At 49.0% G+C, this 115,343-nt stretch carries 114 protein-coding genes (1 of these 114 running past the window's edge); 49 read left to right on the forward strand and 65 right to left on the reverse strand.

Going from position 1 to position 115,343, the window contains the following annotated elements:
• Window positions 1–201: hypothetical protein (locus NO559_RS12375; RefSeq protein ID WP_258332164.1), on the forward strand; the 201-nt coding region annotated here is incomplete at its 5' end.
• Window positions 202–440: 239 nt separating this feature from the next.
• Here the strand turns inward: NO559_RS12375 and NO559_RS12380 are convergent.
• The 4 genes from NO559_RS12380 to ilvY all read right to left on the reverse strand — a co-directional run bounded on the left by NO559_RS12380 (window position 441) and on the right by ilvY (window position 3,942).
• Complete coding sequence (locus NO559_RS12380; protein WP_258332329.1) at window positions 441–926, reverse strand: sulfite oxidase heme-binding subunit YedZ; 486 nt, start codon at window positions 924–926, stop codon at window positions 441–443.
• 104 nt (window positions 927–1,030) lie between these two features.
• A complete protein-coding gene (gene msrP / locus NO559_RS12385; RefSeq protein ID WP_258332165.1) occupies window positions 1,031–2,017 on the reverse strand; it encodes a protein-methionine-sulfoxide reductase catalytic subunit MsrP in 987 nt (328 codons plus the stop codon).
• A gap of 92 nt (window positions 2,018–2,109) precedes the next feature.
• Window positions 2,110–2,991, reverse strand: a complete 882-nt coding sequence (gene pssA / locus NO559_RS12390) for a CDP-diacylglycerol--serine O-phosphatidyltransferase (protein ID WP_258332166.1) — start codon at window positions 2,989–2,991, stop codon at window positions 2,110–2,112.
• Between the two features lie 39 nt (window positions 2,992–3,030).
• On the reverse strand, window positions 3,031–3,942 hold the full coding sequence (ilvY, locus tag NO559_RS12395) for an HTH-type transcriptional activator IlvY (RefSeq protein ID WP_258332167.1): 912 nt from the start codon (window positions 3,940–3,942) through the stop codon (window positions 3,031–3,033).
• Window positions 3,943–4,222: 280 nt separating this feature from the next.
• On the opposite strand from ilvY, the gene ilvC reads away from it, so the two are divergent.
• Window positions 4,223–5,698 (forward strand): ketol-acid reductoisomerase, encoded by a 1,476-nt coding sequence (ilvC, locus tag NO559_RS12400; protein WP_258332168.1) that lies wholly within the window; start codon window positions 4,223–4,225, stop codon window positions 5,696–5,698.
• Window positions 5,699–5,812: 114 nt separating this feature from the next.
• Here ilvC and NO559_RS12405 read toward each other — a convergent pair whose 3' ends face one another.
• Window positions 5,813–6,691 carry a LysR family transcriptional regulator gene (locus NO559_RS12405; protein ID WP_258332169.1) on the reverse strand — a complete coding sequence of 293 codons (879 nt, stop codon included), beginning with the start codon at window positions 6,689–6,691 and terminating at the stop codon, window positions 5,813–5,815.
• A 170-nt stretch (window positions 6,692–6,861) separates the two neighbouring features.
• Here NO559_RS12405 and NO559_RS12410 point away from each other — a divergent pair, with 170 nt between their 5' ends.
• From NO559_RS12410 to NO559_RS12430, 5 genes are read left to right on the forward strand one after another with little or no spacing between them, the layout of a single operon-like run.
• Window positions 6,862–7,470, forward strand: coding sequence for a glutathione S-transferase family protein (locus tag NO559_RS12410; protein ID WP_258332170.1), 609 nt, complete (start codon window positions 6,862–6,864; stop codon window positions 7,468–7,470).
• A gap of 25 nt (window positions 7,471–7,495) precedes the next feature.
• A complete protein-coding gene (locus tag NO559_RS12415; RefSeq protein ID WP_258332171.1) occupies window positions 7,496–7,900 on the forward strand; it encodes a nuclear transport factor 2 family protein in 405 nt (134 codons plus the stop codon).
• Window positions 7,900–8,544 carry a DsbA family protein gene (locus NO559_RS12420; RefSeq protein WP_258332172.1) on the forward strand — a complete coding sequence of 215 codons (645 nt, stop codon included), beginning with the start codon at window positions 7,900–7,902 and terminating at the stop codon, window positions 8,542–8,544. The genes NO559_RS12415 and NO559_RS12420 overlap by 1 nt, the downstream gene beginning before the upstream one ends.
• A gap of 20 nt (window positions 8,545–8,564) precedes the next feature.
• The gene (locus NO559_RS12425; RefSeq protein WP_258332173.1) at window positions 8,565–8,765 is read left to right on the forward strand and encodes a 4-oxalocrotonate tautomerase family protein; all 201 of its coding nucleotides are present in this window, start codon (window positions 8,565–8,567) and stop codon (window positions 8,763–8,765) included.
• A 10-nt stretch (window positions 8,766–8,775) separates the two neighbouring features.
• A complete protein-coding gene (locus NO559_RS12430; RefSeq protein WP_258332174.1) occupies window positions 8,776–9,225 on the forward strand; it encodes a DMT family transporter in 450 nt (149 codons plus the stop codon).
• An 86-nt stretch (window positions 9,226–9,311) separates the two neighbouring features.
• Here NO559_RS12430 and NO559_RS12435 read toward each other — a convergent pair whose 3' ends face one another.
• The 4 genes from NO559_RS12435 to NO559_RS12450 all read right to left on the reverse strand — a co-directional run bounded on the left by NO559_RS12435 (window position 9,312) and on the right by NO559_RS12450 (window position 14,855).
• Complete coding sequence (locus NO559_RS12435; RefSeq protein WP_258332175.1) at window positions 9,312–11,270, reverse strand: methyl-accepting chemotaxis protein; 1,959 nt, start codon at window positions 11,268–11,270, stop codon at window positions 9,312–9,314.
• A 152-nt stretch (window positions 11,271–11,422) separates the two neighbouring features.
• Window positions 11,423–12,445, reverse strand: a complete 1,023-nt coding sequence (locus tag NO559_RS12440) for a fatty acid desaturase (RefSeq protein ID WP_258332176.1) — start codon at window positions 12,443–12,445, stop codon at window positions 11,423–11,425.
• Window positions 12,446–12,615: 170 nt separating this feature from the next.
• Window positions 12,616–13,107 carry an acetolactate synthase small subunit gene (gene ilvN, locus NO559_RS12445; protein ID WP_258332177.1) on the reverse strand — a complete coding sequence of 164 codons (492 nt, stop codon included), beginning with the start codon at window positions 13,105–13,107 and terminating at the stop codon, window positions 12,616–12,618.
• Entirely contained in the window at window positions 13,107–14,855 is a 1,749-nt protein-coding gene (locus tag NO559_RS12450; protein ID WP_258332178.1) for an acetolactate synthase 3 large subunit, read from the reverse strand. The genes ilvN and NO559_RS12450 overlap by 1 nt, the downstream gene beginning before the upstream one ends.
• Window positions 14,856–15,355: 500 nt before the next feature.
• On the opposite strand from NO559_RS12450, the gene NO559_RS12455 reads away from it, so the two are divergent.
• Window positions 15,356–15,802 (forward strand): DUF4124 domain-containing protein, encoded by a 447-nt coding sequence (locus NO559_RS12455; protein ID WP_258332179.1) that lies wholly within the window; start codon window positions 15,356–15,358, stop codon window positions 15,800–15,802.
• Between the two features lie 73 nt (window positions 15,803–15,875).
• Here the strand turns inward: NO559_RS12455 and clpB are convergent, their stop codons facing one another.
• The 3 genes from clpB to rluD form a co-directional block, all read right to left on the reverse strand.
• A complete protein-coding gene (gene clpB / locus NO559_RS12460; RefSeq protein WP_258332180.1) occupies window positions 15,876–18,473 on the reverse strand; it encodes an ATP-dependent chaperone ClpB in 2,598 nt (865 codons plus the stop codon).
• A 117-nt stretch (window positions 18,474–18,590) separates the two neighbouring features.
• On the reverse strand, window positions 18,591–19,349 hold the full coding sequence (gene pgeF / locus NO559_RS12465) for a peptidoglycan editing factor PgeF (protein WP_258332181.1): 759 nt from the start codon (window positions 19,347–19,349) through the stop codon (window positions 18,591–18,593).
• Window positions 19,333–20,286: a 23S rRNA pseudouridine(1911/1915/1917) synthase RluD gene (gene rluD, locus NO559_RS12470; RefSeq protein WP_258332182.1), complete on the reverse strand. Its 954-nt coding sequence runs from the start codon at window positions 20,284–20,286 to the stop codon at window positions 19,333–19,335. Before rluD ends, pgeF begins: the two co-directional genes overlap by 17 nt.
• A gap of 132 nt (window positions 20,287–20,418) precedes the next feature.
• On the opposite strand from rluD, the gene NO559_RS12475 reads away from it, so the two are divergent.
• The 5 genes from NO559_RS12475 (at window position 20,419) to NO559_RS12495 (ending at window position 25,831) form a co-directional block, all read left to right on the forward strand.
• The gene (locus NO559_RS12475) at window positions 20,419–21,297 is read left to right on the forward strand and encodes an outer membrane protein assembly factor BamD (protein ID WP_258332183.1); all 879 of its coding nucleotides are present in this window, start codon (window positions 20,419–20,421) and stop codon (window positions 21,295–21,297) included.
• 18 nt (window positions 21,298–21,315) lie between these two features.
• Entirely contained in the window at window positions 21,316–22,164 is an 849-nt protein-coding gene (gene nadE, locus NO559_RS12480) for an ammonia-dependent NAD(+) synthetase (RefSeq protein ID WP_258332184.1), read from the forward strand.
• A gap of 40 nt (window positions 22,165–22,204) precedes the next feature.
• Window positions 22,205–23,812 (forward strand): PAS domain-containing sensor histidine kinase, encoded by a 1,608-nt coding sequence (locus NO559_RS12485; protein ID WP_258332185.1) that lies wholly within the window; start codon window positions 22,205–22,207, stop codon window positions 23,810–23,812.
• A gap of 26 nt (window positions 23,813–23,838) precedes the next feature.
• Complete coding sequence (locus tag NO559_RS12490) at window positions 23,839–25,203, forward strand: sigma-54 dependent transcriptional regulator (protein WP_258332186.1); 1,365 nt, start codon at window positions 23,839–23,841, stop codon at window positions 25,201–25,203.
• Window positions 25,204–25,276: 73 nt separating this feature from the next.
• Window positions 25,277–25,831 carry a GspH/FimT family pseudopilin gene (locus NO559_RS12495; protein WP_258332187.1) on the forward strand — a complete coding sequence of 185 codons (555 nt, stop codon included), beginning with the start codon at window positions 25,277–25,279 and terminating at the stop codon, window positions 25,829–25,831.
• 57 nt (window positions 25,832–25,888) lie between these two features.
• On the opposite strand, the gene NO559_RS12500 is transcribed toward NO559_RS12495, so the two are convergent.
• The 14 genes from NO559_RS12500 to murJ form a co-directional block, all read right to left on the reverse strand.
• Window positions 25,889–26,353 carry a type IV pilin protein gene (locus NO559_RS12500; RefSeq protein ID WP_309149074.1) on the reverse strand — a complete coding sequence of 155 codons (465 nt, stop codon included), beginning with the start codon at window positions 26,351–26,353 and terminating at the stop codon, window positions 25,889–25,891.
• 46 nt (window positions 26,354–26,399) lie between these two features.
• On the reverse strand, window positions 26,400–29,945 hold the full coding sequence (locus NO559_RS12510; RefSeq protein ID WP_258332188.1) for a pilus assembly protein: 3,546 nt from the start codon (window positions 29,943–29,945) through the stop codon (window positions 26,400–26,402).
• A gap of 47 nt (window positions 29,946–29,992) precedes the next feature.
• On the reverse strand, window positions 29,993–30,538 hold the full coding sequence (locus tag NO559_RS12515; RefSeq protein WP_258332189.1) for a PilX N-terminal domain-containing pilus assembly protein: 546 nt from the start codon (window positions 30,536–30,538) through the stop codon (window positions 29,993–29,995).
• Between the two features lie 63 nt (window positions 30,539–30,601).
• Window positions 30,602–31,624, reverse strand: a complete 1,023-nt coding sequence (locus NO559_RS12520; RefSeq protein WP_258332190.1) for a PilW family protein — start codon at window positions 31,622–31,624, stop codon at window positions 30,602–30,604.
• 15 nt (window positions 31,625–31,639) lie between these two features.
• Entirely contained in the window at window positions 31,640–32,110 is a 471-nt protein-coding gene (gene pilV / locus NO559_RS12525) for a type IV pilus modification protein PilV (RefSeq protein ID WP_258332191.1), read from the reverse strand.
• An 18-nt stretch (window positions 32,111–32,128) separates the two neighbouring features.
• Complete coding sequence (locus tag NO559_RS12530) at window positions 32,129–32,659, reverse strand: GspH/FimT family pseudopilin (protein WP_258332192.1); 531 nt, start codon at window positions 32,657–32,659, stop codon at window positions 32,129–32,131.
• Between the two features lie 184 nt (window positions 32,660–32,843).
• The gene (locus NO559_RS12535; RefSeq protein WP_258332193.1) at window positions 32,844–33,674 is read right to left on the reverse strand and encodes a sterol desaturase family protein; all 831 of its coding nucleotides are present in this window, start codon (window positions 33,672–33,674) and stop codon (window positions 32,844–32,846) included.
• Between the two features lie 51 nt (window positions 33,675–33,725).
• Entirely contained in the window at window positions 33,726–33,890 is a 165-nt protein-coding gene (locus NO559_RS12540) for a PEP-CTERM sorting domain-containing protein (protein WP_258332194.1), read from the reverse strand.
• A gap of 135 nt (window positions 33,891–34,025) precedes the next feature.
• Window positions 34,026–34,973, reverse strand: a complete 948-nt coding sequence (gene ispH, locus NO559_RS12545) for a 4-hydroxy-3-methylbut-2-enyl diphosphate reductase (protein ID WP_258332331.1) — start codon at window positions 34,971–34,973, stop codon at window positions 34,026–34,028.
• A gap of 26 nt (window positions 34,974–34,999) precedes the next feature.
• Window positions 35,000–35,437 (reverse strand): FKBP-type peptidyl-prolyl cis-trans isomerase, encoded by a 438-nt coding sequence (fkpB, locus tag NO559_RS12550; protein WP_258332195.1) that lies wholly within the window; start codon window positions 35,435–35,437, stop codon window positions 35,000–35,002.
• Window positions 35,438–35,734: 297 nt separating this feature from the next.
• Window positions 35,735–36,232 (reverse strand): signal peptidase II, encoded by a 498-nt coding sequence (lspA, locus tag NO559_RS12555; RefSeq protein WP_258332333.1) that lies wholly within the window; start codon window positions 36,230–36,232, stop codon window positions 35,735–35,737.
• A gap of 7 nt (window positions 36,233–36,239) precedes the next feature.
• Window positions 36,240–39,056 carry an isoleucine--tRNA ligase gene (ileS, locus tag NO559_RS12560; protein WP_258332196.1) on the reverse strand — a complete coding sequence of 939 codons (2,817 nt, stop codon included), beginning with the start codon at window positions 39,054–39,056 and terminating at the stop codon, window positions 36,240–36,242.
• A 52-nt stretch (window positions 39,057–39,108) separates the two neighbouring features.
• The gene (gene ribF / locus NO559_RS12565; RefSeq protein WP_258332197.1) at window positions 39,109–40,041 is read right to left on the reverse strand and encodes a bifunctional riboflavin kinase/FAD synthetase; all 933 of its coding nucleotides are present in this window, start codon (window positions 40,039–40,041) and stop codon (window positions 39,109–39,111) included.
• Between the two features lie 115 nt (window positions 40,042–40,156).
• Window positions 40,157–41,758 (reverse strand): murein biosynthesis integral membrane protein MurJ, encoded by a 1,602-nt coding sequence (gene murJ, locus NO559_RS12570; RefSeq protein ID WP_258332198.1) that lies wholly within the window; start codon window positions 41,756–41,758, stop codon window positions 40,157–40,159.
• Between the two features lie 162 nt (window positions 41,759–41,920).
• Between murJ and NO559_RS12575 the strand changes: the two genes are divergently transcribed.
• Window positions 41,921–43,081: a transglutaminase domain-containing protein gene (locus NO559_RS12575; protein ID WP_258332199.1), complete on the forward strand. Its 1,161-nt coding sequence runs from the start codon at window positions 41,921–41,923 to the stop codon at window positions 43,079–43,081.
• Window positions 43,082–43,099: 18 nt separating this feature from the next.
• Here NO559_RS12575 and NO559_RS12580 read toward each other — a convergent pair whose 3' ends face one another.
• Window positions 43,100–44,689, reverse strand: a complete 1,590-nt coding sequence (locus NO559_RS12580; protein WP_258332200.1) for a tetratricopeptide repeat-containing sulfotransferase family protein — start codon at window positions 44,687–44,689, stop codon at window positions 43,100–43,102.
• 128 nt (window positions 44,690–44,817) lie between these two features.
• Between NO559_RS12580 and NO559_RS12585 the strand changes: the two genes are divergently transcribed.
• Window positions 44,818–46,116, forward strand: coding sequence for an amidohydrolase family protein (locus NO559_RS12585; protein ID WP_258332201.1), 1,299 nt, complete (start codon window positions 44,818–44,820; stop codon window positions 46,114–46,116).
• Between the two features lie 6 nt (window positions 46,117–46,122).
• Here NO559_RS12585 and NO559_RS12590 read toward each other — a convergent pair whose 3' ends face one another.
• The 4 genes from NO559_RS12590 to NO559_RS12605 all read right to left on the reverse strand — a co-directional run bounded on the left by NO559_RS12590 (window position 46,123) and on the right by NO559_RS12605 (window position 48,928).
• Complete coding sequence (locus NO559_RS12590) at window positions 46,123–46,656, reverse strand: cytochrome b (protein ID WP_258332202.1); 534 nt, start codon at window positions 46,654–46,656, stop codon at window positions 46,123–46,125.
• Window positions 46,657–46,728: 72 nt separating this feature from the next.
• Window positions 46,729–47,277, reverse strand: coding sequence for an RNA 2',3'-cyclic phosphodiesterase (thpR, locus tag NO559_RS12595; protein WP_258332203.1), 549 nt, complete (start codon window positions 47,275–47,277; stop codon window positions 46,729–46,731).
• Window positions 47,274–47,912, reverse strand: a complete 639-nt coding sequence (locus tag NO559_RS12600; RefSeq protein WP_258332204.1) for an NUDIX domain-containing protein — start codon at window positions 47,910–47,912, stop codon at window positions 47,274–47,276. The genes thpR and NO559_RS12600 overlap by 4 nt, the downstream gene beginning before the upstream one ends.
• A complete protein-coding gene (locus tag NO559_RS12605; RefSeq protein ID WP_258332205.1) occupies window positions 47,912–48,928 on the reverse strand; it encodes an aspartate carbamoyltransferase in 1,017 nt (338 codons plus the stop codon). Before NO559_RS12605 ends, NO559_RS12600 begins: the two co-directional genes overlap by 1 nt.
• A gap of 184 nt (window positions 48,929–49,112) precedes the next feature.
• On the opposite strand from NO559_RS12605, the gene NO559_RS12610 reads away from it, so the two are divergent.
• The 4 genes from NO559_RS12610 (at window position 49,113) to NO559_RS12625 (ending at window position 51,573) form a co-directional block, all read left to right on the forward strand.
• A complete protein-coding gene (locus NO559_RS12610; RefSeq protein WP_258332206.1) occupies window positions 49,113–50,006 on the forward strand; it encodes a hypothetical protein in 894 nt (297 codons plus the stop codon).
• Window positions 50,007–50,037: 31 nt separating this feature from the next.
• Window positions 50,038–50,316, forward strand: a complete 279-nt coding sequence (locus tag NO559_RS12615; RefSeq protein WP_258332207.1) for a polyhydroxyalkanoic acid system family protein — start codon at window positions 50,038–50,040, stop codon at window positions 50,314–50,316.
• Window positions 50,317–50,417: 101 nt separating this feature from the next.
• Complete coding sequence (locus NO559_RS12620; RefSeq protein WP_258332208.1) at window positions 50,418–50,873, forward strand: DUF4124 domain-containing protein; 456 nt, start codon at window positions 50,418–50,420, stop codon at window positions 50,871–50,873.
• Window positions 50,874–51,051: 178 nt separating this feature from the next.
• Window positions 51,052–51,573 (forward strand): PEP-CTERM sorting domain-containing protein, encoded by a 522-nt coding sequence (locus tag NO559_RS12625; RefSeq protein ID WP_258332209.1) that lies wholly within the window; start codon window positions 51,052–51,054, stop codon window positions 51,571–51,573.
• 107 nt (window positions 51,574–51,680) lie between these two features.
• On the opposite strand, the gene NO559_RS12630 is transcribed toward NO559_RS12625, so the two are convergent.
• Both NO559_RS12630 and sbcB read right to left on the reverse strand, forming a co-directional pair.
• Window positions 51,681–51,962 carry a GIY-YIG nuclease family protein gene (locus tag NO559_RS12630; RefSeq protein ID WP_258332210.1) on the reverse strand — a complete coding sequence of 94 codons (282 nt, stop codon included), beginning with the start codon at window positions 51,960–51,962 and terminating at the stop codon, window positions 51,681–51,683.
• Window positions 51,962–53,401 (reverse strand): exodeoxyribonuclease I, encoded by a 1,440-nt coding sequence (gene sbcB, locus NO559_RS12635; protein ID WP_258332211.1) that lies wholly within the window; start codon window positions 53,399–53,401, stop codon window positions 51,962–51,964. Before sbcB ends, NO559_RS12630 begins: the two co-directional genes overlap by 1 nt.
• 136 nt (window positions 53,402–53,537) lie before the next feature.
• On the opposite strand from sbcB, the gene NO559_RS12640 reads away from it, so the two are divergent.
• Window positions 53,538–55,085 carry an FMN-binding glutamate synthase family protein gene (locus NO559_RS12640; protein WP_258332212.1) on the forward strand — a complete coding sequence of 516 codons (1,548 nt, stop codon included), beginning with the start codon at window positions 53,538–53,540 and terminating at the stop codon, window positions 55,083–55,085.
• Between the two features lie 21 nt (window positions 55,086–55,106).
• Window positions 55,107–56,321 carry a sodium:proton antiporter gene (locus NO559_RS12645; RefSeq protein WP_258332213.1) on the forward strand — a complete coding sequence of 405 codons (1,215 nt, stop codon included), beginning with the start codon at window positions 55,107–55,109 and terminating at the stop codon, window positions 56,319–56,321.
• A gap of 4 nt (window positions 56,322–56,325) precedes the next feature.
• On the opposite strand, the gene NO559_RS12650 is transcribed toward NO559_RS12645, so the two are convergent.
• The 4 genes from NO559_RS12650 to NO559_RS12665 all read right to left on the reverse strand — a co-directional run bounded on the left by NO559_RS12650 (window position 56,326) and on the right by NO559_RS12665 (window position 60,944).
• On the reverse strand, window positions 56,326–56,694 hold the full coding sequence (locus tag NO559_RS12650; protein WP_258332214.1) for a hypothetical protein: 369 nt from the start codon (window positions 56,692–56,694) through the stop codon (window positions 56,326–56,328).
• A 7-nt stretch (window positions 56,695–56,701) separates the two neighbouring features.
• Window positions 56,702–58,651: a M48 family metallopeptidase gene (locus tag NO559_RS12655; RefSeq protein ID WP_258332215.1), complete on the reverse strand. Its 1,950-nt coding sequence runs from the start codon at window positions 58,649–58,651 to the stop codon at window positions 56,702–56,704.
• Between the two features lie 18 nt (window positions 58,652–58,669).
• On the reverse strand, window positions 58,670–59,263 hold the full coding sequence (locus tag NO559_RS12660; protein ID WP_258332216.1) for a LemA family protein: 594 nt from the start codon (window positions 59,261–59,263) through the stop codon (window positions 58,670–58,672).
• A 163-nt stretch (window positions 59,264–59,426) separates the two neighbouring features.
• Window positions 59,427–60,944, reverse strand: a complete 1,518-nt coding sequence (locus NO559_RS12665) for a fumarate hydratase (protein ID WP_258332217.1) — start codon at window positions 60,942–60,944, stop codon at window positions 59,427–59,429.
• A 306-nt stretch (window positions 60,945–61,250) separates the two neighbouring features.
• Between NO559_RS12665 and NO559_RS12670 the strand changes: the two genes are divergently transcribed.
• Window positions 61,251–61,517 (forward strand): hypothetical protein, encoded by a 267-nt coding sequence (locus NO559_RS12670; RefSeq protein ID WP_258332218.1) that lies wholly within the window; start codon window positions 61,251–61,253, stop codon window positions 61,515–61,517.
• Window positions 61,518–61,584: 67 nt separating this feature from the next.
• On the opposite strand, the gene NO559_RS12675 is transcribed toward NO559_RS12670, so the two are convergent.
• Window positions 61,585–62,247, reverse strand: a complete 663-nt coding sequence (locus tag NO559_RS12675) for a urate hydroxylase PuuD (protein WP_258332219.1) — start codon at window positions 62,245–62,247, stop codon at window positions 61,585–61,587.
• A 259-nt stretch (window positions 62,248–62,506) separates the two neighbouring features.
• On the opposite strand from NO559_RS12675, the gene NO559_RS12680 reads away from it, so the two are divergent.
• Together NO559_RS12680 and NO559_RS12685 are read left to right on the forward strand one after the other, a co-directional pair.
• The gene (locus NO559_RS12680; protein ID WP_258332220.1) at window positions 62,507–63,274 is read left to right on the forward strand and encodes a hypothetical protein; all 768 of its coding nucleotides are present in this window, start codon (window positions 62,507–62,509) and stop codon (window positions 63,272–63,274) included.
• A gap of 199 nt (window positions 63,275–63,473) precedes the next feature.
• On the forward strand, window positions 63,474–64,196 hold the full coding sequence (locus tag NO559_RS12685; RefSeq protein WP_258332221.1) for a GNAT family N-acetyltransferase: 723 nt from the start codon (window positions 63,474–63,476) through the stop codon (window positions 64,194–64,196).
• A 73-nt stretch (window positions 64,197–64,269) separates the two neighbouring features.
• Here NO559_RS12685 and alr read toward each other — a convergent pair whose 3' ends face one another.
• The 11 genes from alr to NO559_RS12740 form a co-directional block, all read right to left on the reverse strand.
• Complete coding sequence (gene alr / locus NO559_RS12690) at window positions 64,270–65,382, reverse strand: alanine racemase (protein ID WP_258332222.1); 1,113 nt, start codon at window positions 65,380–65,382, stop codon at window positions 64,270–64,272.
• A 153-nt stretch (window positions 65,383–65,535) separates the two neighbouring features.
• Window positions 65,536–66,393, reverse strand: coding sequence for a D-amino acid aminotransferase (locus NO559_RS12695; protein ID WP_258332223.1), 858 nt, complete (start codon window positions 66,391–66,393; stop codon window positions 65,536–65,538).
• 217 nt (window positions 66,394–66,610) lie between these two features.
• Window positions 66,611–67,498, reverse strand: coding sequence for a DUF4392 domain-containing protein (locus NO559_RS12700; RefSeq protein WP_258332224.1), 888 nt, complete (start codon window positions 67,496–67,498; stop codon window positions 66,611–66,613).
• Window positions 67,499–67,563: 65 nt separating this feature from the next.
• Complete coding sequence (locus NO559_RS12705; RefSeq protein WP_258332225.1) at window positions 67,564–68,508, reverse strand: biotin-dependent carboxyltransferase family protein; 945 nt, start codon at window positions 68,506–68,508, stop codon at window positions 67,564–67,566.
• Window positions 68,505–69,215, reverse strand: coding sequence for a 5-oxoprolinase subunit PxpB (gene pxpB / locus NO559_RS12710; RefSeq protein WP_258332226.1), 711 nt, complete (start codon window positions 69,213–69,215; stop codon window positions 68,505–68,507). The genes NO559_RS12705 and pxpB overlap by 4 nt, the downstream gene beginning before the upstream one ends.
• A gap of 3 nt (window positions 69,216–69,218) precedes the next feature.
• On the reverse strand, window positions 69,219–69,956 hold the full coding sequence (locus tag NO559_RS12715) for a 5-oxoprolinase subunit PxpA (protein ID WP_258332227.1): 738 nt from the start codon (window positions 69,954–69,956) through the stop codon (window positions 69,219–69,221).
• Window positions 69,957–70,018: 62 nt separating this feature from the next.
• The gene (locus NO559_RS12720; RefSeq protein ID WP_258332228.1) at window positions 70,019–70,807 is read right to left on the reverse strand and encodes a putative hydro-lyase; all 789 of its coding nucleotides are present in this window, start codon (window positions 70,805–70,807) and stop codon (window positions 70,019–70,021) included.
• Between the two features lie 362 nt (window positions 70,808–71,169).
• The gene (locus tag NO559_RS12725) at window positions 71,170–72,411 is read right to left on the reverse strand and encodes a LamG-like jellyroll fold domain-containing protein (RefSeq protein ID WP_258332229.1); all 1,242 of its coding nucleotides are present in this window, start codon (window positions 72,409–72,411) and stop codon (window positions 71,170–71,172) included.
• A gap of 358 nt (window positions 72,412–72,769) precedes the next feature.
• Entirely contained in the window at window positions 72,770–74,416 is a 1,647-nt protein-coding gene (groL, locus tag NO559_RS12730) for a chaperonin GroEL (protein ID WP_258332230.1), read from the reverse strand.
• Between the two features lie 83 nt (window positions 74,417–74,499).
• Window positions 74,500–74,790 (reverse strand): co-chaperone GroES, encoded by a 291-nt coding sequence (locus NO559_RS12735; RefSeq protein WP_258332231.1) that lies wholly within the window; start codon window positions 74,788–74,790, stop codon window positions 74,500–74,502.
• A gap of 152 nt (window positions 74,791–74,942) precedes the next feature.
• On the reverse strand, window positions 74,943–75,440 hold the full coding sequence (locus NO559_RS12740) for an FxsA family protein (protein ID WP_258332232.1): 498 nt from the start codon (window positions 75,438–75,440) through the stop codon (window positions 74,943–74,945).
• A 316-nt stretch (window positions 75,441–75,756) separates the two neighbouring features.
• On the opposite strand from NO559_RS12740, the gene NO559_RS12745 reads away from it, so the two are divergent.
• The 6 genes from NO559_RS12745 (at window position 75,757) to NO559_RS12770 (ending at window position 79,827) form a co-directional block, all read left to right on the forward strand.
• The gene (locus NO559_RS12745) at window positions 75,757–76,518 is read left to right on the forward strand and encodes an SDR family oxidoreductase (protein ID WP_258332233.1); all 762 of its coding nucleotides are present in this window, start codon (window positions 75,757–75,759) and stop codon (window positions 76,516–76,518) included.
• Window positions 76,519–76,634: 116 nt separating this feature from the next.
• Window positions 76,635–76,946: an MGMT family protein gene (locus NO559_RS12750; RefSeq protein ID WP_258332234.1), complete on the forward strand. Its 312-nt coding sequence runs from the start codon at window positions 76,635–76,637 to the stop codon at window positions 76,944–76,946.
• A 99-nt stretch (window positions 76,947–77,045) separates the two neighbouring features.
• Complete coding sequence (cmoA, locus tag NO559_RS12755; RefSeq protein ID WP_258332335.1) at window positions 77,046–77,774, forward strand: carboxy-S-adenosyl-L-methionine synthase CmoA; 729 nt, start codon at window positions 77,046–77,048, stop codon at window positions 77,772–77,774.
• The gene (cmoB, locus tag NO559_RS12760; protein ID WP_258332235.1) at window positions 77,774–78,766 is read left to right on the forward strand and encodes a tRNA 5-methoxyuridine(34)/uridine 5-oxyacetic acid(34) synthase CmoB; all 993 of its coding nucleotides are present in this window, start codon (window positions 77,774–77,776) and stop codon (window positions 78,764–78,766) included. The genes cmoA and cmoB overlap by 1 nt, the downstream gene beginning before the upstream one ends.
• Window positions 78,767–78,786: 20 nt before the next feature.
• Complete coding sequence (locus NO559_RS12765) at window positions 78,787–79,242, forward strand: group III truncated hemoglobin (protein ID WP_258332236.1); 456 nt, start codon at window positions 78,787–78,789, stop codon at window positions 79,240–79,242.
• 297 nt (window positions 79,243–79,539) lie between these two features.
• Window positions 79,540–79,827 (forward strand): hypothetical protein, encoded by a 288-nt coding sequence (locus NO559_RS12770; RefSeq protein WP_258332237.1) that lies wholly within the window; start codon window positions 79,540–79,542, stop codon window positions 79,825–79,827.
• A 1-nt stretch (window position 79,828) separates the two neighbouring features.
• Here the strand turns inward: NO559_RS12770 and NO559_RS12775 are convergent, their stop codons facing one another.
• Window positions 79,829–80,470, reverse strand: coding sequence for a DUF3047 domain-containing protein (locus tag NO559_RS12775; RefSeq protein ID WP_258332238.1), 642 nt, complete (start codon window positions 80,468–80,470; stop codon window positions 79,829–79,831).
• 40 nt (window positions 80,471–80,510) lie between these two features.
• Here NO559_RS12775 and NO559_RS12780 point away from each other — a divergent pair, with 40 nt between their 5' ends.
• A complete protein-coding gene (locus tag NO559_RS12780; protein ID WP_258332239.1) occupies window positions 80,511–81,899 on the forward strand; it encodes an MATE family efflux transporter in 1,389 nt (462 codons plus the stop codon).
• Here the strand turns inward: NO559_RS12780 and NO559_RS12785 are convergent.
• Together NO559_RS12785 and NO559_RS12790 are read right to left on the reverse strand one after the other, a co-directional pair.
• On the reverse strand, window positions 81,877–82,200 hold the full coding sequence (locus NO559_RS12785; RefSeq protein ID WP_258332240.1) for a hypothetical protein: 324 nt from the start codon (window positions 82,198–82,200) through the stop codon (window positions 81,877–81,879). The genes NO559_RS12780 and NO559_RS12785 overlap by 23 nt on opposite strands.
• An 85-nt stretch (window positions 82,201–82,285) precedes the next feature.
• Window positions 82,286–82,849, reverse strand: coding sequence for a PEP-CTERM sorting domain-containing protein (locus NO559_RS12790; protein ID WP_258332241.1), 564 nt, complete (start codon window positions 82,847–82,849; stop codon window positions 82,286–82,288).
• A 299-nt stretch (window positions 82,850–83,148) separates the two neighbouring features.
• On the opposite strand from NO559_RS12790, the gene hemN reads away from it, so the two are divergent.
• The 11 genes from hemN (at window position 83,149) to NO559_RS12845 (ending at window position 94,030) form a co-directional block, all read left to right on the forward strand.
• On the forward strand, window positions 83,149–84,558 hold the full coding sequence (gene hemN / locus NO559_RS12795; protein ID WP_258332242.1) for an oxygen-independent coproporphyrinogen III oxidase: 1,410 nt from the start codon (window positions 83,149–83,151) through the stop codon (window positions 84,556–84,558).
• Window positions 84,559–84,589: 31 nt separating this feature from the next.
• Window positions 84,590–85,327, forward strand: a complete 738-nt coding sequence (gene fnr / locus NO559_RS12800) for a fumarate/nitrate reduction transcriptional regulator Fnr (protein WP_258332336.1) — start codon at window positions 84,590–84,592, stop codon at window positions 85,325–85,327.
• A gap of 166 nt (window positions 85,328–85,493) precedes the next feature.
• Window positions 85,494–86,921 carry a cytochrome-c oxidase, cbb3-type subunit I gene (ccoN, locus tag NO559_RS12805; protein ID WP_258332243.1) on the forward strand — a complete coding sequence of 476 codons (1,428 nt, stop codon included), beginning with the start codon at window positions 85,494–85,496 and terminating at the stop codon, window positions 86,919–86,921.
• A gap of 19 nt (window positions 86,922–86,940) precedes the next feature.
• Window positions 86,941–87,549 carry a cytochrome-c oxidase, cbb3-type subunit II gene (gene ccoO / locus NO559_RS12810; RefSeq protein ID WP_258332244.1) on the forward strand — a complete coding sequence of 203 codons (609 nt, stop codon included), beginning with the start codon at window positions 86,941–86,943 and terminating at the stop codon, window positions 87,547–87,549.
• A gap of 14 nt (window positions 87,550–87,563) precedes the next feature.
• Window positions 87,564–87,728, forward strand: coding sequence for a cbb3-type cytochrome c oxidase subunit 3 (locus NO559_RS12815; RefSeq protein WP_258332245.1), 165 nt, complete (start codon window positions 87,564–87,566; stop codon window positions 87,726–87,728).
• Window positions 87,725–88,606, forward strand: a complete 882-nt coding sequence (gene ccoP / locus NO559_RS12820) for a cytochrome-c oxidase, cbb3-type subunit III (protein WP_258332246.1) — start codon at window positions 87,725–87,727, stop codon at window positions 88,604–88,606. The genes NO559_RS12815 and ccoP overlap by 4 nt, the downstream gene beginning before the upstream one ends.
• A 58-nt stretch (window positions 88,607–88,664) precedes the next feature.
• Complete coding sequence (gene ccoG, locus NO559_RS12825; protein WP_258332247.1) at window positions 88,665–90,068, forward strand: cytochrome c oxidase accessory protein CcoG; 1,404 nt, start codon at window positions 88,665–88,667, stop codon at window positions 90,066–90,068.
• Window positions 90,068–90,607: a FixH family protein gene (locus NO559_RS12830; RefSeq protein ID WP_258332248.1), complete on the forward strand. Its 540-nt coding sequence runs from the start codon at window positions 90,068–90,070 to the stop codon at window positions 90,605–90,607. Before ccoG ends, NO559_RS12830 begins: the two co-directional genes overlap by 1 nt.
• Before the next feature lie 16 nt (window positions 90,608–90,623).
• On the forward strand, window positions 90,624–93,083 hold the full coding sequence (locus NO559_RS12835) for a heavy metal translocating P-type ATPase (RefSeq protein WP_258332249.1): 2,460 nt from the start codon (window positions 90,624–90,626) through the stop codon (window positions 93,081–93,083).
• 4 nt (window positions 93,084–93,087) lie between these two features.
• Window positions 93,088–93,273, forward strand: coding sequence for a cbb3-type cytochrome oxidase assembly protein CcoS (gene ccoS / locus NO559_RS12840; RefSeq protein WP_258332250.1), 186 nt, complete (start codon window positions 93,088–93,090; stop codon window positions 93,271–93,273).
• Window positions 93,266–94,030 carry a sulfite exporter TauE/SafE family protein gene (locus tag NO559_RS12845; protein WP_258332251.1) on the forward strand — a complete coding sequence of 255 codons (765 nt, stop codon included), beginning with the start codon at window positions 93,266–93,268 and terminating at the stop codon, window positions 94,028–94,030. The genes ccoS and NO559_RS12845 overlap by 8 nt, the downstream gene beginning before the upstream one ends.
• Before the next feature lie 61 nt (window positions 94,031–94,091).
• Here NO559_RS12845 and NO559_RS12850 read toward each other — a convergent pair whose 3' ends face one another.
• From NO559_RS12850 to NO559_RS12870, 5 genes are all read right to left on the reverse strand, one after another.
• Complete coding sequence (locus tag NO559_RS12850) at window positions 94,092–94,922, reverse strand: YdiY family protein (protein WP_258332252.1); 831 nt, start codon at window positions 94,920–94,922, stop codon at window positions 94,092–94,094.
• Window positions 94,923–95,134: 212 nt separating this feature from the next.
• Complete coding sequence (locus tag NO559_RS12855; protein WP_258332253.1) at window positions 95,135–96,031, reverse strand: ROK family protein; 897 nt, start codon at window positions 96,029–96,031, stop codon at window positions 95,135–95,137.
• A gap of 18 nt (window positions 96,032–96,049) precedes the next feature.
• Window positions 96,050–96,928, reverse strand: a complete 879-nt coding sequence (gene ampE, locus NO559_RS12860; protein ID WP_258332254.1) for a regulatory signaling modulator protein AmpE — start codon at window positions 96,926–96,928, stop codon at window positions 96,050–96,052.
• On the reverse strand, window positions 96,925–97,491 hold the full coding sequence (gene ampD / locus NO559_RS12865) for a 1,6-anhydro-N-acetylmuramyl-L-alanine amidase AmpD (protein ID WP_258332255.1): 567 nt from the start codon (window positions 97,489–97,491) through the stop codon (window positions 96,925–96,927). Before ampD ends, ampE begins: the two co-directional genes overlap by 4 nt.
• A gap of 86 nt (window positions 97,492–97,577) precedes the next feature.
• The gene (locus NO559_RS12870) at window positions 97,578–99,989 is read right to left on the reverse strand and encodes a DUF1631 domain-containing protein (RefSeq protein WP_258332256.1); all 2,412 of its coding nucleotides are present in this window, start codon (window positions 99,987–99,989) and stop codon (window positions 97,578–97,580) included.
• A 312-nt stretch (window positions 99,990–100,301) separates the two neighbouring features.
• Here NO559_RS12870 and NO559_RS12875 point away from each other — a divergent pair, with 312 nt between their 5' ends.
• Together NO559_RS12875 and nadC are read left to right on the forward strand one after the other, a co-directional pair.
• Window positions 100,302–100,814 carry a TIGR02281 family clan AA aspartic protease gene (locus NO559_RS12875; protein WP_258332257.1) on the forward strand — a complete coding sequence of 171 codons (513 nt, stop codon included), beginning with the start codon at window positions 100,302–100,304 and terminating at the stop codon, window positions 100,812–100,814.
• 50 nt (window positions 100,815–100,864) lie between these two features.
• Window positions 100,865–101,704 carry a carboxylating nicotinate-nucleotide diphosphorylase gene (nadC, locus tag NO559_RS12880; protein WP_258332258.1) on the forward strand — a complete coding sequence of 280 codons (840 nt, stop codon included), beginning with the start codon at window positions 100,865–100,867 and terminating at the stop codon, window positions 101,702–101,704.
• Between the two features lie 203 nt (window positions 101,705–101,907).
• On the opposite strand, the gene tfpZ is transcribed toward nadC, so the two are convergent.
• Together tfpZ and NO559_RS12890 are read right to left on the reverse strand one after the other, a co-directional pair.
• On the reverse strand, window positions 101,908–102,684 hold the full coding sequence (gene tfpZ / locus NO559_RS12885) for a TfpX/TfpZ family type IV pilin accessory protein (protein ID WP_258332259.1): 777 nt from the start codon (window positions 102,682–102,684) through the stop codon (window positions 101,908–101,910).
• Window positions 102,685–102,810: 126 nt separating this feature from the next.
• The gene (locus NO559_RS12890; RefSeq protein ID WP_309149075.1) at window positions 102,811–103,398 is read right to left on the reverse strand and encodes a pilin; all 588 of its coding nucleotides are present in this window, start codon (window positions 103,396–103,398) and stop codon (window positions 102,811–102,813) included.
• Between the two features lie 316 nt (window positions 103,399–103,714).
• On the opposite strand from NO559_RS12890, the gene pilB reads away from it, so the two are divergent.
• The 5 genes from pilB to NO559_RS12920 are packed head-to-tail and all read left to right on the forward strand — an operon-like array spanning window position 103,715 to window position 108,389.
• Window positions 103,715–105,436, forward strand: coding sequence for a type IV-A pilus assembly ATPase PilB (pilB, locus tag NO559_RS12900; RefSeq protein WP_258332260.1), 1,722 nt, complete (start codon window positions 103,715–103,717; stop codon window positions 105,434–105,436).
• Between the two features lie 3 nt (window positions 105,437–105,439).
• Window positions 105,440–106,657 (forward strand): type II secretion system F family protein, encoded by a 1,218-nt coding sequence (locus NO559_RS12905; RefSeq protein ID WP_258332261.1) that lies wholly within the window; start codon window positions 105,440–105,442, stop codon window positions 106,655–106,657.
• Window positions 106,658–106,659: 2 nt separating this feature from the next.
• Window positions 106,660–107,544: an A24 family peptidase gene (locus NO559_RS12910; RefSeq protein WP_258332262.1), complete on the forward strand. Its 885-nt coding sequence runs from the start codon at window positions 106,660–106,662 to the stop codon at window positions 107,542–107,544.
• A gap of 4 nt (window positions 107,545–107,548) precedes the next feature.
• Window positions 107,549–108,157, forward strand: coding sequence for a dephospho-CoA kinase (coaE, locus tag NO559_RS12915; RefSeq protein WP_258332263.1), 609 nt, complete (start codon window positions 107,549–107,551; stop codon window positions 108,155–108,157).
• 34 nt (window positions 108,158–108,191) lie between these two features.
• The gene (locus NO559_RS12920) at window positions 108,192–108,389 is read left to right on the forward strand and encodes a DNA gyrase inhibitor YacG (protein ID WP_258332264.1); all 198 of its coding nucleotides are present in this window, start codon (window positions 108,192–108,194) and stop codon (window positions 108,387–108,389) included.
• A 4-nt stretch (window positions 108,390–108,393) separates the two neighbouring features.
• Here NO559_RS12920 and mutT read toward each other — a convergent pair whose 3' ends face one another.
• The 6 genes from mutT to ftsZ form a co-directional block, all read right to left on the reverse strand.
• Window positions 108,394–108,798 (reverse strand): 8-oxo-dGTP diphosphatase MutT, encoded by a 405-nt coding sequence (gene mutT, locus NO559_RS12925; protein WP_258332265.1) that lies wholly within the window; start codon window positions 108,796–108,798, stop codon window positions 108,394–108,396.
• A 9-nt stretch (window positions 108,799–108,807) separates the two neighbouring features.
• Entirely contained in the window at window positions 108,808–110,028 is a 1,221-nt protein-coding gene (gene argJ / locus NO559_RS12930; protein WP_258332266.1) for a bifunctional glutamate N-acetyltransferase/amino-acid acetyltransferase ArgJ, read from the reverse strand.
• A gap of 33 nt (window positions 110,029–110,061) precedes the next feature.
• A complete protein-coding gene (gene secA, locus NO559_RS12935; protein WP_309149076.1) occupies window positions 110,062–112,791 on the reverse strand; it encodes a preprotein translocase subunit SecA in 2,730 nt (909 codons plus the stop codon).
• Between the two features lie 120 nt (window positions 112,792–112,911).
• The gene (locus NO559_RS12940; RefSeq protein WP_258332267.1) at window positions 112,912–113,838 is read right to left on the reverse strand and encodes a M23 family metallopeptidase; all 927 of its coding nucleotides are present in this window, start codon (window positions 113,836–113,838) and stop codon (window positions 112,912–112,914) included.
• 195 nt (window positions 113,839–114,033) lie between these two features.
• Entirely contained in the window at window positions 114,034–114,945 is a 912-nt protein-coding gene (gene lpxC, locus NO559_RS12945) for a UDP-3-O-acyl-N-acetylglucosamine deacetylase (RefSeq protein ID WP_258332268.1), read from the reverse strand.
• Window positions 114,946–115,070: 125 nt separating this feature from the next.
• A protein-coding gene (gene ftsZ, locus NO559_RS12950; RefSeq protein ID WP_258332269.1) for a cell division protein FtsZ crosses the window boundary here: on the reverse strand, window positions 115,071–115,343 show its final stretch. Its footprint extends 888 nt past the window's final position; 273 of the gene's 1,161 nt are visible here — the last part of the coding sequence; its start codon lies beyond the right edge, outside the window — the gene reads right to left on this strand; its stop codon occupies window positions 115,071–115,073.

Below are 115,343 nucleotides of genomic sequence, written 5' to 3' on the forward strand. Positions count from 1 at the left end.
AATTACTTGATCAACTTGTTAAAGAGCTGCCGGAATCGCCAGGATTCTCGACTATCTTGCCGTGCAGCGCTTAGCGCTTGCCTCAACAAGGGATGCGAATTATACACGCCGCATCCGGCTTGGCAAGTCATTTTTGAAAGTATTTTACACCGAAGTGGCAAACCATTTTCAATCCGTCTTACCGGCGGTGAAAAAACCTAGAACTGCGTTTTTCACCCTCTCCCGTCGGCCTCTGCCTTGGAAGAGCGGCGCATTATAGAGATCTCATACGCCTTGGCAAGCGCTTTTTAAAATTAATTTAAAAAGCTGTTTTGCCTGCTGAAAAAAGCAGCAAATCACTAGCTTTCAGCCTCCGATCAAGAACTTGCCTCAATCAGCGAGCGGCGCATTATAGGGGCAAACAATTGGAAAGCAACGAATAGATTTAAAAAAAGAGATCTTTAATTTGCTTGCAGCCGCTTACGCTTAAAAAACAACCACAAGCGCTCGCCTAATAGCACCAGCAACAACAGCGCATATACTAACACTTCGCTATAGTCGGAACGCACCAGCCAGAAAAAATGCAACAGCACACATAAACTAATCACATAAACCAATTGATGCAGGCGCTTCCAGCGTCGCCCTAATTTTTTTATCGCCCAGCGGTTAGAGCTCAAACCCAAAGGCAGCAGCAGCAACCAAGCAATAATACCCACCGCCATATACGGCCGCTCACTAAACTCCTCCGCGAATATGGCCGCATCCCAAGCCAGCAAAAAGTGCGCTACAGCCAATAGGTGCAAGCTGGCATAAAACCAACAATACAAACCCAGCATACGCCTATAGCGCATTAACTCTGTAATACCGGTTAAACGTTTAAGCGGGGATATCGCCAAGGTTAGCCATAAAAATGTAATAGCCCAAAACCCCAATGACAAGATCAGCACTTTTACCGGGTCCGGTCCTAATTGCCCACTGACCAATCTCACCAACAAATACAACAGCGGCACTAGACTAAGTATAAAAACAACAACCTTAGACCAACCCACGCTTAGTAGTACTTTTTCAAATTCATGTTTTTATAGAGGTGCGCCACTTGCTCGCCATAGCCATTAAACATTTCCGTGGGTATACGATTGGGGGCAAAGAAAGAGGAAGGCAAGCGCCGCTCAAATTTTTGACTCCAGCGCGGGTGATCCACCTCGGGGTTCACATTGGCATAAAAGCCGTACTCCTCAGGCGCCAAATCCTGCCAAGTGGTGTAAGGCTGCTTTTCTAGAAAACGAATTTTGACTATGGACTTAATACTTTTAAAGCCGTACTTCCAAGGCAGTACCAAGCGTATAGGTGCGCCATTTTGCTTGGGCAGCTCGCGGCCATATAAGCCCGTGGCCAAAAAGGCCAAGGGGTTCATAGCCTCATCCATACGCAAGCCCTCTCTATAGGGCCAATCAATTATCGAAGTTAACGAGCGCATACCACGCATTTCTGAGCGGCGCGCCAAGGTTTCAAACTGTATATATTTTGCCTTGGCGGTAGGCTGCACTTTTTTGATCAGTTCAGCCAAGGGAAAGCCCACCCAAGGAATCACCATGGACCAGGCCTCTACACAACGCAGCCGGTAAATACGCTCCTCCAGATCCACCCAGCTTAAAATATCTTCTAACTGATAGCTGGCCGGCTTAGCCACCTCGCCCTCTATGGCTATAGACCAGGGGTCAACAGTCATGGCCTCGGCGTACTTGGCGGGGTCAGTTTTATCCATGCCAAATTCATAGAAGTTGTTATAGCGCTTAACATCGTCATAGGGAGTCAGCGCCTCATCGGTATAAAAACCGCTTTGCGCAAGCGCTTTAACTTTTTGATATTGCAACGGTGACAAGGGCTGATTGGCCAGCGCAGGGCTGGTAGCGAGCAGGCTGCCAGCACCCACCCCCAGAGCAGAAAGCCCAAGCAGTGAGCCTTTCATAAAGTCGCGCCGCTTTAGGTAAACGGCTTCAGGGGTGATCTCTGCAGAGGGGATAGTATTCTTAAACAAGGCTGGCACCGCTAGTTTAGGCTAATGAGTTGCACTGAATGTGAAAGCTTAGACTATAGCGCCGCCAAAAATTCCCTTACCCCCTAATTATGCTACGGCGATTTATCGGCACGTATTTTCGCCAACAAGGTAAGCACAGGCCCTGACAAGGCATAAGCCATAAAGCCCAGCAGTAAAATACGTGCAGGATCCAGCATTACCACGCCAAATAATAAAATCACCACGATGATCATCACAAAGGGTACGCGCCCTTTTAAATCAAAACCTTTAAAGCTGTGATAGGGCACGTTTGAAACCATTAAAATGCCCATGGCCGCAGTCATCAAGCCAGCAAACACCGCCAGCTCTGTAGGCAGGTTCGCCCCTACATAGCCCTCTTCAAAACACACCCAAATGATGCCCGCCACCACAGCTGCCGCCGCAGGGCTGGCCAAACCGGTAAAAAAGTTTTTATTGGCAGTATCAATCTGGGTATTGAAGCGCGCCAAGCGCAGCGCGGCACAGGCCACATAAATAAAGGCCATGGCCCAGCCCAGCTTACCCAAATCACTTAACGCCCAGCTAAACATCACCAACGCGGGGGCCACACCAAAGGACACCATATCGGCCAAGCTATCGTATTCGGCACCAAACTTACTTTGAGTATTGGTCATGCGAGCGACTCGGCCATCCAAACCATCTAGCACCATGGAAACAAAGATGGCGATAGCCGCCGCCTCAAAACGACCATTCATACCTGAAACTATGGCGTAAAAGCCTGAGAACAAGGCCGCTGAGGTAAACAGGTTAGGCAATAGGTATATGCCTTTATGACGCTCGGTTTTACCGTTAACCCGCACCTCTTCCTCGTGCTCATCAATCAGATTTAACGGATCGCTAGTGGCACCGGCAGACTCAGCCTGCTCTTCTGCGGAGGGCTTGCCGTTATTGATAACGGCCTTTAGATCTACCGGTTCTTTACTGTTGTCGCTCATAAAATCGTCTTTAACCGTGATGAAAAGGCCCATGATAAATTAAAAATCGATTTGATACGATGCCTTTGCACATTCCCAAAACGCTCGCAGCTGCGGGCTTTCCATGCGTTGGCTAAGCGCACACACCCCCACAGCAAAAGGAGCCAGCGGTGGCTGCACATCTAAAACCTGCACTTTATCGCGCAAGGGGCTGTTAAGCAGCACCAGCTCAGGCACTAAACCCACCCCAAAGCCCAGACTAACCATACTCACTATAGCCTCATTGCCGCTGACTTGGGCGTAGATATTAGGCTTTACCTCCTGCTGACGAAACCATTGATCCAACCTAGACCGAGCCACCCCGTGCTCAGAAAATATAAAGGGCAACGCATGCCAGGGCAGCTTTTGCCCCTGCGCCAAGTGTTCACGTATGCTTTGCTCCAATTGGCAATGCATGGTGGGGTAAATAAAAAGCAGGGGTGAGTGCAGCAGCGTTTGAAACTGCAGCTTAGATGACAACTTATCGGGCCTGGCGGCTATCGCCACATCCTCATGGCCAGCATAAACACGATCTACAGCCTCGGCATGATCGCCGGTATGCAGTTTAATATCGATGGCTGGGTAGCGGTGCCTAAAGGGCTCCAAGATATCGGCCAACACACTATAAACCGCGGTAACCGAGCAAAACACGCTGACCTCACCACTTATATGTTTAGCATCCTGTGCCATCGAGGCATTAAAGCGCTGCCACTGCGACAGGGCCTGCTTGGCATAATCCTGAAATTGCCTACCGGCCGCAGTAAGCCGCACGCTGCGGTTATCACGCTCCAATAGGCGCTGGCCCAACTCCTCCTCCATACGCACGATAGCCCGACTCACCGCCGAAGGGCTCATATGCAAATGATTGGCGGTTTGGGCGAAGTGTAGGGTTTCTGCTAGATGAGCGAAGAGTTGTAGTTGTTTGGTGTCCATAAAAGCTTCTATTTAGAAAGAGGGACAGAGCTAAAGATCTCTGGCTGACTCTCTAGCTACGGAGCATTTAGGGGACAGAGCGCTGCGCGGTCTGTCCCCGCATACTGTATTGCGATTGACGCAATACAGTATGCCAAACATATCATTTTACGCAACATGTGTTTTTCTATATAGTGCCCGGCACTGAATTAAAAGGTGGATAGACATCGTCTATTCGGAACTATGAAAGGGGGGACAGAGCGCTGCGCGGTCTTTCCTCCGACTCTCTGGAGAATTAACCATGGGTCAGAACTACTTTAATACCCTGCCACTACGTGTGCAGCTGGAAGAATTGGCAAAATGCCGCTTTATGGATCAGTCAGAATTTGCTGACGGCTGCGATTACATTAAAGGTAAAAAAATCGTAATCGTGGGCTGTGGTGCTCAAGGCCTAAACCAAGGCTTAAACATGCGTGACAGTGGCTGTGATGTTTCTTACGCCTTGCGCGCTGAAGCGATTGCCGAAAAGCGTCAGTCTTTCAAAAACGCCTCTGAGAACGGCTTTACTGTTGGCACTTATGAAGAGCTAATCCCCACTGCTGACATCGTGATGAACCTGACTCCCGATAAACAGCACACTGCCGTTGTTGAAGCGGTCATGCCTTTAATGAAAGAAGGTGCTTGCTTAGATTACGCTCACGGCTTCAACTTAGTTGAAGAAGGCATGCAAATCCGTAAAGACTTAACCGTAGTAATGTGCTGTCCCAAGTGCCCAGGCACTGAAGTACGTGAAGAGTACAAGCGTGGTTTCGGCGTACCGACACTTATCGCTGTACACCGCGAAAACGACCCTAAAGGTGATGGCCTTGAAATCGCAAAAGCCTTAGCCTCTGCCACTGGCGGCGACCGCGCTGGCGTATTGGAATCTTCTCCTATTGCTGAAGTTAAGTCTGACTTAATGGGCGAGCAAACCATTCTTTGCGGCATGTTACAAACCGGCTCTATCTTGTGCTTCGACAAAATGGTTGAGCAAGGCATAGACGCGGGTTACGCCTCTAAGTTTATCCAGTACGGCTGGGAAGCTATCACCGAAGGCTTAAAGCACGGCGGCATCACCAACATGATGGATCGCTTGAGCAACCCTGCCAAGATCAAGTGCTTTGAAATTGCTGACGAGCTAAAAGACATCATGCGCCCTTTATACGAGAAGCACCAAGACGATATTATGTCTGGCCACTTCTCTAAAACCATGATGGAAGATTGGGCTAACGACGATGCCAACCTATTAGGCTGGCGCGCAGCGACTGCTGAAACCAACTTCGAAAAAGCCACTAACGCCGATGTAGAAATCAGCGAGCAAGAGTTTTACGACAAAGGCATCTTAATGGTAGCTATGGTTAAAGCCGGTGTTGAACTAGCGTTTGAAACCATGGTTGCTGCGGGTATTAAAGAAGAGTCAGCTTACTACGAGTCACTACACGAGACTCCGTTAATTGCTAACACTATCGCTCGTAAGAAGCTTTACGAAATGAACGTGGTTATCTCTGATACCGCTGAGTATGGTTGCTACTTATTCGACCACGCTTGCAAGCCACTATTGGCTGACTTTATGAAGAAAGTTTCTACCGACATTATCGGCAAAGGCTTAGAGCTAGACGACAATGGCGTAGACAATGCTGAGTTAATCGCCATCAACGCTGAGATACGCTACCACCCTGTAGAAATTATCGGTGAAGAGTTGCGTGATTACATGACGGCGATGAAGAAGATCGTTTAATTCGCTGAACGCGAAGTAAACGATCAGCGGCAAGCTACAAGCTTGAAGCAGCAAGAGAAAGGCCGAGTCTCTATGAGATTCGGCCTTTTTTATGGCATATACCACACACTAAATTCAGCGCGCTTGATCAAACCAACGCTCGAGAAATTCAATACACTGCACAATTTTGGCGGGTACAAAATGCCGTGCGGGGTATAAGGCATACAGTGTCAGCCTGGGCTTCTTTGCGTCCGCCAACACCTCTACTAACTCGCCACTGTCTAAGGCGCTGCGGCAGACAAAGTCGGGTAAGAATCCCAAGCCTAAATCAGCTTTTATCGCCTCCATCATGAACAGTACGCTGTTCACCCGCAACGCGCCGTCGATCACCACGCCATCCTCTATGGGCCAAACATTTTTTCCCTTAAAGTAGCTGTATACAAAACAGTTATGCGACTGTAAATCTCGCGGCAGGAAAATCGGTGTATGGGACTGTAGATAACCCGGTGATGCACAAACATGGTAGCTAAACTCGGTTAGGGGTCGCCCTACATAGCTAGAGTCAAAGGGGCGACTGGAGGCCCGAAAACCTAAATCAAAACCCTGCTCAACTAAGTCGACATCTTCATCGCCCAAGTGTATATCCAGCGCTATGTCTGGATAGGCACGCATAAAATCGGCGAACATTTTTGACAGCTCGGTAATACCTAAAGCCATAGGCGCGTTAATTTTGAGTTTGCCACGGGGGTTATGCTGCAGGTCGTTCACAAAGCTGTCGGCATCGTCGATCTTTTCTAGAATCTCCCGTGCCCGCTGCAAATAGCCTTCGCCCACGTGGGTGAGCTGCACGCTGCGGGTGGACCTATGCAATAAGCGAGCGCCTAGATCTTCCTCTAAGCGGCCTATCTCTTTGCTGATCATCGATTTCGAGACATTGATTTGCTCAGCCACCCGGGTAAAGCTCCCCAAGTCAGCCAGCCTAACAAACAGCTGTATAGCTCGTAATTTATCCATCTCTGCTATCCACCCCAGCTATCCTCGCCCCTCACCATTACAATCATATTGTCATCAATATGGAAACATTAGGTTTTGATTGTAACTATATATGACTTTTTCACAAGCCCTTAGACTGCCCTACATCGCATTGAGAGATGAGATGCCTAACAAACTGATTGGAGAACACCATGTACACACTTTATTACCAACCCGGCGCATGTTCTTTGGCAACCCAAGTGGTATTGCACGAACTCAAGCAAGACGTAGCGATCATCGACAAACAACAAGTAGAGAATTTCTCTGCCATCAACCCCATAGGCACGGTGCCCGTATTGGTTGATGGCGACAAAACCTTACGCGAAGGAGCCGCCCTGATGATCTACTTACTCAATAAACATCAGAACAGCATGCTGCCAGCCACTGGCGCGGCGCGCGAACAAGCTATACAAGACCTAATGTTTGCCAACGCCACCATGCACCCCGCCTATGGTCGCTTATTTTTTATCGCCCAGCACATTAGCGATGACAACGCCAAACAATCGGCCTTCGATGCAGCCGCTCTGACGATTAATCAGCTGTGGCAAGTGGTGGAGCAGCAGCTAGCAACACACGCTTTTCTGGGTGGGGACCAGCCTTCGGCCGCAGATATTATGCTCGCAGTGTATTCACGCTGGGGCGCCAGCTTCCCAGTAGCAATACGATTGGGGCATAACAGTCAAAAAATGGTCGCTGCGGTACAAGCCATGCCCAGTTTTCAACGCGCCGTGAATGCTGAACAACAGCAATCAGCCGCTTAGCTCAGTATCCATAGTGGAGATGATTATGAGTAATACCGCATCTAGCATTTCCTGTGACACGGATTTTGGCGCCCATGAGTTTGACTTAGTGATGGACATAATACGGGATTATTTTGATGGCCTGCACTTTGGCGATGTCGCCAAGCTGGAAGCCATCTTCCATCCGGATGCATTTCTAAAAGCCCCTGGCTTACGGTGCAGCCTTAAGCAGTGGCTAGATGCGGTTGCTAACCGGCCGGTACCCGCCCAACAGGGCAAGCCCTATGACTACCAATTATTGGCTATAGAAATCATCAAAGATCAGGCCATGGTGAAACTGCAGTGCCCGTTATTTGATCACGCCTATGTAGACTTTCTGGGCCTGCTAAAAGAAAACGGGCGCTGGCTAATCGTCAATAAAATGTATAGCGATATGCAGGACAGCAATTGATGAGCGCAATAAAGATAGAGGTAATACACGATATTGTTTGCTCTTGGTGCCCCATAGGCTATGCCAACCTGCAGCGGGCGCTACGCAAGCTGGCGATTACGGCCGACATCTATTTTTTGCCCTATGAATTGAATCCCGACATGGGCGCTATGGGCGAGGAGATAGACGCTCACCTAGAGCGGCGCTACCAATGGAATGAGCTGACGCGACAGCGCTATCGCAACCATTTGTTAACGGCGGCTAAACTGGCCGGCGTTTGCATAGATTTTACTAAGCGCAGCCATTACTACAACAGTAACAAGGCGCACTATTTGCTGCACTGGTGTGAAAGCCACAGCAAACAACAAGCCATGAATGAGTTGCTAATTGACGCCTATTTTAAGCACGGCTTGGATATTAGTAACACGCAAGTCTTGTTGGATTTGGCTGAGTCATTGGACTTGGATAGACCACAGGCGGAGCAGGCACTGAGCTCAAATGAAATACAGCAACAACTGCTGATTAAAAAGCAGCGCGTACAGCAATTTGAATTAAGCAGCGTGCCGGCTTTTATTTTTAATGAGCACAGCTTAGTCAGCGGTTCAAATTCGGCGGACTATTTTGAACAAACCATCTTAGACCTAACAACAAACAACACAATCTAAACCCTTAAGCGAGAAAAACGATGCCCTACGTCAATATAAAAATTACCGATGAAAACGTCACCAAAGAACAAAAGCAAGCCCTTATAGCAGGCACTACTCAGTTGTTAGTCGATGTGCTTAATAAGAACCCGGCAACCACCTTTGTGCTTATCGATGAAGTGAACACCGATAACTGGGGCATAGGCTACGACCAAGTTACCGCCTTACGAAAAAACAAATAGGCGTCACACCATGAAAGCTTGGCTATTATTGCCTTGCATGGCGATTTGTGCAGGCGCACTCATCCCCGTGCAAGCTGCCGCAAACGCAAGCCTCAGCAAATCCATAGGTAGCGTTGTGTACTCAGCATTATTGTTGTTTGTAGTTGGCTTGCTGTTTATTAGCAGTTATGTGCTGATTAACCGAGTGCCCATGCCCAGCATCGCGGACTTTGCCAAGGCTCCTGCTTATAGTTATATAGGCGGTTTAATTGTAGCCAGCTACGTACTATCTATTACCTACCTCGCCCCGCGTATGGGCGTAGGTAATGCCATTTGTTTTATTGTCACTGGCCAGATTGTTATCGCGGTACTGATAGATCATTTTGGCGCACTAGGTACGCCAGTCACTGCCATCGATTTTCGCCGCAGCGCAGGGGTGATATTAATGATTACGGGCTTATTTTTAGCCCGTAGCGTCTGAACTATAGGCTGTTAAAATATTTCATTAAACGTATCAACATTAATTATCCTACTCAATCATCACAACCACCTGAGCAATATATTGCCTTAAACTTTATAAGACTGCGTTAATTGCACAAAGGCATTGCTAATACCCAGCAAGTCTTCACTAACATTAAGCGCTTGTTCACTTTTATGGCTGGCTACTTGTGATTTTTCTGCCACCAGCTCTATGCCACGACTCACATCACTAACTGCCTGCGCCTGCTGCTCGGCCTGTACAACTATAGAGGCCATCAGGCCATTAATATCCTCCACCTTAGCCATTAGAGATTGATATGCCTGACCTGCATCCTGAGAAATTTTTGCAGTATCCTCACTACCCGTTAACTGCCGCTGCATCACTTCACTTAAATCAACGGTGGATTGTGACACCTGCGCAATCAATCGCTGGATCTCATGGGTGGCCTCATTGGTTTTACCCGCCAGGTTTCTCACTTCATCGGCGACTACCGAAAAACCCCGGCCCTGTTCACCTGCTCTAGCGGCTTCTATAGCCGCGTTTAAAGCCAATAAATTTGTTTGCTCGGCAATGCTTTGTATCACCTCCACAAAGCCGTTAATGCTCTGGCTGTGAGCCTGCAAAGCCGTTAGCGCTTGATCACTTTGTTTTAACCCTAAGTGCAATGCCTCTATATGTTGTAAAGATAGAGTAATTTTTTGCTGGCCATCCAATACAATGTCACTGGCTTGCTGAGTAACCGCAGAGATGCTGACGGTTTGCTCGGCCACATGCTGCACAGACTTAGCCACCTCACTAACCAGCACCTCGGCCTGCTGGGTTTGCTGACGCTGTTCGGCACTAAACTGACAAATCGCCCCGGCACTGGCAGTCACTTTTTGGCTAGCCTGCTGTATTTCATGACTGCGCTCGCTAATATCGCCCACCAAACTATTTAATGTTTGCTGTAACAACTGATAGGAACGCAATAAACCCGCCAGCTCTTTAATGCGGCTGCTATTAATTTTACGAGGGCGGAAGTCACCCTGCGCCAATGCCGCAATGTCTTTATTAACGGCACTCATCAAACCGGCCAGCCAATGCTGAAAAATAAACACCAGTAAAGCCAGTACTATCATCGCCACGCTCACTAGCAGCATCACTGTGTGCACTTGGCGCTCTATGCTATTGCGCTGAGTCAATACCATAGTCTCTAAAGTAGCGAGCTGCTGTTGTAAGACTGCCAACTGCTGCTTGACACTATCGCGCGCCTGCTGCGCCGCTGTTAACAATTTTTGGCTGCGCTGCAGCTCCTGCGGGTAACGTTTAAGCAAGCTGTGCAGCTCCTGTTTGAGCAGATCACCCTGCTCTTCTGCGGGCTGGGCGTTATCATCATCCCCCCACAGCAGCGCCTCCATCTCATCACTGCTATCTTCTACATATATTGCCAAGCTAGGCAACAAGCTCAGCTGCTGCTGTAAATCTAAGAGCCGCTTTAACTGCGAGCTAATATTGTCAGCTAGGCCTGACTCTAAATTAAATAACTTAACCCGATAATAACTTAAGCCAGCCACATCACGACTCAAACGTCCCAGCAACTCCAAATACTCTGCCCTATCTGTGTCTGCCTGCGCCTGCGCGGCATAATCTGCTAGCGAACTCAGCGTAGCCAGCATACTGGATTCAGCCTGTTCCAAAATCACGGCCTCATTACCCGATAACTTACCTACCGCTCTTAAATCCGTAGACAGCCGCTGCTGTAATTGCCTAGCAATGGGGAGCAGCTCGGCACGCAGATTTTTATTTAGGGCGGGTAAATCATGCTGGATAAGGCTATCAACCAGTGACTCGGCTTGCGACAATTGCAAACTATCACCACTAAGCAAATAGCCTTCTATGGCAGTAAAAATATCCTTATTCACCTTGCTACTAAGCTGGTAATAACGCTCGGTAGCCGTTGCCGTTAGACTCAATTGCTGCAAGCCCCAAACAACGGTAATCGCTAAACTTATGGTTAGCAGTATTAAAGCACCAACCAGTAAAAAATTTATATGACGGATTTTCACTGCACTCAACCTTAACTTCGTAGGAGTATCAGCACAGTAAATTAATACAATTTTATGACAGGGAAGTTACAAGCAAATGTTCAAGCCCAACACCTGGGCACAAAAAAGGCCGCATAAGTTATGCGGCCTTGTTAAACAATTACAGCTGATTGCTAGCTGCTGGGATCGGCGGTATAGCGGTTGGCATTAATAAAAGTTTTTAAATCATTAAAACGCACGCCGTTTTCCTTCATCACCTTATGTGCCACCTTGGCCACCATTTGCCGTATATAAAAAGGCTGCCCCACCACAAAGTGGTGTATGCCATGGGTGCTGCCAAAATTAAAACAAAACAGGTGGAAGGGAAACATAAACCAACCCTTTAGCACCTGGGTTTGTTGCAAGATATTGTCTACTCCACCGTAATAATGCATATGTGAGGTAACAAAATTCAAACAGCCAGAGCGTAAAAAATTAGGCGCGATTAGCACCACCACTAAAAAGTTTAAACCGGCAACTATACTAAGCAACCACTCTGGGTAGGCCAGCTCGGCGCCCCATAAAAAATCTACCCCGTGAAACACTAAAAAAGCATACCAGGCGGTAAAATACAGCACGGCTATGGGAAAGGCAGAGGACAGCATTTTCTCTACATCAAACTCATCCACTTCTTTAGCCAATATTTTGCGGCGCACTAACATACCCAGTAAGCCGTCAAACATCACCAAATAGCGCAGCAGAAAATTACCTATACCGTTGCCTACTAGGCGCTCTTCTAAGTCCTGCTGGGTACCCGAAGTCTTATGATGTAAAAAGTGCAGCTTACGCCTGTACCAAGGGTTGATGGTGTTGGGGCGCATAATCCACACTACCCACATCATCAGGTTATGCATAAAGGCGTTTTTCTTGAAATATTGTCGGTGTATCAGGTCGTGCTCTAACTCATGGGATAGGGAGGCAAAGATCGCCGCCAGCACTATCGCAGCCCAAACAGGTATAGCCTCGTAATAATACAGCGCTGCCGAGCCCAGCATACCCGCCAAGGAGAACAGCATAATGGCTAGGCCTATCAAGTCCTGATACTTTAAAAAGGTATATTTGGCACGCAAACGGGCCTCTTCGGCACGTATGGTCGTGACTATGCGCTGAACACGCTCTTCAACATGCAGCGACTGTAGGGAATCTGACAGCTTCATAAAATAATTATAGCTCTGGTAAAACTAATGGAGGTACGCTAAAGCCCGCCATGGTAGCAAAAAAGCGCTGGGGTTTATATCGCTATCGCCCCCCTCCTAAACAGGCTTATCCTAACACAAAAAAAAGGGGCTGCTCACGCCCCCCCTTTTATGCCCTAAACCTATAGATATTATAACGTTAAGGCCTTATCACCACGGGCTATACCCGAAACACCGCTGCGTACCACTTCTATAATAGTGGCCTCGCCTAGGGCTTCGATAAAGGCATCCAGCTTATCGGCTGTGCCTAGTATCTGTATGGTATACAGGGTAGAGCCCACATCAACAATCTGGCCGCGGAAGATGTCGGTGGTGCGCTTGATTTCAGCACGCTGAGCGCCGGTGGCCTTGACCTTGATTAACATCAGCTCGCGCTCTACATGGGAGCCCTCGCTGAGGTCTACCAGCTTCACCACATCAATTAAGCGGTTTAGATGCTTAATGATTTGCTCGATTTTGCTGTCATCCCCTATGGTGGTAAGGGTTAGACGCGATAACGTGGGATCCTCTGTGGGGGCCACGTTTAGGGTTTCTATGTTATAGGCGCGTTGCGAAAATAGGCCTACAACACGGCTTAGCGCGCCAGGCTCGTTTTCTAACAAAACGGAAATAATATGTCTCATTAACTTCTCTCCCCCTTGCTTAACCACATATCGCGCATAGAGCCATTAGGGGCTATTTGCATGGGGTATACATGCTCGTGGCGGTCTACATAAATATCCATAAATACTAAGCGGTCTTTTAAGCTAAAGGCCTCTTTCATGGCGTCGTCTAGGTCTGATAATTTATCCACCTTCATGCCTACATGGCCGTAGGCTTCAGCCAGCTTGATAAAATCAGGCAGTGAATCTTCGTACACGCTTTGTGAATAGCGGCTGCTGTACTGCATATCCTGCCACTGCTTAACCATGCCTAAATAGCCATTATTAAGGTTGATAATTTTTACCGGCAAGTTGTACTGGGTACAGGTAGACAGCTCTTGTATATTCATCTGTATGCTGCCTTCACCGGTTACACAGGCCACATCGGCCTCTGGGTGAGCTAGCTTCACCCCCATGGCGGCAGGCAGGCCAAAGCCCATAGTGCCCAAGCCACCAGAGTTGATCCAACGGCGCGGCTTGTTAAAACGGTAATACTGAGCGGCAAACATCTGGTGCTGCCCTACATCAGAGGTCACAAACGCCTCGCCATTAGTGGTTTGGTATAGCGATTCAATAACCTGCTGCGGCTTGATTAAGCCCGTAGTGGTGTCGTAGCGAGGTGCCGTCCACAAACCGTGGGCATCACGCCATTCGTTGATTTGTTTCCACCAAGCCTCAATAGCGCCGTGATCCAAGCTCACCTCACCATTGCTGTTGTACTCTTTTACCTGCGCCAACATGTCTTTAAGCACCACATCTACCGGCCCCACTATGGGTATATCCGCCATAATGGTTTTGGAGATAGCCGCCGGATCTATATCTATGTGGATAATCTTGGCGGTAGGGCAGAACTTAGAGATGGTATTAGTTACCCGGTCATCAAAACGGGCACCCGCCGCTAAAATCACATCGCTGTGATGCATGGCCGTGTTGGCCTCATAAGTGCCGTGCATACCCAACATACCCACATACTGTGGGTCGTCAGCAGGAAAGCCGCCCAAGCCCATAAGGGTATTGGTAACCGGCACATTTAAAGCGCGAGCCAAGGCCGTGAGGTAGTCACTGGCATTACCCTGGATTACACCACCACCGGAATAGATAATCGGGCGCTTACCCGACATCAATAACTTCACGGCCTTTTTAATCTGGCCAGAGTGGCCTTTGACCGTAGGGGTGTAAGAGCGCAGCTTAATTTTATCGGGGTAGTGATACTCAAACTTCTCAGCGGGGTTGGTGATGTCTTTAGGGATATCAATAACCACAGGACCGGGCCTACCAGTAGAGGCTAAATAGAACGCCTTTTTAATAGTCTCGGGTATATCACTGGCCTTACGCACCAAAAAGCTGTGTTTAACTATGGGGCGCGACACACCTATCATGTCGGTTTCCTGAAAGGCATCCTCACCAATTTTATCGGAGGGCACCTGACCAGAAATCACCACCATGGGTATAGAATCCATATAAGCAGTGGCTATGCCAGTAATCGCGTTAGTAGCACCGGGGCCAGAGGTCACCAATACCACGCCGGTTTTGCCGGTGGCGCGGGTATAGCCATCGGCCGCATGGGTAGCTGCCTGCTCGTGACGCACTAAGATATGCGGCACTTTTGATGTTTGAAACAGGGCATCATATATATGCAGCACAGAGCCGCCGGGATAGCCGAATATAAACTCAACGCCTTCGTCTTGCAGGGCGCGTGCGACCATTTCGCCGCCTGATAACATCTCCACGGAGTTTTCCTCGTGTAATAATTAAAAAACCATGAGAGTGCACTGCGGCAGATAAGCACGAGGTTTAGCAAAAACCATCAATACTTACAAAGGCTGGCGCAAACTCACAACCAGGGTGTCTCCCTACTGGGAGCACACCGTACAAGGTTTGGCTAGCACTGCTGGCTAACGCAACCCTGCAACACGGCTATGTGCTTGCAGAATTTAGGGAGCGTCCCGCTGTCGAGGCCGGTAAGCAACGACACGACGCAAATACCGCCACCGGTAAGTGAACGATATTAGCTAATTTTCAGCGCTCAATTTTGCAGCATAGCCAGCTAAAGTCAACATACAGCCCTTAAAAAAGCAGTAATCTGCACGTTTTTTATCGTTACACAAAGAAATTTAATCGGAATATGCTCAAACTCTATAAAAAAGGCTATGATTTGTCATAATCAATTAAGCATTATCGCTACGGCTTTAATAGATACACCCCTAAATGGAATGGATAGGCTCTAACAATGAATAACAAAATACTACACCTAATCTCATTACTGGCTATTACGATGAGCTTTAGCGCCACCTTGTGGGCCGAGCCTTCCGGTTATTACCGCTGGAAGGATAGCGAAGGTAACTTAAAGCTTTCTGACCGCCCTCCTGAGGCAGGCATTAAAGCCGAGTTTATAGAAACACCTGGCTCCAAAAAAAGCCGCGGCAGCAACCCACCGGTAGCCAGCAGCGAGCAAGAGGCAGCCGCCACCCAGCCGGAAGAGCCTTTAAAAATGGAAATACTGCCGCCCAAAGATCCCGAACGCTGCAAGCAAGCGCAGGCCAATATGCAAGCCTTTAACAATGCAGCCCGCATACGCATCACCGATCCAGATGGCACCCAACGCCTAATTACCGAAGAAGAAAAACAAGTACAGGTTGAGCGCGCCAAAAAAGCCATACGCGAAAACTGCGAGTAAACTTCGCTAACAATATCTGTAGATAGCAAAACGGCATGCCTAGGCATGCCGTTTTTTTATTACCTCTTTTATTTTACTCTTGCGCCTGCACGGCTCCCTGAGTAAATACCACCTGCTCGCCATCAAGCTCAGCGCTAATACTGGCCCCTGCCACAAACTTACCTTGCAATAAATCCTGCGCTAAAGGGTTTTCTATGTATTGCTGTATAGCCCGCTTTAAAGGTCTGGCGCCATAGACTGGATCAAAGCCTATGCTGGTAATTTTATCCATTACCGCATCACTAAGCTCCAAACCTAAGCCTTTCTCTTTTAAACGCTTGCGCAATATCGCTAATTGTATATCGGCGATGCCGCGAATCTGAGCCTGATCTAAGGGGTGGAACACCACGCTCTCATCGATACGGTTAACAAACTCAGGGCGGAAGTGCTTACCTACCACCGCCATTACCGCAGCCTTCATTTGCGGGTAATCGCCGTGGCTGACTGCCAGTTCCTGAATAACATCAGAACCTAGATTAGAGGTCATCACTATCACAGTATTACGAAAATCTACGGTGCGGCCCTGGCCATCGGTGAGGCGGCCATCGTCTAATACCTGCAATAAAATATTAAAAACATCGGGATGCGCTTTTTCCACCTCGTCGAGCAATAACACTGAATAAGGCCGGCGGCGTACCGCCTCGGTTAAATAACCACCCTCTTCATAACCTACATAACCGGGAGGCGCTCCCACTAAGCGGGCGACGGAATGCTTCTCCATAAACTCCGACATATCAATACGCACCATGGCCTCTTCGGTATCAAACAAGAAGCTAGCCAAGGCTTTGCATAATTCCGTTTTACCCACCCCAGTTGGCCCCAAAAAGAGAAAAGAACCATTGGGACGATTGGGATCAGCCAAACCTGCCCGCGAGCGGCGCACGGCATTGGCAACTGCAGTGACCGCCTCGTGCTGACCCACCACACGCTGATGCAAAAACGACTCCATACGCAGTAATTTTTCACGCTCGCCTTCCAGCATTTTGGATACGGGTATACCGGTCCAGCGCGAAACCACCTCGGCAACTTCTTCGTCGGTGACCTTATTACGCAACAAGGTCATCTCCATCATTTCGGCTTGGCCAGCCATATCCAGTTGCTTTTCTAACTCGGGAATTTTGCCGTATTGCAACTCGGACATACGAGTTAAGTCACTGGCTCTTTGCGCGGCTTCTAACTCTACCCGCGCTTGCTCCAAGGCCTCTTTAATTTTTTGCGAACCGTGCAGGGCCGCTTTTTCGGACTTCCATACCTCTTCCAAATCGGCAAATTTTTTCTCTGCTTTTTCTATATCTTTATTCAAAATATCCAACTGTTTTAAGGCGGCAGTATCGCTGTCTTTTTTTACCGCCTCGCGCTGAATTTTTAATTGAATTAGGCGACGCTCAAGCCTATCCAAATCTTCGGGCTTGGAGTCTATCTCCATACGTATACGGCTACCGGCCTCGTCGATTAAATCGATAGCCTTATCGGGCAACTGCCTATCGGTAATATAACGCTGTGACAACTTAGCGGCGGCAATAATAGCGGAGTCGGTAATATCGACACCGTGGTGCACTTCGTAACGCTCTTTTAAGCCGCGCAAAATTGCGATGGTATCTTCTTCACTAGGTTCATCCACCAGCACTTTTTGAAAGCGGCGCTCTAATGCAGCATCTTTCTCTAGGTATTGCCTGTATTCGTTTAAGGTGGTGGCGCCCACACAGTGCAGTTCACCACGCGCCAAGGCAGGCTTTAACATATTGCCTGCGTCCATAGCGCCTTCGGCTTTACCGGCACCCACCATGGTGTGCAGCTCATCAATAAATAAAATGACCTGACCTTCTTGTTTAGACAATTCGTTTAACAAAGCTTTTAAACGCTCTTCAAACTCGCCGCGAAATTTTGCACCCGCCAATAGCGAACCTAAGTCCAAGGACAACAAGCGTTTGTTTTTTAAACCTTCGGGCACCTCGCCATTAACAATACGTTGCGCCAAGCCCTCAACAATCGCGGTTTTACCTACGCCGGGCTCACCTATTAAAACGGGGTTGTTTTTAGTGCGACGCTGTAACACTTGCACCGTGCGACGAATCTCATCATCGCGACCGATCACTGGGTCTAACTTACCCTGCTCGGCGCGCTCAGTTAAATCTATGGTGTACTTTTCTAAAGCTTGACGTGATTCCTCAGCAGCAGGATCATCAATAGTATCTCCGCCGCGCACTTGCTCTACAGCTTCTTGCAAAGATTTTTTATCTACCCCTACATCTTCCAATAAGGAAGCAATCGTGTTTTTAGTTTCAAACAAAGCCAGTAAAACTGTCTCGCAGGATATATAAGCATCTTTTTTTTGCTGTGATAACTTATCGGCAACATTCATTAAACGCGCCAAATCGTTAGACATTAAAATATCACCGGCACCGCCTTGCACTGTAGGCAAAGCCTCTAAGGCATCGGCAATCACTTCACGCAAACGGCTAATGCTCGCACCCGCCTGAGAAAGCAAAGGGCGTACGGAACCACCACGCTGCTCCAGCATGGCTGATAATAAATGTATGGGCTCTATAAACTGCTGGTCTTTGCCTATCGCCAGGGACTGGGCATCGGACAATGCCGTTTGTAATTGATTGGTTAAACGGTCAACTCGCATGACTCACCTCTATAAAGTGTAATAAGCCCTGTAGGCCATGGCTTATTCATAATAGTTACTAATAAAAAAGAAGTGTGGGCTTAATCTTGAATATCAAGTGTGCAGCTAAAGAAAAGCCTATGCTTTGCGATAAATCAAACTTGCCATACGGCCGGTGACGCCATCGCGCCGGTAGGAGTAAAAACGCCGTTCATCAGCATAGCTGCAATACTGGCCACCGTAGATTGCAGCTACGCCCACCGACTGTAGTTGATTGCGCGCTAATTGGTATAGGTCAGCCATATAATGCTGCGGCCTATGACTGGCAGTAAATGCGTTTTGATTGCGGACTTTAAGCGCCACAAACTGCTGGCGCACCTCAGCGCCCACCTCAAAATATTGAGCGCTAATTGCCGGGCCCAACCAAACCAATAACTGCTGCGGCTGAGCCTGCATCCTAGCCACGGCCCGCTCTAAAATCCCTGCCACCAAGCCTCGCCAACCAGCGTGTATAGCCGCCACCTGAGTACCGGCCTGATCGCATATTAGCACTGGCAAGCAATCCGCAGTTTGCACTACGCAAACACGATTTAAGGCTGAACTAATAGCGCCATCGGCGTCCACATGCTCAGGCGCAGAGGGCGTCAGCTCGATAATGTCAGTACTATGGGTTTGATTAAGCCACACCGGCGCTGAGGGAAGCCGGCATTGCTGGCTAATAATTTGGCGGTTGCGCTGCACATTTGCCGGCTCATCCCCCACATGCGTAGCAGGGTTTAAGCTGGCGTAGGGTGGCGCGCTAACGCCCCCCTGACGACAGCTAACCCAGGCAACAATGTTGCTGGGGGCTGGCCAATCCGGCTGTAAATAATCGCCGGGCTTAGCTGTCGTGCTCATTAAGCACAACTAATAACTGCTGCATATCGGCGGGCAAATCCACTTCCCAGGCGATTTCTTCATCCGTATCGGGGTGGATAAGCTCCAACCGGCGAGCGTGCAGGGCTTGGCGACCAAAGCCACGCAGAGTATCGATTAACTCGTTACTAGCGCCCTTAGGAATACGCGGGCGCCCCGCATACATAGGGTCACCCACCAGCGGGTATTTAATATGTGCCATGTGCACACGGATTTGATGGGTACGACCTGTTTCCAGCATGCAGCGCACATGGGTATGGTGGCCGTAGCGCTGTATTACCCGGTAGTGAGTAATCGCCTCTTTACCACCGATTGCCGATACCGCCATTTTTTTGCGTTGCTTAGGGTGCCTGGCCAAGGGCTCGTCCACAGTGCCGCCGCCGGTCATACGGCCCATGCACACGGCCTCATACTCGCGATGCACGGTGCGATCTTGCAGCTGATTGACCAAATGGTTTTGCGCCGCGAGGGTCTTGGCGACCACCATTAACCCCGAGGTGTCTTTATCCAGCCTGTGGACTATACCCGCCCTAGGCACACTGGCCGAATCGGGGTAGTGATGCAATATGGCATTTAATAAGGTACCGCTGCCATTGCCAGCACCGGGGTGTACCACTAGGCCCGCAGGCTTATTAATCACCAGCAAGGCCTGGTCTTCATAGACTATATCCAACGCGATGGCCTCGGCCTCCCAGCGCTCTTCGTTTTCCACCTCTACCGCTAAAGCCAGCTGCTCGCCGCCTATGAGCTTATCGCGGGGCTTTTTCACCTCGCCATCAACCGTGAGCACGCCCTCTTTAATCCACTGCTGTAAGCGGGCGCGGGAATAATCGGGGAACAACTGCGCTGCCACTTGATCTAAGCGTGCGCCACGCAGGTCATCTGGGACCTGAGCATGCAATTGGATAGTTTCTGCCATTAGGGGCCTTTATTTATAAGCAGCGCACTTTATGCGAAACAGTGGCTGTGGTTAAATACTCGGCTTGCATCTAGCAAGACCTTGCGGGAACAATAAAGCCGCATTGTATATGAATTTTGGGGATATCGTTGAATGAACACAGTAGTTAAGACCATTTTTCTGAGCGCGCTGCTAGGCCTTAGCGCCTGCGCCACCGACGATGTCTCCCCGCAGGACCTGAGCGAGCGCGAATTATACGATAGAGCCCAGCAAAGCTTGGACGATATGCGCTTTGATACCGCCGTTAAGCGCTTTCAGCTATTAGAAGCCCGCTTCCCCTTTGGCCCCTATGCCGAACAAGCTCAACTAGAAATCATTTACGCCCACCTGCGCAGCATAGAGCCCGAGGCCGCCATCGCCGCCGCAGACCGTTTTATCCGCCTACACCCGCAAAGCCCCAACCTGGACTATGCCTATTATATGAAGGGCTTGGCCAACTACACCGAAGGCGATGGTTTTCTAGACCAGTTTATGCCCACCGATATGACCGAACGCGATCCCGGCTCAGCTTTAAAAGCCTTTGAAGATTTTCGTCAGCTACTGTACCGCTTTCCTGATAGCAGCTATGCCCCTGACGCCAGAGCCCGTATGGTTTACCTGCGCAACCGCCTGGCCCGCTATGAAATCAATGTTGCCAACTACTACTTTAAACGCAAAGCCTATGTAGCCGCCGCCAACCGTGGCCGCTATGTGGTTGAAAACTATAGCCAAACCCCCGCTGTAGCTGATGGCTTGGCGGTTATGATACAGGCCTATATGTTACTGGGCTTAGATGACCTGGCTGAAAACTCATTAAAAGTCTTAGCCAGCAACCATCCCAAGCATCCCTCTTTGGATAAAAAAGGTCGCTTTATCCCCAAGTTCACCCTAGAGGATGAAGAGGGTTCTACGATTAATAAGCTAACCTTGGGCTTATTTGATAGAGCTGATCCCCCTAAGTTTGATAACCGCCCCGATTACATGATTCGCTAAGACTATTGATAAATTACTATGACCAACACTGAGCTAGCACAGCACATCATCCAAGAAATGCGGGTACTGCCCCACATAGATGTAGATTTTGAAATACAGCGTAGAGTGGGCTTTATTAAACAGCAATTACAGGCCTCAGGTTTAAAACACCTCATACTAGGCATTAGTGGCGGCATAGACTCCACCACCTGTGGCCGCTTAGCGCAGCTAGCCGTTAACGAACTCAATGCCGACGACCCAGCTAAGCCCTATCAATTTATTGCCGTACGCCTGCCCTTTGGCATACAAGCTGATGAGGACGACGCCCAAGCCGCAGTGGATTTTATTCAACCCAGCCAGCGCTTGAGCTTAAATATTAAATTAGGTGCCGAGGGTATACACGAAGAGACTTTACTCGCCTTACAGCAAAGCCAATTGCTAAACGCCCCGCAGGCCGCCATAGACTTTTCCAAAGGCAATGTAAAAGCCCGCACCCGTATGGTGGCGCAATACCATGTGGCCGGTATTTTAGGTGGCTTGGTATTGGGCACCGATCACTCCGCCGAAAACATCACCGGCTTCTTCACCAAATGGGGCGATGGCGCCTGTGACTTAGCGCCGCTGTTTGGCCTTAGCAAACGCCAGGTTAAGCAATTAGCACAGAAGCTAGGCGCGCCCGCGCAACTGATAGAAAAAGCACCTACTGCCGACCTAGAATGCCTAAGCCCACAAAAAGCTGACGAAGACGCCCTGGGCATGAGCTACGACCAGCTGGATGATTTTTTAGAAGGCAAAGCTGTAGAGCCTGCCATACTGGAAAAGATTATTAACATCTATACTAAGACCCAACATAAGCGCGCACCTATACCCACGATCTACGATAACTAGCGGCTTACACAACATCCAATAATTAATAAGTGGCCCTGCGTTGAAAACCTCCAGCCTAGAATTAGCCGAACAAAAAACACAGGCGCAAAACCTTACCCTGCTTAAGGTATACAGCGTATATAGGCTAATACTGGCAGCAGGTCTCTTATTCAGTTTTTATTTTTTTGATGAAAATCGCATAGTCGGTAATATCAAACCCACGTTATTCATCTACGCAGGCTACAGCTACCTTATTATTAACATGCTCAGCTGTGGCTTTATATTGCCGCGGCTTAAACCCTTAGGTAAGCAACGTTTATTTCTCACGTTTTTTGTAGACATAGTTGCCATATTATTAATAGTCGACAGCACCGGTGGTGTTAAGAGCGGTCTAGGCATTTTGTTGGTAGTCATTATTGCCGCCAGCAGCATAGTGATTACCGGCCAAATAGCGACACTGCTTGCCGCCATAGCCAGCATCTTCCTGCTAGCCGATACCTTTCGTTTAATTGCACAAAACTATTTAACCCAATCCAGCATCTTCCCTAGCGGGGTGTTAGGGCTGGTTTTGTTTGCCACCAGTTTTTTTATTCAGTCGCTATCGCAGCGCATGCGCAAGTCGCAATTAGAGGCAGAGCAAAGCGCCGCCCAAGCACAGCGCCAAGAACGGCTCAACCAGCTCATAGTGCAACGCATGCAAACCGGTATTATTGTTACTGACAATAGCGGCCGCATTACCACTAGCAACCAGGCCGCCAAAGCTTTATTAAATAACAGCAATAGCGACATATTACCCCCCGTATTATTTCAGCAGCTGTCGCAATGGCTATCCTCACCCAGCATACGCCACCAACCTTTTAAAACTTCCGAGTCCGGCCCAGAAGTGCAGGCCAATTTTTCAGGCTTAGATAATGAAAAAGAAACCCTAATATTTTTAGAGGATAATCGCCAAATCACCCAGCGCGCCCAAGATATTAAACTGGCCTCATTAGGCCGACTAACCGCCAGCATAGCCCATGAGATACGCAACCCTTTAGGGGCTATCAGCCATGCAGCACAGCTATTAAAAGAGTCTACCCACCTAGCCGATGCTGACCTGCGACTGAGCGGTATTATTCAAAATCATTGCCAACGCATGAATCAAGTCATAGAAAACATATTACAATTATCGCGCCGCAAAGCTCCGAGCATAGAAACCATCAACCTCAACGAATGGCTAGAGCAGTTTATTATCGACTTCACCCAACATCACCCCGATGCGGTAATACGCTTATTGTCTTTGCACCCCAACTGCCTAGCAACAGTAGACGAAAGCCAGTTACAGCAAGTGCTGAGCAACCTAATGGAAAACGGCATACGCTATAGCAAAAAGAAAACCGGACAGGGCAGCCTACAACTTATCGTCAATATTGATGACAATAAAAAGCTGCCTTACCTGGATATAGTAGATGATGGCGAAGGCATCTCCAGCGAGCAGCAAAGCCATTTATTTGAACCCTTTTTCACTACTGAATCATCCGGCACCGGCCTAGGTTTATTTATTGCTCGCGAAATGTGTGAGGCCAATCAAATACGCCTAGACTATCTTATCAATAACGGCAAAAGTACCTTTAGACTCAGCTTTTCCCATCACGAAAAGCGCTTGTCTCAGCACACGCCGCTAAACTAAATGCCTACTTACCCAAAAGCACTGCCATGACTAAAGCACATATTTTAATTATTGATGATGAACCCGATATACGTGAGCTATTAGAAATCACTATTAGCCGCATGGGACTAAACACCAGCAGTGCTGCCACCGTAGCGGAAGCTCTGGCGCTGCTCAACAGCGGCAGTAAGTTTCACCTGTGCCTAACAGATATGAAACTGCCCGATGGTCAGGGCCTTGATATTATTGAGCACATACAAAACCATCTGCCCGAGTTGCCAGTCGCCATGATCACCGCCTTTGGCAGCGTGGAAACCGCCATTAGCGCCTTAAAAGCAGGCGCCTTTGATTTTGTTAACAAGCCTATAGATTTGGAGCGACTGCGCCAGCTAATAGAAACAGCTTTAAAACTAGAACTTACCGATAGCAACCCACAGTTTGAGCAAGTACAACTACTGGGCAATGCGCCCGCCATACAAAAGCTGCGCGGACAAATAAATAAACTAGCCCGCAGCCAGGCGCCGGTTTATATCAGCGGTGAGTCCGGTAGCGGCAAAGAAGTGGTCGCCCGCCTAATCCACAGCAATGGCCCGCGCAGCAGCAACCCCTTTATACCGGTCAACTGTGGTGCCATCCCCTCAGAGCTAATGGAAAGCGAATTTTTCGGCCATGTTAAAGGCAGTTTTAGCGGCGCTATAGATAATAAGGTAGGGCTATTTGAAGCAGCCAATGGCGGCACTTTATTTCTTGATGAAGTAGCCGACCTGCCCCTGCCTATGCAAGTTAAGTTACTGCGCGCAATCCAAGAAAAAGCCATACGCAAAGTCGGCAGCAATGACGAAGTCTCTATCGATGTACGCATACTGAGCGCCACCCATAAAGATTTAAACAAGGAGGTAGAACACGAACGTTTTCGCAATGACCTGTTTTACCGCATCAACGTAATAGAACTAAACGTACCACCGTTACGCGAACGCGTCGAAGATATACCCTTACTGGCCGACTTTAGCCTCAGCAAACTGGCCCAAGAGTGGCAGACTAAAAAACCAGAGCTCAGCACTAGCGCCATTGCCGCCCTCAACCAGCACAGCTTCCCCGGCAACGTGCGTGAATTAGAAAACACCCTAGAGCGCGCTGCTACTTTATGTGAAGGCAATATTATAGAGGCCCACGACTTACAGCTAATTAACCCAGCCCCCACTAACACCACAGAAACCACTAACAGCAGCCTGCCATCCAGCGAAGCCGCCTTTGGCGACCTAGACGGCTACTTAGAACAAATAGAAACGGCAGCGTTGAAAAAAGCCCTGGAACACTGCCGCTGGAACAAAACCGCAGCCGCGGAGTTACTGGGAATCTCTTTTAGGCAAATGCGCCATAGAGTGAAAAAGCTAGGGCTGGACGATGATTAAAATTTGCACAGCCGTGATTTTTAGGTAGAATCGGCCAATATAACAATAATCAACGCAACCAAGGATGGTCGCTATGAAACTGCAGCAAGCAGCATATACGCTTATAGAGCTACTCACCGTATTATCCATCACAGCTATATTAATAGGTATGGCGCCACCGGCCTTTCAATCTCTGGTCAATAAGCACAAACAAGACGCTAGAACTGAGCACTTTTATACCAGCATTCAGTACGCCCGCTTATTGGCGATTGAAGAGGGGCACATCATCTCACTCTGCACCTCTATAGATGGCATTGTTTGTAACAAGGCGGCTTCAAATTATCTAATCGTATTTCACGATGAAAATAATAATAAAAAAGTTGATAACGATGAGCTCAAACAAAAAGTGAACATCCAAGCATTGGACTCACTAATCAGCATCAAAGTATCTGCGGGCCGGCACTATATTCGATTTCGTCCCGATGGCACCGCCATCGATTTTGGCCGCATCAAGATATGCCCTCTCAGCCAAAACAATAATTATGCCGACGAGCTAGTGCTTAACTACGGTGGTCGGCTACGGCAGGGGCAAGATGCCGATAATGACGGCATTGTTGAAGGTAAAAATGGTAAGAATATACAGTGCTAACAACAAATAATGGCACTAGGCCCTAGTGACTTAGTGCCATTACTTAATTAAGCATCACTAGCAGCTTTTCTTCCAGCAATTTTCAGTGCCCGCCAAGGCCCCGTTATTATTTCTATCCCAAAATTTTTCGCCAGTACTTCTTAGCTCTATAAAACCATCACCCGCTTGGGCGTTTTTGGGTATAGCCCGCAGTATATAAGAAGTTCGGTCGGCTTGGTTGATGACCAAATCATAATACTTTGTACCACCATCTAAAGGAGCCTCAGTGGCATATATAACAGGCGCGGCATTAGCGCCTGCGGCTTCATCCCCTACGTCGCCATCCGCGTTGGCATAACTGCCGTTATTGGTAAACTCGCGTTCCATCGCAGAAGCAAAGCCAGCCATAGCCGACATAGCATCGGCACGGCGGCTGGCCGTCACATTTTCATTGTAAGCCGGTATAGCGATCGCAGCTAAAATACCTACTATCGCTATTACTATCATTAGCTCTATTAAGGTAAAACCTTTTTGTTGATTCATTAATAAACCCTTTAAATATCCAACTTATAAATTGTTAAGCTTGGCACTATTGGTACAGTTCTTCCCAGCCTAAACGGCCCTCGCGTGTAGTTTCCTCAAGTTCCAACTTATCATGATCTAATGTAGATTTAGCCGCACTACCGCTATAGCCTGAAGTGTAACGGTTATTACCCAATACCTTAGATTCTGAAGGCAAGCCATTAGCATGATAGGCTCCTACATAATCAATATCCTTTACATCAATCACGCCATCGTTGTTAGCATCAAATACCGCATTAGCAGGTGCCAAACCCGTTTCAAAATCCACCGTCATTAGCCAACCCGTACCACCGGCCTCACACTTAACAGAACTAGGTATTGAGGTATTAAAAAACAGTATGTTACTAATAATGGTAGAGCGGGTGATGCTGCGTTCACCAGAAGTAATAAAGGGTATATACCAACCATACTGTTGCGAACCAGAGGTACCAGCCCAGTCTACCGCGTTACCACTAATATTACGCACTGGGAATCCAGAAACCGTAGTCTCAGTTAGCACTCTAGGCTCTAAATCGGAAACACTTAACGGCGTTTTATTTTTACTACCAGGGTCATTAACCGCATAGAATGCCTGATTATCCGTGTTGGTAATATCGCCGTTTACCACATACTGCCCGGTACCAAAGAACACTGTCTCACCCGTAGTGCCAGCAATTCTTGCCACTAAAGGCGTAGTAGTAATTGGCTGCAAAGCTTTAGAGGCATCGCCCGACAAGCTATCGGCGGTAGTTTGGAACATGGGCTCAGGTGATGAGCCGGCACTATAACAAGAGTCCCACTGCCCTGAATTAGTGGCTGAAATATCAAAACACCATAGGTTTCCGTATAAATCACCGGCATAAACCTTGTCTGCTACCGAGTCACCATCTAAATCGACAACGCGTGGAGAAGACAAACCATTGGGGAAAGTGGTATTACCCACACCAGTATCTATCTCTATATAGTCGCCAGCATCCCCCCAGCCATCCATGCCCTCTTCAATAAATAATATATAAAGTTTAGCCTTGCCGTCGCCGCCACTGTTATAGCCATTACCCACAACCACAGCCCATTTGCCTGACTGTGTCATAACAATAGTTGAGCGGCTAAAGCTATAACCTAAATCTTCATCACCCTTACTATTATCAGTACTGGCGGCAAACTCCCACAGAACAAAATCATCGGCATTATTTGCATCAAAATCAGTATCGCTAATATCTAAAGCATATAATCCACGACCACCACCTCTAGCGCCCCCTACCAAAATTGTACGCCAGGCATCGACGCCGCCAGTAGGTTTAGTGATATGTACATCAGCTACTGACACGGTTGCATCCACATAAAAATGATGGCCACTGTTGTAATCAGCTTCTGTTAAGTAATGGTAACCCTCTTTACTACCGGCACTGCTGATAAAGTTAGGTACATAAGCCATAACCTCATCACCACCATTATCAGAGGTTTTTAAGTTGGCGTTAAAGCCGTGAAGCATGCCATCGTTAGCACCTACATAAATCATAGGTTCACGCTCTTCATTGGCAGAGCTAGCGGGCGGAACCACATTAAACTGCCCCTTCCACCAGCTGTAAGAACCTTTGTTAGCACTATTATCCGCATCCTCTGGGAACGGCGCGGTGGCTGGGTAGCTAGCCACTGGGTCACCCACAAACACCGGGCTGGAATTAATAATATCGCCCAAACGGCTGTCGCGATTACGGAAGGTAGTGCCCTCTAAGCTACGGTCACCTCGCAAAAACTCCAACACTTGTTCGGCAGTGCCGGCTGCAGCAGCATTTAAATCCGAAGTCATTACGGTGGACAGATTAGAGGCATTTAAATTTGCAACTGTAAATGCCAAGCCTTCGCTGCCATCATAGGTGTAAATTTTACGGTTGTTATAGTTAGCTGCATCCAGGATAGATGAAGCCTCCCACATTTCATTTACCGATGAAATATCATTTGAGGTCTTGGTGCTGCCATTATCTAAAAATAAACCAGTAGCTGGGTCTAGGGCATAGTTATATAACTTGCCGCTCCACTTGCTAGAGTTGAACTGGGCGACGAATACCGATGAGCCAGTATCCAGTGAACTACTGTTAAAGGCTACCGAGGCAACACTACCCACCTGCTCGGAAATACTGGAAACAGCACTGTTGAAAGCATTGACCAATTCACTGGCATTAGCCGCAGTATAAAAGCCAGGCGTAGTCACGCCATTAACTGTGCCCCCGCCGGTAGCACCACCAGCTGCGCCAGCATCTATCATTAAGGGGTCATTAATTACCTGATCATCGGCAAAGCCTATCATATAGGTAATTATATTTTGCTTATCTTCTGGCTCGTTAGGTGTTGTATCGCCATCATCTAAATCGGGGCGTAAATCTATATCATTTAAAGCCAAAACTACGTCATCTAAATAGTCCGAGCCCGCTGACTCATATCTATCATCTCTTTCTTGCTGGCTTGCAGCTTTCATGTCATAGCCAAATTTACATGAACCTGCTCCCTGGCAATCACCGTCGTAATCGCGCAGTATCACGTTATCAATATCCCTATCACTTTGCGGCCTACCATCGGTCAGCGCCACTATAAAATTACTCTGACATTGATACTGTATTGCCGGATCAGAGCTGCTGGGAACGGTCTCGCCACTATCGTATTCAGGAGTAGTTACAAAGACTGAGCTGGCTGTATCCGTGGAAGAGCTTTGCCCCACTGGATTCAAGGTGATGGTTTGCGAGTGGTGACCTTGAACAAAATACCGACCCAAACTTTCAAAGGACTCCGCTAGCGGCGTAGAACCACCACCCGAAATACCACTAATAGAATTTTTTAAATCAGTTTTATGGCTGGAGTCATCGACATCATCTAGCCCCTCTAAAATTCTGGCACGACTACTGCCATAACGCGACAAGCCCACCCTTGCCGAACTCATCGAGTCTACCAACGTAGTCGAGGCCGTTTTTGCTATATCCAAACGCCTCTCAACCCCTGCTTTAACTCTAGCATTGGCACCAAAATTATCGCCTTTAGCTTGACTGGCGTTGGAAAAGTACCAGTTCAGATAATTACCGGTATATTGAGCTTGTAGATAGCCACTGGGGTATTTTTCATTACCGCTGCTTCCCGCCTCACCATACAAACGGGCCTCATAACTAGCATTCGTATCAAAACATTTTTTAGTACGCCCAGTTATACCTGTGCCACCACTATTTTTACCCCAATCATAATAAGTGCCGCCATAATTAATATAAACATCGCCATCGCTCTGTATACGTACATCAACCCGGCTGCCTGTGCCCAGAGTCATAGAACTTGGGCAGTTTACATAATCAGTTGCAGCATTATAGGGCGTATCAGGCACTACGTTGTTCATGGAGCCCGAGCTGTCAATCAACAACATAATGTTAGGATCAGCAAAGCTTTGTATCTCTAATGGCGTATTAATTAAAGTCGTATCGGTAATAGGCTCTGCAGCATGAGCACCGGCAATTACCCCTAGCTGAATCGCCGTTACTGCTACTGCATTCGCGGTATGCCACTTATAGCTTGTTGGTTTAAATATTTTACTCATGGTCTGTTCCTCTTAGACACTCACTTCTTTTATACATAAAAGAAATGCTATAAACGCACACCGTAATATGACTGGATAATTCTTACCGATCTGCCATCTCGGCTCTCGCCTCTAGCGGTAACCCTGAAACCTTTTACTTCTGCGCCTTGACTAGTGTATTCCTGCTGCATGTTTAAAAACCCCGAACTGCCGGACTCTGTTTTATCGGAAATATTTTTATTAACTAACTCAATCATGTACTTGCCTGCTGGCACATTGGTGCTAGTAGCCGTAGTAGCCACCACATGCTGAGTAGCTGAACTCCAGTTTGCGTGGCCAAACATCGCCGTTTTATAAGGAGCCATGCCTGTATTGTATAGGCCACCAGTACCGTTATCGTTAAAATCACCGGTAGTGACTATAGTATCCAGATACTCCTCAGCATCGGCCAGAGCCGCCTCTGCTGCCTGAAACGCCAAATAGCTTTCGCGCACTGAACCCGTCATTTTTTCTTGTAATAAAATACCCCGGGAGCTAGATAGTGCCGCTGCCGTCATTACCAACATGATAATAAGGCTAATAATTAACACCGCCCCTCGCTGCGTTGTTTGCATTGCAGGGGGTTGTCTTAAATGCGTTTGATAAATCTTTTTCATTACACAGGCTCTCTTTAACTTTTAACCATCCATACGGTTACGAATATTAGCCACGGCCGTATACACTTTTCGCAACTTGCCATCTGCCGCTATGGTGGCGCCATTAAATTCGACCGTGCCATTGGGGTTAATCGAACTGTCGGCGCTGGCCACCAGCAATAAAACACGTATAGCGATAACATTGTCCATATCCGCTACCGTTGCCGCGGTGCGGTAAAAATCGACTACCTTATCGCCAGTAGTATCCTCACCATAAAGAATTTGCATATCCTCTACATCACTGACCATTTCTTGCGGCGTATCGTCATTAGTCGCTACAAATAATGATGTGGTACCACTAACGCCAGTGGATAAAAAATAGGTTTTTTGCTGTGGCAAAATAATGCCTGCATCACCTTGATATTTTTTTGATAACTTGCCGTTCGCATTACCCACCACCGTGACCACACCGGTATTGTGAACAACGGTGCCTGAATTATTGGGGTTAGCATTCGATATTTCAAAAATATCCCCGCCTGCACAATCAGACACCATGATAATGTCACCCCTAGCTAAGCCATTATCTTTATTTATATGCAAGGCGTTGGAATGATAGGGGGGCACTAAATGTATGCTGGTGCCACCCGAGGCCCCCGAAAGCTTTAACACATCGGTATCAACCTTAGCATTAACCCCATTTACGGTATGGCTGGCGGCTACATTATCCCAGCCGCGCACCCCACCCTTAGTCAAACTATCCACCACATCCTTGGCCTGTGAATTATAATTAGCATGGCTTTGATCTAAATTGTTGGTAAAGTTTGAAGAGTTATCTGCCTGGCAGCCCCAGTAATCGGCCATACGTATATCTTTAGCTAATAACTCCATCGCAAAACGACCACTTTCTTGCACCCTGGCAAAAGCACGCTGCATATTATTAGACTGGGTATTACTGATAAAAATTTGACTAACACCCAGCATTAAAAATGCCCCCAGCGCCAGGCCTATCATCAGTTCTATTAAACTAAAGCCCCGTAATTTATTTTGATATTTTATCAAGCTCACTGTTAACCCCTTTGCCTACATACGCACAACTAGTGATATGGAATCTGTGGCACCACCGGTACCCTGCCCCTCTGATTGTGACCAGCGCACATTAATAGTAAACGCCCCCGCAACTAAGGGGCTAGCATCTATACTGCCTTCACCGTTGGGCAGGCTGTCATCTAAATTTTGTTTCCACTCGGCCAAATCATGTTGAAACATAGTGGCCGCACCTAAAGAACCGGGAGAGGAATAACTAGAGGCATAACTAATATTATTGTAGTGGCCGGCATCTACGCCTAGCGGGTTAGCCCGCATACGCTCGCTCATTTCATAGGCTAGTAACGTGGCCTGGTAGCGAAACTGGGCATTATTGCCATTTTTTAAGGCGTTATATTGCAAGCCCACTAAACCTAAGATACCGATGGCTAACACTATCATAGTGATTAGCACCTCCATCATGGCGATACCTGATTGCCGTCTAGCTTTATATATTTTTGTATTCACCAATAAGCACCTTTATCTTTATAAACAAGCGGTTGTTTGCACATTCATAATGCCTGAAACCAGCATAGTAATGACTCGCCCTGTTTCACCTGCCCGGTCATCACAAATGGTGATCACTTCGTCATTTGTCATCTGGCCAGCACCGGCATCATCCTTGGTCATGCCGCTAGGTTTAAAAGCTATGGCGGTTCTGTCGTCATCACTATCAAAGGTCATACTGGCATGTGCTGCTGGTAATACTCGCAAAGTAGTACCACCACTAGTGACGGTCATACCACCACCCCACTCGTTATTACCAGCGGCATTATTCGCCGTTACTACAACCTCGGCCCCTAGTTTAGCGGCCTCGGCACGAGCGTAGCTGAACACACCGACTAAATTGTGGGTGTCGGATTTAATGCGGTTGTTTTTAATCAGGGTATTCATAGACGGTACCCCCATAGTCATAATAATGGCCAGAATAGCAATGGTGATCATTAGCTCTATCAGGGTGAAGCCCTTTACTCGCCTTACACTGGCACAAAATTGATTGTTATAGCTTTTAAACAAATGAACGCCCTCAATAATGACCTACAAATAATTGGTCTTGTCGCAGGCCTTACTAATAGACCCACTGCATTAAAATGGTGTGCAGGATACTTTTTAGCTTAAAAATACGCTAAGCCAAAGTTTTAATAGACTAAAGTAGCAATATGACGATGAATGGCATCGGCAGGCATACAGCCCCAGCCATTTAAGGTGTATCGGTAGTTTGTGGCTTTGCTGTTGATACGGGCGATGAACTTGCAGCGCGAAAAGGCTGGCTTAGCATAGCAGGCAGCCATACTTCAGTGGCACCGTTAAAGCCCTTAACACCAACCACCTCTGCATCCACGCCCAGCGCGGGCTCAGGCGTATAGGTATTAAATAATTTATCCCAACACACAAAGATGGTCGAATAATTACTATTACCCTCTTTATAGTCTATGGAGTGATGCACACGGTGCTTATCGGGGGTAATGAGCAAACGGCTCAACAGGGATTCTATAGGTGCGGGGATTTTAATATTGGCGTGAGTAAAAAGGTCGTAGCAACTAACAACGGCTATATACGTTAAAATCAGCTCAGGGCTAGTGCCTAACAAGTAATAAAAAGCAATGCTAAGGCCGTTATCTACCAACATTGCAGCAGGGTGGGCGCGAAAGCTGGTAAAGACGTCTATATCTAAGTCACTGTGATGCACCCGGTGCAAACGCCACAACATAGGCACGGCATGAAACAGGCGATGCTTGATATAAGCCCAGAAATCTAAGGCTAAAAATCCAATAATAAATAAGCTGATATCATCCAGTGGCAGCCAGTTAAGCAGCCCCCAAGGTTGTACAGCCAAATACCAATCACTGACAACAAAGGCACCCACTGCCAGCCAACGGTAGATAAAGCTATTTAATAAGAAAAGTAAGAAGTGGTTAAACCATCTTAGCCACGTAGGCTGCAGCAGTACTCTGCGAGGGGAGATAGTTTCCCAAAAAACAAAGGCGACAATCGTGAAGTAAAAGGCAATTTCAGCAATATCTACGTCCATAAACCCACTACTAGCAAACTGCGCCTTTGTTATTGGTAGATCAATGTAAAACTATTTACGCTTATTGCGATGCAATAAAGCCATAACTGCAATCGCGCCAGTTAGTAACGCAAAAGTGCCTGGCTCAGATACAGGAACTACGCTACCAGCAAAAGCTGTGTTAGCCATTGTAACTACCGCTAGAACCATACCGCTTTTTAATAAAGTGTTTTTCATTGATGACCTCTGTTTTGGTTAGCTATCTAAAAGATTGAGCCCTTACTAGTGCAAAAGGCAAGCCAACAAAAATAAGCCATTGAAAAACCTAGTTTTTTTAAATTTATAATTATAACGCCAAGCATTGCTGTCAATTTAATCGACAGCGTGCAAACGCAGCTCTTTGGGTAATGAGAAGGTGATATTTTCCTCCACCCCAGCCATCTCTACAGGCCTTTGCGCCCCCAAGTCACAAAGATGGTCTATTACCTGCTGTATCAAAACATCCGGGGCAGAGGCACCGGCAGTAATACCTATAGTTTTTTTATTAGCTAGCCAGCTGGCATCTATATCACTGGCTGTGTCTATCAAATAGGACTCCGTGCCCATGCGCTGGGCCAGCTCGCGCAGGCGGTTGGAGTTAGAGCTATTGGGTGAGCCCACTACCAGCATCAGGTCGCACTCAGCGGCCAGCTGTTTTACTGCATCTTGGCGGTTCTGGGTGGCGTAGCAAATATCGTCTTTGCGGGGGCCGGCGATATTGGGGAATTTTTGCCGCAAGGCATCGATCACTTGAGCGGTATCATCCATAGATAGAGTGGTTTGGGTAACATAGGACAGTGCATCGGCATTGCGTACCTGCAACTGCTGCACCTGCTCTACGTCTTCCACTAAGTATATGTCACCCCCTTTAGAGTGATCATATTGGCCCATGGTGCCTTCTACCTCGGGGTGGCCTTTGTGACCTATCAATACACATTCGTGGCCATCGCGTGAGAATTTAGCCACTTCCATATGTACCTTGGTCACCAAGGGACAGGTGGCATCAAATACCCGTAGGCCACGCTGGCGTGCCTCTTCCTGCACCTTTAGCGAGACCCCGTGGGCGCTAAAAATCACGATAGTATCGTCGGGCACTTCGTGCAGCTCGTCTACGAATATCGCACCGCGGTTGCGCAGGTCATCCACTACAAATTTGTTATGCACTACTTCATGGCGCACATAAATGGGTGCGCCAAAAATAGATAGCGCACGATTGACTATTTCTATAGCCCTATCAACACCGGCACAAAAGCCGCGTGGGTTAGCTAGTTTTATGTGTATGGGGCTAGAAGTATTCATGGCTAATCTCAGGCGGCGTCTACCGCAATAATTTCTACATCAAACACAATATTTTCACCGGCTAAAGGATGGTTGAAATCAACAATCACCACCTCATCATCCACTGATTTAATCACGCCGGGCAGTTCTGACTGGCTGGCATCAGCAAAAGAAATCACCAAGCCTGCCTGCAAATCCATATCGTCAGCAAAGGTATCGCGCTTAAAGCTTTGTATATTATTGGGGTTGGGCTGACCAAAGGCGTCTTCGGGTAAAACAGTAAAGCTGGCCTTTTCGGCCGCGGTTAAACCAAATAGTTTTTTCTCAAAACCGGGCAGCAAGCTACCATCACCAATAACAAAACTGGCGGGATCTTTTTCGAAGTTGCTGTCTATGATGTCACCGTTTTCAAACTTAAGTTCAAAATGTAGGGTAACGCGGGTTTCTGGGCCTATTAATGTAGTCATGTCGCTCTTCTATATTTCTGTATGCCATTCAAACATAGGTTTGAAAATTATTAATTACCCAAGCCAACCTTTTATTTCGCTCTGCTGAGCGAGTTCATTTTCTTTGCTTGTGCACAAATTGCACTGCAATTTGGACGCCTGCTTATTAAAGGCGCCCTCCGGGTGAAAAAATGCCAAAAGCAGTTTTTCATCAAAGAAAACAGAACCAAAAGAAAGCACACTCCTAGTACGTCGGCCACTTTGTGGCTGCCCTGCGCTACTCCCAAGGAGAAACTGGGTGCTCGTAGTCAGTAAAACTTAATCTTTGTTGCCCTTATGGTGCTCTGGATGAACAATCATATCCAAAATCATCAGTATCGCGCCTATGGTGATAGCAGAGTCGGCAATATTAAATGCGGGAAAATAACTGTCTTGCCAGTGCACGGATATAAAATCAACCACATGTCCCAGCATCACTCTGTCCCATAAATTTCCTATGGCACCGCCTAAAATAAAAGTTAAGGCCACGGCTAACATTTTCTCTTGGGGTTTTAATTTATAAACCCACACCACTAAGGCAACACTCACCACCGTCGAAATCGCAGTAAAAAACCAGCGCTGCCAACCACCGGCATCACTCAAAAAACTAAAAGCAGCGCCCTGGTTATATTGCAGCATTAAATTAAATACCGGCAGTATCTCCACGGGGTTACCGTACTGCAATTGGCTATCGGCTAGGGCCTTGGTCCATTGATCCAGCAGCACCAGCACCACAGCCAACAACATATAACAGGCAAAGCGTACAGTATGTGTCATCACAGTATTAAGCGTATAAACGCTTTTCGCCCTCGCCATCAACATTGTCAACGCAGCGGCCACATAATAAAGGATGAACCTCAGAACTACCTACATCCTCGCGGTGATGCCAACAGCGATCACACTTATCAAAAGCGCTGGCGCTTACCTTAATATCCAAACCTTCCAGCTCGGTGCTGGTCGCATCGCTAGATTCTGATAGCGGTTTGAGAGTGGCGGTAGAAGTCATCAATACAAAACGCAATTCATCGCCTAAAGCGCTGAGCTTTTCGGCCAAGCTGCCATCGCAGTACAAGGTGATATCGGCCGCCAAGGAAGCACCTACTATGCCCTCTTTACGAGCCGCTTCCAGCTGCTTATTGACTGCCGTTTTCACTGCCATCAGCTCGCGCCAGTAACCGCGCCCCATTTCGGCAGCATCGGCCATTTTGGGTAATTCCGGCCACTCGCTAATAAATACAAACTCTTCCCGCTCACCGGGGATATGGGCCCATAGCTCATCGGCGGTAAAGCTCAGTATAGGCGCTATCCAACGGGTAAAGGCTTCTATGATGTAATGCATAGCTGTTTGCGCCGAACGGCGCGCCAAGCTGTCAGCCTGAGTGGTGTACTGTCTGTCTTTAATCACATCCAAGTAAAAACCACCCAACTCATTAACACAGAAGTTATGCAGCTTTTGATACACCACATGGAATTGGTAACTGTCATAGGCAGCGATAATTTCTTCTTGCAAACAAGCAGCCGCATCTATTGCCCAGCGATCCAATACTAATAATTGATCCACTTCTACCTGGTGTTGCGCAGGTTCAAAGCCTTCCAAGTTAGATAATAAAAAGCGTGCAGTGTTGCGTATGCGTCTATAGGAGTCGGCGGTGCGATTAAAAATCTCATCACTCACCGTCATCTCATTGCGGTAATCCGCCGCCGCTACCCACAGCCGTAATATATCGGCCCCTAGGCTGTTCATCACGGTTTGCGGCGCCACCACATTGCCCACTGACTTGGACATTTTGCGGCCTTCGGCATCCACAGTAAAACCATGGGTTAATACGGCTTTATACGGTGCAACGCCGTTCATAGCTACCGAGGTTAGTAGCGAAGATTGAAACCAACCGCGGTGCTGATCCGAACCCTCTAAATACAAATCGGCAGGGTTAGTTAAGTAATCACGTCTATCGCACACGCTGGCGTGAGTTACCCCAGAGTCAAACCATACATCCAAAGTATCAGTCACTTTTTCGTAGTGCTCGGCCTCATCGCCCAGCAACTCGGCAGGCTCTAAATCAAACCAGGCGTCTATACCTTTTTCTTCCACGCGTTGCGCCACCTCTTCTACTAGGCGCTGCGAATCGGGATGTAGCTCGGCGGTTTCCTTATGGATAAACAAAGCAATAGGCACGCCCCAGGTACGCTGGCGCGACACACACCAATCGGGGCGGCCATCCATCATCGTTTTGATACGGGCCTTGCCCCAGCCGGGTATCCACTCGACGTTTTCAATTTCAGACAGCGCCTGATCCAGCAAACCATTTTGCTGCATATTGACAAACCACTGTGGCGTGGCGCGGAAAATAATCGGCGACTTATGACGCCAGCAATGCGGGTAGCTGTGCTCAAAGGCTACGTAATGCAGTAGCACATTATTTTCACGCAAAACCTCTATCACACTGTCGTTAGCTTTTAACACATGCTGGCCAGCAAACAATTCTGTTTCGGGTAAGTAAACACCGTTAGAACCCACCGGGTTGTACACCGCTATGCCATAGTGCTGACATACATTAAAGTCGTCCACACCGTGGCCGGGAGCGGTATGCACTGCGCCGGTACCGGCCTCAGTAGTTACATGCTCACCTAAAATTAACGGCAATTGCTTATCGTAAAAAGGATGCTGTACTAATTGCTTTTCTAGGGCCTGACCTTTACAGCGGCCAATGATTTCAAAACTTTCTACGCCATAACGCTGCATCACAGTCTCGTGCAGGGCTTCGGCCAATAAGATATTGCGCGGTACGCCCTCTTGCTCAAAGGCAACCAACACATAATCCAGCTCGGCATGCAGGCTTACCGCTAAGGAAGCGGGTAGAGTCCACGGCGTGGTGGTCCATATAGCCACGGCAACGCTAGCGTTAAGCTCAGCTTGCACACCGCAGGCTTGTAAAAATGCTGCTTTGTCCACTGCCTCGTAGGCCACATCTATAGCGGGTGATTGCTTGTCTTTATATTCAACCTCGGCTTCTGCTAACGCCGAGCCACAATCCATACACCAATGCACAGGCTTAAAGCCTTTTTGCAGATGGCCGTTATTGGCGATTTTACCCAGGGCGCGAATAATATCGGCCTCGTTAGTAAAATTCATCGTCAGGTAGGGGTTATCCCACTCGCCCAATACACCCAGACGGATAAAATCTTTCTTTTGCCCTTCCACCTGCTTTTGCGCGTACTCGCGGCATTTTTTGCGAAACACCGAGGCGTCCACCTTAACCCCAGCCTTGCCCACTTTTTTCTCTACGTTTAGCTCTATAGGCAGGCCGTGACAATCCCAGCCCGGCACATAGGGAGCGTCAAAACCGCTTAAGGTTTTGGACTTAACAATAATGTCTTTAATGATTTTATTAACCGCGTGGCCTATGTGTATATTGCCGTTCGCATAAGGAGGGCCATCGTGCAAAATAAACTGTGGTCTACCTGCGCGCGCCTCACGAATTTTTTGGTAGAGGTTTTTCTCTTGCCAGGCTTTTAACATTTGCGGCTCGCGCTGAGCCAAGTTGGCCTTCATGGCAAACTTTGTTTTAGGTAGGTTTAAAGTTTCTTTGTAATCGCTCATGGCGTTAGGGTCACTCGACTTCTGTCTATTAATGCTTAAAAATTTACAGCGTTTAGGCCTTGTTAAAAAAGGCTTGCGCAGCGTCTATATCGCTGTGTATCTGGTTTTTCAAAGCCTCTAGTGAGGCAAATTTTTGCTCGTCACGAATTTTGTGGCGAAAAATCACCTCTATGTTTTGGCCATATAAAGACTCTTTAAAATCTAATATATGGACCTCCAAAATCGCTTTAATCAAATCGCCTACCGTGGGCCTGGTACCTACGTTAGCCACCGCATTTAATCTGCGGCCATCGCGCAAATGCACTTGCGCAGCATAAACGCCGCTCATCGCGGTTTGTATGCGGCGCAATTGCACATTGGCCGTAGGTGAGCCTAAGGTACGGCCCAATTGCTGCCCTAAAATCACTCGGCCGGTAATACTATAGGGCCTACCCAGCAATTGCTCTGCCAGGGCAAAATCTGATGCCTGTAGAGCCGCCCGTATCCGTGAGCTACTAATGCGCTGCTCGTCAGCTACCAGCGTTTTAGTATCGCTGACCTCAAAGCCGGCCCGCTCGCCATACTGCTTTAAAAAATCAAAGTCACCTTCGCGGTTATGGCCAAAATGAGTATCATCGCCCATCACTATGTATTTGGCTGCTAAGCCATCCACAAAGACCTGCTGCACAAAGTCACTGGCGTCCATATCACGGCAATGGGCATCAAAGCGCACCCGCAGCACCCTATCTATACCCAGCTGTTTGAGTGCTAAAAACTTTTCTCTAAAACTCATTAAGCGCGGCGGCGCCTGCCTGGGGGCAAAAAACTCTCTGGGTAAAGGCTCAAACACTACCACCGTAGTCGGCAGGCCCATAGCCTTACCCTTAGCAATTAAGCCTTGCAACACAGCCTGATGACCGAGATGTACGCCATCAAACGCCCCTATCGTGGCCACGCATCCTCTATGTTGAGGGCGCAAGTTATGTATGCCGCGAATTAGCTCCATAAACGGTAGGGGTTAGGCCTTTGCTGGGTAAAATAAACGGCAGATTATATAGCAGCGAATGCCCTACGCATAGGGCGCAGGGCAGCGGTAAGCCACAAGCTTTAAGCGGCAAGCGTTAAGCCTGTACCCTGAAATGCTTAGGGCGTGCGCCCATTAACACTAGGGCGGCAAAGTAAGTGGCGGCGCCGGCAGCACACAGTGGCAATATATTTAGCGCGCGCTGCCACCAGTTCCATGCCAGCCACTGGCTGGTGGCGGGCAATAGGTAATATAGCGCCAGCGCCATCACCACTGCCGCCAAACTAATACGCAATACCGTTGCCAACATACCCACCAAAGGCTGGTACACTCCGGCTTTGCGCAAGCCGCTGTAAAGCAAGGCGACATTAAGAAAGGCGGATAAAGAGGTGGCCAGCGCCAGGCCTACATGGCCTATTTGCCAGTACATATGCAGCGGTACCACAAAGGCTATATTTAAAATCATATTGGCCACCATGGCCTTAATGCCTATGGCCACTGGGGTTTTGGTGTCCTGGCGCGAGTAATAGCCCGGCGCCAGCACCTTAATCATCATAAAAGCCAATAAGCCCAAGCTATAGGCCCGCAGGCTGAGGGTGGCCATACTCACGTCGGCAGGGGTCATTTCGCCGCGCTGAAACAGGGTGATCAAAATAGGCTCAGCCAAAATCACCAAGGCCACGGCCGCTGGCACCGCAATAAGCAACACCATGCGCATGGCCCAATCCATGGTATGGGCAAAGGCGCGGGGCGAGCTATTAGCCTGATGCCTGGACAGCGCCGGCAATATCACCGTGCTAATGGCGATAGCAAACACCCCCAGCGGTAGCTCCACCAAGCGATCAGAGTAATACAGCCAAGACACACTGCCATTAGGTAAAAACGAGGCCAGCACCGTATCCAGCAATAAATTTATCTGGCTGACCGACACCCCAAATATGGCTGGCCCCATTAACAGCAAAATGCGCCTTACCCCTTCGTGCTGCAAATCCCAAGTGGGGCGCGGGGTGAGCTTAAGAGCATGAATAAAAGGGATTTGAAACACAAACTGTATCAGCCCCGCCAGCAGCACCCCCCAAGCCAGGGCAAAGGCGGGCTCCTCAAATAGCGGCGCAGCCATTAGGGCCGAGCCTATTAAGGATAGGTTGAGCAACACCGGGGTAAACGCAGGCACCGCAAAGCGACCATAGCTATTGAGCACCGCCCCGGCAAAACCGGTAAGGGAGATCAGCAGTAAATAGGGAAAGGTGATGCGTATCATCTCGGTGGCCAGCAGGTATTTGGCCTCGGCCTGCATATACCAGCCCGGCGCAAACAGCGCCCCCAATAGCGGTGCCGCCATCACCGCCAACAGGGTAAACAGCAGCAAGATGCCCCCCAAGGCCCCAGCCACTCTATCCAGCAAGGCTCTGACCTCGGCATGGCTACGCTGGCTGCGGTACTCGGATAACACCGGTACAAAGGCCTGAGCAAAGGCTCCTTCGGCAAACAGGCGGCGCATAAAATTGGGGATTTTAAAGGCCACAAAAAAAGCATCGGCAGCGGCACTAGCGCCCACAAAATTGGCTATGACCACATCCCTGGCCAAACCCAGCACCCGCGACAGCATGGTCATAGCACCCACTACCGCACTGGATTTTAATAAGCCCGCTGCTTTTGTCGGCGCTGCCTTAGCAGCGTTGGCATTTGGTTGAGACAAGTAAGACTCCGGTGTAGCAACTAGGGCTTATTATAGGTATAGCGGCATTGTAGAAAGTTTTGCTCATAGAGTACAAACAAAGCTGGCAACATTTGCCTGCCCGCCTGGAAGAGCAGCGCACAGTTTGTATACTAAGTAGACACTACTACCAGTAACATGATTATGAAACTACGGGGATTACTGCTAGCCATATTACTAAGCCTATTACTGAGTAGCTGTGCCAGACTGCAAGACTTCAACATCAAACCACTACCTGACTTTGCCAGCATTAATGGCCCCATCAGTGCGCAGCAAGCTAGCCAACACATAACAGATAGCAGCTTTCGCACACTGTCACCTGAAGCCCTCGCTTATTTTAAAAAATACTTATTCGACCATATGCCCCAACGGCAAACAGCCATACAGCTGCGCAACCTCATCCACAGCCCCGCCTTTCTTAATTTTGAATACGCCGAAGATAAAACCTACAGCGCCCAGCAAGCCTATGCTAAGGCGCAAGGTAATTGCATAGCCTACAGCCATTTGTATATTAGTTTAGCCCGGCAGCTAGGCTTAAAAGCGCAATACCAATTAATAGAAAGCGACCCCACCCTAGTACTAAGAGATAAAAAAATATCCCTGTTTATACATCTTAATGTTGTGGTGAAACTAAACAGCAACAACAGCTTTACCGCCGACACAGTGCCTGAGCAACAGCATTTAATTAAACGAGGGCAGATGATTAGCGACAACAGTGCCGATGCCCTGCACTATAACAATCTGGCGATAGACGCCATGTTTGATAATAACTATCTGGCCAGTTATCGCTATTTAGCTAAAGCCATAAGCCTAGACCCGCAGCTGTCATTACTGTGGAGCAATGTAGGTGCACTATTTAGAAAAAACCAGCAGTTGCAGGCTGCAGAGCTCAGCCTACACAATGCGCTAGCCCTAGACCCACAAGCCTACCCCGCACTAAACAACTTAGCCGTGCTCTATCAGCAACAAAACAACAGCGTTAAAACTCAGTATTATCTTAATAAAATTAAAACCTATCGCGCCAGAAACCCCTATCACCATTACAATCTAAGCCTGCTAGCCATTAGCGATAAAAATTACTCGCTGGCGCTTAGATCTATAAAAAAAGCCATAGGCTTAAAAGCGGATGAAGCAGGGTTTTATTATCAACAAAGTTTAATTTACCAACAGCTACAACAATTAAACCAAAGCCGCACAGCCTTGCTACTAGCTATAGCCAACAGCCAGGATAAAAAGTCCCTGCGCAGTTATCAAAAACAATTACGGGTTTTAGACCAGCAAATCAAGCTACAAAACAATAACTAGATCTACTGCTTTATTTAGCTATACATCAGCGGACGGCAATACCCTAGCTAGCTTATCCAGTAAGGGTTGTAACTGCGCTTCATAGTGCCGCCATTTTTGTACCGAGCCGGTATGTATAGGCTGACGCACCTGCGCCGCACTGGCAGTCATGCTGGCACTGGGGTTGTGATGGAAATTCAAACACTGTGGCTGCCATTGCAGGCCACAGTAATCAATTAAAGCTTTGCTTTGTTGTTCGGGGTTATGCACTAAGTCTTCATAACTCAAATCATAAATCTGGCCGGGAAATACTTTATGCCAATGCTGCATCAGGCGATGATAAGCTAAGTAATAATCCCCCAAATCATTTAAGTCATAAGAAAAAGGGTAAGCTTGGGCAAATAGGGTTTTATAAATGGCGTAACAGGCGTCCATAGGGTGGCGGGTTAAATGGATAATTTTCGCATTGGGCAAGGCCATTTTAATCAACCCCAGGTATAAATAATTTAACGGCAGTTTATCGATAAAATGCGCATGCTGGCCGGTCATAGGCCTAGTGCTGTCTATATAAGATTGCCCCAATGCGGCAAAGTCCAGCTCGGTAGATTTTTCGATTAGCGCTAATTTACTTAACTGCTGGCCGGGAAACTGCGCCATCACCTGCTTAATCATTTGCGAAGCAAAGTTTTGCAGCTCACCGGCAGAGCGCACCTCGCTGTGGCTGTCGACTATGCGCTCGGCCAAAGTGGTGCCGGTACGCGGTAGGCCAATAATAAAAATAGGTTCTGCAGAATCACAGCTGGCTCTGGTTTGTTGCACTAGCTCGGCGCTAAACGTGGCAATGATTTTATCCATCGCCTCCACATCACTGCTTACCTGATAGCTCATATGTTGGCGGCGTAAATCAGCACCGCGTTTTAAATAACTAAAGGACTGCTCATAGCGCGCTACATCTTCACACTCTTTGGCCAAGGCATAACAGATACGGCTCTCTTCGCGCCATTCGGCAATACCCTGCGCCAGCAGGCCTGCCATTTCGCTAATGTGATTAGCGTCCGGCGTTTGTTTGCGTAATTGCGAGCGGTTGGCATAGGCCTCGTAATCCTGCGGATTTTTAGCAATCACGGCATCATAAATAGCCTCGGCCTTATCAAACTGGCCATTGCCGCGATAAGCTGTAGCCAAATTAAATTGAAAATGTAAGGAGTCAGGCGCTGCCGCTACGGCCTGTTCATACCAGTACTGAGCCCGCTCCAGATTACCGCAATGGGTGTACACCGTCGCCAGTGCATCCCACACCGCAGGGTCGGCTTCAGTTTGCAGTTTAGGATCATTTTCTATGGCCGCGGCCTCCGCCAAGGCCTCGGTAATTTGCACATTCTGCTGTAATGCTGCGGCTAATTGCACACGGTAGGCAATGTTATTGGGGCTGTAATGCAAAGCCTGCTGAGCAAACTCTATGGCTTTAGCCGCCTGATGCAGCTTAATCGCCACCACACTATACAAATGCCAAAAACTGGCCTGCTGGGGAAATTGTGTTAGCAACTGCTGTAGATTCGCTGCCGCTTCGCGAAACATACCTTTATTTATTTGTGCTAATAAGGGCTGAATAGATGGGGGGGTGGCCATATGAATACGTCTTTTATTTATAGTCGGCCTATTATATTCAGCATTATGTTTGCCTGGCTACACTTGAATCAGCCGCTATAGTTTGAGTAACACAGACTTAATAACGATAAATTTTAAGGTCACGCTTTATGCCTATCATCAGTAACTGCCGCCCAAAAATCCTAAGCATCTGTTTTAGCTGCTTATTAAGCAGCTATGCAGGGGCCGACAGCATAGCCTTGGTGGCCGCCAGAATCATAGATGGCGTTAGTGCTAAACCCTTGCCAGCCACTACCGTGGTGGTTGAAAACGATAAAATCACCGCCATAGGCCAGCGCGATATTATCCCCGAACATGCCACGGTTATAGACCTGGGCGATGCCACCCTGCTGCCGGGCTTTATCGATAGCCACACCCACCCCTTTATCCACGGCGAGGATTACCAAGCCACCGCCCTGCAACACAGCTCGGCTTATAAAAGCCTGCGCGCGCTGGCCTCGGTGCAAAAACTGTTAACCGCAGGCTGGACCTCTATGCGTATTATGGGCGATGCCGACACCGCCTATGGCCCGGTAGATTTAAAGCATGCTATTAACCAAGGCCTGTTTGTAGGGCCGCGCTTATCGGTGGCCCCACACTATTTATCCATTACCGGCGGCGGTGGCGATGTTAATTATTACTCCCACGAACAGGCAATTATCCCCGATGGTTTAATCGTCGATGGCCCCGAGGAGATACGCAAAGCCATAAGGCAGGAGGCCAAATACGGTGCCGACTGGATTAAGGTGTTAGTCACCGGCGCCTTTCACGCCGCGGGCAATAATCCCAAAAACGTACACTTTAGCCCCGAAGAAATCGCCGCCCTCATGGCCGAAGCCAATCGCCAAGGCTTGCCGGTAGCCGCTCATGCTCACGCCACTGAGGGCATAAAGCAAGCCATAAAAGCCGGTGCACGCTCCATAGAGCACGGCACCTATTTGGACGACGAAGCCATAACATTAATGAAAAAGCATGGCACTTTTTTTGTGCCAACGATTTATGTGGGGGATTATTTTTACGAAGAGGAAAAAACCCTTAAAGCCCAAGCGGTTAATGATGAATATTACGATAACTACCGCGCCATCTTTTTAAAAATGATAGGCAAGGCCCATAAGGCCGGCGTTAAAATCGCTGTAGGTGTGGATTTGGGCGATAAAAAATACCCCGCCCATGTTTATGTGCGGGAAATGGCCGCACTGGTAGAGGCGGGCCTCAGCCCCATGGCAGCCATACAAGCGGGCACCCGCGTAGGGGCCGAGCTATTAGGCTGGGAGGATACCGTGGGCAGCTTAGAGCAAGGTAAACTAGCCGACATAGTCGCCGTAGCCGGTAACCCCTTAGACAATATGCAGCAATTGGAACAGGTGAAACTGGTAATGCTCAACGGCCAACTTGTGCTGCAACCTTAACCCCCCTTATTTAATCCACATACGCTTAAACACATTATCTTTGCGTATAAACTGATGATAGGCCGCCGCTAATACATGCAGGCCTATTAAAAAATAACCGACCTTACCGGCCAGCTCATGCCATTCTTCCAGCTGGTGAGCCAGGTCTTTATTTTCGGCCATCAACGCGGGCAAGCCAAAGGGTATGGCCTTGGCCTCGCCACTTAAAATCAACCAACCGCTTAAAGGCATGGCTAGCATCAACACATAAAGCAAAACATGGGTGAGGTAGGACATCGCTTTTTGCCAAGCGGGTAAAGCCGGTTGCACCGCGGGGTAGCGTTGATTAAAACGCAATACTAAACGCAGCCATACCGCCGCAAACACACTCAAGCCCAACATAAAGTGCCAGGCCTTAAAGGCATTGCGCAAGTCGGTGCCCTTCTCAAAAAACACCCGCATTTCTATACTGGCATAAACGGCCACTAATAATAAAAACATTATCCAATGCAGGTATCGCAAGGCCATATTATAAGACTGGGGGGCGGTTTTTGAATTCACGGCAACTCTCTAATGATTAATTTAATAAGACCTATAACACCCATATTATGCCTCAGTTCCCTTAACGCAAACTTAAGGCTGCAATAAAACAGCGGCTAAAGCGTGGTAACGGGCACCACTGCTGTTTAGTTTACTTTCAAACAATACCACTTCATCCATCTCGGTATTCAGTTTCCCCAATACACATTGAAACTTTTTAGCCTGCTGTTGCCGTCCGGCTCTGGCCAAAGATATATGCGGGCGAAAACGGCGGCTATCCACGCTAAAACCATGTTGTCTTAATTGATTAACCAAGGTCTGCTGTAATTTTTGCAATTGGCTATTGGCTGCCACAGTGGCAACCAGCAGGCGCGGTTTGTGTAATGAGGGGAACCACTGAATATCGTCAATGCTAAGGCTTTCGGGCTGATACTGGCTGACCACGCTGGCCATAATACTTTCCAACTTAGGCAACTGTTGGCTGTGTATATCCCCCAAAAATGCTAGGGTAATATGATAGTTTTCGGCTGGCACCCAGCGCAGCGCCTCGCGGTTAAGTTGCAGCGCTAGGCTTTGGGCGTGCAGGCTGAGCTGACGCTCCAGAGTTTCAGAAATGGATAAGGCAATAAAAGCCCGTATCACCGCCACTGTTCCTGTACTTGGGTTTTATTCATCATTAACCACTGCAGGGCGATGATGCTATGGGCATTATTAATGTCGCCGCGCTGTAATTTTTGCCAGGCCTGTGCCACAGGTATCACCTGCACTCGTATGTCTTCCGCCTCATCGGCTAAGCCGTGTATGCCGCCCACCGCCGACAAATCACTGCGGCCGCAATACAAATGAAAAAACTCGCAGCTGCCACCGGGGCTGGAAAAATACTGGTATATGGGCAGCATATCGCTAATCAGCGCCCCAGCCTCTTCCTCGGCTTCGCGCTGGGCGACCAGCTCTGGCGACTCGTCTTTATCAATTAAGCCCGCCACTAACTCCAGCAACCATGGCGAAGCACTCTTGGGCCCCGAGCCTTGATGACCATATGCGCCTACTCGAAACTGCTCGACTAAAGCAACCGCATCTAAAGCCGGATCGTAGAGTAATACCCCTACCGCATCGTGGCGTACAAACAGTTCGCGCTTAATGGCCTGGCTCCAGCCCCCTTCGTATAAGCGATGCTTAAGGGTAAGGCTGCGCACTTCAAAAAAGCCTTTATAAACGCTGCTATGGTCGATTAACTCTACGTCCTCAGCGCCAAATTGCGGTGTTTGCTCAGCCATTAAAATCGGCGCTCGGTATACCAGTGTACTGCGCGCGACTCTTTATCCACCAAGTCCACCACATCCAATACCAAGGCAAACAGCGCCATACGCACTAACACGCCGTTATCGGTTTGCCTGAATATGGCGAGGTTGGGGTTGTTGTTTAAGTCATTATCCAACTCGTTGGCATCGGCGCGGGAGTCGCGCGGCAGGGGATGCATAATGACGGTGTTGGGTTCACAGAAGCGGGTATAAATAGCCTGATTTAAGCGATAGCGGCCGCGGTATAAATCAGCCTCTTCTTTACTGGCAAAGCGCTCTTCCTGAATGCGGGTGGAGTAGGCGATATCGACATGGCCTATGCTGTCTTCCATCACATCGGACTCATGTACGGTGAGGCCAGCACTGCGCATTTTTTCGACTATCTCGCCCGGCATAGCCAGTTCCTGCGGTGAAATTAGCGTCACTGTAACATTGCGGTACAGGCATAATAATTTACACAGCGAGTGCACGGTACGGCCGTGCTTTAAGTCGCCTATTAGGGCGATGCGCAAACCATCTATATCGTTGCGGCCATTGTCTTGCAGCTCTTTGCGTATGGTATAGAGGTCTAATAAAGCTTGGGTGGGGTGCTCGTTGGCACCATCACCGCCGTTAATCACCGGCACCCGGCTGGCTTCGGCAAATTCGGCTACCGAGCCTACATCGGGGTGGCGCATGGTAATCACATCGCTATAGCCGCTTAACACCCTAGCGGTGTCATACAAGGACTCGCCCTTGGCTATGGCCGATGAAGCAAAGCCTATGGTTTCACGTACCTCACCCCCCAATAGGTTAAAGGCACTGCCAAAGCTAACCCGGGTACGGGTGCTGGGCTCAAAAAACATACTGCCTAAAATTGCGCCGTCCAATACCTTGGTCATGCGCTGGCGATGGGCATAGGGGCGCATTTTATCGGCTACGGTAAACACCCGCTCTATGTCGGCACGTTCGAAGGGCTCTATGGAAATAATATGACTGCCGGGAAATTTCAACGTAAGCTCCTCGCTGGTAGTTAGCCCGCGCACACTAAGAGCTTGTGGCTGATTTAGCGGCTGGCTTTAAATGATATTTTGCTGCTGCATTCTAGCGGTTTTAGGGCGGTACAGCACCTTAGTTTTTGGCCATATTTTAGCTATAGTGTTCAGCAAGCCAAAATAAATAAGCACAGGAAACCATGTGAGCAAACCACAACCTTCGGCCTCAGCACTTTATAAATACTGCGACATAGTCACAGCACTGAAAATTATTAACAGCCAATCACTGCGCTGGAGCGCCCCCCACCTCTACAACAACCCCTACGAGCTCAACTATTTAAGTGATACTGACTTTACCGCTCAGCAACTACTACAAGGCCTATGCCAAGAGGCCTTAGCAGTACTATTTGGTGAAGCCGAGGCCACCGGCAATAATAAGCTGGTGAGTACCATTACCCGCTGGCAACACGATAGCCGCTTTATTTCTGAGCAAGAGGCCGAGCCAGTCTTAAAACAATTGCTATTACCCATGGCGCAGCAGCATCAGGCTACCGTTAATGAGTACTTACAGCAGTGGCGTGCATTTGCCCAAAATATACGCATATGCTGTTTTGCCAGCAGCCCCGATAACGCCAAAAATTGGCAGCGCTACGCCGATAACCATCAGGGTATAGTGCTGCAATTTGATAACCAAGAACCCAGCCTTAGCCCCTATCACGCGGTTAATTATGGCCAGCGCCCCATCGCAGCCACCAGCTTGCAGCAGCAAGTTGATATCGCCTTTGGTAGGCGTGCTGCCCCCCAGCCCGAGCAACTACACCAGCTATTGCTACACAAACCTTGGTTTGATGAGGACGAGCAAGAGCTGCGCTGCTTTGACAGCGAGGCGACTACAGCCGACAGCGATGATCAACTGTGGTACAAGGCCAAACCCTTCCAGCCTCAATCTTTGACTAACATTTACCTAGGTATAAACATAGACAGCAGCGATAAAAAGCATTTGCAAAAATTGGTAGCAAAGGCTTACCCACAGTGTAGGATTTACCAATCAGAATTAGTCAGCAACAGCTATAATCTGAGCTTTACCGCTATTTAGTTAGTGTTATTCACAACCCAAGGATTACAACATGAGCACAGTGACTATCAACCACCCCCACCAACTCGATGCCGACACCTTAAAAACCAAAATCGAAAGCCTAACCGGCGAGATCAAACAACGCTATGGCGTAACCGCTAACTGGAACAGCGACAGCCAAGCCGATATCAGCGCCCCCGGTGTTACCGGCAGCATAGATGTCAGCGATAACAATATAGCTATCACCATAGAGCTCAACATGATGCTGTCTATGATGGCCGGTAAAATCGAAGAAGATATCACCAAATATTTAGCGAAAAACTTTGCTTAAATAGCACTTTACCAACGCGCGCATTAGCCTGTAGCATGGGGTTAATGCGCTGCAAAAGCGCTACTACAAAAGCCAAAACTTGCAAGGATGCCAGCCACGCTATGAAACTCCTCCCCGCCTTGGTTAAATTTTCCCCCCTTATTTTTTTGCTTGCTGTTAATAGCTACGCACAGGTTTATAAATGGGTAGATGAGCAGGGCAATGTACACTATTCCGATAGCAAACCCGCGCAACAAAACGTAGAAGAGAAACACTTCCCCACTGGGCAAAGCAGCATAGACCCAGAGTTAGAAAGTTATAGGCAGGCGATAAAAAAGAATGAGCTAGCGCGACAACGCCAGCGTGCTTACCAGCAGCAACAACAGGCAGAGACCAAAGAGAAAGCAAAAAAAAGAAAACGTTATTGTGACAACCTCAAAGCCAAACAACATATCGACAATAGGGTCAGTATGTGGCGCACCCAAAACCCCGACGGCACGGTGACTGCCTGGACCGGCGAGCAGCGTAAACAATACACCCAAGCCTTGCAGGATAATTACAATAAACACTGCCGCTAATTCCCCCAATTGAGCCGTCCCCCCCCAATTATAAATTGTCGATTTATTTTACGCCCAAATGATTCAACTCAAGAAAAAACACTAAAAACCCTTTTAAAAACAAATACATACAAAAAAGGCGCAGTAATTGCATTCAACACAATGTAATTATTAACTTCTCAATTAGGGATATTGGACCATGCTAAATAAAATCAAAAAAACTGCCGGCCTTGTTGCCGCTTTAGCCTTAACCTCAGCCGCTCACTCACACATAGTAGAAGTAACTATGGAAGACAACGGCGACTCTACCTACACATTTGCAGGCGGCTCGTATCACACAGCCACTAACAGCGAGAATGCCGGTTTTCTAATTAACGGTATCGCGCTAGCCTACGACAGTGTTTACAGCATCGGCAACGCCGCATGGGAAGCTAAAGTCGCAGCAGCAGACGACAGTGTACAATGGAGTAACAGCACTATTTACTCAGCGATAGAGGCTACCGTTTCTTGGAGCGATTTGGTTTCTACGTTTGGTGTGATGGCTAATACCGCTTTCTCTATTAACGTATATTCTAATGGCGCAGCTTACGCACCCTGGAGCAACAACAACGGCTCATTTACCACCAGCGGTTACAGTGTTTCTGAGCCCGGTACTATAGCCCTATTAAGCTTAGGTCTTGCTGGTTTAGGTTTTGTGCGCAGAAATAAGCGCGCCGCCTAAACACTAAGGAAACCGCCCTTTTATTCTAGACGTTTAAATTAAAACGGCCCCTACTGCAATCAGTAGGGGCCGTTTTTTTGCTCTAGCATTCAAGTAATGACTTGTCGCTAAGCATTAATCAGACCTGAACTATCGACTAGTTGCAACTTTTGATAACGCTGCATTTTTTTTATCTCGGCCTCACGCTTACTCGCGGTACTGCGATCCACACAAGCTTCTTGATAAACCACCTTAAGCGCCGCATCACTGCGAAAAAACTTTGCGCCCTTATTAGCGCCCAACTCCCCTCTGTGCTCTTTAAAACGGCGCGCCACATCAGTGCTAATCCCAGTGTACAACTTGCCCGATTGGGTTTTGATCATATACACCCACCACTGCGATTTGGCCATTAGGCCAGCAGCTCGTCGCTGTATTCCAGCAGACGCTCCAGTATTACGCGTTGGGCATCACTGGTGTTTTCATCGGCCAGTAAGGTTTCAACCTCTAGCATAAAATCGTCCATGACTATGCTGGCTCCCGCCTCGGGATCGGTTAGGCGCTGAAAGCGAAACTCCTGCCACTGTTCAAACTCATCGGGACTTAAACTAGCTGGATAATTGCGTGCCCTATAGCGAAATAACATTTCCGCTAAGCGGCTATCTTCAAAGGTAAAAGCCTGCTGCTGTAATTGCTCGGGGCTGGCGGCACGCACTTGCGCCATGGTGCTTTTGTCTTGCTGGCTAAAAAAACCGCCGCTGTAGAGCATGGTGTCGGGATCAGTTTTTTCTGGCCGCTGCAAATCTGCAGCAAATACCTGGGCAACTTTTTCGCTAAGACCAGCTGCATTTTTTAGCTGCTGATAATGCTGGCGCGCCCGCGGTAAATCTAACTGTATACGAGCAGCTAAATTATCATCCAGTAATTTGCTGGTAGCCACTATGGGGCAGCGGTTGATATGGATATTTTTTAAGGCTATGCGCTCTTCGCCTTCGGCCAGCTCGGCACTGGGGGTATAGAGTTTTTCACGTATCTGCTCAGCACTTAGAGCCAGCAGCGGGGCGGGGTCTACACTTAAATCATAGGCCACCACCGCATTTTTGTTACTGGGGTGAGCCGCCAAGGGCATTACTAAGCTGGTGCAATAACGACTGGCGGGGAACATCGCCGAGGTATGCAACACCGGTGTTTGCGCCGCCACATCTAACATGGCGGCCACAGTGCGCTTATTGCGCAGGCTCAATACATAATCAAAAAGTTTAGGCTGCTTGCTTTTAATTAATTTCGCCAAGGCTATAGTCGCATGCACATCCGACAGGGCATCGTGCGCGGCTTCATGGCTAATGCCGTTGGCGGCGGTAATATGTTCTAGTTTAAAACTGGGCGTGCCGTCCTCGTGGTCGGGCCACACTATACCTTCGGGGCGCAGCGCTCTACACACCCGCACCATATCGATTAAATCCCAGCGCGAGTTGCCGTTTTTCCATTCCCGCTCATAGGCGTCGTAAAAATTGCGATACAGGGTGTAGCGCGTCACCTCATCATCAAAGCGTATGCTGTTATAGCCCACCGAGCAGGTACCGGGCTGCGACATTTGCTCATGGATTAGGCCTATAAACTCCGCTTCGGGTAAACCCTTGGCCTTGGCCTCTTGCGGCGTAATGCCAGTGATTAAACAGGCCTGCGGCTGAGGTAACATATCACCGGCGGGCTGGCAGTAAATCACCAAGGGCTCACCAATAATATTAAAGTCAGCATCGGTGCGTATACCGGCAAACTGCGAGGGCCTATCCAGCGAGGGGTTGGCACCAAAGGTTTCGTAGTCGTGCCAATAAAAAGTTTCTTGGGGCATAGTGTGGCTGCAAAATGTTATGTCATTATCGAATTTCAACAGCTTAAAGTGTTGCCGGTACATCGACAACCCCCCTATAGCCCCTATACTCTAAGCATAATAACCACAACAATGAAAACAAGGCATTAATGCGCATATGAGTACCGCCAACACCCAGTTTCCCGTGCTATACCAATTTGTCAGCGACTTTTTAGAATTCAGCCAATTGCTATTTGTGCTAGTGGTGATTATTGCCGCTCTAATTGTGGTGTATATGTACCTCTCGGATATCACCCAAACCAAACAGGCTATACGGCGCAACTACCCGGTGATAGGCCGTTTTCGTTATTTGTTTGAGCATATGGGTGAATTTTTTCGGCAATACTTTTTTGCCCAGGATAGGGATGAGCTGCCCTTTAACCGCGCCCAACGCGCCTGGGTTTATAGAGCCGCTAAAAAAGTAGACTCCACCATTGCCTTTGGCTCTACCCGGCCACTTAATCAGGCTGGGGATATTATCTTTTTAAACTGTCTGTTCCCCACCTTAACCGAAGATGCCAGCCCCACCAGTGCAGTGACTATAGGCCAAGGTTATGCCCGCCTGCCTTATACCACCAGCTCTATTTTCCATATTTCCGGTATGAGCTTTGGCGCTATTTCTATACCCGCGGTTACCGCCCTATCCAATGGGGCGAAAAAAGCCGGCATATGGATGAATACCGGCGAAGGCTCGGTATCACCCTATCACTTGCAAGGCGGCTGCGATTTAGTGTTTCAAATAGGCACCGCCAAATACGGCGTAGGCAAGCCCGACCAAACCTTGGACGAAGAAAAACTACTGCGCATAGCTGAGTTGGACCAAGTCAAAATGTTTGAAATAAAAATGAGCCAAGGCGCCAAGCCTGGCAAGGGCGGTATATTACCCAAAGAAAAAGTCACCAAAGAGATAGCCGAGGTTAGGCATATACCCCAGGGCCAAGATTCTATTAGCCCCAATGGCCACAGAGAAATACGCAGCATAGATGATTTATTAGACATGATTGTGCGCATACGTAAGCTTACAGGTAAACCGGTAGGTTTTAAGGCAGTCATAGGCAGCAGTGATTGGATAGACGACTTAATGCAAGCCATACACAGGCGCGGCCCGGAACACGCCCCCGACTTTATCACCATAGACAGCGCCGATGGCGGCACCGGCGCAGCACCACAAAGCCTGATGGATTATGTGGGCCTACCAATTAAACGCAGCCTGCCTTTAATGGTGGATAAACTCATAGAGTACAATTTACGCGAGCGTATAAAAGTCATCGTCTCCGGCAAATTAATTAACCCCAGCGAAGTGGCTTGGGCCATTTGCATGGGCGCAGACTTTGTGACCTCCGCCCGCGGTTTCATGTTTGCATTGGGCTGCATACAAGCCCTGCAGTGCAATAAAAACACCTGCCCCACCGGTATCACCACTCACAATAAAGATTTACAGCGCGGCCTAGACCCTACGGACAAAGCCGAACGTGTCTATCATTACGCCACCCAGCTGCAGTATGAAGTGGGCACCATCGCCCACGCCTGTGGTGTAACAGAAGCCCGCGGCCTCACCCGTAAACACGCGCATATTATTAATGCCGATGGCCTACCCGAACCTATGGAAGAACAATTTCCAACCCCGACAGTACGCTCGGATTTAATCGCCAGCTCCAAAGAATAAACCAATAACAAAGGTATCATCATGGGCGTAGAAATAGTTGTAGGCCAAATCTTACTCATCGTCGCCATGGCGATATGCGGTTTGATTTTAAACCGCATTTTAAAAATTGATAACAGCTTAGGCTGCTTATTAGTTGGGGTTGCCGCAGGCTGGCTGGTACCGCAGTGGGGCATAGATACCGGCATTAGAGCCAACAACCTGCAAGATTTAGTCTTTTATTTATTATTACCCGTGCTTATTTTTGAAGCCACCTGGCATATAGCTCCGGGGGATTTAAAACGCTGGCTTAAACCCATACTTATACTTGCCAGTGTCGGGGTAGTGCTAAGTACTTTATTTGGCGCAGTGTTTATTTACTACGGCATTAATCACCCCAGCGGCTTCCCTTGGATAGCCGCTTTAATTTGTGGCGTGATTTTAGCCACCACCGACCCCACTATTACCACAGCTAAATTAGAGCAGCAGCAAGCCTCTAAAGATTTAATCACTGTGATGAAAGGCGAAAGCCTGTTTAGTGATGCCAGCACTATCGTATTATTTTCACTGCTTATTGCCATCGCCACCCACCCTGATGGCAGCAGCAATATATCCATCACCACCTTTTTTATTAGCACGTTTATGGGTGGACTGGTTTTAGGTGGCATTATGGGTTTGGTCGCAGCCATACTCACCCTGCTGCTGGCCAGCCACTCCACCACCCGTATTGTTTTATTATTTGTTGCGGTGGGCAGTTTTTATTTAGCGAAAAACATTTTTGAAGTATCGGGCATTATGGCAGTAATGGGCACGGCCATAGTCGCCAGAATTTGCCTCAATGAAAAAGAACATAGTTTTTTACTAGGGGCAGACGGCAACTGGCATTGGCTGGCCTTATTATTTAGCAGCGTACTCTTTGTATTAATGGGGCTGGTAATTACCCCCGATATGTTTAGCCATCAGTGGCTGGCCATATTAATTGGTATAGCCGCAGCCATTCTTAGCCGTAGCGCCACCATTTTTTTATGCACCTTAATGACCCGCCCCTTAAGTCGCAACATAGAAAAACATTGGCAGCCGGTATTAATTTGGGGGGATATACGCGGCGTGGTGGCCATAGCCTTAGTGTTAACACTGCCCACCAGCTTAAGCTATTGGTGGACTATACAGTCCATTGTTTTTGGCGTGGTATTGTTTAACTTATTGGTACAGGCACCTAGCTCGCGTTGGTTGATACGCAGGCTCAATGCCGATAAATAAATGCCTAAGTGTTAAGCTGCACATCCACTAAACGGTCGGCAAACAGGGTTTGCAATAACGCCCCATAGCGCTGGCAGTCCTGCTCTGTGATGGTCATATCAACTATAAACTCATTCACCTCTGCCAACTTGTATAAAGGTGATTTTAAACGCAAGATAAATTGCTGCGGGCTAAGCTTAACCTGACCGACCACATCAAAACCTGCGTGCAGGGGGTCTTTATACTCTACATACACGCCATCATCTTCTTTGTGGCCTATTTCCTCTAGGCGCTGTAAAAATAGATACTCATCGTCATTATAAAACGCTAACACATGATAACCCTGCTCTAACTGCAGGCTAACTTCGGTAGCGGTAAACTGTAGGGTTTTCATAGTGTACTCATAGGGATAATTTGGGCTGTGGACAATCCATCACCGCGGCAATCGCGGCCAGCATTTCTTGCTCTACAGGGTTAATCACAGCATCGTGTTTAATACATTCGGCAAAGCCTTTTAATAACTTAGGCTTTAACAGGGGGTAACAATTAGCCAACTGATTAACAGCCTTAACAAAATCATCCATGGTATAGGCCTGCTCAGGCACAAAGCTTAAGGTATACAAACCGGCGGTATTAGCGCCTTTATTAAAAGCGCGCTGCTGATCCTGTTCGTCTTGGTGGCCATAGTGCGCCAGGGCCGACAGCACAATGCCATAGGCCTCGGCCACTTGCTTAGCTTGTTTATACTGCGGCTTACTGGAGCGCACTTTCTCAAATTCTGGTGCCAAATAATGGCGCACCAACTGAAACAGACACCACTCAAAAATCTCAAACTTTTTATCGGCGCGCATCACCAGTAACAAGGTGTTTTTAAATTGTTTGTATTGCTCAGCCGACATCATTTTTAAAGCAGGCAAACACAGCTCGATTAAGGGCAAGCGCAAACTGTATTGCAGTGCCGCAACATCCTCTTTGATTTGCAAGCACAACAGGGCCAAACCTTTAACCTTGCACAACTCTATGTAGGCAAACTGTTGTTCAGCGGTTTGCTTATCCGCATCAAGCAATAAGCTATACACCAAAGCGCTAGCCCCTAAAGGCTCATGTGCTAATTTTTTTAAGCCATAGGGTATAGCCGCAATATCATTTTCAGCTGCAGCTACTGCCGATCCAAAACTCTGTGATTGTTGCGCCGCAACAAAAGCTGCCCCGGCAGCAGCAGCCATAGCCGCCTGCCCCTTGCGCGTCTCTTCCCCATGTAACGCTTGCCCGGTTTGGGCTTGTGGCTCTATACGCATTTTGCGGCTAATCATTTTGCCGTCCCAGCCGGGCTCTATACGCCTTATGCGTTTTTCTATTTCGGGGTGCGTATCAAAACTGGCCCAGCTACCTAAAGCCTCGGCTATAAACATATGGCTGGCCTCACCGGTGTTGACATTAAACACGCGAGAACCCGCTTGATAACCGCCAATAATCTTTAAGGCATTGGCTATACCCTGTGGATTGCGAGTAAATTGCACCGCTGAAGCATCGGCTAAAAATTCACGCTGGCGGCTAATCGCCGCTTTGATTAAGCCGCCAAAAAAAGTACCCAGCCAACCAATGATCACAAAGGCCAAGCCCAACATAAAAACCCGGGCGTCGCCGGAACGTTTGGTTGCATGGTAGCCACCGTGGCGGCCGCCAGCTCGCATGATTAACTCACCGATATTGCCTATAAAAACTATGCCCGCCAGTAGGGCAATCATGCGCAGGTTAAGCCGCATATCGCCATTGAGTATGTGGCTAAACTCGTGGGCCACTACCCCCTGCAACTGCTCCCTATCAAACTGCTCTATCGCTCCTTGGGTTACACCTATTACTGCATCTGCAGGGCTATTGCCCGCCGCAAAGGCGTTAATGCCTTTTTCAGCTCGCAGTAAATACACCGCTGGCACCGGCATGCCCGAGGCCAGCGCCATTTCCTCTACCACATTGAGCACGCGTTTTTCATTGGCATTGTTAGTATTGGGATGTATGCGCTGGCCACCTAGAGACTCTGCCACCCGCTTGCCGCCAGCGGATAACTGTAACCATTTATAGCCTATCACTAGCGTGATGGTGCCGGTCACCATTAGGCTGATTTTGCCAAAACTCTGCCAGCTAAAATAATGCGCCAAACCGGGTTTGCCGGCATGCTGTAGCAGTTCGGCGGCCTGAGCATAACCCTGCACCTGGCCATCCATAATCCAATAGCTGATCACTACCACGAGATTGGTAATGGCAATTAAGCAAAAAACCGCCAATACAAATAGCAAGATTAAATATTTGCTGTGGCGGCGAGCTTGATCCTGCTCTGCAAAAAAATTCACGGATTCAGCAGGCTGTGATTAAAAAGAGACCTGGGGTGCCGCTTGTATTTGTGCGCTGTCGTCAAACTCCAGCAAGCTGGCATCTTTGGGGTGGCCAAACTTTTTGGCAAAAAATACCGGCGGGAATGACTGCCGGTAGGTGTTGTACTCGGTGACGGCATCATTAAACGCTTGGCGGGCAAAAGCTACTCGGTTTTCAGTGGTAGTGAGCTCTTCCGTCAGCTGCATCATATTTTGATTGGCTTTTAAATCGGGGTAGGCTTCCATCACCATGTTCATTTTACCCAAAGCCCCCTGTAAGACTCCCTCAGCGCCAGCCAAACCTTGTATGGCACTGCCACTGGGGTCAGCCGCTGCACCTTTCAGCATAGCCATGGCTTCGTTGCGGGCACTAATTACCGCCTCTAGAGTTTCACGCTCGTGACTCATATAAGCTTTAGCAGTTTCAACCAAATTAGGAATCAAATCGTAACGGCGTTTAAGCTGCACTTCGATTTGCGAAAAAGCATTTTGAAAACGATTTTTTAGGGTAACTAATTGATTATAAATACCGACGATATAAACAATGGCACCAAAAACCAGCACCCAGAATATGATAGTTGATAGATCCATTTTATCTTCCTTTAGTTCAGTCTCTAGTCTCTAGTCTCTAGTCTCTAGTCTCTAGTCTCTAGTCTCTAGAATATTGTTTTAACGACACGATATATCAAACATAAAAAAAGGGAAAGCTCTGCAGCATTCCCTTTTCTAGCGACTAGTGACTGTAGACCAGCGACTATTTGACCTCTATCGCCTCGGCCTCTATTTTCTTAGACCAAAACGCCGGGCCGGTTTGGTGTACCGATTCGCCCAGATAATCCACCGCAACAGTAACAGGCATGTCTTCCAGTTCAAATTCGTAGATAGCCTCCATACCTAGCTCGGGGAAGCCTACCACTTTGGAGGACTTAATCGCCTGCGCTACCAAGAACGCGGCACCGCCTACGGCCATGAGGTATACAGACTCAAACTCTTTAATCGCCTCTATTGCGATAGGGCCGCGCTCGGCTTTACCTATCATGCCCAACAAGCCAGTTTCGGCCAGCATGGTGCGGGTAAATTTATCCATACGCGTGGCGGTGGTGGGGCCAGCAGGGCCTACCACTTCATCACCGATAGGATCGACTGGGCCTACGTAGTAGATGAAACGGCCCTGCATAGATACCGGCAACTCTTCGCCGTTGTTAATCATATCTACCATTTTTTTATGGGCGGCATCGCGGCCAGTTAACATTTTACCGTTAAGCAGTAAGGTATCACCGGGCTTCCAGCTTTTAACCTCTTCTTTGGTAACCGTATCTAGGTTTACACGCTTAACATTGGCACCGGCTTCGCGAGTCACTTCTGGCCAGTCTTCCAGTTTAGGTGGGGTAAGCTTGGCTGAGCCACTGCCATCTAAGGTGAAATGAGTGTGGCGAGTAGCAGCACAGTTGGGGATCATGGCTATGGCTTTGTTGGCCGCGTGTGAGGGGAAGTCTTTGACCTTCACATCCAAAACGGTGGTTAAGCCACCCAGGCCTTGGGCGCCTATACCCAGCTTATTAACCTTTTCATGTAATTCTAAACGCAGCTCTTCGGCGCGATTACTAGCGCCACGGGCTTGTAAGTCTTGTATGTCCACGGGCTCTAATAAAGCCTCTTTCGCCAGCATCATGGCTTTTTCGGCCGTTCCGCCTATGCCTATGCCCAGCATACCCGGCGGACACCAGCCCGCGCCCATTTGTGGCACCATATTTAATACCCAATCAACCACCGAGTCTGAAGGGTTGAGCATGGCAAATTTAGACTTGGCCTCACTGCCGCCGCCCTTGGCTGCAACATGTACCTCTACAGTGTCACCGGGCACTATCTCATAGTGCACCACACCGGGGGTGTTATCTTTGGTATTAGTGCGGGCACCATCAGGGTCAGCCAATATAGAGGCGCGCAGCACATTATCGGGGTTCATATAAGCGCGGCGTATGCCTTCATTACACATATCGGTAACCGACATGGTGGCATCCCACTGTACATTCATGCCTACCTTCAAAAACACCGTCACTATGCCGGTATCCTGGCATATAGGCCTATGACCCTCGGCACACATACGAGAGTTGATCAATATTTGCGCCATAGCGTCTTTGGCAGCAGGGTTTTGCTCGCGCTGATAGGCTTTATCTACAGCCTGTATAAAGTCCACTGGGTGGTAGTAAGAGATAAATTGCAGCGCATCCGCAATGCTATCGATTAAGTCATTTTGGCGAATAATGGTCATACAGGCTCCCTAGATATAGCCGCTTGCTAATAAATTAAAGGCTATCAGCCCTTATAAAACGCGGCTATTGTACACCAAAATACTAAGCTTGACTGACCCTCCAACCAGCTAAATCCCAAGCCCCAGCTGCTAGCTAAACCGTCGCCCCAACACAAACACTGAAAATGTGAATATTTCAGCTTAATAGCTATCCATTCAGCTTGAGTTCAGCTGCAAAAACTATACTGAGCCCATCAAATCAGAAACCTGTTTGATAAATGGGGGTTCCCCCCTTACTTTATGGTTAAAAATAATAGAGACAACGCTATGAAATTCAAACACTTACTAACAGCAGCTGCACTAGTTGCACTTTCCAGCTCGGTAATGGCCGCGCGCCCAGTAAGCATTAAATACAGTGAAGATATCGTCTTAGACGATGATGATGTCTACTCATACTATGTGGTTTCTTGCTCTAACGGCGAAAGCAAGGATATCTCTGCCTGGGACAACCGCAAAACTTGGTGTGTAGGTAAAGGCTTAAAAGAAGACTGCAGCAAAAAGCAGATCAAAACAGCCAAGCAGGTTTGCCGCTAAGCGACACAACTTGCAGACATAAAAAAACCGGGCATTGCCCGGTTTTTTTATGTCTTAGCGCTGCTATTTACACAAGCTGCAACAAGCCCAAGCAAACAACCGCTAATGCGATAGAAGAGTGAATAACACCCTTAACACTAGCCATGGGGCCTAGCTTACCGAAGATAGCGTTAAGCTCTAACAATACCACTAAGGCTAAAACCGCGATGATACCGGTGGTCATGCCCTGAGACACGCCAGCAGCGTGATCTATCATGGTGCCGCCTTTGCCAGTACCGTGGAAAGAAGCCAACATGCCTAACAGCATAGGGATAGAGAACAAGGTGTTAGTGCGCGAGGCCAATAAAGCTTTAGGGCCCGCAACAGAAGCATCACCTTCAACTATGCCGCAAACGATTTTTTGGTTAGGCCAGATGATTAACCAAACGTTTAAGAACATGAAAGTACCCATTAGTGCACCCATGGCGATAAAACCATCGATACCGTGAGTCTTGCGTATACCCATCAACAACACCAAGCCGGTGATAAAGGTAAACATCGCACCCCAACGGAACCACCATAAAGCGCGTGGCGCTAACTTTTTAGTTGCGTCAGCTTTGGCACTGGCCTCGGCCTCTTTAAAGTATTCACCTTGGATAAAGTTGAAGTAGTACAGTAGGCCTATCCACGTGATACCGAATAACACGTGCGCCCAGCGAAAAAGTAGATCTAAGCTAATGATATTTTCCATGAAACACCCCTAGTTGATTATGGAAGGATTATTGTTATTGAGGAGTATAGCAACCCCTTAATAGCTGAGTGCTTTTATAGGCTATTTAGCCTTAAATTTAAACCTCTTTTATAGTATTCACCTCTATTTATATGCTTTTGCCGAAATATTGAACGAAATCACAGCCCAGTTGAACCCTCACAGTTTGCCCTAGTCAAAAGCCGTGCAATAATGCTGCAGCAGTCACCACCCTTAATAACGAAGCGCTGATAAACACACTATGGCCAACAACGACAACCGTCCCCCTCAAGACAATATCGCCATCACCCCCGCTCGCGATGAAATCGCATCCTACAAGCGTACCCAAACCAAAGGTGCACTTAACAGTTTAGGTGTAGTGCCCGACGTACAAACCGGCGGCAGTGCCAGCAATACACTCAAAATCATCTTGGCCTCAGTGGTTGTAGTACTCATACTCACGGCGGTTCTAGCGGGCTTTTTACAACAGCGCTTAAAAGCTGCGGAGTACACCCTCAAACTTACCGAAGCCAGAGTCGCCGAACTAGAAAGCCGACTATCCGTTACCGATGAAAGCCTAGGTGAATCCAGCGCAGCCATGAAAGTTAAACTGCGTGAGCTAGACTTTGAAGTACGCAAGCTATGGGACAATGTGTGGAAAAAGAGCAAACAGCGCTTAGAAGTACTAGAAACCAAACAGCAAAGCCACGACAAAAGCCTCAACAATGTTAAGACCTTTATAGACCGCACCGAACAAAAACTGGCTCAAAACGAGCAAGTCACCACCAAGCTCAACCAAAAGCTGCAAACCCTGGATCAACTCAGCAGCCAGCTGGCCAACAACGAACGAAAGTTAAAAGCTCAAGAGAGCAATCTGGAAAAAACCAACGATAAGGTCAACCAATTCAACACCCGCCTGATCAAAGCCGAACGCTTAGCAGCCGACAATAAAGAGCGCCTAGACTCGGTAGATCATTTTAGACGCAAAGTGAATGCGGATTTACTAAAGCTAACCGGCGGCACACAATGATTTTTGTAGACTCTAGTATCTAGAGTGATAGCCGCTAGCTACAAAAGCATCCTTAGACTTTAACTAACAGTCATACCGGGCTTGCCCCGGTATCCAAAGAACTACCCCTGCCAGCAAGATAGCTGCTTTTAACTGTAAGTACTGACGCTGCACATAGCCGAGTGCCCGTTAATAAATTCTCTTATTATTAAGGACAATAATGAAATACGAGTTAAATCAATTCAATCAACCAGTAGGCTTAACCATAAGCAACTGGACGCCACCACCTATACCTAAGCACATAGCACTCACAGGCCATTTTTGTCGCCTAGAACCACTAGCCCCACACCACGCAGCAAGTTTATACACCGCCAACCAAGCAAATAGCGAAGGTGAGAACTGGACGTATTTACCCTACGGCCCTTTTGCCAACAGTAAAGATTACCAAGCCTGGATTGAGCAATGCGCAAGCAGCAACGACCCGCTCTTTTACGCCATTACTGATCTAGCCACAGGCAAGCCCGCAGGCATTGCCAGCTATTTGCGCATCGCACCTAACATGGGCACGATTGAAGTTGGCCATATACATTATTCACCAAGCTTACGGCGCAGCCCTGCAGCAACAGAGGCGATGTATTTAATGATGGAATATGTTTTCTCATTGGGCTATAGGCGCTACGAATGGAAATGCGATGCTCTAAATGCCCCTTCGCGAGCCGCAGCCCAACGCTTAGGCTTTTCTTTCGAAGGTATATTTCGCCAAGCAGCCGTCGTCAAGGGACGTAATCGCGACACCGCTTGGTATGCAGCCACCGATCAAGAATGGCCAGCGCTTAAAGCCGCCTTTGTACAATGGCTATCGCCAGACAACTTTGATGAACACGGTATTCAAAAAACTAAACTGTCCGATTTAACCGCCCCGTGCTTACAAAATATTATTTAATAAAGCAAAAAAGCCAACCCCGCAAAGAGTTGGCCCTACAAGAAACTAGCGACTGTAGACTAAGTACTAGCGACTACTTCCCTAAATAAACCCTAGGCACTCTAGCCGGCATACGTGCCAACAGTTCATAACCTATGGTGCCAGCACAGTCGGCAATCTCATCGACTGACAAACCCTCACCCCACATCAACACCTCATCACCCAGTTGCACATCAGCTAAATCGGTCACATCTATGGTAATCATATCCATGGACACTCTACCCACTATGCTGGCGCGCTGGCCGTGTATTAATACGGGAGTGCCGGGCTTAACCACACGGGGATAGCCATCGGCATAGCCCATGGCAATGGTGGCAATTTTTGAGGGGCGCTGGGCACACCAGCTGGCGCCATAGCCCACGCATTCACCTATAGCTATATCGCGCAAAGCAATCACCGCCGTACGCAGGTTCATCACCGGCTGCAGCTGGTCGGCATTTTCCTGACTGTGGCCGAAGGGGTTGCCGCCATAGAGCATATAACCAGGGCGGTTCCAGCTGCGACGACAATCTTGCCAGGCCATGGTACCGGCTGAGTTGGCCAAGCTGGTTTCTACACGCTGGCCCAACTCATCGGCTACGGCGCTAATGGCCGCCAAAGTATCAGCAAAACACTGTATTTGCTTGGGGGTTTGCGGGCGCTCTATCTCATCACCGCAGGCTAGGTGCGACATCAGCACTATGCCGTCAGCGACGTTATCGCTCTCAGCCAGTAAACGGTATAGCTCTACCGCTGCACCAGGCTGTACGCCCAAACGGTGCATGCCGGTATCCAGCTTTAACCAAACTTTTAACGCTTGGCCACTAGCGGCCTGAGTAATCATTTCTATTTGCTGGCGGTGGCCCACGGCTACCCAAAAGCCCTGCTGCCTGGCTACAGCTAATTCTTCGGCGCTGAACATGCCCTCTAACAATAAGATGGGCTGCTGTATGCCGGCCTCACGCAGCTCCATGGCCTCCTCTATGCAAGCCACCCCAAAAACTGGCGCCTCTGCTTGCAAAGCTTGGGCTGCAGCAACGGCGCCATGGCCATAGGCGTTGGCTTTGACTATTGCCACGGCCTGCGAGTCAGGTGCGACTTTACAGGCCAAGCGATAATTATGGCGCAAGGCGTCGAGGTTGATTTCAGCTTTTGCAGGACGAGCCATAGTGTCTTTCTCTTACTAGGTAAAACAGGCTGTTTAAATAGGGCGCAAGGCCTTAACAGACAAAAAAGCAAGAATAAGCGCCGTAGATCATTAGCGCTTTTCTTGCTTTTAAGCACTGCAATTAAGCAGCGCGGATAGTATTAAGCGTAACGATTAGTAATCGTATTTTTGTGCGCTATACAAAGTTTGTGCGGCCAACCATACGTCGCCCACTTCACCGTTGCCTACAGGCTTGCCATCGACTTCGATAACCGGTGCAATTTCTTTAGAGGAAGAGGTAATCCACACTTCATCAGCATTTAATACTTCTTCTTTAGTAACGATGCGCTCTTCCACTTTAATAGAGCCGTCTTTTGCTAAGATGCTCAATAAAATTTTGCGGGTAATACCAGGTAAACACTGGTGATCTAATGGTGGCGTCGCCACTACACCGTCTTTAACTATATAGGCATTACAGGCTGAGGCTTCAGTTAGCTCATCGTTGGCGTTGAACAATAAAGTTTCGTTCATGCCGGCAGCGTGGCCCACTTGGAAGTGCATCACATTACCTAACAAAGCGGTAGACTTAATGTTGCAGCGATCCCAGCGTAAGTCTTGCTGAGTATTAACTTTATAGCCTTTAATCTTGGTCTTATCAGCAACAGTAGCCGGTGGTATTTCAAAAGCAAAAGCAAACACAGTAGGTGCTACATTATCGGGGTAAGCGTGAAAACGCTTAGAGTCAGCACCGCGGCTTACGTGTAAGTAGATACCTAGGTTGCCGCCGCCATTCTTCTCGATTAGCTGGTCGCAAACATCTTTCCATTGATCGTGTGACCAATCTAATTTGATATCAATAAAACCCATGCCTTCTATCATGCGGTCTATGTGCGGGCCGAAGCCAACCATCTTGCCGTCGTAGGAAGGAACTACCTCATAGATGCCGTCGCCAAATAAAAAGCCACGGTCCATAGGCGATATTTTCGCTTCTTCCATGGGCATATAAGCGCCGTCTAAGTACACAATAGACATAAGATTAATCTCACGTTAGTCAAAAGTTTCGGTCCATGCCTCTAGGGGGTATACCCTTAGAAAATGGCCACCTGGAAATAAAAGGGCGGCAATTCTAACAGAAATTACCGCTTTTGGTCATCTTTACAGCAATATTGGCAGCTATTGCCGCTGTAGGCCGCAGAAAATAAGGCCTACGGTTTGCTTACAAACTCATTTAATGGCAAAAAACCAGGGGCTAAAAGCCCGCTACTGCTCGCAATTCAGCAATAACTGACTCACCTTCGCTGGGCTCCATACCATCCTCAGTCACCGTGTTTTCGCGGCTAACGCCATCGACACTGCCACGGGCCGATAGATATTCTAAAATCGCTCTGGGCTGGATAGGGGCGAGCAGGTCTTGCTCATTCCATATAGATAGCCACACGATCAAACCGTAGGCTCCCCAGTTAGACACATCCGCCACCATTAACTCGTCGCACTGGGTGCGGGCGGGGATAATACTCAAGCTCTCTAAGGCCTCAGCAATATTGCCCATGCCTATTTCATTGCCACCGTCGCCTATAGCCATGGTGGGACAAGCCGCCAAACGTAAAAAGTCGTCAAAACTAGGGCAGCGGTGGCTAATATCTTCACCCCGCATATTCGAGTACTGACCGTTAGCGTTGAGACCAGGCATCTCTATGCTCACTACCACATCGGGCTTTAGCTGCGCCAAGCCAGCTTTGGCCTCTTGCTCGGCTACCGCCAAATTGCCTTCGCTAATAGTATGCACCCGGTAATCCGGCGCCAAGGCTGCCGCCAAATCGCCGCTGGTGACGATCATAGGCTGCATACCCAAGGTGGCTAGCGCGTCATACAAGGCAATAGCGCCTACTGGGCCATCGGTTTCAAACGTGTGGGTGTCACCCGGTTGAGGCACGGGAAAGCCGGTGCCTATCAACACCACACTGCCGGGCTTGGCCAGCTGCTCTTGCAAAACTCTGGCGGCACGGTAGTAATAACCCGCTTCCAAGGCGGCCTGAGCATTTTGCATACCCCGCGGGTTGCGAGCTACCAAGATGTTTTCAATTTGCTGGCTAAGCGCCTGCTCGGCGGTGTTGTAACGTAATTCAGTGGTGGTCATAAAACTATCTCAAAGCTATAACTCGCGGCCATGGGCCCGAGCTATAGGCAGCTGTAAATCTGGGGCTATTGCTCCAGTACGGTCAATCGGCTTTGGGCGCGTTCAAACTGGCTTTTGGCTAAGTGCAAAGCATTGTGCGCGCAGTCTATGGTGATAGGCTCAAAGCGAACCTTAGCACCCGGCATTTGTTGGGCTAACTTCGCTAAATCCAAGGACAGTACAGCACCTATTTTAGGGTAGCCGCCTATGGTTTGGCGATCATTCATTAAGACGATAGGCTGACCATCGGGGGGGACCTGTATAGCCCCTAAACAAATACCCTCTGATAGCATCGCTGATACATCAGCGGCAATGGCTGGGCCTTCTACTTTATAACCCATGCGGTCACAGCGGTCAGACACGGTGTACTCACTGCCAAAAAAGATACGCTGCTGCACTCGGCTAAAGCTCTGCTCTTGATAGCTGGGGATTACCCTAAGAGTAATTTCTTTGCTGTAATGTGGGCGCAACTGCTCGGGCAACTCTAAACAAGGGGCATCAATACCTTTAACCGGTAGCTGATCTCCTGCCTGCAGGGCTTTGCCCGCCAAGCCGCCTATGCCTTCGCGCACCACGGTGGCCACAGAACCAAAGCTCTGCTCAACTTGAAAGCCACCGGCAACGGCAATATAAGAGCGGCAGCCATTAGTCGCAAAGCTTAATGCAATGGTGTCGCCCGCTTTAATTTTGTGGCTGCGCCATAGCTGGGCTTCGTCACCGTTAATAGTAAAAGGCACTTGCGCACCGGTGACGGCAATCACCGTATCGGCCTGCGACTCCAACGTTAAGCCGCCCACACTGGCCTCAATAGCCACTGCATCTACAGGGTTACCACATAATAAATTGGCCCAGTTAAACGCCAAGGCATCCATGGGCCCAGAGGTAGTTAAACCCACGCCGTGATAACCATAACGGCCAGCATCTTGTAATAAGCTTAAAAAACCGGGAGAAACGACTTTAAAACAACTCATGCGCTGGCCTCCTGCTGTAAAAATTTCTCATCCAACTCGCCACCCATATCCAAAAACTCTGCTTTGGTGATGGCTTTAAATTTCACCCGGTCACCCACTGCTACCGGCATTAGGCTGTCACCCTCTGGGGTAAACATGGGGATAGGGCACAGGCCGATTAAATTCCAACCGCCAGGCGATGGCGCGGGATAAATCGCCGTTTGCCTGTCGGCAATACCCACTGCTCCCTTGGGCACATATTTACGTGGCGTGGCTATACGCGGTGAGGCTATGCGCTCATCCACTTGCCCCAAATAAGCAAAGCCCGGGGCAAAACCTATGGCGTAAACGCGGTATTCTTCGGATTGGTGCAGGTCGATAATCTCTTGCACACTCAAACCAGAGCGCTCAGAAATCAAGCTTAAGTCTGGGCCTGACTCTTGGCTGTAATACACCGGCAAGGTAACCACGGTACCCTCTTGCCCTGCGCCAGACACATTCGCTTCAATCGCTGTGCGTATACCTTTGCGCAGCTGCAAGTGGTCACATTTATAGGCATCAAAAATAACTAACAAGGAAGCATAGGAAGGCACGGTGTCGATAATAAGCTCGGCCATTTGCTCGCGTATGGCATTGTTGGCCGCCTGCACCTGTGCAGCCACCTCGGCATTCGCCTCCTCGCCAAAATATAAAATCAGTGAGTTTTCACCGGCTACGTGAATCTTCATAGTTTAACTCGCTCGCTGGTCTACTAGGGCGCGGATGGCTTCTATGGCTTGCACACCGGCCAGGTTGTCGCCGTGTACGCACAGGGTGTCTACCTGCAAGTTAAGTGTGTGACCACTTACTGTCGTGATAGTCCCCGCATCACATAGCTGCTCTACTTGCGCTAGCATTTTTTCTTTATTGTGTACGGCACCGGCCTTGCTGCGTGCTAAGAGCTTGCCATCGTCGTCGTAGCAGCGGTCGGCAAAGGCTTCAAACCACAATTCCAAACCCAGCTCAGCGGCTTCAGCCTTGTGTTCATCGGCTTGCGGGGTGGCTTGCAGCATTAATTTAATGGGCTTATGGAAGGCTGCTACGGCCTCCATTATCGCTTTGCGCACTTCAACCTTGGCCATCATGTCGTTGTATAAAGCACCGTGTGGTTTTACGTATTCCAGCTCCACACCTACCGACTTGGCCATGCCATCCATCGCGGACAACTGATACAACATAAAGGCTTTAATTTCATCAGCGCTGCAATTCATAGAGCGACGACCAAAACCCACTAAGTCGGGATAAGCCGGGTGAGCCCCCACCATCACGCCGTGTTCTTTGGCTAGGCTTAGGGTGCGCTGCATAATCAGCGGATCACCGGCATGAAAACCACAGGCTATATTGGCTTGATCGATATGAGGCATCACCGCCTCATCCATGCCCATGGTCCATGAGCCGAAACTTTCACCTAAATCACAATTTAAACGCACGTTGCTCTCCAAATTTTTTTAAACAATCTCTATGTTTACTCGCCACTGCTGCTCGCCAGCTATTACATAATGGCCAATTTGCTGTTGGGCATATCGGTCACCACCATGCAACCGGGGCTGTGGGTAATACAGAAAGGTGGCTTAGCCTGCGCTATGGCCTCTTGCGGCGTTACACCACAGGCCGTAAAGACGGGCACTTCACCCGCTTTAATGGTGACAGGGTCGCCAAAGTCAGTCTTGTTTATATCGGCTATGCCTATAGCGGCCGGGTCACCAAAATGTATAGGTGCGCCATGCACTGAGGGGAAGCGGCTGCAAATTTGTATCATGCGTATGGCATCCGCCGGCTTAAAGGGGCGCATGCTCACCACGGTGTTACCGCTAAAACGGCCTGCGGGCTTACAGGCTACATTGGTGCGGTACATAGGCACGTTAACGCCTTCGGCGATATTGCGTATTTCTAAGCCATCGGCAATTAGCGCCTCTTCAAAAGAGAAAGAGCAGCCAATTAAAAAGGTCACTAGGTCATCGCGCCAGTAATCTTTAATATCGGTGACTTCGTCCGTCATCACGCCATCATTCCAGATGCGGTACTGTGGCACATCACTGCGTATATCAAAATCCTTGCCAGCCTCAGGCAGGTGGTAAGCACCAGCCTCTGGCGCAACCGCAATAACAGGGCAGGGCTTGGGGTTGCTCTGGGCAAACATTAAAAAGTCTTGCGCCCAGTCTTTGGGCAAGATCACTACATTGGCCTGTACAAAACCGGTGCATAAACCCGAGGTATTGCTGGTGTGCTCACCGCTGCGAATCTTTTGACGCAGCGCATAAGGCGTTAAATCTGCTGACATATAAAACCTCTCTTTCATTCTGTTTACTGCGCCGACAGCTAGCCGCTCACACCATTATTAAAGGGTGTCAGGTTGCCAAATATCAGGGGTAGCAGTAACAGAGCCAGGAAAATCAGGGCCGAATTATATAGGATTTTGCCGTTTTGCACCTTAATTTAAGCGATTATTTTTACTGCAACAGACGCCTATAAGCACACGTTTTTTAGCACATACAGGGCTTTCCGCTGTAATCAGAGCAAAAATTATGCACATGCACTGGCAAACGTACGGCAAACGTCACAATGCTCAACCACAAAAAAGCCCCGCACATTGCTGAGCGGGGCTTACTAAGGGATTACCCCTCTCGTACATACATCAATAAACTACTTAGCACACATGGCAAAAGCCTGACTTGTTGCACACTCCATCTGTACCGTCCAGCCATTGCCAGACTTTTTGCTATTAATGACATAACGATATTCAGGGATACAGCCGCAAGTATTCGCCAATTGATGGCCACCAGATATAACAGTGTAATCTGACGGGCAAGTCGCCACCGACGAACCACTACATGCAGACTCAACACCCGTCACCTGAATAATCTGTGAGAAATTCCCATCATCCCCCTTATCCCCTTTTGCACCAGAGGCTGCGATGGGCAAATTAATCGTATCTGTACTGCTTGCCGTAGCATCAGAGACTGTCAGCGTCACGGTGTAAGTACCTGGAGCCAGATCATTAACCAAGACCTTTTCTCCATACCTAGCAGAAGCCTCGCCTAATATTTGCCACTGATAAGTCAGCGCGTCTCCATCAGCATCTGAGGACTGCGAGCCATCCAGCTGCTGATTTCCATTGCTATCTACAGAAGCTCCAGCTACAGCAATCGGCGCTGTATTATTCGGCTGCGGGGGAACACCTTGATAGAGGTCAGCAACTTCGGCACTTGTCAAAGCAACTCCATAAATTTGGACATCATCAATAAAACCAGTAAAGTTTGATGACCCATTAACAGTTCCTATATAAAGCGGCTGCCCAGTGGATATAAGATCTCCTGAAGCACCATAACTTTCCGCTATAAACTGCCCATCAACATAGAACTTAGCTACAGCGCCATCATAGGTCGCCACAGCATGATGCCAAGTATTTAAAGGAGGGCTAACATCCAGCCAGCCAAGAGTGCCGATATCCCCCCCCTGTGCAAACATACTGGTAAAGATCGCTGTACCACCGTTTTCAGCCCCCATTCTAATTTCCCAGCTCGACCCGCTGTAATACCCATTATTAACAATAGCCTGATATCCAGCAGACCCTGTGCGCATATACCATACACTTACTGTTAGCTTGTCGCCCCAATGATAATTCTCCAATGAGCTCACACTAATACCAGAACTACCGTCAAAGTAATACGCACTATCTGTATTCCCATGCCTATCTGTAGAGATCGTAGCCCCATTGACTATGCCATGATGACCATTCCCACTGTGATCATTGGCATCACCCGAAAAAGGGTAATCCGCAATAAGGTCAGCTGCTGTATAAGCCTGAGCAGAGCCCGCCGCAAGACTCAACACCACTACACATAACTTTAAATATTGTCGATACATCCTAAATAACTCCATCATTTATCAACTTTGTATTATTTTTGTAAGGCATAAAAATTAATTTTTTATGCTTGTTGAGCATATCCAATAAATAGCATCAGATGAAGCTATGTTTTGATGGGATCAGATATAAACTTTAATCACAGAAATAAAACCGTTGATTAAACCAACTTAAGCTCAATCAACTCCCCCATAAAAGTCACAGAGCACAGATAAAAATGGAACCGCATGACAGAGTAAATTCCTACCCATCACATAAAATAAGTCCCCTGCCCTAAACACAAATATATAGACATAAAAAAACCCCATACTCTCGCAAGTACAGGGTTTTAAAAACAACTAGGCAGGCCGCGTTAGCGGCCAAACATAGTGGCGATGATTACATCATGCCGCCCATGCCGCCCATACCACCCATGCCGCCCATATCAGGCATTGCTGGGCCAGCGTTGTCTTCTACGGCATCACACACCATCGCTTCGGTAGTGATCATCAAGCCAGCTACGGAACCTGCTGCCTGTAAGGCTGTACGGGTTACTTTCGCGGGATCTAGGATACCCATAGCGATCATATCGCCGTATTCGCCAGTACCAGCATTGTAACCAAAGTTACCTTCGCCAGACTTAACTTTATCCAATACTACTGAAGCCTCATCGCCCGCATTGGTAACGATTTGACGTAGAGGTGATTCCATTGCGCGACGCGCCAAGTTTATACCTACGGTTTGATCTTCGTTAGCACCGGTCAGGCCGTCGATGGCTTGTAAGGCGCGAACCAAGGCAACACCGCCGCCAGGTACTACACCCTCTTCTACCGCAGCGCGAGTTGCGTGCAAGGCATCTTCAACACGGGCTTTCTTCTCTTTCATTTCCATTTCAGTGGCAGCGCCTACTTTGATAACGGCAACACCGCCAGCAAGTTTGGCAACACGCTCTTGTAGCTTCTCACGATCGTAGTCAGAAGAAGTCGCTTCCATTTGTACGCGAATTTCTGCAACGCGAGCCTGGATAGCCTCAGCCTGACCAGCACCATCTACAATCACGGTGTTTTCTTTGTCTAGGGTGATGCGCTTGGCAGAACCTAGGTGCTCAAGAGTCGCAGACTCTAAATCTAGGCCCAGCTCCTCAGTGATTACCGTACCGCCAGTTAGGATAGCGATATCTTCTAACATAGCTTTACGACGGTCGCCAAAGCCAGGCGCTTTACACGCTGCAACTTTAACAATACCGCGCATATTGTTAACTACCAAGGTTGCCAAGGCTTCGCCTTCTACATCTTCAGCGATGATGATTAATGGGCGAGAGGCTTTAGCCACTTGCTCTAACAAGGGCAGCAATTCACGGATGTTTGAGATTTTCTTGTCTACCAACAAGATGAACGGAGAGTCGTGCTCGGCGCTCATGTTTTCAGTGTTAGTGACGAAGTAAGGAGAAAGGTAACCGCGGTCAAACTGCATACCTTCAACGATGTCTAGTTCGTTTTCTAAACTGGTGCCTTCTTCTACAGTGATAACACCTTCTTTACCGACTTTTTCCATCGCTTCAGCAATAATGTCACCCACTTGGCTATCACTGTTAGCAGAGATGGTACCTACTTGGGCAATCGCTTTGCTGTCAGCACAGGGCTCAGCCATTTCACGAATTTTAATAACCGCAGCAGCAACAGCTTGATCTATACCGCGCTTAAGATCCATAGGGTTCATGCCAGCGGCAACGGCTTTTAAACCTTCGTTAACCACTGATTGCGCCAATACAGTCGCAGTGGTAGTACCGTCACCGGCGTCGTCAGAAGCTTTAGAGGCAACTTCTTTCAACATTTGCGCGCCCATGTTTTCTAGCTTGTCTTTCAGCTCAATTTCTTTCGCAACTGAAACACCATCTTTAGTCACCGTAGGGGCACCAAACGACTTATCTAAAACTACGTTACGACCCTTGGGGCCTAAAGTTGCCTTAACGGCATCTGCCAAAATATTTACACCAGTAAGCATTTTCTGGCGAGCTTCATTACCAAATTTTACTTCTTTAGCCATGACTATTTCCTTCAATTATCTTGCTAGTAGCTACTCTAAGCACGTTGCGAGAGCAGCCTGTTCAAACCGATTAGCGTGGCTTATTAAGCTATCACACCAAAAATTTCGCCTTCGCTCATGATGATTAACTCTTCACCATCAACGTTAACAGTGTTGTTGCCAGCGTAGGGGCCAAAGATAATTTGGTCGCCAACTTTTACTGATAAAGCGCGCACTTCACCGTTATCTAATACCTTGCCTTCACCTACAGCAACAACCTCACCTTGATTGGGCTTTTCTTTAGCCGAACCAGACAAAATAATACCGCCAGCTGACGTGGCCTCTTCTTCTTTGCGACGAACAACAACGCGGTCATATAAGGGACGAATATTCATTTTGGCACTTCTCCAAAAACTATAATTATCTAATTTAATAAGGCCGGGCGACCCGGGATGTCTGGGATATGGGGCCAGCCGGATTGACTTCAAGGCCCCAGGGCAAAAAATTGTTAAAAAAACGGCATAAAGGGGTAAATAAGCAGGGCTGGCTAGTCCTCGCGGCGATACTCCCCCTCTATAGTGGTGTTGTGCGAGCCTGGCACCTCACGCTGCACCTCCGCCTTAGGGCCAGCGGGACGAGGCCCGGCCTGCCCCTGCGAGCTATAACTAAAACTGGCATAACCACTACCGCCCGCCATAACCCCCTTGCGTATAAGATGCTCTATAGCCCAGCCACGAGTTAGCGGTAACAAGCATAAAAAACCCAGCGCATCTGTAATAAAGCCTGGGGTTAGTAATAGCGCGCCACCCACCGCCAGTACTATGCCCGACAACATCTCTTTAATAGGGATCTCACCCTGGGCCATACGCTGATTGGCCCGCAGCAAGGTATCCAAGCCCTGTTTACGTAACAAGCCCGCCCCAATAATGGCCGTCAACAACACCAAGGCCACCGTGTTGAGGCCGCCTATATGATCCCCCACCTCGATAAGCAACATGATTTCGGCAATGGGAATAAGTACAAACAGAAAAAATAGAATACGCATGAAGAGCTCTGATTATTGAGTATGTGCATTAATATGGGGTTGCTCAGCAAAGTTTCAAGGGCATAGCCAAGGCCTGCCACAGCAGGCTTAGGCAGACACTACAGCGCTAACGTCTTTCGGCAATGACTGCGAGCTAACAACAGCGGCAGCAAAATGAAAAGCCTAGCGCACAGCCTTCCGACCCCAACTTAGCAATAGAAAGCTCTGGGTTAGTTCGCCAAAAAGCTGAGCAGTTTCGTCAATTGTCGCCTACTCTAAACACTGCAATAATGTCGACATTTTCACCCTCTGCAACACTTACCCAAAAGGTAGCAACATGAATTTAAATAACAAAGTTATCGCCATTACCGGTGGCGGCCAAGGCTTAGGCCGCTCTATGGCGACATTATTGGCCAGTAAGGGCGCACGCCTGGCACTGATAGACCTCAACCAAGAAAAATTGAATGAAACCGCGCAACTGTGCAAAGACGCTGGCGGTGACGCGAAGGCTTATATAGCCAACGTCGCCAATGAAGAACAGGTAGTGGCAGCCTTTGCCACCATAGCCAGCGACTTTGGCCAGTTAGACGGCCTGATTAACAATGCCGGCATACTGCGCGATGGCATGCTGATTAAAGCCAAAGACGGCAAGGTAGAGAAAAAACTCAGCCTGGCCGAATGGCAAGCGGTGATAGACGTCAACCTCACCGGGGTCTTTTTGTGTGGCCGCGAAGCCGCCGAGCAAATGATAAAAACCGGCAGCAAAGGCGTGATTATTAATATCTCCAGCATCTCCCGCGCCGGTAACGTAGGCCAAACCAATTACTCTGCCGCGAAAGCAGGTGTTGCCGCCATGACGGTCACCTGGGCCAAGGAACTAGCCCGCTACGGCATACGCTCCGCCGCTGTGGCCCCCGGTTTTATCGCCACCGACATGGTCGCCAGCATGAAGCCAGAAGCACTGGAAAAATTCACCTCAGTAATCCCCGCCAAACGCCTAGGCGCACCGGAAGAAATCGCCGCAACCTGCCTCTATATTTTTGAGACCGATTATGTCAATGGCCGCGTGATAGAAATGGATGGTGGTTTACGGCTGTAAATCAGCTACAAGCTACAAGCTACAAGCTACAAGATGATGGTCACTCCGGCGCAGGCCGGAGTCCAGCCCTTGCTATCGACTAGGAACTAGTGGCTAGAATCTATAGACTTCTTCCTATGACTGAAATTTCCAATGCCCAAAAAATCTGGCTGGCGGTGCAGCAAATCCCTGCGGGTAAGGTGGCCACTTATGGCCAAGTGGCCGAGCTAGCCGGCATACCCGGCGCGGCTAGGCTGGTGGGCAATACCATGCACAAACTCCCCGCAGGCAGCCAACTGCCTTGGCACCGAGTGGTCAGCGCTCAAGGCAAACTCTCGTTGCCCGAAAACAGCAGCGGCTATCGCGAACAAAAGCTGCGCCTGGAAAGCGAAGGCATAGTCTTTAAGGGCCAGCGCATCCCTTTGGCTCACTACCGCTGGCAGCCCTAAGCAAGCGATCTATATCGGCAAACATCCTGCAGCCATAGCACGGTGAATTCTGTGCTAAAATCTCGCCCCCTACAGACCGCAGCCATAACAGCTATCGCCATGACCGAAAAAGATTCGATTTACGCCAGCGCCCTCAGCAATATTGCCGACTTTGCTTTTGATGAAAAAGTTGCCGCCGTTTTCCCCGACATGATACAACGCTCGGTACCCGGCTATAGCACCATAATCGCCATGACCGGTGTTATGGCCGAACGCTACGCCCAAGCTGGCAGTTACTGCTACGACCTAGGCTGCTCACTGGGCGCCTCCACCCTGGCCATGGCCAAGCAAATTGAAGGACGTAATTGCAACATCATAGGGGTGGACAACTCCCCCGCCATGTTAGAGCACTGCAAAAGCAATATAGCCGACAGCGGCTACAGCACCCCCGTGCAATTACTCTGCAAAGATCTCAACGAGGTTACGATAAAAAATGCCTCAGTAGTGGTGCTTAACTTTACTCTGCAATTTATCGCCATAGAGCAGCGCGCCGCTCTACTCAGCCGCATAGCCGAGGGTATGAACGAGGGCGGCATTTTAATTTTGTCGGAAAAAATCTTGTTCGAAGATGAACACCTGCAAGCGCTCAACACTGACTTACACCACAGCTTTAAACGCGCCAACGGCTACAGCGATTTAGAAATCAGCCAAAAACGCGCCTCTATAGAAAAGGTGTTATTACCCGAAACCATCAACACCCACCAGCAACGCCTACAACAGGCGGGTTTTAAATCCATAGATGTGTGGTTTCAATGTTTTAATTTTGCCTCTTTGGTTGCCATAAAATAATGACGGATTTACTACAGCGCTATCAGCCCTTTTTACAGCAACTAGCGGCAACAGATTTACAAGAATGGTCAACCGAACTGCCCCAGCAAATCGCCCAAGGCCTAGACCCCAAGCGTTACGGCGACCTGCCGCGCTGGCAAAAAGTGTTAGCGCAGCTACCCGGCTGGCAGGCTACAACTATAGATTTAAACCAAGCCGCAGTGTCAGTATTAGGCGACAACACCGCCGCGCAGCAACGTGAATTTGCCGAATTGCTCAAAGGCTTACACCCCTGGCGCAAAGGCCCGTTTCATTTATTTGGCGTAGACATAGACACCGAATGGCGCTCGGATTGGAAGTGGGACAGGTTAAAAGATCGCATCAGCCCGTTACCAGGCCGCAAAGTTTTGGACATAGGCTGCGGCAGCGGCTACCACTGCTGGCGCATGCGCGGTGCCGGTGCCGAGTTAGTCATAGGCATAGACCCCACGCCGCTGTTTATTGTGCAATTCTTTTTGCTGCAGCACTATATTCAAGACCCCGCCGTCACCGTACTGCCCATGGGTATAGAACACCTGCCTGCCAAACTGCAGTTTTTTGATACTGTATTTTCCATGGGCGTTTTATACCACCGCCGCTCCCCCTTTGATCATCTAATCGAGCTGCGCGACTGCCTGCGCCCCGGCGGTGAGTTAGTGTTAGAAACCTTAATTATTGATGGCGACGAAGGCCAAGTACTGGTGCCCGAGGGCCGCTACGCCCGCATGGGCAATGTGTGGTTTTTACCCAGCTCGGCCACCTTAATGCAGTGGCTGAAAAAAGTAGGCTTTATAGACATAACATTAGTTGATGAAACCATTACCACTATAGAAGAGCAGCGCCGCACCGACTGGATGAACTTTTACTCGCTGGAACAGTTCTTAGACCCCAACGATCACAGCAAAACCATAGAGGGCTACCCCGCCCCCAAGCGCGCTATTATTACCGCTAAAACCGCGCAAAAAAACGGCTAGGCTTAGGAGCGCAGCAGACCATGAAACACGACATTGTTAACGCCGCCGATATAGACGCCTTAGTCACCGCCTTTTATCAAAAAGTATTACCCGACCCCATCATAGGTTTTATTTTTACTGATATAGCGGGCATAGATTTAGCCCAGCACCTACCCAAAATTGCTGGCTTTTGGCACAAAATACTGCTGCCACAATCCCCTGAAGGGCAGGCCTATAAAGGCCGTACCTTTGAGATACACCAGCACCTGCACCAGCACTGCCAACTCAACGAGCACCACTTTCAACGCTGGGTTTTATTATTTACTCGCACCGTGGATGAGCTTTATGCCGGACCGCTGGCCGATCTAACTAAGCAGCGCGCCGCCGCGATTGCGGAGTCCATGCATAAGGGGCTACACAATAAAGCCGCCACCCAGCATATGCTGCAACGGGAGCAAACTGGTGTGCAGTTTTTTGAACCAGATCAAAGCGCTTAGGCTATAAACTGCGTAAACTCTTACCGTTCCAGTCGTGCAATAGCTATTTATTGATCAGCGACTTAGGTAGTACTACCTAGCGCCACTCGGTAATTACCGATTTCGCCGCAACCACTACAGGGCTAATATAAACAGCATGTAGTAACAGCTAGCAGCGGTTTCCTAGCACCCATCTAGGTCTCACACTTTTTTTTAGCGCCCTTCGGGGTGCTTTTTTATGCCTGCGTTTTTTGCCTTGCCGCAATAGCTAAAATTGTTATCATGCCGCTCTCAAACAATCTCCCGCAGAGTGACAATATGCCTGACCCTATCGCTACTCAAATTAACACCATGCAAACCATGGCAAAAGCTGGCCACAGCATGGCTGAAATTTTGGGCTATTTAACCAAGGACCAAGGTATAGAGCAGCAGCTGGTACTAATGGAGCGCTGTCGCGATGCCTTTGGCTGCCACTTGGGTGAAGTGACTGCCATAGGCGCTTGGTGGCACGATGGCAGCTGCGAACTTAATGATGAGGCCATCAACGCCTATATAGGCTATATCGCCAGTGACTATGCCGCGGGCATTACCACTAGCGAGGGCTAAATTAATTAGCACTAAAGCTAATATCACCAAACCAGGCGGTACCAGTGCTACCGGTATTATCGCCATCCACCATAATGGCGTAGCCATCTAAGTGGTTCACATCCACTCCAAACGCCTGTTTAAAATCAGCCCGCAAATTACGCTGCTCCCACTGCCATTGACCCACTTGAGCCGCACCAGCACGCAGCACTATCATCATGGCTTTTGAGGTATAAGCATTGGGCCACCGCTCCCCCACCAGCCCATTAGAGGACCACACATAATTAAGCGCCAGGGTTTGCCAAGGCAAGGGGCCGGTTTTGCAAACCACATAAAAGCGTGCCGGGTAATCATCACCGCTTTTTTCCCGTTCGTTAAAACGGCCGTACACCGCCGCCACTTTCCAGCGCCAACGCACTACGGGAGTAGAGCGCAAATCTATAGACTGCTCTTTGTAAAGCATAGAGGCAGTACCCTGGCTGTGAGCTAGGATCACCTCGCGCCCCTGTTGCTGCTCTAACCGATATTGGGTATGCCCCACAAACGACCGCTGCTGCCAGCCTGCGGGCAAGGGCTCTGCCGCTATGCCAACCGCGCCAATCAACAACAGAAAATTTCGCAATAAGCTCACAATACGCCAAATACGCGCTCTAAAATTCGCCATCGCCCATGCTATAGTGGCCGACCATTTTGACGACATAATTATGAACACTGCAGTAAACACCTCATTCCATTCTTACCGGCACGAAGCCAGCAAACTGCTTAAGCTCAGCGCGCCCATTTTAGTAGGCCAACTTGCCATTACCGGTATGGGGGCAACTGATACTATTATGGCCGGCAATTACAGCGCCACCGACCTGGCAGCCATCGCCATAGGCCAAAGCTTTTGGCTGCCCTTACTGCTGTTTTTGGTGGGGTTTTTTACTGCCACCACCACTCTAATCGCCCACGCCTTTGGGGCCAACAAAGCCCACACTATCAAAACCCTGTTTAGCCAATCATTGCTGTGGGTAGCTTTGCTGTCACCTCTGGGCATAGTGTTTCTGCACAATGTCGCGCCGCTGGTGGCGCTATTAAAGCTAGAGCCTGAGCTGGCTCAAATTTGTGAGGCTTATTTAGCCGCACTTTCTTATGGTCTACCCGGTGGCGCCGCCTTTTTGGTCATGCGTAGCCTTAGCGAAGGCATGGGCAAAACCCGCCCAATCATGCTAATACAGCTAATCACCTTTGCCAGCAACATCCCCTTAAACTATATGTTGATTTACGGCCGCTGGGGCGCCCCTGAATTGGGCGGTGTGGGCTGTGGTTTTGCCACCGCCATTGCCCTGTGGCTGCAATGCGTGCTGGGCTTAGTGTTAATCAACAAACACCCTCTGCTGCGCTCGCTGCAGGTTTTTAGTGAAAAGTTCAGCTTGCAGGCTAAGATATTTAAACGCATTAGCGGCCTGGGCATACCTATAGCCTTTACCTTTTTAGCGGAAGTGTTGCTGTTTTCTATTATTGCTTTAATTATTGCCCCGCTGGGTACCACCATTATTGCGGGCCATCAAATTGCCCTCAGCGTGTCAGCGCTTACTTTTATGATTCCCTTGAGCGTGGGCATGGCCACTACCATTAGTGCTGGCCAGCATCTAGGTGCAAAGCGGCCACAACTGGCCAAACTGGCGTGCCATACTGGCCTAGGCCTTATCTTACTTAGCTCATCTATTATGATGCTGATGATCATCTGGTTAAAAGCCGATGTGGCCGGGCTATACAGTAATAACGACACCGTCATCGCTATAGCCAGCTCGCTATTGGTCTTCTCGGCGCTGTATCAAATACCCGATGCCGTACAAGTCTGCATGGCCAGTGCGCTAAGGGCTTACCAAGATACTCGCACGCCCTTAGCCATCGTGCTATTTGCCTATTGGGGTATTAGCGTCCCGCTAGGCTGGGCACTGACCTTTGGCAAGCTGGGTATGGCGCCTCTAGGGGCCAAAGGCATGTGGATGGGCTTAGTCTGTGGGCTCACAGTGGCAGCTATTTTATTGGCCAGCCGCTTTTTCATTATCAGCCGCCGCGCCAGCACTAAGCTTCAGCATCAAAGGTAAACACCCGGCTGGCCAACACCCAGGCCCAAGGGCCAGCCTGCACCTGCGCCAGCTCAGGTGCAGGGGTGGCGAATTGCCACTGCAAGGCACCGCAGTAACGGCAGGGCGGTAAGTCTATAGCGGGGATTTTAAAAAAATGGCGGGATAGGTCGGCGCTATCGTAGTACACGTCCTTTAGCGCCGCATTAAACAAATACTGCCCCTGGCAGCTACTACAAGCCTCTATAGACAACTCATCCTCGCCACAGAGATTGCCGCCGCGCTGGCCAATCAACGCAGTATTAAACACTATAGCCGCCACCTTACTTCCTCCTCTACAAAACATCAGGCAATAAAAAAGGCCCCTATTAAGGAGCCTTTAATAAACGCGCCGTTAGGCGCTTAGCTTAGCGCTGCTTGCGGCGTGATGCCACTAAGCCCGCCAAACCCAAACCTAATAAGGCGATAGAGCCAGGCTCGGCAACAGTTGAGGGGGTACCGCGACTCCACAACTTCATATTAGATAGGCCGCCACCGCCGCCATTTAACTTGTCATAAGAGAAGGTGCCGCTGGTAGCGCCAGTCTCAATAGCCCAAGCAAAGTGATCAGGGCTGCCGCCGCCGTTACCCACGTGTATAGAGATAACCGCTTCACCAAACAAGCTCCAAAATGAAGCATCTATGGACCAAGTGCCTGTTACATGCTGGCCCCAAGAATCGGCATTAGTCGTTAAAAATCCATTGGTACCATTGGCGCCATCGTTGCTGCCCTGCTGAGTCCACGTGGGACCATAGAGTGCATTGATAGTAGAACCATTACCTAGGGTATTACCCTCGCCGGTTTTACACTCGGTAGCTGAGTCTAATGTTGCTGTGCGCTGGCTAGAGCCACAAGTCACGGGAGTTGCCCAGCTGGTACTTGCCATCACAAAAAAGCAGACACTGGATAGTAGTGTTAGCGTCTTAGTCATCTTAAATCATCCTGTTTTAGATCAAGGTCTATCAAATTGTTGAATACTGGGCTTGCTGTACGTAAGACACTGCATCGCCTCAGGTGGGATTATATAAAGCAATACTTACACCAACAAAATAAAATACTATAAAAACAATAGGTTACAAAAACAAGGCAAGGCAAGCCCTACGCGGATGTAAACTATACCGACAACTCCACCCCCCCCTCATCACCAGCACTATTGATCCATATCAACGTAACTCAAGCCACAGCCTATAAACTACCACCCCTACGCCAATCACTAGACTGCCTACACCCATGAGCAATCACGCCAGCTTAACAAGCGCTAACGCTAGCCACTGCGGGCTCATTAAGCCCCATAAATATGATGTGACAGGGCCGCGCTACACCTCCTACCCCACCGCCTTACAGTTTCAAGCCAATTTTGGCTGTAATGAATATCGACAAGAGCTGCTAAAGCAAAAAGGCAGCACTATTGCCCCCTTATCGCTGTATGTGCACATCCCTTTCTGCCATAACATTTGCTATTACTGCGCCTGCAATAAAATCGTCACCCGCGACCACAGTGCCGGCCGCCGCTATCTCAGCTATCTGGCAAAAGAGATTAGCCTACAGGCCGAGCTGGTAGGCCTACAGCGCACAGTAACCCAGCTGCATTTAGGCGGTGGCACTCCTACCTTTTTAAGCGATGCTGAACTCACCGAACTGATGCACCTACTGGGCCAGCACTTTAAACTGAGTGACCAGCCCTCGCGCGAATACAGCATAGAGATAGACCCGCGCACGGTTAACTCTGACCGCCTGGCCTTACTGCGAGGCCTGGGCTTTAATCGCCTGAGCTTTGGCGTACAAGATTTCGACCACGAAGTGCAAGTAGCGATTAACCGCGTACAACCCTTTAACACCTTGCAGGTACTAACCGACACCGCTAGGCTGCATCAATTTAACTCCTTAAGTTTCGACCTCATTTACGGCCTCCCCAAGCAAAGCCTGCACTCATTGACTCACACCTTAGCGCAGGTAATTGAGCTAGCTCCCGACCGCATCGCCTTTTATAACTACGCCCACCTGCCTACGCGTTTTAGCAGCCAGCGCGCCATCGATCGCCAGGCCCTACCCACCGCCGAGCAGCGCCTAGCCATGCTGGCACTAATAGAAACAACTCTCAGCACCGCTGGCTACTGCCATATAGGCATGGATCATTTTGTAAAGCCTGATGACGAACTGGCCATTGCCCAGCAAGAGGGGCGGCTACAGCGCAATTTCCAGGGCTACTCCACCTGCCTGGCCCCCGATCTTATCGGCCTGGGCGTTTCCTCCATCAGCTCGCTGGCCCATAGCTACGCCCAAAATGAGAAAGACCTAGAGCGCTATTACGAACGCCTGGATAACCAGCAGCTAGCCATAGCCCGCGGCTTGACTCTAAGCCATGATGACCACATACGGCGCCAGGTAATCAGCCAGTTAATCTGCAACCGGCAGCTAAACATCAAACAGCTGGAAAAGCAGTTCCAAATAGACTTTAAGCAGTACTTCAACGACTGCTTGGAAACACTAAAATACCTGCAAAAAGATGGCTTAATCCTTATGGAGAGTGATAAAATCCGCGTCACCTTAAAGGGGCGGCCCCTGTTGCGAAATATCTGTATGACTTTCGATAACTACCTGAATCATGACAGCCAATCCCACTACTCCAGTACGCTTTAGCCCTTTTAGCGATGAGGACAGCTACGCCATCATGAGCAACAAGCTAGCAAGCAGCGCAAAACTCTGCCCGCACAACAATCAAATATCCTGCAACGACTGCCGCCTAGGCAGCATCTGCCTGCCGTTGGCCATGCATGAAGATGACATCATCAAGCTGGACGAAATCGTGCAACGCGGCCGACCACTGGCCAAGAATGCCCATATCTACCGCAAAAACGACCCGTTCACCGCGGTGTATGCGGTACGCTCAGGCAGCGTTAAAACCTACCGCCTCACCAATGACGGCCAAGAACAGGTCACCGGCTTTTACTTTCCCGGTGAAATCATAGGTATGGATGGTATAGGCACCGGCCACTACGCCAATGCCGCCAAAACCCTGGAAACCGCCGCCATCTGCGAGATCCCCTTTGACCGCTTAGAGTCACTCAGCACCGAAATCCCCAACATGCAGCGTCACTTTTTCCAGCTGATGAGCCAAGAAATAACCAGCGACCAACAATTAATCACCTTGCTGAGTAAAAATTCTGCAGAAGAACGCATTGCGGCCTTGCTAATTAGCATTTCAGCACGTATGGTGCGCCGGAAACTGTCAGGCACGCAATTTAGGCTGCCCATGTCACGTACCGACATAGGCAATTACCTAGGTTTAACCATAGAAACAGTCAGTCGAGTTTTTAGCCGCTTTAAAAAACAAAACCTTGTCGATGTGGATGGCAAGGAAATCTCTCTAAAAGATTTAGAGGCCTTAAAAGAAATCGCTGATATGTAAGCGACAAGCCCCGCAAGATGGCATCTTTTAAGACACGACTCTTTTACAAAACCAACATTAATCTGGTTTTCATCACAGGCGATTTAGCCTGGATAGTCAATGGGTATAACGCCTGGCGCTATATCTGTATTAACAAAAAACAAACGTTCAAAACATAGGGTTATTTATGAATAATCAGCTTGAGCACCCTGTATACAATTACAAGGTGGTACGCCAGTTTACGGTTATGACCGTGGTCTGGGGTGTTATTGGAATGGCTGTAGGGGTGCTAATTGCATCACAACTGGCCTGGCCTGCGCTAAATTTCGAAACACCTTGGCTTACCTTTAGTCGACTGCGCCCATTACACACCAACTTAGTGATTTTTGCCTTTGGTGGCTCGGCATTATTTGCTACCTCACTATTTGTGGTACAGCGCACCTGCCAAGCCAGGCTGATCTCCGACAAGCTCGCGGCCTTTGTTTTCTGGGGCTGGCAGCTAGTGATAGTCTGCGCCATTATCTCTTTACCACTGGGATACACCAGCTCTAAAGAATACGCCGAGCTGGAATGGCCCATAGATATACTCCTAGCCATAGTCTGGATAGCCTATGCGGTACTGTTTTTTGGCACGATTTCCAAGCGTAAAGCCAGCCACATTTATGTAGCCAACTGGTTTTATGGTGCTTTTATACTCACCGTTGCGGTATTGCATATAGTTAACAGCGCCGCCATCCCCGTGAGCATGATGAAATCCTACTCCGCCTATGCAGGCGCAGCCGATGCCATGGTGCAGTGGTGGTACGGCCATAACGCAGTAGGCTTTTTCTTAACCGCAGGTTTCTTGGGCATTATGTACTACTTTGTGCCTAAGCAAGCTGGTCGCCCGGTCTACTCTTACCGCTTATCGATTGTGCACTTTTGGGCACTGATTTCGCTATACATCTGGGCAGGTCCTCACCACCTACACTACACCGCATTACCCGACTGGGCTCAAAGCTTAGGCATGGTAATGTCATTAATCCTATTAGCCCCCAGCTGGGGCGGTATGATTAACGGCATGATGACCTTGAGTGGCGCTTGGCACAAACTGCGCACCGACCCAATCTTGCGCTTTTTGGTGGTGTCGTTATCGTTCTACGGCATGTCTACCTTTGAAGGCCCGATGATGGCCATCAAAACCGTTAACTCATTATCACACTACACCGACTGGACTATAGGTCACGTACACTCAGGCGCTTTAGGCTGGGTAGCGATGGTCAGCATAGGTGCCATCTACCACTTGGTACCCGTGATGTTTAACAAAGACGCCATGTACAGCACGCCTTTAATCAACGTCCACTTCTGGATGGCAACCATAGGCACCGTGCTATACATCAGCGCTATGTGGGTAAACGGTATTTTACAAGGCCTAATGTGGCGCGCGTATAACGCTGACGGCACCTTAACTTACAGCTTTGTAGACTCGGTAGAAGCCAGTTTCCCCGGCTATGTCGTGCGCCTAATCGGCGGCATCACCTTCTTGGGTGGCATGCTGGTGATGGCTTACAACGTATGGCAAACCACTCGCAACAATGAAGCCGCGGCCACTAACCCTGCCGCCAGCGCCGCCTAAGTGCCTGAGGATAGTTAACATGAATCATGATTTTATAGAAAAGAACATAGGCGCCATGCTGGTACTGGTTATCGTTGCCATCAGCTTCGGTGCCTTGGTAGAAATCGTACCCTTATTTTTCATCAAGCAAACCACCGAGCCGGTAGAAGGCCTTAAGCCTTATACCGCGCTGCAACTGGAAGGCCGTGACATTTATATACGTGAAGGTTGTAACAACTGCCACTCACAAATGATACGCGCCATGCGTGCAGAAACTGAGCGCTACGGCCACTACTCGGTAGCGGGTGAGTCTGTCTACGACCACCCCTTCCTATGGGGCTCTAAGCGTACAGGCCCAGACTTGGCCCGCGTTGGCGGCCGCTACTCTGATGACTGGCATCGCGCTCACTTAATGAACCCTAGAGATGTGGTACCCGAGTCAAATATGCCCGCCTTCCCTTGGTTGTTTGAAAACAGCTTAACCGGTGAGCACACGGCCGCTAAAATGCGCGCCCTGCGCACTGTGGGTGTGCCTTATACCGATGAAGACATTGCTGGCGCTAAAGAAGCGGTAGCAGGCAAGGTAGAAATAGAAGCCTTGATCGCCTACTTACAAAACCTCGGCCTATTGCTTAAGCACAAACGCTAAGCGAGGAGACTGGCATGGACATTAATACATTTCGTGGCTTGGCAACCGTGTTTGCCCTGATCGGCTTCATCAGCATATGCATATGGGCTTATAGCAAAAAGCGCAAGAAAGATTTTGATGACGCAGCCAATTTACCTTTTGCCGATGACAAACAATCATCAGACGGAGAATCTCTATGAGTCCTTTCTGGAGTGCATGGATAATAATTCTAACCACTATCTTTTTAATTGGTATCTGCTGGGTACTGATGGCTAACCGTAAAACTCAAAACCGCGGCCCCGATGCCACTACTGGTCACGAGTATGACGGCATAGTCGAATACGATAACCCCATGCCGCTATGGTGGATACAAGGCTTTGTGGCCACCATTATTTTTGGTGTAGGTTACTTAATTGCCTACCCCGGTATGGGCAGCTGGCCCGGCGTATTGGGCTGGACCGCAGTTAACCAATGGCAGGCCGAAGTTGACGAAGCGGCAAAACGCTACGGCGATGTATTTGCTGGCTACTCAGCCACCCCCATTGAAGAACTAGCACAAGACCCTAAAGCCATGCGCATGGCGCAACGTATGTTTGCCAATAACTGCGCACTTTGTCACGGTGCTGACGCAGCGGGCGGCTACGGCTTCCCCAACTTAACCGACAACGATTGGTTATACGGCGGCAGCCCCGAGCAAATCAAAACCACCATCACCCACGGCCGTACAGCTGCCATGCCTCAGTGGGGTAATGTCGTAGGCGACCAAGGTGTGCGTGAAATTAGCGCCTATGTGTACAGCTTAAATGGTCGTGAAGCCGATGCCGCACTGGCAGCCGAAGGCGGCAAAAAATTCCAAATGTTTTGCGCTAGCTGTCACGGTAAAGACGGCAAAGGCAACTACGCCTTTGGTGCGCCTAACCTAACCGACCAAGTCTGGTTATACGGCGGCTCTATGGGTCAAATTCAGCACACTTTGCAAAATGGTCGCTCAGGTCGTATGCCTGCCCACCAAGAGCTACTCAGTGCCGATAAAATCCATATGCTTAGCGCCTATGTATGGAGCTTATCTAATCAATAAGCAATCACATAACAGCAATATGTTTTAACGATTAGTTTGTACAACGTTTGAGGTAAAAATGACTACACAACGCGATCCCGTCGAAGAGTTTCACCCCGCTGGGGTCGCCGAGTTAGACCTTTACCAAAAACGCGAAAAAATCTACACCCGCAAAATTGAAGGTTTTTACCAAAAGATTCGGGTGTACACGGGCTGGCCATTACTACTGCTCTATTTCATAGTGCCGTGGCTAACCTGGAATGGCCAGCCCGCTGTTTTATTTGACCTACCCGCTAGACAATTCCACATCTTTTTTTGGACCTTCTGGCCGCAAGATTTTTATTTATTGGCGGGCATTTTAATTATTGCCGCCTTTGCCTTGTTTACCGTCACCGCTTGGGCGGGACGTATCTGGTGTGGCTACACCTGCCCGCAAACGGTGTGGACCGCCATTTTTATGTGGGCCGAACAAAAGTTTGAAGGCAGCCGCAACCAGCGCATCAAGCTAGACAACAAACCCATGCACTGGGAAAAGTTTTGGCGCAAGCTGGCCAAACACACGGTTTGGGTAACGGTTTCCTTAGCCACCGGCGTCACCTTTGTCGGCTACTTCACCCCCATTTACGATTTGGTTTTTCATTTAGATTACGGCCTATGGGGCTCGCTGTGGATCACCTTTTTTACCTGCGCCACCTATATCAACGCGGGCTATATGCGCGAGCAAGTCTGTATTTACATGTGCCCCTATGCCCGCTTTCAATCGGTGATGTTCGACAAAGATACGCTATTAGTTTCCTACGACGCTAAGCGCGGCGAACCCAGAGGCTCGCGCAAAAAAGACGCTGACCTGGAAAAAGAAAACCTAGGCGCCTGTGTAGACTGCAATATCTGTGTACAAGTATGCCCCACCGGCATAGACATACGCGATGGCCTACAAGTGGAGTGTATTAACTGCGCCCTGTGCATAGACGGCTGTAATAGCGTGATGGACCAGATGGGTTATGAGCGCGGCCTAATCCGCTACACCACCGAGCACGAGCTGGAAGGCTACCCCGGCAACCGCTACCACCCGCGCTTTATCGCCTACGCGGCCGCCTTGCTGATTATGCTCACGGCCTTTGGTTACAGCCTACTGACCCGCGTGCCATTAGAGGCCGACGTAGTGCGCGAGCGCGGTAAGCTCTACCAGCGCACCCCCGAAGGCCGTATAGAAAATATGTATGTGCTAAAAATCATGAACAAAGATCAACGCCCCCACACGTTTAAGATTGCCTTTAGCGGCCTAGAGCAGGCGCAACTTAAGGGCGACAATCAAAAGACCTTAAGCGCGGGTGAAATTGTTGAATTGCCGCTGCGTATTAATATCGCCCCCGAGCAATTACAACGCTTAAACAGCACCATTTACTACCACATCACCTCACAAGATGACCCCGACATACACATGAGCGTAGAAAGCCGCTTTATAGGCCCAGGAACTCCTTAATGAACACCCCTGATAACGACAAACAACCCGCCCCCTGGTACCAGCAATTTTGGTTATGGTTTCTTATTTTTTTCCCCGCTCTAGCAATTGTGGCCGGCGTAATCACAATTATCATTGCGGTAAAAAATGAAGACAGCCTAGTGCGCGATGATTATTACAAAGCGGGGCTGGCCATAAACAGCGACCTAGCCCACGATAAATTTGCCCGCCAGCACAATATACAGGCAACCCTCACCCTAGACAGCGTAACCGGCGGCCTACAACTTGCTTTGCAGGCCGATTTAGACAGCCTGCCCAATAAGCTGCAGCTGGATTTTATACACCCCGCTGCTCAAACTATGGACTTTGGCGTGGAGCTAATCAAACGCCACGACAATCTGTATATAGGCCAGCTTAAACAAGGCCTCACTCATCGCTGGTACCTACAGCTAAGCGACCAAAGCAGCCCGTCTAGCGATGATAAGAGCTGGCGCCTTAGTACTGAACTGGATGCCAGCACTAATGATGCTGAACGTATTAGCCTTAGCTTCACACCCTAAGCCCAATCGCTAAATCATGCCTAACAGCTCAAACACCCAGCGCGCGGCCTGCTACCACTGCCAGCTACCCATTATGGCCGGTGACCGCTTTGAATGTGAGCTGGATGGCAGCACACGAGGTTTTTGCTGCCCGGCCTGCATGGCGGTGGCTCAAACTATTCATGCTGGCGGCCTGGGCGCTTTCTATCAATACCAACTGTCCCAGCAACAACAAGGTAGCGAGCAGCGCCCGCAACTCTCACTATTAGCAGAAAAGTTTGCCGCCTTCGACCTGCCCGATTTTCAGCAACGCTTTGTTAAGCCGCAGGGCCAAGTAGTAGAGACGGAACTGCTAATAGGCGGCATGCACTGCGCCGCCTGCGTGTGGCTGCTAGAAAAACAATTGTCACAGCTTAATGGTCTAGTCAAAGTTTCGGTGAGCTTGGCGGCACAAAAAGCCATTATCAGCTGGCAGGGCGAGCAGCTTAAGCTCAGCCAAATTTGCCAAAGCATAGCGGCCATAGGCTATGAGCCCGAGCCCTATCACCACGATCAACTGTTAGAACTACAACAACGCGAGCAGCGCACCGCCCTGCGCCGCTTAGGTATAGCAGGCATAGGCATGATGCAAGTGGGTATGTTTGCCATAGCCCTTTATGCCGGCGAAATGCAGCACATCAGCGACGACAACCGCAATTATATGCGTGTTATCAGTATGCTGATGGCCACGGTGGTGGTGTTTTATTCCGCCCGCAGCTTTTTTATTGGCGCCTGGCAAGGCATTAAAAAAGCCAAGCCGGTGATGGACTTGCCCGTCGCCATTGCCATAGGCCTGGCCTATAGCGCCAGCCTACGCGCCACCTTTAGTGGCAGCGGTGAAGTGTATTTTGATTCCGTCACCATGTTTACCTTTTTACTGCTAGCCGGGCGCTATGTAGAGATGCGCGCGCGCCACTACCACGGCCGCCTCAGCAGCCACCTGCAAAGCTTGCTGCCCAGCACAGCTACCCGTATAGACACCCATAACGGCGAAAAAAGTCAGCAGGCGGTGCCGCTATTTAATATACAGCAAGGCGATATATTGCTGGTTAAACCCGGCCACACCATACCCGCCGACGGCATCATAGTTGAAGGGCAAAGCAGCATTAACGAAGCCCAACTCACCGGTGAGTTTACCCCCCTCAATAAAGGCTGTGGCGACAGCTTGATTGCCGGCACCATCAATGTCAGCAACCCCCTGAGCATGCGCGTCACCGCCACCGGCGCCAAACTGCAATTGGAATCCATCGCCCAGTTAATTAATCAGGGCCAACACAGCAAGCCCAAAGTGGCGATATTAGCCGATAGGCTATCGCTGTATTTTATTAGTGCCGTGCTATTGATTGCCGCCGCCACTTATTTCACCTGGCTAAGCATTGATGCCCAGCAAGCTTTTTGGGTAAGCCTATCGGTATTGGTGGTGAGCTGTCCCTGCGCCTTATCACTGGCCACCCCCACCGCCATTACCACCGCTGGCCACCGCCTGCGCCAAAGCGGCGTGTTTGTTGCCAAGGCGCAATTATGGGAGAGCCTACCGGCAATCAAACATATAGTGTTTGATAAGACCGGTACCCTCACTCAGGGCAAACTCAGCATAGAGCAAACCCTATGCTGCGAGGGCTTTGCAGCTGAACAGGTATTGCGCATCGCCGCCCAGCTGGAAAACTGCTCGGAACACCCCATAGCCGCCGCTTTCAGCAGCTACAGCCGCAGCCAGGCCAGCAAGGTATGCAGCACCCCCTATCAAGGCCTAGAAGGCGAGGTGGACGGCCAGCGCTATCGCATAGGCAAGGCCAGCTTTGCCGCCGCCTTTTATAACGGCGACCAGCCCAGCCCGCCGCAACAAGAACAAGGCCAGTGGATATTATTAAGCAATAGCCAAGGCCCCTGCGCCTGGTTTCAGCTATCCGACCCGCTGCGCAGCGACACCGCCAACACGGTGCAACAACTCAAACAGCAGGGCTTTACCCTACACTTGCTCAGTGGCGACAGCTCGGGCAGCGCGCAGCAGCTTAGCCAACAGCTGGCCATGGATCACTGCATAGCCTCTGCCAGCCCCGCCGACAAACTAAATTACATACGCCAGCTGCAGCAGCAGGGGCCGGTAATGATGCTGGGGGACGGCATTAACGATATACCGGTGCTAGCCGCGGCAGATGTTTCGGTAGCCATGGCCAATGCCCCCGATGTAGCAAAAACCCAGGCCGACTGTATTTTATTATCCGGCCAGCTCAAGGGCATATTAACGCTATACAGTATGGCCACGCGCACCCAGCGCATCATTCGACAAAACTTAGCTTGGGCCTTGCTGTACAATATCAGCATTATTCCCTTGGCGGCCTGTGGTTTAATCCCGCCCTATTTAGCCGCGCTAGGCATGTCGCTAAGCTCCTTAATCGTATTGATTAATGCGCTGCGGCTACAGCGTAATAACAGTGGCTACACGCCCGGTAGTTAACCCTATGGATATTATTTACCTACTTATACCCATTGCCCTTTTGTTTACCGCACTGGCAGTAAAACTGTTTTTTTGGGCGGTAGACAGCAAGCAATTTGATGACCTAGATTCTGCAGGCCAGCAAATTTTATTTAATGACGACGCTAAAAAAACGGACCGCAGCGAAACAGAAAAATCTAATCATGAATGAAGCCTTGGTCTTTATTAACACGCTATTTGCCGATCAACTTTTTTTAGGGCTACTGGGCTCAGCTTTTTTATTGGGCATTATGGGCAGCAGCCATTGCCTAGGCATGTGTGGTGGCATTAGTGCCGCCTTAGGTTTTCAAGCTAACCAAGGCCATGGCCGCATAGTGGCCTACAACGCCGGCCGTATTAGCACCTACACTGCCATAGGTTTAATCGCGGGTTTGGTCGGTGAAACCCTAACCCTTAATGCCCCGCTGCTAGGGCCAGTGTTAAGAAGCTTGGCCGGTTTATTATTAGTGGCTATGGGGTTCTATATTGCTGGCTGGTGGATGGGGCTGATCCGCTTAGAAAAAATAGGCAGCCACTTATGGCGCCACGTGCAGCCCCTAACGCAAAAACTACTGCCCGTGCACAGCAATAGCCAAGCGTTAAAACTGGGCCTATTGTGGGGCCTGCTGCCCTGCGGTTTAATTTACTCCACCCTAAGCTGGGCTTTAGCTACGGCCAACGGCCTGCAATCCGCCTTGCTAATGCTAGCCTTTGGCTTGGGCACGCTGCCCTCTATGCTGGTGAGCGGCATGGCCGGTAAAAAAGTCTTAGCTTTTTTGCGGCAACAAAAAATGCGCGCTATCGCCGCTATATTAATGATAGCGCTAGGCTTGGTAACCGCAGTAACGCCTTGGCAACATTTAGGCCACCACCAGCATGGTGCTGCCGCTGAGCCAGAAACTTCCAAGCATGAACACCATCACCATTAAACCGTTGTGAGACGCATAAAAAAAACCGGCCTGAGCCGGTTTTTTACTAAGTTAGCTGCTCTTAAAAAGAGTAAGACAGGCTCACCAAGGTTTCTTTGTCGGCACGCTTAGTATCTACGGGAACCTCATCGGTGTACTTAATTTTATAAGCTAGTTTTAACGATAATGAACTGTTAATTTTAACTTTTAAAGCCGTTTCAGATTGGCTGATAGAGTTCTCTTCACCCACTTCAGAAGATAGCGATTGCAAAAAGTTTGCGCTATCACTAATAGTCCAGGTGTACAGCGTCGCCAAACGTAATATGGCTTCATCCTGATCATCTTCTGCCACCATAGCATCGGCATCAGCTTCGATTTTACTCACCCTGTAACCCAAACCCGCTTCTATATCCCACACCATGTTTTCCACGTTGAGCAAGTTGCGACCTAAACCAGCAATAGCCGTAGACTGATAGTCATAGCCGCCAAAATTGTCATCGGTATAGGAAAGCATGCCAAAGTAATAACTTTTTTCTGAGAAGTTATAGCTTAGTTTATTGTAGGCATAATATTTTTCAGCCGTGCGCACATCATCTTTTACCGATGACAAACCCTCGGCGTGAATAATATATTTCCAAGCGTCTTTTTTACGGGTGAGGTGTATAGCACCGCTGGTGGTAGTTTCTTCAGTATTACCTGATAAATTGATATAGCTAGCATCTATCTCACCAGACCACAGCTTGACTGCTTTAGGTTGTTCAACAGTAACAAGCGCTGGCTCACAAGCAGCATTTGCAGCGGCTACCGCAGCCTCACAACTAACGGCTTCAGCAGCCGCCTCTTCTGCACGGGCCTGCATGGTAACAGCACTGGCTAATGCCGCCGAAATAAAAACTACGTGATTCTTTTTCATGAAATTGCCTTTTTGCCTCTTGTTATAGTCAACATAGCCCTCCAGCTTTGCAGCTAGCACGCCACAAATTTTTAGCGGCGCATTGCGTTAAAGTCGCTTAAAGCGTTCAATTTTAAGAGAGCATAAAATCAGCAGGCATGATAATCGACCGCCATGGCTATGTCGATGCAAGCAAAAATAAATCTCAAGCAGTTAACCGCCACAACGCTTGGCTAAGGCCACAACCAAGCCGCACCTCTAACGCCACTAGCATCACCGTGCACAGCGGGGCGCAGTTGCGTACGCACCTCATCGTTAAACACATGCTCGCACCACAGCCGCGGCACCTGCTGATAGAGGCTGGCAGTGTTTGACATACCGCCGCCCAAAACAATCACATCGGGGTCGACGATATTAATCACCTGGGCCAGCGCCATAGCCAATTGCTGCTGGTAATACGCCAACGCTTGCCCGGCCTGTTTATCGCCTTGCTCGGCGGCAGCTACTATATGCTCGGCGGCTAACGGCTGCGAGCTAATACGCCTATAAGTTTCGGTTAAACCCGGCCCCGACAAATATGTTTCTACACAATCACGGCGCCCGCAGTAGCAAGTACGGCCCACTAGCTCGGAGGTTATGGCCGTACTAGGCATGGGGTTATGCCCCCACTCACCCGCTATATGGTTAGCTCCGGTTAGCAACTGCTGATTAACTACTAGGCCGCCGCCCACCCCAGTACCCAAAATCACCCCAAATACCACCGCGGCTTGCGCGGCGGCGCCATCCACAGCCTCGCTTAGCGCAAAGCAGTTAGCATCGTTGGCTATGCGCACGGGTCTGGCCAGTAACGCCTCTATGTCGGCTGGTAAGTGCTGCCCGTTTAAGCAGGTGGAGTTGCAGTTTTTCATCGCACCGGTTAACGCCGAGGCGCTACCTGGTGTGCCTATGCCCACGGTACAGGGCTGTTTAAGCTGGGCTTCGGCTTGCTCTACTAAGGCTTTAATACTGCGGAGGGTAGCGGCGTAATCGCCTTGCGGAGTCGCTACCCGCTGGCGAAAAACAATTTGCTGCTGTGCATCAAAGGCCACGGCTTCTATTTTACTGCCGCCCAGGTCTATACCTATACGCATACTGAGCTTAGGCCTGGCTTATAAAATCAGCTGTAATAGGGCGATAGCCACCAGCCAACACATGACGCTGCGCGATAGCAAAGCCTGTACGGCGTTAATTTCTCTTTCGCCTTGCTCTATGGCCTGCTCGGGCTCGCTGGATAAAAACACCTTGGTGTCGTCGTGTAGCGCGGCCAGGGCACAGCTATCTAATAGCTCCGGTAGCGGCTTGTTATCGCGCCCCTGTGCCAGCAGGTATTGGGCAGTGGTTTCAAAGCGGCCGGTTAGCGCAAAAGCACCTGCCAATAAGCGAGCAGGTAGCCAATCTAAGTAGTGAGTCACCTGCAAGGCCTGCTGCTGCAGTGGTTCATCTTGATCGCCATCGGCATGTACGTTGATACGCCCCGTCAAATAACACAGCCTATAGGCCAAAGCACCGGCGGGACCCAGCACTAAGAACCAAAACACCACCGCAAACCAGCGCTGGTAGCCTTCGTATAATAGGGCGGCGCGCACAGTGTTGTGCAGCGTTTGCGGATCGTCTATGGCCTCGCTTTGGTGAAAATCACCTATGGCTGTCGCTTTTTGGTAGGCCGATTCAAAATTGCCCGCCCGCCAACTCATTAAGTAGTGGTCTATAGCCTCGCTAAACTCGCCGCGACCTAAGCTATACAGTAGCACCAGCACATAGAAAACCAGTGACAGCAAACCAAACAAGACATCGGCAAGTAAAAGATCCAGCAGTGCCACGGCCAACAGTGGCAGCAGTACTATCAGCGCTAAGCTAATCGCCGGGTTGGTTATTTTATCGCTAATGCACTGCAGCCATGGCTGTAACCAGCCATCTTTATGCATAGACTGCTGCGAACCCCAAATCTGCAAAATAGCCAACACAATCAAAATGGAAAAGAAGATCATTGCAACTCCAATAGCTGGTAAAAGTAAGGCCAATCAAAGGCAGGGCCAGGGTCGGTTTTGCGACCGGGGGCGATAGTGCTGTGCCCGGTAATCCTGTCGCGGGTAATCGCCGGGTAATAGGCCTGTAGGTAATGGCTAACTTCGGCGAGCTTATTATATTGCGCCTGAGTATAGGCAATATCGTCAGTCCCCTCTAGTTCTATTCCTATACTGTAGTCATTGCAATTGGCCACCCCCGCAAAGCTGGACTGCCCGGCATGCCAAGCGCGTTGATCAAAAGGCACAAACTGGCAAACCTCACCGGCCCGGTTAATAAACAAATGTGCAGAAACGTGTAGTTGCGCCAAGTCGTGAAAACTGGGGTGGGCCTGGCAATCTAGGCAATTGGTAAATAACTGTTCTACATAGGGGGTGGCAAACTCACCGGCAGGTAAGCTGATGTTGTGTATGACTAATAAGCTAATGGTTTGCGGCTGAGGGCGCGCATTGTAGTTGGGCGAAGGCACATGCCGGCAAGTGGCGCTGGTGGCCAACCAATGACCCTGGCATTTTACTGTACTCAAGCGCGCCCCCCATTTATTGCCGTTTTTATGGGGGCAATCATACACCGTTAGGCGGCGGCTTCACCAGCTATAGCGTAGCCACAGGGCTAGGAAGCACTCTGTGATTTCATTTCGCGCAGGTTACCTATGACCGACTCCAGCGCTCTATCAAACAGCAGGCCATCATCCAATAACGAAACATCACCTTCGTCTACCGCCTGCCCCAGGGATGCTCTAGTATGCTCGGCGACTTTGATACCGGCCCGGTTAACAAAAATGTATTTGCCTGTGCCGCGAATAATGGCCGCTAAACGACAACGCAGTTTAGAGCCATCGTCCTGCAACATTTCCAGCCAGCTGCCTACCGCTAATTGGTCGACGCGGTGGTTGCTAGGCGCTTGCTCGGGGCTGATGGCCGGCAGAGGCTGGGAGCTGTCACTGTCTTCGCCAAAGCCTTCTAGCTCGTCCAACTCCTCTAGCTCAGCCAATAGCTCATCGGCGCTGGCGTTAGCGGCGGGTTGTTTTCGGCCTTCTAACAGTTGATCTAGCGTTTGCTCGCCAGCGGCTTGAGCAAGCTCTTCTTTAGGTGGCTGTGGGCTGGCCTGTGCTGCAACCGGCTCAAGCGCTGCAGGCTGCGCGGGCTGTTGGTTTTGTGGTTGCGCTGCTGTGCTATCTATTTTGGCCTCAGGTTTGGCCTCAGGTGCAGGTTCATTAGTAGCACTAATGAGCTGCTCATCATGTTGTTCCAAGGGCTCCGATAAGGTGGGTATAGTTTGCGCTGCAGCCGCCAAGGGCTGCTTTAATTGCGCTAGGTGTATGTTTTCTAACTCATCAAATAGCCGGTTCATCTCGAAGGGGTTGAAGGCAACCTGGGTTAGACCTTTACGCAGGGCGTTTAATAAGCTGGGGATTAGCTGTAGTAAGCGCTTACGGTCGGCACCTGTATCCATGGGTGACACGCTCCACAGCAAGTCATCTACCACTTGTACGGCCTCGGTCCAGTCGTGGCTAGCCTGGCCTTCTTTTAAGTTGATAAGAAACAGCACATTGCTCCAAGCGTCTTGCAATAAGCTCATAACAGCTGGCGGTAAGTCTACGCCTTGCAGTTTTTCTTGCAGCAACTGCTTAACCGCAGCGCGCGCTAACTCTGATTTCGCCTTGCCATCTTCGGCATCGAGGGTACGCTGCTCTATCAAGCTTGCGCGGCGACGCTCTAGCTCTAAAAAGGCATTAAAGTCACTGAGTATGTCATCAAATAATTCGGCGTTGTTGTCGTAGTCCTCTAACAATTGATCGACAATGGCGCCAATTTTTTTATACAACGGGTCGCGATCTAATTGCTGCGGCTCTTCCCAGCCCAATGCGGCAGTGGCCATGGCATTAAGCAGCTTTCTGGCGGGGTGGCCACCGCGACTGAAAAAGCTTTTATCTTGCATGGCTATACGCACTATGGGTATTTGCATGCGCGAGAGCTGAGTTTTAATAGGGGCGGCGAGGTTGCGGTCCTCTAACACAAATTGAAATAACATAGACACCAGATTGATGGTGTCATCATCCACCTGCCCTATGCTTAAAGCCTGGCCCGGCATGCGCTCCATGCACAAGCTGTTTAAGGCTTGCTGTATATCTAACTGTGCGGCAGAGTTCTCGGCGCTTTGCGCGGCCTGCTGCTGCACTAACTGTAATAAAGCCATCAGGCTGTCGCGTGGAATTTGTGGGGCATCACCGGCCGCCTGCAAACCCACCGCTTGCTGGCTGGCGCTAGCATGAGGGGCAGCCTTGAGCAGTGCCTGTAAATTAGCAAATACTGCACTTGCGCTGTCTTGCGGCGTAGCGCCTTTACTTGCCCCGCTCACCAAATTAGCGGCATTAGCATCGGCCAATACGCCCGAACTGGCCAAATGTGCATTGCAGGCGCTATAAACAGAACCCAAGCCCGCAATGACATAGCGATCAAATAATTTAAATAGCACTAGCTTGGTATTGATATCGGTATCTAAACTTTCGCAAGCGGCCATAAAAGCTTTACAAATAACAGCGGGGCCTAGCGGATTGCTTGCTGCGGTAAGGGTAGGCTGCTCGCCTAATAAGGCATTGAGGCGCGCCATAATTAAGGCTAAGGGCTCGACAAAGTTTTTTTCGGCCTTACTGACTAGCGAGCTGCTGGCCATTAGCTCTTCTAGTTGGTCGTGCTCTACCAAGCTCAACTCAGAAGCAGGCACCTCTTCTTGGTCAGCGGCCGATGAGTTGCCACTAACAGCTGCAAAAAAAGCTTCATCTATTGTTTTTAAAAACAGCAGCTCCATGCCGCGGCGCTTGAGCCTAACTTCACGCATGGACTCAAAGTACATATTTTGAGCGGCATTGCTGTCGGCCTTGTCGGCCATTTCAAAGAGAGCATCGTCAACATGATCAAACAGGGCCTGCAGTAAAGGCATACAGCTTTGCTGGGCACGCTCTTTAATATCCACAAATACCGCGGGCAAGCGCGCCTGCATATAGGCGCTGTCTATGGCCACGATCTTTGCCTGGTTCTTAGTCTGATTTTTTGATGTAAAGCCGAAATCAGCCATTACTCTCCTCGCTATCCCCGCGCTCCGGTTCAAACTTAATCACTGCTGATAGTATTTCGCGGTGATGCACTAGCGCAAAGCTAAAAAATTTATCTTGTCTTGATAGTATAAGATTTACTCCCCAGCAACCCGCCTCTTTGCGCCATATCGAGAACCTGGTCACAGATACTCCCCATACCGTTATAAACCCTAGTACAATTAGTTATTAAAGCATAATCAGGCGCCCGTACTCGTTATGAATCAACTATTTAGAGAGTCATGAATCAACCACCGCAGCAACGTAAACTAGGCACAGGCATGTATATCATGGCTTGGGTAATGATGATCGCGCTATTAGGCACGGGCTTTCAGCAGTGGTATGAGGATGAATTCAACCCCAACCAACAACCTCAAAGCCAACAAACACAAGGGCTTAGGGAGGTAGTGCTACACCCCAATCGCCAACACCATTACATTGTCAGCGGCACTATCAATCAGCAGGCAGTGGTGTTTTTATTAGATACCGGTGCCACTCATGTGGCCGTGCCAAGCCGGCTGGCTCAGCGCCTGCAATTAAAGCGCGGGCTAGCGCAGCAAGTAAACACCGCCAATGGTACGGCCACCGCTTACAGCACTGAGATTAAACATCTAAGCTTTGGTAACATCAGCCTGCACAATGTTAAAGCCAGCATCAACCCCGGCATGAACGGCGAGGTGGTTTTGCTAGGTATGAGCGCCCTCAAACAATTAGAATTTACTCAAAAAGGTGAATTGCTAATACTGCGGCAATAATACTAAGCTGCTAGAATAGCCAATCTTTAGACTAACGATAAAATCCGCACATGACACTACCGCACTACGCCCAGCAAGATTTAGCCAGCACCGTAAGCCACGCCCTAGCCGAAGACATAGGCGATGGCGATATTACCGCGCAGCTAATCCCCGCTACCGAACAGGCTCACGCTCGTATTATTACCCGCGAGCCCGCCATTATTTGCGGCCAAGCCTGGGTTAATGAAGTATTCAAACAACTAGACCCCAGCGTAACTGTGACTTGGCAAGTCAACGATGGCGACCTAGTGCTGGCAGATCAAGTCTTGTTTGAATTAAGCGGTCCGGCTAGAAGCCTGCTTACCGGCGAACGCACCGCACTCAACTTTTTACAGCTACTGTCAGGCACCGCCACCATCTGCCAACATTACGCCGACATAGTGGCCGACACCAAAGTAAAACTGCTAGACACGCGTAAAACCATACCCGGCCTACGCAACGCCCAAAAATACGCCGTTACCCAAGGCGGCTGCTACAATCATCGCATAGGCTTATACGACGCCTTCCTAATTAAAGAAAACCACATCGCAGCCTGCGGCGGCATCAACAACGCCGTAAGCACAGCTAAACAGCAAGCACCGGGCAAGCCTGTAGAAATAGAAGTGGAAAATATCGCCGAATTAAAGCTAGCCTTAGAAGCAGGCGCCGACATCATTATGCTGGATAACTTCAGCCTAGCCATGATGTGCGAGAGCATGGCCTTAACAGCGGGCAAAGCTAAACTAGAGGCATCAGGCAATGTAACCGATGAAACCTTGCTACCTATCGCGGAGACTGGGGTGGATTATATTTCTATTGGGGGTTTGACTAAGCATTGTCGGGCGGTGGATTTGTCTATGCGGTTTGTTTGAGTACATCATAACATAGCAGTCCTCGCTACCCCTCTCATCATCTCCTTTATCATGTTTATTTTATAAACCACAACATTTTCTGCATTAACCCAACAACGGGCTCAAACAGCATTAAACCAACCCAAGAGCTTAATGCTGTAATCAAAAAACTACCAATGAGGGATAAACATAGATAGTATCACTCAAGGCAACAATTTAGGCCTTTAATAGTGCCAAGGCTTCAGCTTAACAACTTCTTCAACCTCTGCAGTCTGATTATTAATCACCACAACAAGGTCTAACACCTCAGACTCTAAAGGAATAAAACCATAAAATGATGGCTCTAAAGAGTAACGACTTAGCAACTCTATAAGCATCGGATCAGCCTGCGAGTTAAACTCTTTTAAGCGCGCTAGGGGATATATTTTTTCTCTAATTCTTGGCTTGGCGGTTTCGTAAGGCTGGTAATATTGCGGAGTTTGCGCCAAATCACGCCCCTCACCCAAAGCCTTAAACAGCATATCTTGACGCTCTTGAGCTGAATCTGGTGCCATTGCTGCTATCCATTTCGGTCCCCATAAAGGCACCGATTGATACTCCCGATATGTCGCCTGTAATAAATCCTCTCGAGTTAAATCATTAGCATATACCAGCTCAAACCTATCAACAGCAAACACTACATATACAGGCCGAGCTATAAAAACCGTATAAATCCCACCTACCAGAGCAGTCAATTGAAACAAAAATATTATTAATAAATCCCTAGCTAACTCTTGCTTAGCCTTATTAAACACAACCAATGTAAGCAGAGGACCTAAACATATATCTACCAATAACAGCAATAGAAATATATCTGTCACTCCTGCAGCTGCGGCCAACTCACCAGGATACCAAACTCCGAAAACAACCAGCACCACTATAAATGCTATTACAGCACAATAAACTAAATGAATTAGCGAAGCGTGTAGGCGATTTTTTGCCGATAAAACCGTAAGCATCATTAAAACTCTTAAGCTATCTTCCTAAAAAACTAACCGAAACAACCCCAAGAACAACATCTCTTAAAAAACAAACATAAAAAAAGCAGCACTGATTAATCAGCACTGCTTTTAAAAAGGTTTCGCTTATTATGATCTACAAGCTGCTGGCGCATATTTAGCCAACAGAGTCGCTGCTGCTGGAGCAGCAATAGCACCTGCAGCACCTCTACCCGCAGCAAAACAATTCCAAATAATTGGACCTGTTGGAGGCGTACCAGCAACTAATGGAGCATTATTAGCCGAAGGAATTAAAACCAAAGTGTTACGCGCAGGTACATCCACACGACTTGTATAAGCAATATCGATCTGACCTGTCGCCGTAGTTACTGCAAGAGATATTACACTTGGTGAACCAACACCAGTACCGGCAGCATCACCTACAACGCTAGTACAAACACCTGCAGCACTACATAATTGGGCTGCACCTGTAGCTGCAACGTTCAGACCGGCATTGCGCATACCTGCAGCCAAACCACCATTAGCGTCAGGAGTTGCATTTGAAGCATTGTCGCCAATTATTAACTTAATCTCAGAAGCCATCGCTAAACCTTCTGTAACACGTCCACGAATTGTGTAATCTTGATAAGCTGGCAAAGCTGTAGCCGCCAAAATACCCACTATCGCCACCACGATCATTAATTCAATTAAGGTAAAACCCTTTTGTACTTTTTTCATTGTGTTTCTCCTAAGGTAACATTTACTTTATTGAGGTCGTCTGACCCCATTAAAATTTTGCCAGTGCCTTTCATCACTTGGGTGTTTACATATCAACTTGTATGCCAACTTCTCTACACCCTTAGTTTCAAAACTAAAAACTAGTTGAAAAATAAGGGATTACAAGCAAAAACTGGAATTTTGTTTAAATTATAGTAGCCTTACCAACATGCAGCCTTTTATAGGTATAAGTCTCCATGAAACGCACTTTATGACATATTTTGTCAGTAAATATTAATAATTAGAGCCTAACCACCTTATTACGTAGACACTAGACATGAATACTGAAGCCCCTATTGCACTCAATGGTTTAGCCCGACGCTTAGTAAGAGATGGCAGTCTGAGTGAAGAAATAGCCCAAAAGGCCCAACAAGAGGCCAGCAAAGACAAAAAGCACTTTGTCAGCCATTTGGTCACCAACAATTATCTAGACAGTGCCACCATAGCCGAGGCCGCTGCCGATGAATTTGGCGCCCCCCTGTTTGACCTCTCAGCCTTTAATAAAGAGGTCATCCCCAAAGAGTTGATCGATATTAAACTGGTGCAAAAACACCACTCCCTGCCTTTGTTCCGCCGCGGTAACCGCTTGTTTATTGCTGTATCTGACCCCACCAACCTGCGCGCCCTGGATGAAATCAAGTTTCACACAGGCATCAACACTGATGCCGTACTGGTTAATGAAGAGCTGCTCGCGCAAGCGCTGATAGATTTTATCGAGGCCAATGATGAACCTCTGGGCGGACTGGGTGACTTAGAAGACGCTGGCCTAGAAGATCTGGACATTGAAGCGGTAGATGAAGAAGGCGGAAAAGATGATAAAGGTGCAGACGGTGCCGACGAGACCCCCATCGTACGCTTTGTTAACAAGGTATTAATAGACGCCATCAAAACCGGCGCCTCCGACATACATTTTGAACCCTATGAAAAAAGCTATCGGGTGCGCTTTAGGACAGACGGCATCCTGCACGAAGTAGCCCGCCCGCCTATGTCACTGGCGGGCAGGTTATCTTCACGCCTTAAGGTGATGTCGCAGATGGATATTTCTGAGCGCCGCCTGCCTCAGGACGGCCGCATTAAGATGAAGCTTTCCAAAAAGCGCGCCATAGACTTCCGGGTTAATACTCTGCCCTGCCTGTTTGGCGAGAAGGTGGTGCTGCGTATTTTAGATCCCAGCAGTGCACAGATGGGCATAGACGCCCTAGGCTACGAGCCCGAGCAAAAAGACATGTATATGCAGGCGCTACTACAACCACAGGGCATGATCCTAGTAACCGGGCCTACCGGTAGTGGTAAAACCGTATCGCTATACACCGGCCTTAATATACTCAATGAGCCCGAGCGCAATATCTCTACCGCCGAAGACCCAGTGGAAATCAACCTAGAGGGGATTAACCAGTGCCATGTTAACCCCAAGGTGGGGCTGACCTTTGCCGAGGCTTTGCGCTCTTTTCTACGCCAAGACCCGGATATTATTATGGTGGGGGAGATACGCGATTTGGAAACCGCCGAGATCTCCATCAAGGCCGCGCAAACCGGCCATATGGTTATGTCTACCCTGCACACCAATAGCGCAGCCGAAACCATTACCCGCTTGATGAACATGGGGGTTCCAGCCTTTAATATCGCCACTTCGGTTAATTTAATCATTGCGCAACGGCTAGGGCGGCGTTTATGCTCTCACTGCGCAGAACCTGCCGACATCCCTAAAGAAGTATTATTAGAAGAAGGCTTTTTAGAAAGTGATTTGGAAGATCTAAATCTAATGAAGGCTGTAGGCTGCGATAAATGCGCCAATGGCTATAAAGGCCGTGTGGGGATTTATGAAGTCGTTCGCATTACTCCTGCCCTGTCTCAGATTATCATGGACGGCGGCAACTCTATCGACATAGATAAAATTGCCAGGCAAGAAGGCTTTAATGATTTACGGCGTTCCGCCTTATTAAAGGCCGCCCAAGGTTTAACCAGCTTAGAAGAAGTTAACCGCGTTACCAAGGATTAATCGATGGCTACCACAATAAAAACAAGCACCTTTACCTATAAAGGCACGGATAAACAAGGCAAAGAGGTTAAGGGCGAAATACAGGGTTCTAACCAGACCATGGTAAAAGCTCAGCTGCGCAAGCAAGGAGTGATTGCCAAGTCGGTAAGAAAGAAAGCAAACCCCATACTTATCGGGGGCGGAAAAAAAATCAAACCCGCTGACGTTGCTATTTTCACTCGCCAGCTAGCTACCATGATGAAGGCTGGTGTCCCGTTAGTACAGAGCTTCGACATAGTAGCCGAAGGCCTAGACAACCCTTCTATGCGTGACTTAGTGATGGAAATCAAGAATGATGTCGCCTCAGGATCTGGCTTTGCCCCCTCTATAGCCAAGCACCCTAAGTATTTTGATGACTTGTTTTGCAGCTTAATCGCATCAGGCGAACAGTCCGGTACGCTAGAGACCATGCTGGACAGGGTAGCCACCTACAAGGAAAAATCCGAGGCTTTAAAGGCAAAAATCAAAAAAGCCATGACCTACCCCATCGCCATTTTAGTGATAGCACTAGTCGTTACGGCATTATTATTAATCAAAGTCATCCCGCAATTTGCAGAGTCCTTCACTAGCTTCGGCGCAGATTTACCTGCGTTTACAAAAATGGTTATGGGCCTCTCTGACTTTGTAATCGAATGGTGGTTGATAATACTAGTAGGCATCATAGGCTCAGTCTTCACACTAAAAGAATCTATAAAACGCTCTGAAACAGTATCACTAGCTGCAGACAAAATCATTTTAAAAGTCCCCATCGTTGGCGATATTATTTATAACTCTATCATCGCCCGCTTTGCTAGAACTCTATCAACCACTTTTGCAGCAGGCGTGCCCTTGGTAGACGCCCTGCAAGCAGTGGCCGGCACCGCTGGTAACGTCATCTACAAAGATGCCATTATCAAAATTAAAGATGATGTCACCACTGGCACCCAGCTCAACCAATCCATACGGGCCTCAGGCCTATTTCCCAGTATGGTGCTACAAATGGTGGCTATAGGTGAAGAATCGGGCGCCCTGGACAGCATGCTAGAGAAAGTCGCCATACATTTCGAAGACGTGGTAGATAATATGGTCGACAATATGACCGCGCTACTAGAACCCATTATCATGGCGGTTCTGGGCGTATTAATTGGCGGCTTAATGATAGCTATGTACCTCCCCATCTTTATGCTGGGGTCTGCCATATAACCATGCAAACACTTATCGATTTATACCCCCTCTACCCCGCTTTATTTCTCAGCGGGGTAATTATTTTAGGGCTGCTGGTAGGCAGTTTTCTCAACGTCGTGATATACCGCCTGCCGGTGATGATGGAAAAGGAGTGGAAGTCAGAATGCCGTTTTATTCTTGAACTGGATGAAGAATGCGACGATGACCAAAATGAAAAGTTTAACCTCGCCTTTCCCCACTCCCACTGCCCTAAGTGCAAACAGGATATTAAACCCTGGCAAAATATTCCGGTTGTTAGCTACTTACTATTGAAAGGGAAATGCGCCAACTGCCAAACCCCCATATCAGCTCGCTACCCAATCATAGAAGCTGTGTGCGGCATTTTATCGGGGGTGATAGTTTGGCAGCTGGGCATGGGCTACGAAGCACTGGCTGCCCTATTGTTAACCTGGGCCTTAATCGCCCTCACCATGATAGATGCCGATACTCAGCTACTCCCCGATCAAATCACCCTGCCTTTATTATGGCTGGGGCTAATCTGCAACGCCTTTGGCCTGTATACCAACTTAGAAAATGCACTCTGGGGAGCCGTATTCGGCTACCTAAGCCTATGGTCGGTATACTGGGCCTTTAAGTTATTAACCGGTAAGGAAGGCATGGGCTTTGGTGATTTTAAATTACTTGCGGCCTTAGGCGCTTGGATGGGCTGGCAGAGCCTGCCTATAATTATCCTGCTTTCTTCTTTGGTTGGCGCAGTCATAGGCATTAGCTTAATGCTGATTAACAATAAGGGCCGCGACACCGCCATACCCTTTGGCCCTTATTTAGCCATAGCAGGCTGGATAGCGTTTTTATGGGGCGATAATATCACCCGTAGCTATCTGCAGTTTGCGGGCCTCTCATAAGGTCATGGCGGCAGCACAACCCTTTACTATAGGTTTAACTGGCGGCATAGGCAGCGGCAAAACCGCAGCTAGCGATTATTTTAAGCAGCTGGGCATAACCGTGGTTGATGCCGATGTAGTCGCGCGTTTAGTTGTTGCCAAAGACAGCCCAGCCCTAGCCAGCATCGCCCAACACTTTGGTGATAGCGTACTGCACAGCAATGGTGAGCTGCATCGCGCTCAGTTGCGAGATATTATTTTTCAAGATCCTGCGCAAAAGCAATGGTTAGAGCAGCTGCTGCACCCGCTGATACGACAAACTATTGAGCAGCAACTGACCGAGGCCACTGGCCCCTATGCCATCTTTGTTTCACCCTTATTACTAGAAACCAATCAGCACCAGCTATGCGACCGCATACTGGTAATAGACGTGCCCGAAGCCACGCAATTGCAGCGCGCCTGTGGCCGCGACCACAACAACCCTGCCCAGATTCAACGTATCATTGACAGCCAAATCTCTAGGCAACAGCGCCTCGCATTAGCCGACGACGTAGTGGATAACAGCCAAGATATTGCCGCACTGCAGCAAAAACTTGCTAAACTACACCGCCACTATTTAACCCTAAGCCCTTAGTACGCTACACACAAAACCTAGTAAAGCTATTGTTATGACCGACACCCTCGTTATCGAATGCCCCAGCTGTAAACGCAAATTGCAATGGGATAGCAACAACCCCTACCGCCCCTTTTGCTCACAGAGCTGTAAAGACAAAGACTTTGTCGCCTGGGCCAACGAGGAAAACGTTATAGGCGGCAACTCGGTGTATGACGATTTATTATCGGGTGACTTACCGCCACAGGAATAAAATTTTAAGCAGGCAGTAGTGACTGCATCACCGCAGCAATAATAGGCTGATTCGCCTTGGGGAAGTCATAACGGCTTAACTCAGCAGCAGCCAGCCACTGCAAGGGCTGGCCTTCGCGGCCTTGGGGCTCACCGCTAAACTCATGCACCCACCACACATCTAAATGCACGGCTTTGTCGCCGTAATCGTGATGGATCTCAGTCAAGGCGGCAAAACGCTGCGCCACTATGCCTAACTCTTCTTGCAGCTCTCTAATCAGCGCCTGCTGTACAGTTTCACCCTGCTCTACTTTGCCACCGGGAAACTCCCACAAACCGCCCTGATGGCTGTCGTCGGGGCGCAGAGCAATCAGAATCTGCTGCTGGGCGTTAACAATAACGCCCACGGCAACATGTACGACTTTGCTCACACCACCACCTTAGCTGCGATAATCGGCGTTAATACGCACATAGTCGTAGGATAGGTCCGTAGTCCACACCGTGCTTTGCTGCTCGCCCCTAGCCAAGTCTATGGTGATGGTTATCTCTTCTTGATCCATTACCGCCTGGCCCTGCTCCTCGGTATAGCTGGCCGCGCGACAACCACGCTCGGCAATAAGTACCTCGTTGAGGCTAACACTGACCAAGCTCACATCTAACTCAGGTACACCGGCGCGCCCTATCGCCGCCAATAAACGCCCCCAGTTAGGGTCACTGGCAAACAAGGCTGTTTTCACCAAGGGTGATTCGGCAACGGTAAAGGCTACATCTAAAGTTTCCTGCTCGGTTTTGCCGCCCAGCACTTTTACTGTCACAAATTTACTGGCACCTTCACCATCGCGCACTAGGCCTTGCGCCAGCTCTATAAAGACACTGCAAATCGCATCGTATAAGGGCTGATACAACGCATCCGTTTTGCTCGTAACTTTAGCTAACGCCGTCTTGCCAGTGGCCACCAAAATGCAGGCGTCATTCGTAGAGGTATCACCATCTATCGTAATACGGTTAAAGGATTGATTACTGGCCTCTAACACCATGTCATTTAGCAAGGCCTGATCAACCGCCGCATCAGTGGCGATATAACCCAGCATGGTGGCCATGTTAGGCTTGATCATGCCCGCACCTTTGGCTATACCGGTAACCGTCACAGTTTGGCCATCAAAGTCAAATTGCCTAGAGGCCGCCTTAGGGCGGGTATCGGTGGTCATAATACCTTCGGCAGCTAGCACCCAGTTATCGGGCTTTAAGTCGGCGATAGCCTGGGGGATGGCCGCAGCGATTTTATCTACCGCTAATAGCTCACCGATAACGCCGGTAGAAAAGGGCAACACCTGCTCAGCACTTACCTCAGCTTGTTCAGCCAATAATGCACAGCACTGCTCGCTATCGAGTAGCCCTTGCTCACCAGTACCCGCATTGGCATTGCCGGTATTAACCAGCAAATAGCGCGGTGTTTGCGCGGCTATGTGACGCTTGGCCACCTGCACGGGCGCGGCACAAAAAGCGTTCTTGGTAAAAACCCCCGCTACTGCTGCCCCTGCACAGATTTCCATCACGACAAGATCGCGTCGCCCCGGTGTTTTTATGCCAGCACTGCCTATACCTAAACGAAAACCCTCAACATTGTGCAACTCAGGTAAATTTCCAGACCCTACTGCCATTTTAATACTCCGCTTATTCTGACTACGCACTCACTAGGCGTTAGCTAACTTACCATGACACTGCTTAAACTTTTTACCTGAACCACAGGGGCAGGGCTCATTACGGCCCACCTTGCGGCCTTCGCGCACAAAGGGCTCGTGTTCATCGGCCTGCTCGCCTTCATCACCAGCTAAACCGGAATCAGCGCTGGGGTGTTTAAACTCCATTTGCTGCATAGCTTCGATTTTGCGACGCTGCTCTTCCAAGGCCTTAACTTCATCTTCACGCTGTATGCGCACGTGGGATAAAAACTTCACCACTTCAAACTTTAGGTTAACCAACATCTCTTGGAATAACTCAAAAGCCTCGCGCTTATATTCTTGCTTGGGATTTTTTTGGGCATAGGCGCGTAAATGTATGCCTTGGCGCAGGTGATCCATAGTGGCCAAATGCTCTTTCCATAAACCGTCCAGCACCTGCAGCATAATGTGCTTTTCAACCTGGCGCATTTCATCGCCTATTTCAGCGACTTTCTGCTCGTAACTCTCCTTGACTGCAGCCAGTATTTTTTCGCGCAGCGTATCTTCATGCAACTGATCATCATTATCCAGCCACTCTTGCACTGGGCAAACTGTCGCAAACTCAGCCTCTAAACGGCTCTCTAAGCCGGGTATGTCCCACTGCTCTTCTATACTTTGCGGTGGCACATACTCACTCACCAAATCATTGACCACATCTTCACGTATGGCGGCAATGGTGTCGTGTATATCCTCGGCCTCTAATAGCTCTACCCGCTGCTGATAAACAATTTGGCGCTGGTCATTGGCCACATCATCGTATTCCAACAGCTGTTTACGTATATCAAAGTTGCGGCCTTCCACTTTCTTCTGCGCTTTTTCTATGGAGTTGGTGACCATGCTGTGCTCTATGGCTTCACCCTTTTCCATGCCCAGCTTTTGCATAAACATCTTCACGCGCTCAGAGGCAAAAATGCGCATTAAACTGTCATCCATAGACAAGTAAAAACGCGACATACCCGGGTCGCCCTGCCTACCGGCGCGGCCGCGCAGCTGGTTATCTATGCGGCGCGACTCATGACGCTCGGTGCCTATAATATGCAGGCCGCCAGCCTCTATAACTTTTTTATGGCGATCGGCCCAAGCATCGCGCAGTTTTTGTATTTGCTCCTCACTGGGGTTTTCCAGCTCGGCTATCTCTACCTCTACATTGCCACCCAACACTATATCGGTACCACGGCCCGCCATATTGGTAGCAATAGTCACCACGCCGGGGCGGCCTGCTTGCGCAATAATGCTGGCTTCTTGCTCGTGGTATTTGGCATTTAGTACTTTGTGTTCAATTTTTGATTTTTTAAATAATGTCGATAATGCCTCAGAGGTTTCTACCGAAGCCGTACCCACTAAGATAGGTGCCCCCTGTTTAACCAGCTCTTTCACATCGTCGACTATGGCTTGGTATTTTTCTTCCAGCGACAAATACACCAAGTCGTTTAAGTCTTTACGGGCTATGGGCACGTTAGTGGGGATAACCACCACATCCAAGCCATAAATTTGATGGAATTCAAAAGCTTCGGTGTCGGCAGTACCTGTCATGCCCGATAATTTATCGTACAGGCGGAAAAAGTTTTGGAAAGTAGTCGATGCCAAGGTTTGGCTTTCAGCCTGTACCTCTACACCTTCTTTAGCCTCTATAGCTTGGTGCAAGCCTTCCGATAAACGACGCCCTGGCATCGTGCGGCCGGTGTGCTCATCAATTAACACTACCTGACGGTTTTGAATAATATATTCCACATCGCGCTGGAATAATTTATGTGCGCGCAAGCCCGAATAGATATGCTGTAATAAGGCGAGATTACTGGCCGAGTACAGGCTATCACCCTCTTCTAATAGCCCATCTTTAATCAGTAATTCCTCAACAAATAAATGACCCGCTTCGGTCATTTCTACCTGCCTAGCTTTCTCGTCGATTTTGTAGTGGCCGGTCTCTTCCTGCTCTTCATCGCCTTCTACATCAACCTGCTCTACCAGCTTAGGGATAAAGGCATTGATGCGTTTATATAAGGCTGAATTATCTTCAGCGGGGCCTGAAATGATTAAAGGTGTACGCGCTTCATCTATCAGTATGGAGTCCACCTCATCGACGATGGCAAAGTTTAAGCCGCGCTGAAATCTATCTTCTTTAGAGAAGGCCATATTATCGCGCAGGTAATCAAAGCCATACTCGTTGTTGGTGCCGTAAGTAATATCGGCCGCATAGGCAGCGCGTTTGGCCTCACTATCTTGGCCAGACACGACTACCCCCACACTTAAACCTAAAAAGTTATACAGCGGACGCATCCACTCGGCATCACGCTGGGCCAAATAATCATTGACGGTTACCACATGCACACCCTTGCCACCGATGGCATTAAGATATACCGGCAGGGTTGCCATTAGGGTTTTGCCCTCACCGGTGCGCATTTCGGAAATACGGCCTTGGTGCAGGGTAATACCACCTATCATTTGCACATCAAAGTGGCGCATACCCATAACTCGGCGGCCCGCCTCTCTTACTACCGCAAAGGCTTCTGGTAGCAATTCGTCTAAGCTGGCGCCATCGGCTAAGCGCTTTCTAAATTCATCCGTTTTGGCTTGTAGCTGGCTGTCGTCTAAGCCCTTGAGGCTTTCTTCTTGCTCATTAATTAGGGTAACGGTTTTACCCATGCGTTTTAATTCGCGATCGTTTTTACTGCCAAAGACTTTTTTAAGAACATTTGTAATCATAGGGGTCACTAATAAATAAAAGGCTAACTATCTATCTGCGCAGCTGCATTAGCACAGCGCTGCCGCTACAGACACATACATCAATACACGGAGGCTAGGTTCTAGCGAGGGAAGGTAAAATTATCGGTTGGTGCGATGTATATAAGCGGCAGGATCGACAGGGCGACCGTGCTTGTACACCTCAAAGTGTACGTGGGGGCCAGTAGAGCGGCCAGTGTTACCCATTAAGGCAATTTCCTGACCCTTCTTAACAATATCGCCCACCTTAACTAGGTGCTCTTTATTGTGGCCATAGCGGGTGACATAGCCACCGCCGTGGTTAACTTCTATCATTTGGCCGTAGCCATAGCGCTTATCAGCCCAGGTGACTACACCGGCAGCCACAGAGATAACCGCTGAGCCCTCTTTACCGGCAAAATCCACCCCTTCATGCATGGCGGCGCGGCCAGTAAAGGGGTCGGTTCTATGGCCAAAGCGGGATGACATCCAACCTTTTTTGATAGGACGGCCAGCGAGGAATATATCGTCTTGAATTTTGCGGTTAGCTAATAGGGTTTCTAGGATTTCTAACTGCTGGGCGCGGTCGTCGACCTTGGCCAACAGTTCATCCATATTATTAACAAAGTCGGTTTGGGTATAGCTTTGCCCTAAATCATCTGTTTCTGGGCCACCCATGGCAGGCGCTTGGCTAAAATCGAATTCGCCCTTGTCTAACTTGGCGATAGTGGTAACGCGCTCGCCCAGTGCATCTAGGCGTACTAAGCGCGACTGCAACTCAGCCATGCGTAACGTTAAGGCTTGTAGCTGCTGCTCGGCTTGCCGTTTGGCATCGCTAAGCTCTTGCTGTTGCTGCTCACTGCGGTCTTTTAATAGCTGCAGGGCACTGTAATCTAAAACTTCATCATCATGGCCTGCTTGGTAACCCAGATAAACACCTGCCCCTAAAGGCGCGCCCAATAAACATAGCGATAGCAAAGTGCGCGTCCACAGCCCCAAGGACAGAGTTTTAGACTCAGCATGTTTATCGTTAACGATGATTACTTTCATATTTCTGCTGTTTATTTGCTTCTTTATTGACCAGCCACGGGGGCAAGCTGAGTACTAGCCACCCAGAATTGCGTGCAAATATGGCATATAAGCGCCGCAATTACCAATTTAAAACCCAAAAAAGCGACGGCTAAAGTGGCTTTTGCCTAGCGCATCACGCTAGAAAAAAGCCCAAAAACATAGCTTAGAGGGAGTTTATACTGCTGAAACAGGAGCCATATATGAGATAGGCGCGGTGTCTTTATCGTCAAAGGTCACCACTTCCCAGGCCTCAGGCTTGGCGATAAGCGTACGCAGCAAGGCATTATTAAGGGCGTGACCAGACTTATGGGCTTTAAACTCGCCAATCAGGCTGTTACCCAATAGGTATAAATCACCTATGGCATCTAATACTTTGTGCTTAACAAACTCATCTTCGTAACGCAGGCCATCTTCATTCAGGATGCGGTACTCATCAACCACGATGGCATTATCAACACTGCCGCCTTGGGCTAGGCCCTTGGAGCGCAGGTATTCAATCTCATGCATAAAACCAAAGGTTCTAGCACGGCTCACTTCTTTCACAAAGGAGGTGCTGGAGAAGTCTAAATCGGCACAAGCCTTGCGGTCGCGAAATACCGGATGGTCGAAATCGATAGTAAATGACACCTTAAAGCCATCAAAAGGGAGGAAGCTGGCTATTTTGTCGCCATCTTCTACCGAAATCGGTTGTTTAATGCGTATAAACTGCTTGGCCTTTTCCTGCTCCTGTATACCCGCTGACTGTATCAGGAATACAAAGGGGCCCGCACTACCATCCATAATGGGCACTTCGGCCGCACTAAGCTCTATAAAGGCATTATCTATACCTAGGCCCGCCATAGCTGACAGCAAATGCTCTACCGTCGAAACCCGCACCCCATCTTGTATCAAGGTGGTTGATAAGGTGGTATCGCCTACATTCTCAGCACGCGCAGGAATTTCTACCACCGGATCCAGGTCGGTGCGGCGAAACACAATCCCCGTGTCTATAGGGGCGGGCAATAAGGTTAAATACACCTTTTCACCCGTGTGCAGGCCTACGCCCGTGGCACGGATTGCATTTCTTAAGGTACGCTGTTTAATCATAGCTATTTTTGCTCAGCTGTTCGTCTATGGCTTACGCCACATGCGAGGCCCAGATTTTTGAGGCGCGAATACTACCAGAGTTCAATAGTATCGCCAAACCTCAATCATAATGCCGATACTAACACTTAATCGGCTTGGCGGCGCAGAAACGCTGGAATATCGAGATATTCCATGTCTCTATCTTCGCTGGGTGCCGCACTAGGCTCACGCTTAAGTGCATTGGCTCCGCTGGTACGCATAACCGTTGGCCTATCTAACTGGCTATAGTCGGGGTTAACCACCTCTAGCGGCTTACTCTCAGCAGGCTTATCAGCCGCTACCGCCACTTGAGCACCGCCCAAACCTGTAGCAACCACGGTTACCCGTAGCTCGTCGCCCAAGCTTGGGTCCATCGCAGT

Origin of the sequence: Dasania sp. GY-MA-18, from assembly GCF_024734385.1 — a bacterium.
GTDB lineage: Bacteria > Pseudomonadota > Gammaproteobacteria > Pseudomonadales > Dasaniaceae > Dasania > Dasania phycosphaerae.

Bases quoted from the DNA above. Each gene is read 5' to 3' on its own strand.
- pssA (WP_258332166.1), bottom strand. From the start codon at position 2,991: ATGAGCGACAACAGTAAAGAACCGGTAGATCTAAAGGCCGTTATCAAT.
- ilvY (WP_258332167.1), bottom strand. From the start codon at position 3,942: ATGGACACCAAACAACTACAACTCTTCGCTCATCTAGCAGAAACCCTA.
- ilvC (WP_258332168.1), top strand. From the start codon at position 4,223: ATGGGTCAGAACTACTTTAATACCCTGCCACTACGTGTGCAGCTGGAA.
- NO559_RS12405 (WP_258332169.1), bottom strand. From the start codon at position 6,691: ATGGATAAATTACGAGCTATACAGCTGTTTGTTAGGCTGGCTGACTTG.
- NO559_RS12410 (WP_258332170.1), top strand. From the start codon at position 6,862: ATGTACACACTTTATTACCAACCCGGCGCATGTTCTTTGGCAACCCAA.
- NO559_RS12415 (WP_258332171.1), top strand. From the start codon at position 7,496: ATGAGTAATACCGCATCTAGCATTTCCTGTGACACGGATTTTGGCGCC.
- NO559_RS12420 (WP_258332172.1), top strand. From the start codon at position 7,900: ATGAGCGCAATAAAGATAGAGGTAATACACGATATTGTTTGCTCTTGG.
- NO559_RS12425 (WP_258332173.1), top strand. From the start codon at position 8,565: ATGCCCTACGTCAATATAAAAATTACCGATGAAAACGTCACCAAAGAA.
- NO559_RS12430 (WP_258332174.1), top strand. From the start codon at position 8,776: ATGAAAGCTTGGCTATTATTGCCTTGCATGGCGATTTGTGCAGGCGCA.
- NO559_RS12440 (WP_258332176.1), bottom strand. From the start codon at position 12,445: ATGAAGCTGTCAGATTCCCTACAGTCGCTGCATGTTGAAGAGCGTGTT.
- ilvN (WP_258332177.1), bottom strand. From the start codon at position 13,107: ATGAGACATATTATTTCCGTTTTGTTAGAAAACGAGCCTGGCGCGCTA.
- NO559_RS12455 (WP_258332179.1), top strand. From the start codon at position 15,356: ATGAATAACAAAATACTACACCTAATCTCATTACTGGCTATTACGATG.
- clpB (WP_258332180.1), bottom strand. From the start codon at position 18,473: ATGCGAGTTGACCGTTTAACCAATCAATTACAAACGGCATTGTCCGAT.
- pgeF (WP_258332181.1), bottom strand. From the start codon at position 19,349: ATGAGCACGACAGCTAAGCCCGGCGATTATTTACAGCCGGATTGGCCA.
- rluD (WP_258332182.1), bottom strand. From the start codon at position 20,286: ATGGCAGAAACTATCCAATTGCATGCTCAGGTCCCAGATGACCTGCGT.
- NO559_RS12475 (WP_258332183.1), top strand. From the start codon at position 20,419: ATGAACACAGTAGTTAAGACCATTTTTCTGAGCGCGCTGCTAGGCCTT.
- nadE (WP_258332184.1), top strand. From the start codon at position 21,316: ATGACCAACACTGAGCTAGCACAGCACATCATCCAAGAAATGCGGGTA.
- NO559_RS12490 (WP_258332186.1), top strand. From the start codon at position 23,839: ATGACTAAAGCACATATTTTAATTATTGATGATGAACCCGATATACGT.
- NO559_RS12495 (WP_258332187.1), top strand. From the start codon at position 25,277: ATGAAACTGCAGCAAGCAGCATATACGCTTATAGAGCTACTCACCGTA.
- NO559_RS12500 (WP_309149074.1), bottom strand. From the start codon at position 26,353: ATGAATCAACAAAAAGGTTTTACCTTAATAGAGCTAATGATAGTAATA.
- NO559_RS12510 (WP_258332188.1), bottom strand. From the start codon at position 29,945: ATGAGTAAAATATTTAAACCAACAAGCTATAAGTGGCATACCGCGAAT.
- NO559_RS12515 (WP_258332189.1), bottom strand. From the start codon at position 30,538: ATGCAAACAACGCAGCGAGGGGCGGTGTTAATTATTAGCCTTATTATC.
- NO559_RS12535 (WP_258332193.1), bottom strand. From the start codon at position 33,674: ATGGACGTAGATATTGCTGAAATTGCCTTTTACTTCACGATTGTCGCC.
- NO559_RS12540 (WP_258332194.1), bottom strand. From the start codon at position 33,890: ATGAAAAACACTTTATTAAAAAGCGGTATGGTTCTAGCGGTAGTTACA.
- fkpB (WP_258332195.1), bottom strand. From the start codon at position 35,437: ATGACTACATTAATAGGCCCAGAAACCCGCGTTACCCTACATTTTGAA.
- lspA (WP_258332333.1), bottom strand. From the start codon at position 36,232: ATGACACATACTGTACGCTTTGCCTGTTATATGTTGTTGGCTGTGGTG.
- ileS (WP_258332196.1), bottom strand. From the start codon at position 39,056: ATGAGCGATTACAAAGAAACTTTAAACCTACCTAAAACAAAGTTTGCC.
- ribF (WP_258332197.1), bottom strand. From the start codon at position 40,041: ATGGAGCTAATTCGCGGCATACATAACTTGCGCCCTCAACATAGAGGA.
- NO559_RS12575 (WP_258332199.1), top strand. From the start codon at position 41,921: ATGAAACTACGGGGATTACTGCTAGCCATATTACTAAGCCTATTACTG.
- NO559_RS12580 (WP_258332200.1), bottom strand. From the start codon at position 44,689: ATGGCCACCCCCCCATCTATTCAGCCCTTATTAGCACAAATAAATAAA.
- NO559_RS12585 (WP_258332201.1), top strand. From the start codon at position 44,818: ATGCCTATCATCAGTAACTGCCGCCCAAAAATCCTAAGCATCTGTTTT.
- NO559_RS12600 (WP_258332204.1), bottom strand. From the start codon at position 47,912: ATGGCTGAGCAAACACCGCAATTTGGCGCTGAGGACGTAGAGTTAATC.
- NO559_RS12615 (WP_258332207.1), top strand. From the start codon at position 50,038: ATGAGCACAGTGACTATCAACCACCCCCACCAACTCGATGCCGACACC.
- NO559_RS12620 (WP_258332208.1), top strand. From the start codon at position 50,418: ATGAAACTCCTCCCCGCCTTGGTTAAATTTTCCCCCCTTATTTTTTTG.
- NO559_RS12625 (WP_258332209.1), top strand. From the start codon at position 51,052: ATGCTAAATAAAATCAAAAAAACTGCCGGCCTTGTTGCCGCTTTAGCC.
- NO559_RS12630 (WP_258332210.1), bottom strand. From the start codon at position 51,962: ATGGCCAAATCGCAGTGGTGGGTGTATATGATCAAAACCCAATCGGGC.
- sbcB (WP_258332211.1), bottom strand. From the start codon at position 53,401: ATGCCCCAAGAAACTTTTTATTGGCACGACTACGAAACCTTTGGTGCC.
- NO559_RS12640 (WP_258332212.1), top strand. From the start codon at position 53,538: ATGAGTACCGCCAACACCCAGTTTCCCGTGCTATACCAATTTGTCAGC.
- NO559_RS12645 (WP_258332213.1), top strand. From the start codon at position 55,107: ATGGGCGTAGAAATAGTTGTAGGCCAAATCTTACTCATCGTCGCCATG.
- NO559_RS12650 (WP_258332214.1), bottom strand. From the start codon at position 56,694: ATGAAAACCCTACAGTTTACCGCTACCGAAGTTAGCCTGCAGTTAGAG.
- NO559_RS12660 (WP_258332216.1), bottom strand. From the start codon at position 59,263: ATGGATCTATCAACTATCATATTCTGGGTGCTGGTTTTTGGTGCCATT.
- NO559_RS12665 (WP_258332217.1), bottom strand. From the start codon at position 60,944: ATGACCATTATTCGCCAAAATGACTTAATCGATAGCATTGCGGATGCG.
- NO559_RS12670 (WP_258332218.1), top strand. From the start codon at position 61,251: ATGAAATTCAAACACTTACTAACAGCAGCTGCACTAGTTGCACTTTCC.
- NO559_RS12675 (WP_258332219.1), bottom strand. From the start codon at position 62,247: ATGGAAAATATCATTAGCTTAGATCTACTTTTTCGCTGGGCGCACGTG.
- NO559_RS12680 (WP_258332220.1), top strand. From the start codon at position 62,507: ATGGCCAACAACGACAACCGTCCCCCTCAAGACAATATCGCCATCACC.
- NO559_RS12685 (WP_258332221.1), top strand. From the start codon at position 63,474: ATGAAATACGAGTTAAATCAATTCAATCAACCAGTAGGCTTAACCATA.
- alr (WP_258332222.1), bottom strand. From the start codon at position 65,382: ATGGCTCGTCCTGCAAAAGCTGAAATCAACCTCGACGCCTTGCGCCAT.
- NO559_RS12695 (WP_258332223.1), bottom strand. From the start codon at position 66,393: ATGTCTATTGTGTACTTAGACGGCGCTTATATGCCCATGGAAGAAGCG.
- NO559_RS12700 (WP_258332224.1), bottom strand. From the start codon at position 67,498: ATGACCACCACTGAATTACGTTACAACACCGCCGAGCAGGCGCTTAGC.
- NO559_RS12705 (WP_258332225.1), bottom strand. From the start codon at position 68,508: ATGAGTTGTTTTAAAGTCGTTTCTCCCGGTTTTTTAAGCTTATTACAA.
- pxpB (WP_258332226.1), bottom strand. From the start codon at position 69,215: ATGAAGATTCACGTAGCCGGTGAAAACTCACTGATTTTATATTTTGGC.
- NO559_RS12720 (WP_258332228.1), bottom strand. From the start codon at position 70,807: ATGTCAGCAGATTTAACGCCTTATGCGCTGCGTCAAAAGATTCGCAGC.
- NO559_RS12725 (WP_258332229.1), bottom strand. From the start codon at position 72,411: ATGATGGAGTTATTTAGGATGTATCGACAATATTTAAAGTTATGTGTA.
- groL (WP_258332230.1), bottom strand. From the start codon at position 74,416: ATGGCTAAAGAAGTAAAATTTGGTAATGAAGCTCGCCAGAAAATGCTT.
- NO559_RS12735 (WP_258332231.1), bottom strand. From the start codon at position 74,790: ATGAATATTCGTCCCTTATATGACCGCGTTGTTGTTCGTCGCAAAGAA.
- NO559_RS12740 (WP_258332232.1), bottom strand. From the start codon at position 75,440: ATGCGTATTCTATTTTTTCTGTTTGTACTTATTCCCATTGCCGAAATC.
- NO559_RS12745 (WP_258332233.1), top strand. From the start codon at position 75,757: ATGAATTTAAATAACAAAGTTATCGCCATTACCGGTGGCGGCCAAGGC.
- NO559_RS12750 (WP_258332234.1), top strand. From the start codon at position 76,635: ATGACTGAAATTTCCAATGCCCAAAAAATCTGGCTGGCGGTGCAGCAA.
- cmoA (WP_258332335.1), top strand. From the start codon at position 77,046: ATGACCGAAAAAGATTCGATTTACGCCAGCGCCCTCAGCAATATTGCC.
- cmoB (WP_258332235.1), top strand. From the start codon at position 77,774: ATGACGGATTTACTACAGCGCTATCAGCCCTTTTTACAGCAACTAGCG.
- NO559_RS12765 (WP_258332236.1), top strand. From the start codon at position 78,787: ATGAAACACGACATTGTTAACGCCGCCGATATAGACGCCTTAGTCACC.
- NO559_RS12770 (WP_258332237.1), top strand. From the start codon at position 79,540: ATGCCTGACCCTATCGCTACTCAAATTAACACCATGCAAACCATGGCA.
- NO559_RS12775 (WP_258332238.1), bottom strand. From the start codon at position 80,470: ATGGCGAATTTTAGAGCGCGTATTTGGCGTATTGTGAGCTTATTGCGA.
- NO559_RS12780 (WP_258332239.1), top strand. From the start codon at position 80,511: ATGAACACTGCAGTAAACACCTCATTCCATTCTTACCGGCACGAAGCC.
- NO559_RS12790 (WP_258332241.1), bottom strand. From the start codon at position 82,849: ATGACTAAGACGCTAACACTACTATCCAGTGTCTGCTTTTTTGTGATG.
- hemN (WP_258332242.1), top strand. From the start codon at position 83,149: ATGAGCAATCACGCCAGCTTAACAAGCGCTAACGCTAGCCACTGCGGG.
- fnr (WP_258332336.1), top strand. From the start codon at position 84,590: ATGAGCAACAAGCTAGCAAGCAGCGCAAAACTCTGCCCGCACAACAAT.
- ccoN (WP_258332243.1), top strand. From the start codon at position 85,494: ATGAATAATCAGCTTGAGCACCCTGTATACAATTACAAGGTGGTACGC.
- ccoO (WP_258332244.1), top strand. From the start codon at position 86,941: ATGAATCATGATTTTATAGAAAAGAACATAGGCGCCATGCTGGTACTG.
- NO559_RS12815 (WP_258332245.1), top strand. From the start codon at position 87,564: ATGGACATTAATACATTTCGTGGCTTGGCAACCGTGTTTGCCCTGATC.
- ccoP (WP_258332246.1), top strand. From the start codon at position 87,725: ATGAGTCCTTTCTGGAGTGCATGGATAATAATTCTAACCACTATCTTT.
- ccoG (WP_258332247.1), top strand. From the start codon at position 88,665: ATGACTACACAACGCGATCCCGTCGAAGAGTTTCACCCCGCTGGGGTC.
- NO559_RS12830 (WP_258332248.1), top strand. From the start codon at position 90,068: ATGAACACCCCTGATAACGACAAACAACCCGCCCCCTGGTACCAGCAA.
- NO559_RS12835 (WP_258332249.1), top strand. From the start codon at position 90,624: ATGCCTAACAGCTCAAACACCCAGCGCGCGGCCTGCTACCACTGCCAG.
- ccoS (WP_258332250.1), top strand. From the start codon at position 93,088: ATGGATATTATTTACCTACTTATACCCATTGCCCTTTTGTTTACCGCA.
- NO559_RS12845 (WP_258332251.1), top strand. From the start codon at position 93,266: ATGAATGAAGCCTTGGTCTTTATTAACACGCTATTTGCCGATCAACTT.
- NO559_RS12850 (WP_258332252.1), bottom strand. From the start codon at position 94,922: ATGAAAAAGAATCACGTAGTTTTTATTTCGGCGGCATTAGCCAGTGCT.
- NO559_RS12855 (WP_258332253.1), bottom strand. From the start codon at position 96,031: ATGCGTATAGGTATAGACCTGGGCGGCAGTAAAATAGAAGCCGTGGCC.
- ampE (WP_258332254.1), bottom strand. From the start codon at position 96,928: ATGATCTTCTTTTCCATTTTGATTGTGTTGGCTATTTTGCAGATTTGG.
- NO559_RS12875 (WP_258332257.1), top strand. From the start codon at position 100,302: ATGAATCAACCACCGCAGCAACGTAAACTAGGCACAGGCATGTATATC.
- nadC (WP_258332258.1), top strand. From the start codon at position 100,865: ATGACACTACCGCACTACGCCCAGCAAGATTTAGCCAGCACCGTAAGC.
- tfpZ (WP_258332259.1), bottom strand. From the start codon at position 102,684: ATGATGCTTACGGTTTTATCGGCAAAAAATCGCCTACACGCTTCGCTA.
- NO559_RS12890 (WP_309149075.1), bottom strand. From the start codon at position 103,398: ATGAAAAAAGTACAAAAGGGTTTTACCTTAATTGAATTAATGATCGTG.
- pilB (WP_258332260.1), top strand. From the start codon at position 103,715: ATGAATACTGAAGCCCCTATTGCACTCAATGGTTTAGCCCGACGCTTA.
- NO559_RS12905 (WP_258332261.1), top strand. From the start codon at position 105,440: ATGGCTACCACAATAAAAACAAGCACCTTTACCTATAAAGGCACGGAT.
- NO559_RS12910 (WP_258332262.1), top strand. From the start codon at position 106,660: ATGCAAACACTTATCGATTTATACCCCCTCTACCCCGCTTTATTTCTC.
- coaE (WP_258332263.1), top strand. From the start codon at position 107,549: ATGGCGGCAGCACAACCCTTTACTATAGGTTTAACTGGCGGCATAGGC.
- NO559_RS12920 (WP_258332264.1), top strand. From the start codon at position 108,192: ATGACCGACACCCTCGTTATCGAATGCCCCAGCTGTAAACGCAAATTG.
- argJ (WP_258332266.1), bottom strand. From the start codon at position 110,028: ATGGCAGTAGGGTCTGGAAATTTACCTGAGTTGCACAATGTTGAGGGT.
- secA (WP_309149076.1), bottom strand. From the start codon at position 112,791: ATGATTACAAATGTTCTTAAAAAAGTCTTTGGCAGTAAAAACGATCGC.
- NO559_RS12940 (WP_258332267.1), bottom strand. From the start codon at position 113,838: ATGAAAGTAATCATCGTTAACGATAAACATGCTGAGTCTAAAACTCTG.
- lpxC (WP_258332268.1), bottom strand. From the start codon at position 114,945: ATGATTAAACAGCGTACCTTAAGAAATGCAATCCGTGCCACGGGCGTA.